Raw genomic sequence first — 95,115 nt, 5'->3', positions numbered from 1 at the left:
AACCGCCTAACCACAACCCCAAACTTCATACCGAGCCGAAAGCACAAACCGCTACACCACTACACGGGACTTGACCCAAATCTCCAACCGCACATCCATCGTGGAGACCCAACGCGGACCTAAAGCACGTCCAAGCTCATGATTGCTGTTAGCGTTGCGGTCGATCACTAACGGCAAAACCCCATCAATGAACACGTCGGTTTGAAAATCAACCATATTGCCCGTTGCCATATCCACCGGCTCAAGACAAGCAAGTTGTCGGTCACCACGGCTACCGCGGTTACATATCTGCTGCGAAACTTCCTTCGAACCCCCCGAAGCTTTCTTGGCAGCACTTCGCGCTTCAGCTTTCACAGTAGACAAAGTTTTCGTGCCCGCACGTGAAGCCTTACTAAAGGCGCTGCCCACGGCAGTGCCTACCTTCGTACTCTTAGCTGCCTTAAATAATCCGCCCCAAGGCCCGGCGGTGGCTAGATCAAACGCAAATTCTCCCCAACTGACCACACCAGAGGCCGCGAGTAGACCTTTCAACGCCACTCCAAGGCCCAATACAATCGCACCGGCAATTGGGCAAACAAACAGTAAAATACCGCCAATAATTTGCAACGCATCAGAGATCAGACACAGCACATCACCGTTGTCTCGCACCCAATCGCTCAGTGCATTCCAGGCGGCTTTCCACGGCTTCGGGTTTTCTTCAAACGCTTTACGCTCTTGGGCCCTCATCACCGCAACCTGTGATGCAACATCACCCCCCCAACATATGGCGAATCCCCTGGGCGGTAGCGAGGTTTCCCTCCCACGTAGTAACAGCCGCCGCGTGCTGTGCCTGTGCCGCTACCAACGCCGCAGCCGCTGCTGACTTCGATGCCGGATCGGGTGCCGCAGCAACTGCTAGCTCGGCAGCATTGACCTGCTCTACGGCAACATTGACCGCAGTATGGTTTAATCGCGCAGTTGCCTCAAGCGAGGCCATTTCAGTTTTACGCTCACCCAATAGCGTTGCGTAGCGCGAAATCGCATCGGCAATACCAACATGCGCATCACCCGTGATCTGCAAATGCCGCGGGAAATCGGCAGTGACCAGTTCCCTGAACTTGTCCCCCTCAGAGCCAAGGAATCCCCCATCATTGATCGCCCTCATCAGAGAAGCAGCTTCAAGCGCGGCATCGCCAAAGGTACGCCACCGAAGCGCCGCAGCCATCAGAGTTGAAACACTACCGCCAATGTGGAAGTAATCCGGACGAAATGTAGCAAACGGCGGCAAAAACGGCACAGACATACCAAAACCCTTATTCTTCAAAATCTATGAGTATTTAGCCTGTGCAACACCAGTCGCTCAGCACCAAACCCTGTACACAACCCACCCCATGGATGTGGCAAATCCAAACCTTAGCGGATGCTAAGAAACTGGTAAGCTTTTAAACACTATCGCCCGCCACAATCACGCGAAAAGGGCAACACTCGCATTAGGCAAACGGGTCCTTTACCCACACAATAGTGCACGCTGATTGCCTGCCGTCACTATTACGCGTGAACTAAGACCGTCGCCATGGCGTAATCGCCGTCGTGACTCAAAGACACACTCGCAACTGGGATGCCCAATGCAGCTACGTCTCCGTGCAGCTCGATGGCGGGGCGCCCAAAAGCATCCTGCACCACTTCTATCTCTGCGAAGTTCAGTTCCGCCGGGTCGATGGCTGGTGGTGCGCCGAAAAATTTTTGTGACCACGCTTTGATATAGGCCTCTTTCGCAGCCCATCGCGCCGCAAGCGATGCTGCGCGGTCTGCTTTTGCTGCGCATGCGCGCCATTCACGATCCGTGAATACACGAGCAAATGTGGACCCTTCCTGATCAAGCTGTGAAGCAAAGGACGGGATGTGGACTATGTCTGCCCCTAGGAACATTCCTGTGTACATGCTTCCAAACCTAAACCTTCACTGCCTTCTCCCTGTGAATCTGGATGAATCTAGGGAGCGGGCTCTGGACTTTCAGCCACACATGCTTACGATGCCTATATGTCTGATAGTTTTGCAGGTAAAACTACTTTGCCTTTTTCTTCCCCACCCCTAACTACGTCGCAAAAGAATGAAGACTTATTACAGCGTCGCGCCGAAGCTGCGGAACCAGTAGGTGCCGGACCGCTCAACAAAGTACGTGCCGCAGGTCGACTTACTGCACGTGAGCGCTTGGACTACCTCTTAGATGAGGGGTCTTTTGTTGAAACTGACCAATTCGCACGCCACCGCACTCATGATTTTGGGATGCAGTCGAAGCGTCCTGTCACAGATGGCATCGTCACCGGCTCGGGCACGATAGACGGCCGCGAAGTATGCATCTTCTCCCAGGACGGCACGGTGTTCGGCGGCGCACTAGGTGAGGTGTACGGCGAGAAAATGACCAAGATTCAGCAACTCGCCGTCACAACTGGCCGTCCGCTCGTCGGTTTGTATGAGGGTGCAGGCGCGCGCATCCAAGATGGTGTTGTCTCTTTGGATTGGATCGCGCAGACGTTCCGCCACAACATTGAGGCATCCGGTGTGGTGCCACAGATCTCCGTCATCATGGGCGCATGTGCTGGCGGTAACGCCTACTCCCCTGCTTTGACCGATTTCGTGGTCATGGTGGATGAATCCTCGAGGATGTTTGTCACCGGTCCGGATGTGATCAAGACCGTTACAGGTGAGGAGATCACTCAGGAAGAACTCGGTGGCGCCTGGATCCATATGCAGCAGGCAGGCAACTGCCACTACGTTGCGGACAATGACAAGGACGCCCTGGACTGGGTAGCCGAGCTCTTGGAATACCTCCCGTCCAACAACCGCCAGCGGGCAGCTGCCCCGAAGCCGTTCGGCCTGACGCCTGGCAACCAGCCAGATGCAGATGAGGAGGCATGCGCCGAGCTCGATTCGCTCATCCCTAATTCCGCCAACTCACCGTATGACGTGCGTGAGGTCATCGCGTGCGTCGCGGATGACGGCGAGTACTTGGAAGTCATGGAACAGCGCGCCGAAAACGTGGTCACTGCTTTTGGCCGTGTTGAAGGCCAAGCGGTGGGCTTTGTAGCCAACCAGCCCATGGTGTTAGCAGGCTGCTTGGATATTGATTCCGCCGAGAAGGCCGCGCGTTTCATCCGAACCTGCGATAGCTTCAATATCCCCATTGTCATACTGGTGGATGTTCCGGGGTTCTTGCCCGGTTCTGCCCAAGAGCATGACGGCATTCTGCGCCGCGGCGCGAAACTCTTGTACGCATACGGCGAGGCGAGCGTACCCAAGATCACTGTGACCATGCGCAAGGCATACGGGGGCGCGTATTGCGTGATGGGTTCGAAGGGTTTGGGCGCAGATGTGAACCTGGCATGGCCGACCGCACAGATCGCAGTGATGGGCGCTGCGGGTGCTGTGGGTTTTATCAACCGCAAGGACATCGCCGCAGCCAAAGAATCTGGGATGAGCGAGGAAGATCTGGCACAGCTTGTCGCAGGTTTCGAGCGCGAGTACGAGGACACGGTACTCAACCCATATAAAGCTGCGGAACGTGGCCTGGTGGATTCCGTGATTTTGCCCCGCGAAACTCGCACCGCCATTGCAGCGAACCTGCGCCTGTTCAAGGACAAGGTTGTCGCCCGACCGATGCGTAAGCACGGCAATATCCCGCTCTAATACCCAATTTTTGTTTCCAGATATTGTTTCCAGCCACTATTTCTAGACCTTTGAAGGAAAACACCATGATTATTGCCCCGATTCAGGTTCTCACCACTCCTGCACTGATCTTCCCCGGTCAAGGCAGCGCATGGCAGCAGGCTTTATTTGATGTGGGGGTTACCTCTCCTGCTGCTCGTGAGCGGATGGAAAAACTGCTTGACAGTGCCGCATCAATCACGGGCCCTGTTGCCCGCCCCTTGGCATCCGTGGTGCCAGGAGTCGCGCAACGAATCCGGGATGCGCTGAACAATGAGCCGCACGTGGCGCCGATTGATGCCTTCCCGGCTGTGAGCGTGCCGGCTATTCTGCTCGCGCAGATCGCTGCGACTGAGCAACTAGCGGAGCTCGGCTTGGATCTGAACAACGTTCACTTCAGCGGGCACTCCCAAGGTGTGCTGGGCGCAGTGGCAATGGACCCTGCAGGCGATGATGAGGCTGCGGTGAAGGCTCTTGCTTTTGCTTTCATTTTGGGTGCCGCTGCCACGAATGATTACGGTGCGACGGATGCGCGCAGCCGTATGCTGTCGGTGCGTGGTCTCACGGTTGATCAGATCAATGAGTTTGTGCCGGAGGATTCAGGCGCAGTATTGAGCGTGATCAATGAGCGCCGTCACGTGGTGCTCTCCAGCACGCCAGAGGCATTGGCGCAGGCACAGAGTGCAATTGAGTCTCAGGCGAGTGATCACAATGCCCGCCTCGAGGTTGAGTTCGGCGGCTCCGAGATTCAGCCGACGTTCGATTACCTCGATGTGGCCTATCCGTTCCATGTTACAAGCAATATGGCGGCGGTTGAGCAGGCTGCGCAGTGGGCGGAAGCGTGTGGCATCACGTTCGCGGGCACGACTCCACGTGAACTCGCGCAGACCATCCTCGTAGATACCTTTGATTTCACCACCACTGTCCGGGACCTGCTACGCGAGGGCGCAAGCCACGTGCTCTCGCTTGATAAGGGCACCACAACACTCGTTTCCGCACTCGTCAGTGGCGCCGGCGTACCTGTCATTGATGCGTCCACCCCCACAAAGCGTGATGCCTTGGCGCGTCCGGGTGAAAAGCTGCCAGCTGCGGCGGATTACTCCCGCTACGCCCCACGGGTGATCACGCTGCCTGATGGCAAGACCTACACGCAGACACGATTCTCTGCACTGACCGGACTCTCGCCCATCATTCTGGGCGGTATGACGCCAACCTCGGCAGATGGTGAGATTGTGGCGGCTGCCGCCAACGCTGGTTACTGGGCGGAGCTTGCCGGCGGCGGCATGTACTCCGAGGAGGAGTTTGGCAAGCACAAAGACAACCTTGTCAGCTTCCTCCAGCCGGGGCGCACAGCGCAGTTCAACACCATGTTCTTCGACCGCTTCTTGTGGAACTTGCAGTTTGGACAAACCCGCATGGTGCCCAAGGCGCGCGCTGCGGGTGCCCCATTCAACGGTGTCTGCATTTCCGCAGGCATCCCCGAGGTGGAGGAGGCAACGGAGCTGCTTGCACAGCTGCACCGGGATGGTTTCCCCTATATCGCGTTTAAGCCGGGTACGACGCAGCAGGTGCGCGACGCCCTCAAGATCGCAGAAGCCAATCCAGATGATTCGGTGATCCTCATGGTCGAAGATGGCCATGCGGGTGGACACCACTCGTGGGTTGATCTGGAGGACATGCTGCTTGACACCTATGCGGAGATCCGTGCACATGATAACGCGGTGCTCACCGTCGGTGGCGGCGTCTACTCCCCTGCCCGCGCCGCAGAGTTGATCACCGGTACCTGGTCGGAGAGGTTCGGTCTTGCACCGATGCCGGTGGATGGTGTCTTTGTTGGCACGGTGGCGATGGCCACGAAGGAAGCCAAAGCTACTGATTCCGTCAAGCAGTTGCTGGTGGATACTCCAGGTTTGCCGCCGGAGCACAACGGGGGTTGGGTTGGCCGCGGTCAGGGTGTTAGCGGTGTGGCGTCCTCCCAGTCACACCTGCTGGCTGATCTGCATGACCTGGACAACTCGTTTGCCAAGGCGTCACGCCTGATCACCTCGCTGGATATTGAGGAGTATGAGGCACACCGCGATGAGATCATCGAGGCTCTGTCAAAGACGTCGAAGCCCTACTTCGGTGACGTTGAAGATATGACGTATGCGCAGTGGGTGGAGCGCTTCGTTGAGCTGGCTGCCCCGTTTGTGGATAGCAGCTGGGATAAGCGTTTCATCTCGCTGCTCCAACGCATTGAAGCACGCCTCAATGAGGCTGACCACGGGGACATCCCCACATTGTTCCCGGAAGGGGCGGTGGCGGATCCGCAGGGGGACGCGGATAAGCTGCTCGCACATTACCCGCAGGCCCGCACGGTGAAAGTGTCCCCGCGCGATGCGGCGTGGTGGATTGGGTTGCACTACGCCTACCCGAAGCCGATGCCGTGGGTGCCAGCCTTGGATGGGGATTTGAAGATGTGGTTTGGCAAGGACACCTTGTGGCAAGCGCAGGATGAGCGCTACACCGCGGACCAGGTGCGCATTATTCCGGGCCCGGTGGCTGTGGCGGGCATCACCAAGAAGAATGAGCCGGTCGCGGAGCTTCTGGGCAGGTTTGAGGATGCCACAACGCAGATGCTTATCGACGGCGGCGTCACCCCTCTCCCCCGCTTCTCCCGCCTCCATGACGCTGAAGATGAGGCAGCGTACCTGCGCTCCTGCCCAACTTTGGTGTGGCATGGCCATCTGATGGCCAACCCGGCGTATGCGCTGGATGAGGATGCTTTCACGCTCACATCCGAGGTGAACGCTGAGGGTGAGCGCGAGTGGACGATTCGGATTCACGCTGACTCTGCGTGGGACCACCTGCCGGAAGATCAGCGCCCGTTCTACGTGCGTGAGGTGACCATCCCGGTGGATATTCCGGCGGGTGCGGGAACCGGTGCTTCCCCCGTCGTATCGCGCGAACGTCTTCCGAAGAGCGTATTTGATCTGCTTGAGGGCCTCGCCGGCGTGGGCTCCGTATCAGAGGCGGGCGACGCAATCATTGCCATGCCGGAGCTTGAGGCACCAACCGAGGACGCCCCCTTTGGCGTTGCTCGTTCCTCCTTCACCTTGCCGCCATCGCTGCTTGCAGCGCACTCTGCGGTCACCGGCGCTGCGTTGCCGGCAAGCGGCAGCGCAGGAGAAGGTGGAAACACCGGACAAGTCCTTGGCACCCCCGATGTCCTCGTTGGCCCCTGCTGGCCTGCGATTTACACCGCGCTAGGTTCTGGCCAACTCGCGGATGGTTACCCGGTGATCGAGGGGCTGCTCAACGCAGTCCACTTGGATCATGTCATTGACCTGCGCGTACCGTTGGATGAACTCGCTGATGGGCGCACCATCGAGGTGGAGTCCAAATGCACGTCCATTGCAGAGTCCGCTTCCGGTCGCATTGTCACCGTTGAGCTTGAGCTCACGTCTAACGGTGAAACGGTGGCCACCCAGATGCAACGCTTTGCTATTCGTGGCAGGGCTACGGGCACGGCTACACCGGTCGCAGCACCCGAATATGGTGGCGGAAAGTCCTCGCAGTTGGTGGAAGCAACACCGCGTTCCTTCGTGGACCGTGCAGTGGTGCACGCCCCAGCAGACATGACACCGTTTGCGCTGGTGTCTGGTGACTATAACCCGATCCACACCTCCTACAACGCCTCCGCGTTGGTGAACCTGCAGGCGCCACTCGTGCACGGCATGTGGCTGTCCGCCACCGCCCAACACCTCGCCGGCCGCCACGGCAAGGTGGTCGGCTGGTCCTACTCCATGTTTGGAATGGTGCAGCTGAACGATGAGGTAGAAATCACCGCTGAGCGCGTGGGCCGCAAGGGCATCCATCAAGCACTCGAGGTGACATGCCGTATTCATGGTGATGTTGTTTCACGTGGCCAGGCACTGTTGGCGCAGCCGAAGACGGCATACGTCTACCCCGGCCAAGGTATTCAAACTGAAGGAATGGGTAAGGGCGACCGAGATGCCTCCCCCGCTGCCCGTGATGTGTGGCGCCGGGCAGACCGCCACACGCGCACCAAGCACGGTTTTTCTATCCAACGCATTGTGGATGAGAACCCGGCGCGCCTTGACGTGCGCGGGCACGAATTCAAGCACCCCGAAGGTGTGCTGCATTTGACGCAGTTCACTCAGGTTGCACTCGCTGTTGTGGCGTACGCGCAGACGGAGCGTTTGCGTGAAGGCAACGCTCTTGCCTCAGATGCCTACTATGCGGGCCACTCGCTTGGCGAATACACCGCGCTCGCATCCTTGGGCAACATCTTTGAGCTCGAAGCCGTGATTGACATTGTGTACTCGCGCGGTTCTGCCATGGGTTCCTTGGTGCCGCGCGATGCGGAGGGCAACTCGGATTACGGCATGGGCGCGTTGCGCCCGAACATGATTGGTGTTGGCCCGGAAGAAGTTGAAGCCTACGTCGCACAGGTGGCCGAGGGCACTGGTGAGTTCCTGGAGATTGTGAACTACAACATCAAGGGCCAGCAGTACTCCATCGCCGGTACGAAGCGTGGTCTTGCTGCGCTGGATGAGAAGGCAAATGCCATCAATCCACGCGCGTACGTGACGGTGCCGGGTGTGGATGTCCCATTCCACTCCCGCGTGTTGCGCGGCGGTGTCGCCGACTTCGCAGAGAAGTTGGATGAGCTGTTGCCTGAGCTTATCGACGTTGACACGTTGGTCCACCGCTACATCCCCAACCTGGTTGCCCGCCCCTTCGAACTGACTCAAGAGTTCATTGACTCCGTGTTGGCTGAGGTTCCGTCCGAGCGTCTGCGTGGCATGACTCCGGAGACCACTGACCGCAACACCTTGGCACGCACGCTGTTGATTGTGCTTCTGGCGTGGCAGTTCGCTTCCCCGGTGCGCTGGATTGAAACCCAGGACTTCCTCCTGCCACGGGTGGAGCAAATCATTGAGGTCGGTCTTGCGTCCTCCCCGACCCTGACCAACCTGGCTAAGCGTGAAATGGACGTTGTGGGCATCCATGTCCCCGTATTCAACGTGGAATCCAACCAAGACGTGGTCATGCTGGAAAATGTGGTGGCCGCACCCGAACCGGAAGAAGTTGCACCCGCTGAAGACGCAGCACCGGAAATCAACACCGAACCTGCCGCGGCACCCGCACCAGCTCCTTCTGCACCAGAAACCGCACCAGCGGCACCAGTGGCAACGGCGGCCCCTGCGGGACCTGCCGAGGAGCTGGCGTTCCACGCTGCAGACGCCATCGAGGTACTCTTCGCCCTGCAGAACAAGATCCGCCCGGAGCAGATCAATGATTCTGACACGATCGAAGAGTTGACCGGTGGTGTGTCGTCGCGCCGTAACCAGCTGCTGATGGATATGTCCGCGGAGCTTGGTGTACCGGCTATTGATGGTGCGGCCGAAGCTGATGTGGCAACCCTGTACCAGCGTGTGAATACCGCAGCACCGGGATATAGCCCCTTTGGCACGGTGCTGTCTGAAGCCGTGGGCACACGCCTGCGCCAGTTGCTTGGCGGTGCGGGACTGAAACCCGCTTTTGTTGGGGATCACCTGGGCTCCGCGTGGGGGCTCCCGGCCTCGTGGACACCGCACGTGGAGGCTGAGATCTTGTTAGGCAGCCGTGCGGAGGATTCTGTCCGCGGCGGTTCCCTTGCCACCCTGCCAACGGCAACAACCAAGGCAGAGGTCAGCGCGATGATTGACCAAGCCGTGCAGAATGTTGCTGCGCGCCACGGTGTTGCAGTGTCCCAAGCATCCCAGGCAAACGCTTCGGGCGGTGGCGTGGTGGATTCCGCTGCGCTGGATGCTTACAAGGAGGAGGTCACCGACACTCTCGTGGCTACAGCCCGCACACTGTTGAACAAGCTGGGTGTGGAAGAAGAGACGGCTGAAGTCCTCGCTCCTGACACCACCATCGTGGAAACCATCGAGGCAGAGCTTGGTTCCGGCTGGGTCAAGCAGGTCACCCCGGTCTTCGACGAGCGCAAGGCCGTGTTGTTTGATGACCGTTGGGCACAAGCTCGTGAAGATCTCGTGCGCGTCGCCCTGGGCCAGTCTGACCTTGAACCGGCACGTTTTGCAGGCACCGGTGACACGATTGCGCAGCAAGCGCAGTGGTATGCAGAAAACACTGGCGCACAACGCGCAGATCTGCTGCGTGACATCGCAGCCGTTGCCCAATCGCAGGCAGACGAACCGTACGCGCGCGATATTGCGCTGGTGACGGGCGCGGCACCGGGATCTATCGCTACGGCACTCGTTGAGAAGCTGCTCGCTGGTGGTGCAACGGTGATCATGACTGCATCCAACGTCAGCCAGTCCCGCAAGGAGTTTGCGCGCACGCTTTATGCTGAGCATGCCTCCGTGGGTGCCAGCCTGTGGCTGGTGCCAGCAAATCTGTCCTCCTACCGCGATATTGATGCGTTGATTGCCTGGATTGGTGCGGAGCAAAAGGAGACGGTGGGCAAGGATGTGAAGATCATCAAACCCGCCATGACGCCGACGCTGGCGTTCCCGTTTGCCGCACCGGCAGTATCCGGCTCCTTGGCCGATGTCGGCGGTAACGCCGAAACGCAAGCACGTTTGTTGCTGTGGTCGGTGGAGCGCACCATCGCTGGTCTATCGGACTTGGCGCAGCGCGGTGACCACTACCCCGCAACGCGCACGCATGTTGTGCTGCCAGGCTCACCAAACCGTGGCACTTTCGGCGGGGACGGTGCTTACGGTGAGGTCAAGGCTGCATTCGATGCGATTGTGAATAAGTGGTCCGCTGAGGCCGGTTGGCCAGACGGCGTGACCTTGGCGCAAGCACGCATCGGCTGGGTCGCGGGCACACACCTGATGGGTGGTAACGACTCACTCATTCCAGCCGCGGAAGCAGCCGGTATTCACGTGTGGAGCCCGGAGGAAATCTCCTCGCAGCTCATGAGTCTGGCCACCCTCGAATCCCGTGAGCAGGCAAAACAGACCCCGCTTGATCTTGATCTCACCGGCGGACTCGCTGATGCTGGTGTGTCCATCGCGGAACTGGCAAGGTCGGGGCGTGATGGGGAGGCACATGGGGCGTCGATAAGCGAAGAGAGTGCGACCGTACGAGCTTTGCCGAATGTGACAAACCCGCAGCAACCCGCGCCAGCGCAGGTAGCGGATGTGCAGTGCTCCCTCGATGACATGGTGGTCGTTGTGGGTGTGGGCGAGGTGTCCAGCTGGGGTTCCGGGCGTACCCGCAAGGAGGCTGAATACGGTATTGAGCGCTCCGGCGATGTGGAACTGACTGCTGCTGGCGTGCTGGAACTGGCCTGGATGATGGGCTTAATCACGTGGTCTGAAGACCCGAACCCGGGCTGGTACGACGCGGACGGTGCGGAAGTGGCAGAGGAAGACATCTTCGATCGCTTCCGGGCTGAGGTCGTGGCACGCTGCGGTGTGCGCACGCTGACGGATAAGTACTTCCTCACGGACCAAGGCTCCGTGGATGTGGAGCAGGTCTACCTGGACCGCGACATCACGTTCACCGTGACCTCGGAGGAGGAAGCACGCGCCCACGAGACTGCAGACCCGGACAAGACCGTGGTCCGTCAGGCCGATGGAGAGTGGACCGTGACACGTCTGGCTGGTGCGCGTGCGTTTGTGCCGAAGAAGGCAACGCTCACGCGCACGGTGGCCGGCCAGATCCCGGATGATTTTGATCCGACCAAGTGGGGCATTCCAGCCCAAATGGTGGACGGCATGGACCGCATCGCCGCATGGAATCTGGTCACCGCTATCGATGCCTTTATCACTGCGGGGTTCACCCCAGGCGAGCTGATGCAGGCGGTGCACCCATCCTTGGTGGCCACCACCCAAGGCACCGGTATTGGTGGCATGGAGTCACTGCACAAGGTCTTCGTCTCCCGCTTCATCGGGGAGGAGCGCCAAAGCGACATCCTGCAAGAAGCGCTGCCGAACGTGGTGGCTGCGCACACCATGCAGTCGCTGGTTGGCGGCTACGGTTCCATGATTCATCCGGTTGGCGCATGTGCGACGGCCGCGGTGAGCGTGGAAGAGGCCGTGGACAAGATTGCGCTGGGCAAGGCAGACTTTGTCATAGCCGGTGGCATTGATGATGTGCAGGTGGAATCGCTCCAGGGCTTCGGCGACATGAACGCCACGGCAGAAACAGCCAAGATGACAGCCCAAGGCATTGATGATCGCTTCATCTCCCGCGCTAACGACCGGCGCCGCGGTGGCTTCCTGGAGGCGGAAGGCGGTGGCACCTTGCTGCTGGCACGCGGTTCACTCGCGGCAGAGCTGGGCTTGCCGGTGCACGCCGTGGTGGCGTACGCCTCCAGCTTCGGTGATGGCGCGCACACCTCCATCCCCGCGCCAGGCATTGGTGTGCTGGCAGCGGCGTGTGGCGGTACGTCCTCACGCTTGGCCCGCAATCTGGCGCAGCTTGGGCTTTCGCCTAATGACGTCTCGGTGCTGTCCAAGCACGACACCTCCACGAATGCGAACGACCCGAATGAGTCGGAGCTGCACTCGCTGCTGTGGCCGGCGATCGGCCGCGATGAGAACGCGCCGATGTACGTCATCTCCCAAAAGACGTTGACCGGACACGCAAAGGCAGGTGCTGCCCTGTTCCAGATTGGTGGCCTGATTGATGTGTTGGCCTCGGGCCAGCTGCCGCCCAATGCGTCGCTGGACTGTGTTGATCCGCTCATCGCACCAAAGGCGAAGAACTTGGTGTGGCTGCGTTCCCCGCTTGATCTGGGTGCGGGCAATGTGAAGGCGGTAGCACTCACCTCGCTTGGCTTTGGTCACGTGGGCGCACTGGTGGTACTGGGCCACCCAGGAGTGTTCGAAGCTGCGCTGGTGCGCGCGGGCATGGATGCGGATGCGTGGCGCGCCCAAGCCACGGAGCGCCTTGTTGATGGTGCTGGCCGACTTGAAGCCGGGATGCTCGGACGCACCACACTGTTCGAGCCGGTGGAAAACCGCCGCTTCGCAGGGGCCAACGAACACGCTGATGAAATCGCCCTGCTTCTCAACCCCGAGGCTCGTCTCACCGCAGACGGCAACTACCCCACGGTTTAAGGAGAGTCACCATGACACCGTTGTTTCATACCAATGACGCTTCACTTTCCCACGATGAGCTCGCGGCACTGAGCGCCGTGATCGCTGAGGCGCAAACGTGGCATCTAAATGCAGGCGCAGGCGTGGTTGAGGATGGCTTTGTACAGCCGTTTGATTCCTCCCCCACCTTCGGCAACGTCACGTACTACTAAGCAAGGAGCACATTCATGCATGACTTTCCCTTTCACAAAGTGCTGATTGCTAACCGCGGTGAGATCGCAGTCCGCATCATCCGCGCAGCACGTGACGTTGGGCTTTCCAGCGTGGCCATTTATGCGGACCCAGATAAAGGTGAACCTTTTACGTCCATGGCCGATGAGGCCGTGGCTATCGGCGGAACCACGTCTGCGCAGAGCTACCTGGATATAGATAAGGTGCTCCAAGCCTGCAAGGATTCAGGCGCGGACGCGGTCCACCCTGGCTACGGCTTCTTAAGTGAGAATGCTGAGTTTGCCCGGCGCGTGATCGAGGAGGGCCTCACTTGGATTGGGCCACCACCGGAGGCAATTGAGGCACTCGGCGATAAGGTCACGGCCCGCGCACTGGCAGAAGCCGTGAACGCGCCATTGGCTCCGGGGACAAAGGAACCGGTTGCTGGCGCCGATGATGTGGTTGCCTTTGCGGATGAGCACGGTTTACCTGTGGCCATTAAGGCCGCCTTTGGCGGTGGTGGGCGCGGCATGAAGGTAGCTCGAACTCGTGGGGAGGTCCGTGAGCTCTACGAATCTGCAACACGTGAAGCTCAGGCGGCGTTCGGCCGCAGCGAGTGTTTCGTGGAGCGCTACCTTGACCGCGCCCGCCATGTCGAAGCGCAGGTGATTGCGGATGCGCACGGAAACGTGATCGTTGGCGGTACGCGCGATTGTTCTTTGCAGCGCCGATTCCAAAAGCTCATTGAGGAAGCACCCGCACCGTTTTTGACCCAAGAGCAGCGTGACCGCATCCATGAATCTGCCAAGGCAATTGCGAAAAAGGCCGGGTATGTCGGGGTGGGCACAGTGGAGTACCTTGTCGGCGCGGATGGCCTGATTTCGTTTTTGGAGGTCAATACTCGCCTCCAGGTTGAGCACCCAGTGACGGAGGAAACAACGGGCATTGATCTGGTCATTGAGCAATTCCATATCGCTGCCGGCCGCCCATTACGCTTTGAGCATGATCTGGAGCCCACCGGTCACGCGCTGGAGTTTCGCATCAACGCCGAGGACGCCGGTAGCAATTTCATGCCGGCTCCCGGCACTGTGACCCGCTACGAGGAGCCCGGCGGGCCCGGCGTGCGCGTGGATTCCGGTATCCGCGAAGGCTCGGTCTTGGGTGGTCAGTTCGATTCCATGTTGGCCAAGCTCATCGTGCGCGGTGAAACCCGCGAGCAGGCCATCGCACGCGCAAAACGCGCGTTAGCAGAATTCAAGATCGAAGGTGTGCCCACGGTCATCCCGTTTCATCGCCGCATGCTTAACGACGCCGCCTTTACCGCCCCCAACAACCACTTCACCGTGTACACCCGCTGGATTGAAGAGGAATGGGACCCGGACGTTGCACCGTATGAAGGCGACGAGACGGATGAGCAGACTGAGGACCGTAAGCGCCGTACCGTATCCGTTGGTGTCAACGGACGCTCCATTGAAATCACGCTTCCGGAGCCACTGCTCCTCGGGGCTGTGGCGCAGCGGCGACGCAAACGTCGTTCGCGCTCTGGCTCCAGTTCCGCTAAGGGCTCAAAGGGTACAGCCAGTGCAGACACCCTCACATCACCCATGCAAGGCACGGTGGTCAAGGTGAGTGTCACCGAAGGCGCACGCGTTGAGGTAGGTGATGCACTGGTGGTCTTGGAAGCCATGAAGATGGAAAACCCAGTCAAGGCCCATAAGAGCGGCACCGTGAAAAACCTAGCGGTCAAACCTGGCGAAAACGTGAACAAGGGGGCAGCACTCCTGGATATCGTGTCCGAGGACTAGCATCTTCACCCCTACTAGGCCCATGCCTCGGCCTCTGACCTGGCGCGGCACTTGTAACGGTTGACGCGCCGGGCCTTTTAGCTATATGGTTACCCACATGAGTGGTAAACCCATATACCAAGAGATCGCGGATGAACTCCGCGACATGATCTCCTCGGGCGCACTCGCCCCCGGAGACCGCGTCCCGTCAACAAACGAGCTCTCTGCCTACCACTCCGTCAACCCGACCACCTCCGCGAAAGCTCTCACAGAGATTTTCAATGAGGGTCTGGTGGAGAAACGCCGGGGGCTCGGCATGTTCGTTCTTAAATCCGCACGCCAACAGCTACTCAGCTCCCGGCGCGCAGCTTTCCAAGAGCGATTTGTCCAACCTTTCGTCCACGAGGCTGACCAGCTTGGCCTTTCCACAGCGGAACTGACCGCCATGATTGAAAAGGAGCGCACCAAATGAAGCATCCACACCCACAGCCCCCTCCGCAGCCCGGCTTTTACGCGCTCATCGGCCCGAACGCCGCGGGCAAGACCCACCTGCTTCGTTCATTGATGGGGCCGGGTGCCGCATTCGTGCCCGCCGGTGCGGACGCTAAGTTCGCTGGCGATACCGTCGCTCGGCAGCTACGCGCAGCCAACGCGGCAAAGCCACTCGCTCCCGTCGATATGCCTGATGCGCGCATCAAGGATCTTTCCGTCGGTCAGCGCCGCCTCCTCACCATCCGGATCGCGCTAGCAGCACAAGAGCCACTTTTGCTTCTCGACGAACCTTTTGACGGCATCGACGCCACCACACGCAAGCAGGTGCGCCAGCAACTCATTGATTACATTGCGGAGGACCCCGAGCGCACCATCATCATGGCTTCGCACCGCGCCGAGGACTTCGCCGGATTAGCCACGCATGTAATCCAGGTGTTTGACCGGGAGGTCCACTCCTCCGGGCTTCCACTGGAAAGTGTCCGCACGCACTTCCCCACCATCACCGGACCAACCGCCGAGATTGAGGGCCTGACAACCCAGTACCCCGTTGCCGAAACGGCGACGCTTGGCCCCACTGCCCGGGCCACATTCACCGACCCGGCCGCCGCAGCAACAACCCACTTGCCCGTGAACTACCCCACCGACGCGGAACTGTTCGACCTCCTAGCCACAACACCTATCCACGTCGAGCCCGAAGAAACAGACCAAACAACCCAGGGAGATGTGAAGCGATGAAACCTTTCTTGAGTCCAACCACACCAGCCGCGTACCTCACTGCGTTCTTTGTTTTATTGATCGCAATGCCCTTCGGCCGGTACTACACCGGCGACGGCGAACTCTGGACCATCTGCGGCGGCATCGCCCTTATGGCACTCTTCGCCTACATCGCATCCAAATGGTCGGCCCTCAACCAATTGGGAATGAGTTTTAGCCGGTGGTTCACATCAGCTTTGAAAGTTGCACTCAGCGCCACAGGCATTCTTGCAGCTGCCACGTCTGCTTCATCGAGTGCAAACCAGTACGCCAATCCCTACTACAAGTTCTACGACGTATTCCTTGTCACCAACAGCCAACCCGTGAACCGGGCTAACGATGATGCTGTGACGGCTGCTGGCCAGGACACGTGGACAATCCTCGCCACATTCGGAGTGACGTTCACCTTCCTGTTCCTCGCCGCCCTCATCGGAATCGCCATCGGTGTATCCGAAGGCGCTGCTAACAGGTGGGGTCTGCTTGTCATCGGAATCGCCATCGCTGGGCTATTCCTTGGCTTTGCAAACGCGCAGATGTACTGGGACTACGCGTTTGCCGTGGGTGCCCCAATCCCGCGATCGAGCATTGTGTGGATCACGGTTGGCATCGGCGCGCTTGTGGTCGCCATAACCGCCGCTGTGACAATTGCCCGCACCCCACGATTCATCAAATAGCCCATGACAAACAACCGGAACGGTAGGCGGTTAGCGCTCCAACCACTCGGAGCGCAGCACCCCGTGGCGCGAGCACGCCGCCTCCCATGCCATCGGGCTGATCTTCACCACCATGCGGCGCCCGCACACCGGGCAGATGCGCGGGGCATCATAGGGGCGCGCTGGATTTAGTGGCCACACGATCTCCCCAGACAAGACTGCCGCGGCCAGTTCTCCCATCTCCAGGTTCTTCATTATGGCGACATCCACTTACAAGGACTTCAAGGTGTCATAGAGCGGACCGTGCCCGGAGTTTTGCTTCTGCCCCACCGGAGTAATGGATAGGTTCAGGTGTGAATCCATGACCCGATCCACCGCATCGCGGTCCTTCTCCATGGGGCGCCCAAGGGTAGTCAAGTAGTTACCTCCGATAATGGCGTTGGCCCCGCCGAGAAGGCCTTGTTCAGTTCCATCATCCCCCAGCGCGAGCTCGGTCCCGCCCGCGAAACGGATTTGCGTTGATGGCATGGCCAAACGGAACGCTGCCACCGCACGCAACGCCTCGCCCTGCGGAACAAGCGGACGGTCTGCGAAAGGGGTCCCTGGCCGCGGGTCCAAGAAGTTCATCGGAACCTCATGCGGCTGAACCTCAGCCAGCTGCGCAGCGAACTCCGCACGCTCCTCCAAGGTCTCCCCCAAGCCGATGATTCCGCCACAACATGTCTCCATCCCTTCTGCAAGCACATGTTCAAGAGTGTTCTTACGTTCCTGCCATGTGTGAGTAGTAACCACATTGGGGAAGAAGGATTTGGCAGTTTCAAAATTGTGGTTGTAGCGCATGACCCCCATCTGGGCGAGCCGGTGTGCCTGTTCACGGGTGAGAATGCCGAGGGAAGCCGAAATGGAAATATCCACTTCCTCCCTGATGGCCGTTATTGCTTCAGCCACTTGATTGAGCAACGCATCCGTCGGCCCCTTCACCGCGGCAACGATGCAGAACTCACTCGCCCCCATCTTCTCTGACTGTTTGGCAGCTTCCACCAACTCCGCAATATTCAGCGTGACGGAACGCACGGGGGATTCAAAAAGACCGGACTGTGAACAAAAACTGCAATCCTCAGGACAACCGCCCGTCTTCAAAGAAACGATCCCTTCCAGGGAAACATCCACACCGCAATGCTTGATGCGCACCTGGTGGGCGAGATCGAGCAACTCCTGGAGGCGGTCATCCTCAATCTTCAAGATCTCTAGAATTTCTTCTTGATTCAGGCCCTCACCACGCTTGAGACATTTCTCGTGCGCGACGGTGAGGATATCGCTGTTCCTCGTCTGGGATGAGTTTGTTTTGGCCATGCAAAGCAGTCTAGCCGGGCGATTGAACAGTGTTCAAGAAGTGGCCCAGTGACACCAGCTCCCCCCGTTCGGTCCCCATTTTCTAACCAAATAGGCGTACTGACCTGACTTAATCTATTTTCAGGTTTATCCTATATCCACTTAAGGCAAATACCGTTCCCTCATCCTGGGGTCGGATAGATACGGAAAGGTCCACCACCTCATGCAGCTGCCCGATTTGGACACACAAAAGTTCTTCGGATTCTTTTCCATCCTGATCAGTCTCATCCTCGCCTTGGCAGGCGGACTGACCAAAGGCGATGTAGAGCAGCCCCCCACATCATTTACAAGCACGCCGAACAACATCGAGGAGACCAAGGAGAAGCTCTTCGACCAGATCAACGATCACCGCGCGAAAAACGGGCTGGCCCCTTGGACCCGCGACGAAACACTGACCCAAAGTGCCCAAGAATGGAGCGAACACCTCGCCAAGTCGGGCAAATTTGAGCATGATGACATCAAGCGTGGCATTGAAAACATTCACTACTCTTCCAGCACCCCGAATAATGCTGTGAACAACTGGAAGAAATCAGCAGGCCACAACACCAACATGCTGAGCAACACCACACGCGCAGGCCTTGGGATCGCCTACGGCAAAGACTCCAAGGGTGGCTCCGGCTACAAGGTTGTCCTGCGTGCCGAATAGCAGCGAGTAACTAGCGGTACTCAACCAGCAGCGGCGAGTGGTCGGACCAACGCTCCCCCACCGTCGCTGCTTTTCCACCCCGCTCGCAGGTTGCTACGCTTGTAGCATGTCTGCCGCGCCAGTACCGTCCTCCCCTCACGAACCGCGCCATATTCCCCAGCGTGAGCTCCGCAATGAAAGCAGTAAGATTTTGCGCGAAGTGGAAAAAGGCGCGGAATTCATCATCACCAACCGCGGCCGCCCCGTCGCTCGGTTGACCGGCCTTAAAAATGTCCACTCTCCACGGTTGGCCTACACGCCTGCCTCACGGCCACTAAGACTCGGCGCCGAGAATCGAATCCAACTCCCCATCAGTACAAAGGAGATTCTGGATACTGTCCGCGAGGAAAGGTTGTGACAGCGTGAAGCTGTGGTACCTCGATACTTCTGCGGTGATGAAGCTTATCGCGCAGGAGAAAGAATCCGATGCCCTCGATGAAGCGATCTTGGCGGAGTCACCGGCGCTTTTCTCAAGCACTCTCCTCGAAACTGAGCTGCGTCGCGCTTGTCGTTTTCTTCCAGAGATACAGCCGCACATCATCGAGGATGTTATTGAGTCAATGTCCATCTTCGAGATCGACAGGAGCATTTTCCGAGTCGCTGGAATGCTGCCAGGCACACACCTTCGCTCCCTTGACGCTATCCACATCGCCGCTGCCCTTCTTGGTGGGTGCACAACGATGGTGACATACGACCACCGGATGGCGGATGCCGCGGAAGAAGCAGGCCTCCCGGTACTTTCACCAGGTCGCGCTAGAGAATCCTAGCGGTACTCAACCAGCAGCGGCGAGTGGTCGGACCAACGCTCCTCCACCGTCGCTGCTTTTTCCACCCAGGTGCGCTGGGCGCGCTCGAGCATGTTGGCGGTGGCGGCCTGGTAGTCGATGCGCCAGCCGGCGTTGTTGTTGAAGGCCTGGCCACGGTAGGTCCACCAGGTGTACGGCGCATCCTCGGGGTGAAGGCGGCGGGCAACGTCAAACCACTGCGGGTCAGTGTTGGCGGCGCGACGGTTGTCACTTTCGTACTCGACGGCACCGAAGAAACCAGCCTCGTCCTTCGCGTCGGTGTCCTGCGCCTCATCATCCGGGAAGGCACCGAAAACAGCGTCCATGAATGCGCGCTCACCAGGCAGGAAGCCGGAGGACTTCGTGTTGGTCTTCCAGTTTTTCAGATCCTCGCGGCGGTGGCAGATATTCCAGTCGCCGCCAATCACCATGTCCTTGTTCGTTTCCGCCCACTGCGCCAGCAGCGGCTCAAACACATCGAGGAAACGCCACTTCTCATCCTGCTTCTCAGTGCCAGTGCTTCCCGACGGCAAATACAGCGACGCCACCGTCGTCCCACAGTCCAAACGGCCAGAAATGAAGCGGCCGGAATCTTCGAAGTGGGGGATGCCCACGGCGACGTCGATAAGCGGTGTGCGCGAGAGAATGCCCACCCCGGCGCGACCCTTTGCGGCGGCTGGCGCGACATAGAGGTGCCATCCGGCTTCGAGTGCCGGTGCGAGCGCGGCCTGAGTCTGCTCCTCCGTGGCGCGAACTTCCTGCATAAGCACAACATCCGCCGGAGTGTGCTTCAACCACTCCAACATGCCCAAGTTGTTCTCATTGCGCACCTTCGTGGCCGCGCGGATCCCGTTAACGTTGACTGATGCGATGGTGAGGCTCATGCCCGATCACCCTACCTGTGCCACATTGGCGCGGGCGATTGCCCAGCCCCGAGGGCACGGTGGGCACGCTGACAGGCAAAGAGGTACGCTTGTGGGTCGAAAACAAAAAGAAGATAACCCAGAATTTTGTAGAGGTGACCCATGGCCAAGATCATTTGGACAAAGACGGACGAGGCACCACTGCTGGCAACGTACTCACTGAAGCCCATCGTGGAGGCTTTCGCGTCAAACGCAGGCGTAGACGTAGACACGTACGACATTTCCCTAGCCGGCCGCATCCTCGCGCAGTTCCCGGACTACCTGGAGGAAGACCAGCGTGTCCCGGACTACTTGGCACTGTTGGGTGATCTGTCTAAGACGCCGGAAGCCAACATCGTGAAGCTGCCGAACATCTCCGCTTCCCTGGTGCAGCTGAAAAACGCCATCAAGGAACTGCAGGACGCTGGTTTTGCCATCCCGGATTACCCGGTGAACCCACAGACCGACGAAGAGCGCGACATCCTCAGCCGCTACGACGCGGTGAAGGGCTCCGCCGTGAACCCGGTCCTGCGCCAGGGCAACTCTGACCGCCGCGCGCCGCGCTCCGTAAAGAACTTCGCGCGCAAGAACCCGCACTCCATGGGTGCGTGGTCTAAGGACTCCAAGACGAACGTGGCCACGATGGATGCTAATGACTTCCGCCACAACGAGAAGTCCGTCATCCTCGACCGCGATGACACGCTGACGCTGAAGCTCACCGGCACTGATGGTCAGGAGAAGGTCTTCCGCGACGACATGTCGGTGGACAAGGGCGACGTTGTGGACGCAACCTTCATGTCTGCGCGTGCACTCGATGCCTTCCTGCTGGACACCGTCAAGCGCGCTAAGGACGAGGGCATCCTCTACTCCATCCACCTCAAGGCCACCATGATGAAGGTCTCCGACCCGATCATGTTCGGCCACGTTGTCCGCGCCTTCTTCAAGGACGTCTACGACCAGTACGGTGCACAGCTCATGGCTGCTGGCCTCGACGGCGAGTCCGGCCTGGGCGCGATCTACTCCGGCCTGTCCGAGTTGGACAACGGCGAAGAGATCCGCGCTGCCTTTGACAAGGCCATGGCTGATGGCCCGGACCTGGCGCAGGTGAACTCCCACAAGGGCATCACCAACCTCCACGTGCCGTCTGACGTCATCGTGGATGCTTCCATGCCCGCCATGATCCGTAACTCCGGCCAGATGTGGAACGCCGATGACAAGCCGCAGGACACCCTGGCTGTCATCCCAGATTCCTCCTACGCCGGCGTGTACCAGGTGGTCATCGACGACTGCCGCGAGAACGGCGCCTACGACCCCACCACCATGGGCACCTCCCCCAACGTTGGCCTCATGGCCCGCAAAGCTGAGGAGTACGGCTCCCACAACAAGACCTTCAAGATGCCTTTCGACGGCACGATGCAGGTCATCTCCTCCACCGGCGACGTCCTGCTGTCCCACGAGGTTGAAGCCGGCGACATCTGGCGCTCCTGCCACACCCGCGGCGACGCCATCGAGGACTGGGTCAAGCTCGCTGTTGACCGTGCACACAAGTCGGGTATGAAGGCTGTGTTCTGGCTCGATCCACAGCGTGAGCACGACGCCAACATCCAGAAGTTGGCCGAAGCACAGCTGGCCAACCTGGACACTGACAGCACCGACATTTCGTTTGCGTCGCCGGAAGAGGCCACCAAGATCACCGTCGACCGCATTCGCCGTGGCGAGGACACCATCTCCGTCACCGGTAACGTGCTGCGTGACTACAACACCGACCTCTTCCCCATCCTTGAGCTGGGCACCTCCGCGAAGATGCTGTCCGTCGTCCCGCTCATGGCTGGTGGTGGTCTGTTTGAGACGGGTGCTGGCGGTTCCGCACCGAAGCACGTCCAGCAGGTCCAGGAAGAAAACCACCTGCGCTGGGATTCCCTGGGCGAGTACCTCGCGCTGACCGAGTCCTTCTTCCACGAGGAAGACAAGCACGAGAATGCACGCGCTGGTGTGCTGGGCCGTACCCTGGACCGCGCCATCGAGCGCTACCTGGATGAGGGTCGCTCCCCGTCCCGCAAGGTCGGCGAGATCGATGACCGTGGCTCCCACTACTACATCGCCGCCTACTGGGCTGATGAGCTGGCCAAGCAGGACGAGGATGCAGAGCTCGCAGCAGGCTTTACCGCGATTGCTAAGGACCTCGCCGACAACGAGGTCAAGATCAACGAAGAACTCCTCGCCGTCCAAGGCTCCCCTGCTGATCTCGGCGGCTACTACTGGCCGGACGACGAGAAGACCACCAAGGTCATGCGTCCGTCGGAGACCTTCAACCGGATCATCGACCGGACTGAGGACAACTAGCTCCGTTTACGTGAGTTAAACGATTAGGGTGTGCCCGCTCGGCAGTTTGGCCGGGCGGGCACACCCTTTTGCTGCTTCCCCCGGACTAGGAAAAATAACCCTTCATGTACTCCTGCGATCCGATCCCCACCGAATCAAAGAACTTAGCCATGTCGACTTCTTCCTGGAAGTACTCCAACTCATCCTCAGCCCCAGCGGCCTCCGCTTCCCTCATGTCTCGCATTGCGTCCTGAAGGGCATACGGTTGCCACACAGTGAGACCTAACTTCTCAAAGACATAGCTCGACGGAGCCTCCTCTTCATTGATCCGTGCACCATCATTGGATGCCATGAGCACCTCCGCGCATTCGATAGCGTTCATGCGCGACAAGGTATGCCCTTCCCACTCAACGTCAACGCCGTCCTTCTTCGGGTTGGTGGCACATTCCATGAACTCCACCCCGCCCCGGCCAAGGTGCACCTGAATGCGCGCGGCGTTGAAGTAAAGCGTGGTGTCAGTCGAACCGCCCTCTGGCTGCCCGAGTACCGAACGCACCTGCTCGGCACTATCGCCAAAACGGACAGTGCCATCGCCGAAAGGCGCTTGGAAGTGGGCCCCTTCGTGTGAGATCAATTGAATCGAGGCGGACATCGGCCCTCCTTCGTGGTGAACAGATTTTCTCCGATAATAGCCTCCATTAATGCCGTATGCTGACCGGTTTCTACCCTCACCGCGCAATTTAAATTCACCCATTCGACACTGGCCCAGCGACCAAATAGACAGCTTGGTCCGCTTATTTCACATTTGAACGGACCGAGCACCCCATTACCGCTTGCGCGCCCCCACGGGCGACTCCTACTTTTAGGGACATGTCTCAGTACAACAACACTGCCGCTAATGATTGGTCCTTTGACACCCGCGCCATCCACGCGGGCCAGAACGTCGACTCCGATACCGGCGCCCGCAATCAGCCGATCTACATGACCACGTCCTACGTCTTCGAGGACACCCAGAACGCTCATGACCGTTTCGCCCTGACTAATCCGGGCCCGATTTACACCCGTATTACGAACCCGACGCAGGAGGCGCTGGAGAACCGTCTCGCGTCGCTGGAGGGCGGCGTGGCAGCCGTCGCTTTCGCCTCCGGCATGGCGGCTGAGGTCGCGGCTATTACGAACCTGGCGAGCGCCGGCGACCACATTGTCACCTCCCCGCGCCTCTACGGCGGCACGGAGACGCTCTTTGAGGTCACGCTCCCCCGCCTGGGCATTGAGGTTGGCTTCGTGGACAACCCGGATGATCCGGAGAGCTGGCAGGCAGCCGTGAAGCCGAACACGAAGGCGTTCTACGGCGAAACCTTCGGCAACCCGATCGCGGACATCCTGGACATCCCGGCTGTCGCGGAGGTCGCCCACCGCAACAAGGTGCCGCTCATCGTGGATAACACCATGGCCACCGCCGCGCTGGTCAGGCCGTTGGAGCTCGGCGCGGACATCGTCATCGTGTCCACCACGAAGTTCTACAGCGGCAATGGCGCAGCTCTCGGCGGCGCGCTTATCGACGGCGGCTCCTTCGACTGGACCGCCACCCGCGACGGCGAACCCGTCTTCCCCTACTTCGTTAACCCGGATCCGGCCTACCACGGTCTCGTCTACGCCGACCTTGGCCCCGCAGCCTTCGCCGTGAAGGCCCGCGCCGGTATCCTGCGTGACACCGGTGCCGCGATCTCCCCGTTCAACGCGTGGGTGACGCTGCAGGGGATTGATACGTTGGGGTTGCGCGTCGATAAGCACAATGAGAATGCGCTGAAGGTGGCCGAGTACCTCGCAGCCAAGGACGAGGTCGCGCACGTCAACTTCGCTGGTCTGCCGTCCTCCCCGCACTACGGCACGAAGGAGAAGCTCGGCCTGAAGTACACCGGCTCGGTCCTTTCCTTCGACCTCGCCGCCTCCGATCCCACGGTTGCACGTGAACAGGCATGGGCATTTATCGACGCCCTCAATCTCCACTCCAACCTCGCCAACATCGGCGACGTCCGCTCCCTCGTCGTCCACCCGGCGTCCACAACGCACTCCCAGTCGAACGAGGAAGGTCTGAAGCGCGCCGGCATCACTCAGGGCACGATCCGCCTGTCCGTGGGTATCGAGGATGTCGCCGACATCATCGCTGACCTCGAGCGTGGCTTTGCTGCTATCTCATGATCACCCTCCCACCCGAAGGTGAACTAGCCACCCAACGCATCGGCGACCTCACCACGGAAGCCGGCGCGCTCATCCACGATGTGGAGATCGCCTACCAGCGTTGGGGTGAGTTCAGTGGCGACTCCCACGGCCGCAACAACCTCATCGTCGTCGAGCACGCTTTGACGGGTGACTCGAACGTGGCCGACTGGTGGGGCGATCTCATCGGGCCTGGTGCGCCGCTGGACACCGACCGCTTCTGCGTCCTGTGCACCAACGTCCTCGGCGGCTGCTCTGGCTCCACGGGCCCTTCGAGCCCGCACCCCGATGGCGGCGCGTGGGGCTCTCGCTTCCCCGCCATTTCCATCCGCGACCAGGTACGCGCCGAAGCAATCTTCTTGGAAGCGTTGGGCATCAACAGCATGCACGCCGTCATCGGTGGCTCCATGGGCGGTGCGCGCGCCCTCGAGTGGACGCTCATGTATCCGGACTGGGCAAACTACTCGTGTGTCATCGCAATGTCCGCCCGCGCATCTGCCTGGCAGATCGGTATTCAAACCGCCCAGATTTCTTCCATCGTGCGCGACCCGGACTGGCAGGGTGGTGACTACTACGGCACTGGTTCCTCCCCCGATGCGGGCCTGGCTGCTGCGCGCCGCATCGCCCACCTCACCTACCGTGGCGAGCAGGAAATCGACGAGCGCTTCGGCACCATGCCCCAACCCGGCGAAAACCCCCTGGGCACTCACCGTGACGAACAACAGCGCTTCGCGGTGCAAAGCTACCTCGACCATCAAGGCGAGCAGCTCGTCAAGCGTTTCGACGCCGGCTCCTACGTCACCATCACCGAATCCCTCTCCCGCCACGACATCGGCCGTGGTCGCGGCGGACTCAACCGCGCACTGGCCCAGATCAACGTGCCCACCATGGTTGTTGGCGTGGACACGGACATCTTGTATCCGTTCCACCAGCAGGAACACTTGTCACGCAATATTGGCAACCTGCTGGCCATGAACAAGATCGTCTCCCCTGTCGGCCACGATGCCTTCCTTGTGGAGACCCGCCAGATGGGCCACATCCTGCGCAACTTCATCGCGCTGGCCGACCAGACCCCCTCGGCCACTGACCTAGCCAAGCAGCGCGGCAACTACGAGATCTAGCCCACCACCAGTACGAATGCGTGGGTCTAGGCGTTCGGCTCTGTCCTGTAGTCGCCGTGCAGCGGGTATTTGAACCACACTGAATCGGGGTGGTTCAACCGCACCCACATCATGTCGCGGTAGTCCAGGGTTTCTTCATCGAGAATCTCCTGCCATTTCGCGCGCCCGAGTAGGTACTGGTCCACATGGTCGCGCCAACTCTCCGAATACTCCCGGGTGAGGGCAAGCGCAGCAGAGGAAATGTGCAGGTACTGGTCCAGATCGATCATTCCGATGATGCACCCGATTCGGGCTAAGCGGGCAGCGCGCCCAATATCCCACCCCACAAGGGTGCTCGGAAGCTTCTGCGGGATCAGCTTCTCGTTGTGCTCCTGAGTGTAGAGGTCGAGGCAGACTTCAAGCCGCTCCCGCAAGAAGTCTTCTGGGATCTCGGTGTCCCGGAGGTCAGCCACCGCTGCCTCAATGATCTGCGGGACCGAATCGTCTCGCTGCTCGAAAGGAAGATCGGCGAGCTGTTGCATATAAGGACGTAGAACCTCATACTCCGCATCGCCTGGGTCGCCCAACAAAGATGAGACCACGTCGAGCAGGTCATCCGGGGTATTGATCCCCCACCCCTGGGCGAGAAGCATCTTGAAATGCTCGTATGCCGCCTGCTGATCGGGGCCCGCCTGCGGCGTGATCACTTGCGGAGGCGCATCCATCGGTGCCTTTTCGGACTCGCCAAACGGCATCATGAGCGAGACTGCCAGGCCACCTTCAATCGGAAGCGCCCCTGTCTCCACATGGTTGAGTTCCATTTCCCCGGGCTCAATCGCCCGGTCCATGTGCTCGTCGTAATTTTTCGACAATTCGAGCGCCATGGCTCCCCGCATGGAAAAGTGGCCCTTTTTCTTCTTTTTCTTTTTCTTATTCCAGCCGAACATGACTCAAGACTACCGCACTGAGCAGGGGCAGCTAGCTACCCAGGGCGTCCACCGACACCGCCAGCCACACGAGGGCGGTGCCCGTAACTCCGGTGAAAATCGCGTCGAAACGCCTCGAGCGCACCGCGAGCAAACCCATCACCTGTGAATCGCACGTGAGGCGGCAGGCGGTCAGCCACAGCATGGCCATGCCAAGGGTGAAGGTGGCGCGGCGCCAGTGTTCCGTCACGGAAAACAGGGTGGCCACTACAAACCCGAGCGCGAACAGCCCCACCATCACCTGCTGCAGGCGCAGAGGCAGCTTTGATGGTGGGTTGTAGATGTCGTGTGGGTTGTCCAGGCTCGGCGGCAGCGCAGAACCCGGCCTGGACGGTTGGTTACTGTGCGTCGGCAAGGTGCTCGGCACGCTCCACGATGTTGCGCACCAAGAAGGTGCGGGTCATGGGGCCAACGCCACCCGGGTTCGGGGAGACCCAACCGGCCTTCTCCCAGACGTCGGGGTGGACGTCGCCGGTGGTTTTGCCGTCGACACGCGAAACGCCAACATCGAGCACCGCGGCGCCTTCTTTGACCATGTCGGCGGTGATCATGTGGGGCTTGCCGGCGGCGGCGATGATCACGTCGGCGCGCCGAGTCTCAGCGGTGAGGTCCTTGGTACCGGTGTGGCAGAGCACGGCGGTGGCGTTAACGTCACGCTTGGTCAGCATGAGGCCAATCGGGCGGCCGACGGTCACGCCGCGGCCGATGACGCACACGATCGCACCGTCCAAGTTCACGCCGAAACGCTCCAGCAGAGCCAGCGAACCATTCGGGGTGCACGGCAGTGGCGCTGGCTCGTTGAGCACGAGGCGACCCAGGTTGACCGGGTGCAGGCCATCGGCGTCCTTGTCCGGGTCGATGAGGCCCAGCACGCGGTTCTCATCCAGGTGCTTCGGCAGGGGCAGCTGCACGATGTAGCCGGTCACAGCCGGATCATTGTTCAGATCCTCGATCACGGCGTCGAGCTCTTCCTGCGTGCAGTCGCCAGGAAGTTCCTTCATGATCGACGCGATGCCCAGCTGCTCACAGTCCTTGTGCTTCATGCGCACGTAGTTCTGGCTCGCCGGGTCCTCACCCACCAGCACCGTGGCCAGTCCCGGCGTGATTCCCCGCTCCTTCAAGCGAGCCACGCGGGCCTCAAGATCCGCGAAAATCTCCTCGCGGTAGAGCTTTCCATCCAATTTGATCGCAGTCACGGCCACCATCTTAGACTTTGATGTGTGCTTCACGTGATCTTCGACAACCCCGTCATCCCGCCGAACACCGGCAACGCCATCCGCATGTGCGCGGGCACGGGTGCCACGCTGCACCTCGTGCGACCTCTTGGGTTCTCGCTCGATGACAAGCATTTGCGCCGATCAGGGCTCGATTATCACGATCTTGCGCACGTTGAGGTCCACGATGACCTCGACGCATGCTTTTCGCTTCTCGACGGCAACATCTACGCCTTCACCACCTCCGCTACGCGCAGCTTCGCGGAGGTTGCGTACCAGCCGGGAGATGCGCTGCTGTTTGGCACTGAACCTACTGGCCTGCCACATGAGCATTCCCACCACGAACGCGTGACTGATCAGCTGCGCATCCCCATGCTGCCGGGGCGCCGGTCGATGAATCTGTCCAACTCTGCGGCGGTGGCTACATATGAGGCGTGGCGTCAGTTGGGGTTCCCTGGCGGGGTGTAACCGGCGGTAACTCACGGGCGCTCAGGGCTTCGACGAGCTCCCAGGCCTCGTCGAGCTCTAGGTCACGCGCCGTCATCCTGACTGGGCCTGGCACGAGGTCAAAGCGGACGCTCGCCACCTTAAGAGCGCGTTGAACTGGGCCAATGCGCAGCGTAACCTCTTGGATGTGGGGTACTTCCACGAATTCCACCCGCCGGCTCAACAGGCCGTGGCTGGTGGTGGCATAGGTGGTGTCCCCGAAATCCCCGATCGGGGTGAGGGCAAGGGCTTGGCGCGACGCATCAATCGGTGAGGCCACACGTGCCCGGCGCGGGGACTTCAGGTCCCAGTCCGGGCTGACAATCAGTTCGCGTGGCAGCGGACTGATGGCCTCAATGAGCTCAAGGGCTTGCTCATAGGACCCCACCGGCAGCAAGCGCGATGTACCCGAGGCTTTGTTGGACTCACGGCCATAACCAGCAATATTCACGGTGACTGTCCACCATCCGAACAGACGCCACAGCACCGGCTGCGACAACCCAATCGCGTGAATCCGGTCCAGCGGCACCGCTTGGGTGCGGCGGTTGGCCAACCCATACGACAGGTGCAACACGTCCCCGTCCAAAGTGGCATTGTAGCGCCAGGACTGGTCAATCTGCCGCCAGATCTGCGGGATGAAACCCACGAGCACCGGCACAATCACGGTCACTGAAAAGTCGGTGACGGTGGGGAGGAGGGACCAGGAGAGGGCGAAGAGCGTCGATAAGCGAAGGGCTGCACCCACGAGCGAACGCGCAACAGGAATGGGTGGGACGAGGTATCCGCCCTGCGGCTTTTCGGGCGGGGCGATCTTGTGCAGGATCTCCGCGCGGATGGCTTCGGCCTCACTGCGGGTGAGGTAGCCGATCTCGATCGCGGAATTCGAGCCGCCGGCCGCCTCAACGCGCACCTCGGCGAGACCAAAGAGGCGTGGCGCGAACGGCTCGACAACATCAACCGCCTGGATACGGTCATAGCGCGCGGACCGCACCTGCGTGGAAATGACGCCGCGGCGCAGCTCCAGCTCATCCTCCCCCAGGCGGAAACCCGTGCGCGCCCACCAGATCTGCGACACCGCGAAAACCAGCGCGAGCACCCCCAGCACCCCACCTGCGATCTGCGCGATCAGCAGAGCTGTGACCTGCTGGTCCCGCAGCGCGTTGGCCACGAAGGTGGCAAAGTTGAACACCACGATCGTGGCCAACGCCACCACCGTCGCCCACACGCGCAACAGCGGGGTGAGACGGTGAACCCGGCGGAAGTCCTCGGTCACAGGCCACTCATCCGTTCGCGCGCGTTGATGGCCAGGCGCTCACGCAGCGCGTCTGCCTCCGCGGCAGGCAGACCCGGGATGCGCGCGTCCGACGTAGCCGACGCGGTATGAAGGCTCACATCCTTCAGCCCCAGGAGCCTCGTGAATGGGCCGCTGGTGACATCCACGAACTGGATGCGGCCATACGGCACCAGCGTGAATGTCTGGCGGAGCTTACCTTTGGTGATCAGCAGCTCATCCTCGGTTTCCCACCACGCCGTGTTGCGCACGCGCAGTGGAATCATGATGAGCTGGAACACGTACCACGCCCCGACGGTGGCAGCGCCGGTCCACCACCAGCCGCCGTAGAGAAGCTGGGGCACGATGAAGCACGCCGCCAGCACCAGCGCCCATAGGGTTTGGGAGGCATACCGCGCAAGGATGAGCTTCCGCGACACCGGATTCATCTCTGCCGCCGTCGTGGGCAGGCGTAGCGCCGGCGCATCGGTCCGTGCATGACGCCCGGCGCGGGCAGAATCGGCGCTGTTCATGGGTACGTACCCTACCGCGTGGACACCTCGCCCGTCAGCCGCGCCACCGGCGCCAAGAACTGCGGGCGCGCCACCACAACCGCGGCCGCGACGACAACCAGTGACACGAGGAACATGATCAGGCCCGTCCAGTCGCTCGCATATTCATTCGGGTCCACAGAACCGCGCGCCGCGTACATCGTGTTCAAGTTGCGCAGCACACCCGTGGTGAGCACCAAGCCCACATGCACCACCACGAACACCAGGAAATACACCAGCACCGGGAAGTGCACCGCGCGCGCAACCGGCGCCGGGAACAGCTTGTTCGCCGTCTTCCACTCGTTGCGCCACCACATGCTCATGCGCGCACCCGACGCGATCGCCAGCGGCGCCGCAACAAACACCGTGACAAAGTACGCCAGCTGCTGCAGCGCGTTGTAGTACACCCAGCCGTTCTCCGTCGGCCAATCCAAACTCAGGTACTGCAGGCCCGCCGACACCGCATTCGGGAACACATCCCAGCTCGTGGGCACGATGCGCATCCATTGGTCCGTCGCGAACAGCAGGATTGTGAAAATGACGCCGTTCAGCACCCACAGCACGTCCAGCACCAGGTGGAACCAGAGCACCAGGCTGATCTTTCTCCCACCCTTCTTGGGCCGCCAATACGCCTCGGGTTTCCGCTGGCCACGCACCTGCAGACCCGTCCGAATAATCAGCACCATCAGGAACATGTTGAAAAAGTGCGCCCAATTCAACCACACCGGAATCCCCACCGGCGCGCTCTCCGGCATCGGCGCGGGGCCCGGGTAAGCCTCAAGGAAAGACTGTCCAGTGTCAGAGCCCAAAAAGCTTCTCGACGCCCACACCCCCACCCCCAACACCACAACCCCAACCAAAACCCAAAGGAGCAAGCGCTTCAGCGCTGCGCTCCGAGCTGGTTCTTGGGCTGGCTTCTCTGCTGTCTGCTTCGTGGCTTCCTGCACGGGCTGCGGAGCCGGAGCTGGCGCCGGGGTTGCTGGCGTCGGGGTCGCTGGCACCGGGGTCGCCACACCACCCGGCGGTTTCGGTGCCGCAGGCACTGCAGAAGCTACAGGAGGCACGGGCACGGCGGCCACTGGTGGCGCCGGAGGGGTCGGCGGCGCGGGCGGTGCAACAGCCGTCGGCGGAGCAGGAGGGGTCGGCGCAGCTGGTGGCGCCGGAGGCGCCGGCGAAGCTGGCGCAGCAGAAGGCGCTGGAGGCGCTGGTGGCGCCGGCGGTTGTGGCACGGACGACGGGCTGGGCACCGCCGGAATGTCCTGGGACGATGCTGCCTTCGGGATATTGTTGCTAGTCATTGCTGCTTAGACTATCCAAGCACGATGACGAGGCGGAATCCGGCTGCTTCCAGCATGCCGATTATCTTCGTGTGATCTTCCGTCCCTAGGCCAGCATCCAGATCGACAAAACATCGACAAACAAGGAACTTCGAAGCCAAGCAAGAAGCCTGTTCGCCCCCTTTCTGAAATAGAGGGCAAGCAGTACCATATTCAGTACTAAGGGGGTTTGAGGAGAATGCACATGAATGCTGACAAATACACCTACCAGGTTGGCTGGTCACAAGCAGACGGACAGTTCGTCGCCACTGTCCGGGAGTTCCCGTCGTTGTCATGGCTGGAAGACTCCCGAGACGAGGCCGAAAAGGGCATCCTCTCTCTTGTCGAAGAAGTCTTGGCCGACCTCCTGAAAAGTGGCGAGCCTATCCCGCAGCCACTCGGCATGCGCGAATTCTCGGGGCGTTTCAATGTTCGGATTTCCCCGTCGCTTCACCGCCGGCTCGTGCAGGAAGCTGAAAATGAAGGGATTTCCCTAAACGCGCTGGTGTCCCAAAAGTTAGCTTCCGCGTAATCGCAACACCCAGCAGCGACTGGAGGGTGAAGGACTTCAACACCTCGCACGGTCTACCAGAAGCCCAAAACGCACCTACCAGCACTTATGCATTCTCGGGTTGGGTTGCGCGTGCAAATCCTTCACCGATCCGACCGGCCTATCGGAAATCGCGGGATCCGCGGGAGAGCCAGTCGCCCATGTTGAGGGGTTCGAGTTTGTCCGCAAGAACACTGGCGGCACCGGAGGCGTTTTCGACGATGCCACGCACAATAAGGGCTTTCGCGGTGCGGGCAAGGACTTTTTGTCGCTTCCACAAACCAGTGGGAATGACCACGTTCATAAGCCCGGTCTCGTCCTCCATACCCAGGAAGGTGACACCGGCGGCGGTGGAAGGGCGCTGGCGGTGGGTGATCACACCGGCGATGCGGATGCGGGTGCCGTCGGGGACCCGTTTAAGGCCACTGGCGGGAACAACACTCAAAGCATCCAAGTGCGCGCGGACCATCTCAACGGGCATGAGGCCGGGCGTGACACCGGTGGCCACAATGTCGGCAGCCATGAGTTCGAAGGCGTTCATGCCGGGGAGGGCAGGCGCCTCAATAGCCGAAAGTCCAGGCAGCATGCCCTCGCGTTCGGTAGCGGCGATGCCGGATTGCCAGAGGGCTTGGCGGCGGTCCACCCCAAAACATCCCAATGCACCCGCCCGCGCGAGAGCTTCGACGTGCTCCACGGTGAGGTCCGCGCGGCGGGATAGATCCGGAATATCGGCGAAGGGCCGAACCGTTTGCGCAACCTCGATGCGCGAGGCCGCCTTCCCGCCAAGACCTTTGATCAGGTTCAACCCCACGCGGATGGTGCCGGAGTCGATGCAGCGGGCCTCCACACCAGACTCGTTGACGTCCACGGGCAGGACCACAATCCCATGGCGGCGCGCGTCTTGGATGAGGGACTGTGGCGAGTAGAAACCCATCGGCTGCGCCCGCAACAGCCCCACGCAGAATTCCGCCGGGTAGTAGTGCTTGAACCAGGCCGAAAAGTACACCAAGGAGGCAAAAGACTGGGAGTGGGATTCCGGGAAACCGTAAGCAGCGAAGGCGACGATCTTCTGCCAGAGGCTCTCCGCCACGTCCTGCTCAATCGAGTTGGTTTCCCAACAGCCCGAGAAAAATCGCGCCTTGAGAGAAGCCATCTTCGCCGGCGAACGCTTCGACCCCATGGCGCGACGCAACGAGTCTGCCTCTGCCCCGCTGAAACCGGCGGCGTCGACAGCAATTTGCATGAGCTGCTCCTGGAACAGCGGGATCCCCAGGGTTTTACCCAGGGAACGCTCCAGCACCGGATGGTCGTACGTGACCGGTTCCCGGCCGTCGCGGCGCCGCAGATACGGGTGGACGGATCCGCCCTGGATCGGGCCCGGTCTGATCAGGGCCACTTCCACCACCAAGTCAAAGAAGCAGCGCGGTTTCAGCCGCGGCAGGGTGTTCATCTGAGCGCGGGATTCCACTTGGAAAACGCCGACGGCGTCGGCGCGGGAGAGCATTGAGTACACGGCGGCGTCGTCAAGCGAAAGCTCCCATAGGCGCACCTCGCGGCCGGTGGTTTCGCGCACGAGGTCAATCATGTGGTGCAGCGCTTCGAGCATGCCCAGGCCCAGCAGATCGAACTTGACTAGGCCGGCGGCGGCGCAATCGTCCTTGTCCCACTGCACGACCGAGCGGCCTTCCATGCGTGCCCACTCCACGGGGACAACGTCGGCGATGGGGCGGTCGCAGATCACCATGCCACCAGAATGAATGCCCAGGTGGCGTGGTTGCCCTTTGAGTTGCGCAGCCAAGGACTCAACACGCGGTGGGGGCGAGGCCAGGCCCTTCGACCACGCATCCGCCGCGCCCTGCGGGTAGCCGAGCGCACGGGCGGCGTCACGCACCGCGCCCTTCGTGCGGTACGTGATCACGTTGGCCACCTGCGCAGCATTGTCCCGGCCGTAGGTGCGGTAGACGTACTGGATAACTTCTTCGCGGCGGCCGGACTCAATATCAATGTCAATATCCGGCGGGCCGTCGCGGTCTGGTGAGAGGAAACGCTCAAACAGCAGCTGCGCGCCGATCGGTTCCACGTTGGTGATGCCAAGCGCAAAGCACACCGCCGAATTCGCCGCCGAGCCGCGCCCCTGACACAAGATGTTGGACTCGTGGCAGAAATCCACCAGGTCATTGACAATGAGGAAGTAACCAGGAAAACCAAGTTGCTCGATGACGCGCAGTTCGCGCTCAATCTGCGCGAGAGCTTGTTCTTGCAGGTCAGCAGACCGCGTGGCGTAGCGTTCACGGCCGCGTTCGGCCACGAGGTGGGTCAGCCAGCTCATCTCATCGTGTCCCTCGGGCGTGGGGCATTGCGGCAGTTCAGGCGCCACCAGGTCGAGGGTGAAGGCGCATTCTTCTGCGAGTTTCACGGTCTCCGCGATCATGGCAGCGCCGTCAGGCACCATCGCCGCGAGTTGCTCGCCCGAGCGCAACCACGGCGCACCCATCGGATGCAGGTCCGCGTATGCTGCGCCGATTGCTTCTCGACGCCCCAACGCCCTCTTCGCCCCCGCCACCCTCGCCCCATCCCGCGTGGCTGCCCCCGGGGCGGCGGTGAGAATTTCCCGCAGACCGGGCGGGCCGGCAGCGCGCAGGATGGCGTGGTGGTCCGCGTCTTCGGGCAGCATCGTCGCCTCGTACTCCTTGACCACGTTGGTGGTACCGAAGCATTCCACGAGCTCATCGAGTCGGTCTGCCCACCGCCAGCCCGCCAACACGATGCAGGTCCCGGCGAGTTCTTTGGCAATCGTCGGGAGCGATGGATAGTGCACCACGCCCTTCTCCCCCGAGGCCATGTGCGCCCCCGCCATGAGGTGCGATAGGCGCCGGTATCCCTCCGCGCCGCGAGCAAGCATCGGCAGTGGCGCGTGAGTCAGGCCGAGCTCTGCCCCAAATACCGTAGGCAGCCCTACCTCCGCGGCGGCTTCGGCGAATTTCACGGCGCCATAGAAACCATCACGGTCCAGCAGACCAAGGGCACTCAAGCCGAGTTCGTGGGCGCGGGCTACCAACTCCTCAGGTTCGCTAGCACCTCCGGTATCGCTGAGGAAACTGTAGGTGGACACGGCGTGGAGTTCTGCGAAGGGAATCGCCGCGGTGCCACGCGGGCCGGCCAGAGGACGCTTGACCGACCGTTCCAGCCGGTCAACCGGCACAACGGCGGCCCCGGGGCGGCCGGAGAGGATGCGTTCCAGCTGCGCCCAGGACAATGCTCTGCCACCATTGAATCGCACGCAACTATCGTACGCATATTCGATGCCGTGAACCGAACGGACGTTTGATTATATTCGCTAAGAAACTCCAAACGGGATCGGAACTAGACTAAGCGGTACACACGGTGATAGATTTTCCCAGACACTTCAACCCCTACTAAGAAAGTGCAGGACGCGACATGCGCCTCAACCGTGTTATCGCAACCGCCGCGGCTTCCATTCTGGCAGCTACTGGCCTCGTTGCATGCTCCTCTGACTCCACTGACAACGCTGCTCCGAAGGACGGCGAGAACCAGGTCGTGCGCATCGGTACGACCGACTCTGACCAGAAGGCTTGGTCTGTATTCCTTGACAAGGCCAAGGAAGCTGGCATCGACCTGGAGCTGGTTCCTTTCACCGAGTACACCCCGGTGAACCCAGCACTGGCTGAGGGTCAGCTTGACCTGAACAAGTTCCAACACATCCTGTACCTGGCTCAGTACAAGGCTTCTTCTGGCAAGGACCTGCGCATCATCGGTTCCGCTGAGATCAACACCCTGGGCCTGTTCTGGAAGGACCACGATTCCCTCGACGGCATCGAGGGCGAGAAGGTTGCTATCCCGAACGACCCGTCCAACCAGGGCCGCGCGATCAACGTGCTCGTCCAGGCTGGCCTGGTCACGGTGAAGGAGGGCACTGACCCGCTGAACCCGACCCCGGCTGACATTGACAAGGATGCTTCCAAGGTTGAGGTCACCCCGGTTGATGCTTCCCAGACGCCGACTGCCTACAACCAGGGCGACCCGGCGATCATCAACAACAACTGGCTCTCCCGCGCTGGTATCGACGCATCCACTGCTGTCGCTTCCGACGACCCGAACTCTGAGCTGGCTGAGCCGTACATCAACATCTTCGCTGTTCGCGCAGAGGACATTGATAACCCGACCTACGACAAGCTCGTTGAGCTCTGGCAGACCCCTGAGGTTACCGAGGCTCTGAATGAGGACTCCAATGGCACCGCCGTCCAGGTGAACAAGTCCAAGGAGGACCTGAACAAGATCCTCGACCGTCTCGTCGAAGACGCAAAGAACGAGAAGTAAACCTCTATGTCTCGTACTGGCACCCGGATCGAATTCCGGGACGTAAACAAGGTCTTCCGCTCGAAGAAGGGCACGGATGTTGTCGCGCTTGACAGCGTCAGCCTGACGGTTGAGCCGGGGGAGATCCTGGGCGTGATCGGTTACTCGGGTGCCGGCAAGTCCACCCTGGTCCGCATGATCAACGGGCTGGACACCCCGACATCGGGGCAGATTTTGCTGGATGGAACGGACATCGTGGGTATGCCCGCGAAGCAGATGCGTACCGCGCGCCGTTCCATCGGCATGATTTTCCAACAGTTCAACCTGTTCAGCTCGCTCAATGCGGCGGGCAATATTGAGTACCCGCTCAAGATGACCGAGATGAGCAAGGCTGAACGCAAAGCCCGCGTGGCGGAACTGCTCGACTTCGTTGGCCTGTCCGACCGCGGCTCGAACTATCCGGAGCAGCTTTCCGGCGGCCAGAAGCAAAGGGTGGGCATCGCTCGTGCGCTCGCCACAAGCCCTTCGCTTTTGCTTGCCGACGAAGCCACCTCCGCCCTCGACCCCGAAACCACCCAAGAAGTCCTTGACCTGCTGAAGAAGGTCAACGAACAGACCGGCATCACCATCGTGGTGATCACCCACGAGATGGATGTCATCCGGGCCATCGCCGACAAGGTCGCTGTGATGGAAAATGGCAAGGTTGTGGAGCATGGCTCCGTCTACGAGGTCTTCTCCAACCCACAGACGGATGTGTCCAAGAGGTTTGTGGCGACGTCGCTGAGGAATACTCCGTCGAAAAGCGAAGAGCGCGAGCTGCTCCACGCGGGAGAGGGCCGCCTGTTCACCGTGGACCTCACCGCGAACTCCGGCTTCTTCTCCGCGGCCGCGAAACTGCAGGAAGAAGGAGTGGGACTCGACGTTGTGCATGGTTCCGTGACCACGCTGCAAGATCATTCTTTCGGCAAGATGACCGTCCGCCTCACCGGCGAGGATTCTGCTATCGACGAGTTCTACCGCACGATGCAATCCACCACGCACATCCATGAAATCACCGGCACGCAAGGAGATGTGGCCTAAATGATCGAAACACTTCTTGCAGCCGGCGTTGACTGGGACCGCCTCGGCCCCACCTACTGGCAGGCGCTGCTAGACACGCTGTTCATGGTGACCATCACCATGCTTGTCGGCGGGTTCTTCGGCATGCTCCTGGGCCTGTTCCTCTACACCACCCGCGCGGGCGGTGTGCTGCAGAGCCGGCCGATCTACTGGGTGCTGAACATCCTGGTGAACTTCTTCCGGCCCATCCCGTTCATCATCATGATCGCGATGCTCTACTCCGTCACCCTCGCGGTGGTGGACACGACGATTGGCCGTGAAGCCGCGACATTTGTCATGTGCGTGACCGCGACGTTTACCGTGGCGCGCATCGTGGAACAGAACCTCGTGGCCATTGACCCAGGCGTCATCGAAGCGGCCCGCGCGATGGGTGCCGGCCCGTGGCGCATCATCCGCACCGTGATCATCCCGGAGGCCCTCGGCCCGCTGATTCTGGGCTACACCTTCATCTTCATCGCGGTGATCGACATGTCCGCCATGGCCGGCTACATCGGCGGCGGCGGCCTGGGTGACTTCGCCATCGTCTACGGCTACCGCGCGTACCAGCCTGCGGTGACGTGGGTGGCTGTGATCACCATCGTGATCATCGTGCAGCTGGCCCAGCTTCTGGGCAACTGGCTCTCGGCGAAGGTGATGCGCCGCTAGCCGGGGTGCTAGGTAGGTTGGGCCCCATGAAGGTTGCAGTTTTTGACTTCGACGGGACCCTCCACCACCCCGACGGCGGCATCTCCGCCGCCGACATTTCCGCACTACGTGCCTGGCGTGAAGCCGGGCACGTTGCCATTTGTGCCACCGGTAGATCCCGCAGCAAACTCCGTCGCGGGCTCGCTGGTGCTGAGGGGCTCTTTGACTTCCACGTCCTATCCAACGGCAGCGCTGCCACCACCGCGGATGATCAGCTGCTGTACTCCCACCCGGTGCCCAACCATGTGCTCGGCGAGGCGGTCGCACGCTTTGGCACCACCCCGGGTCTGGCGGTGTGCGGCACGACGTGGGGCGACCATGATGCGATCTTCGCGGACACCACCGCCAGCAACACCAGCGGTAACCTAGGAACTGGGTACGAGCTCATCTCAGGATTCACCACTATGAGCGCCGCCGGCATCCCTGCGCATGACTTCGCCCTGCTGGTCTTCTGGCTCCCCAGCGGCGCGGCGACAACTCCAGGGAACACGGCGGAGATCGTCGCGTGGGCGGCGGCCCACCCCGAAGTCAACTACGCCCGCAACGCCAACTTCATCGACGTCATGGCGCCGGGACGAAACAAAGCAGCCGGGATCAACGACGTTCTAGCGCACCTCGGCCGGGACCGCTCCGAGGTGGAGCTATACACCTTCGGGGATTCCTGGAACGACCTGCCCATGCACGCCATCGCCGACGTCTCGCACAGCTTCCCCTACTCCCCCGCCGACGTGCAGGCCGCCACCAACCACGTTGTGGACTCCGTGGGCGAAACACTGCTTAGTTACTTATCCGCGCACTCCAGCGAATCCACCCGCCAATAGCGCCCCTGCTTCGGCTCATCACCGCACGAGGAGATCACGCCGGAGGCGGCGTGGGTGGAGAGGGTGACGTTGAAGGTACGGGTGGCGTCGACAAGCACAATGCGTGCATGATCCTCGCTGACCTCTTCTGACGCGACGGAGAACTGCCCGTAGGAGACATCCTTGCCTTCGCGCTGAAGGTGCGCAGCAACCGCGACTTCCGCCGCCTGCGCGGGCGGCGACATCAAGCCGCTCCCACGGTTGCCCGGCACGAAATACTGCGCGCGCATCGCCGCAGCCAACATCGCCTCCGTCGCCTCCAGGTTCATGCGGCCGAAACTGTAGCCCCACGGCAACAGCAGCAGCGCCGGAGCGAAACGATGCCCCTTCACGTGCGAGGTCTCCCACACCACATCGCCTGTGCTCTTGAACGGGTAGCGGCGCTCCAGCTCCGCCACCAGCGGGCGACCCTTCACCGCGCAGCACCTGTCACGCTTCGCATGCGTGCACACGAGAAGCAACGGGTTGATGCGCGCCTGGCCACCGTTAAGCCCCGGGCCCGACAAATCAAGATCCAGGATCGCCTCCGGGCCATCAACATGCAGCACTTCCGTCAGCCCGATGTCGGAGAACACCAAGTACAGGTGATGCGACTCAATCACGCGCCCCTCACGCGTTGGGTGGCGGATGAGCTGGAGCGACGCATTGTACTTCTTCAGATGCGCCTTAAGCTTCGCGGTGAGTTCCGCGCCGAAGGTATCGCCGTCCAGGACGTCGTGGCTCCATGGGCCCGGCTCTTCGAAAAGGACATAGACTGTGGCCTGTTTTGCCGTCCCCGGAAGCGGCTCGACCTCAACGTCGGAGCACAAAGTGAAGGAATCGGCAGGCATGGCACTAAGGGTAACCTATCTTCGCCGGGAGCTGTAGTGTGTACAACAGTTTGGTCTCAATCTGCGGATTGAGGCGATTTTATTTTTGTGTCTTCACGGTTGTTATTAGGGTAATTCGCATGACTGCACCCAAGCTCGCATGCGCCGTTGCGTTAAGCACGGCCGCTTTTGTGCTCGCTGGGTGCACGCTTGAAACCACGCCTAGTGCCCAACGCGGCGACCTCGTCGCCGGCACCGGTGGCGCGGTGAGCACCATGTCGCCGGAAGAACGCGAACCGTTGGGGTCTGTAGATTCCTCCCCGAAGACCACCCGCCCAACGGCCCCGGCTCGCCTCGCAGTGACTGATATTGAGGCGAAGGCTCACGGCGATTTCGACCGCGTGGTTATCACGTTGCATGGGGACGGTGAACCCGGCTGGTTCACGGATTACGTTTCTTCCCCTGCCGTGGGGTCCACCGGGCAGCCACTGAAAGTGAAGGGGTCGACGTTCCTCAACGTCTTCATTGACGGCACTGTGTTCCCGTCCGATGTCGGTGCCGATGCCACCGCCCCTGAACGCGTCGGCAGTACCGGCGAATCCGGTGCGGTAGCTGAGGTGGTCAACGCCGGCACGTCCGCGGGACGTACGCAGATTGTGGTGGGCATGAACTCCCGAAGCCCCTACAGCGTGGTGACGGTGCAGAATCCCACGCGCATCATCATCGACATCAGCCGCTAGGCGCACCTAGGTGTACATCGCCTCGATCCGCCATTGCTGCTGTGACCAGACAAGGAGCCATCCCACCGGTTTTTCATCGTGTGGGGAGCACCCCACGACTTGAAGGCGAGCAACTTTGTGGGGTGTGTCTTCCCACCATCCGCCATCCACGGGCCATGGTCCGGCCCAGCCGGTGATGAGGTACTTGTTGTCACCCCAGCTCAAGGCATAAGGCTGGGAAGTGAGCAGCGCTTCCGCGGTCACGCCGATGGGGGTGGCCTGCGCGTCAATCATTTTGACCCGTGAGGCTGGGTGGTTGAGCCCACCACCGATCCGCGCTGGGAGTGGCTGCGGGATCGCACCAGGCCACGTGGCGTTACTGCCCTCAGGGCCACGCTCCCCAAAAGGAACGAGGGCAACGCGTTCCACCACCCCACGCCCACCGATTAGTCGCGGCTGCACCACCGCATCAATCCCGAGCTGTGACTGGACGCGCTCCGCAACACGACGCACCTGATCACCTCCCGCAGCAGGTCCCGCGGCAGACTCGCTCCCCCATAACTGCCCTGCCAAGTCCGGCTGCGCCACCTCCAGTGGTTCAAGGATCAGGGAGGTGATTGCCCCGGCACCGCCGTGCGTCAACCACCCATCGAGCTGCCAGCGCACTCGGTCCGCTGTGGCTTCTTCCGTCAAGGCTTCGCGGGTACGCCAGGTACGCTCCACGACTTCCCCGCCGTCTACGTCCGCTTTCACTTTGAGGCGAAGGCAGTTCAGACCAGCAGCTGCAAGACGTTCGTGCAGGCTCGCTGCCAATGCGCGGGCGGCGAAGGCTGCAGCATCAACGCGGTCGATCGGGTCTTCTGGTGTCACCGATACGCTCAGATCCGCCGTAGGGATCTCCGGCGCCACCCGCCGATCCGGCGCCGCACGCGCAATGCGATGACAATGCAGCCCTGCCCGCCCAAAGCGGGTGGATACGGCAGTGGAGGGCAGCGCGGCGAGCTCCCCAAGCGTGCCCACCCCCAGCTGCCCCAGGGCGGCGACGGTGTCTGCGTCTGCCCCCAAACTCGTCTCCGCGACCAGCATGCGCAGGGGGACCCTGGCCAGAAAAGTCGCTGACCCACCCGGTGGCACCACCGCGGAGGCACGGGCTGCGATGACGGCGGTGGCGATCTCGTCGGCCACACCGGTGAGGGGGTCGATGCCGGGGCTGGATGCGGCGTCGATAAGCATTTCGGTAGCTTTTTCCTCGCTCCCGTGGAAGGTGCCTGCGGCGGCGATATCCACAACGACGAGCCCTGGACGCAGGACCTCCACCGACGCGGCAACATCATCGAAACTCGCGGCGAGCGCAGCAAACATGCGGCCATCCCGGTCCGGATTATCCTCCACGACCGTCAGATCCGGACACACGGACTGCGCATGACGCACCTTCATCCCGCGACGAATACCCAGCTTGCGCGCCTCTTGCGAGACCACTTTGATGCGATGATGCGCACCGATCGCGAGCGGCTCCGCCAGCTCATCCCCCGCCTCGAGCCGCGCTGCCTGGATCGGCCAATCCGGAAACCACACGGCCGCCACGCGCATCTACCGCACCACCCGCAAGGCAGGGGCCTGGGCTTCACCCACCGTGACCACGGTCGAAGCCGGACGGGCGTTCTTCTGCGTGACCCGTACCCGCAGATCCATCCCCATGATGCGGCCGGTGCCGCGGCCGATGCCGTGGAAGCCCATCACCTCCCCCGTCAACGCAAGGGCCGGCGACGGCGCCGTCGCGCCGACCAACATGAGCGCGGCATGGCCCTTGCGCAGCTTCCCCAGCAGCGGCCGGGCCCGCACCGGCGACAGCTCCAACACGACCGGGGACCGAAACACCACCAGGTCAAGCCCTTCCACCAGCACCCCGGCCACCCCGAGCGGATCCACCCCGGGGTCCGGCACCGCGATGATGCGCTCCAGGCTCGGCGCAGGCAGTGCGGCGTAGGATAGCTCCGACCACCCCACCACACCCGCGTGTCCACCAGCAGCGGTGACGTGGCGCAGCATTTCCACCACCAGCCCAGGCGTGTCGCTCACGTGTGTGACTGCGCGCCGCGGGAGACCACCAGGCAGGACGGCATCCAAAGCACTACCGACGGACAGAAGGTCAACGTCCTGGACTACCCTTTCTTCCTGCGCGCCCCCTCCCATCTGCGAAATCTGGGCGCGAAGCTGCGCGATTTGTTCCGCGCGCGAGGAAGCAAGCGGCATGGCAGCCAGGCCAACCTTACGAACACTTGTTCCACTCACGCGGATTATTATGCTCCGCGCAAGCAACACGGTCAATCCCCGTGGCCGAACAGGCTTTCTAGTCCAGTGAGCGCTGCGACGCCCACCGCGTCAGCTGGTACCGGTTCGAGGTTTGCGTCTTGCGCAACACATTCGACGCGTGCGTTTCCACCGTCTTCACAGAGATGAAGAGCTCCGCCGCAATCTCCTTGTACGTGTACCCGCGCGCCAACAACCGCAGCACTTCGAGCTCTCTGCGCGTGAGCTTATCGACGAGCTCCCCCTCCCCCACCTTCTCCGGCTCCCCAACCGGATCCTCCACGACCCCAGCCGATGCAAAGGCGTCGAGGACGAACCCGGCGAGGCGGGGCGAGAAGTAGGCGTCCCCGCCATGCACCTGCACCACGGCTTCGGCGAGTTCAGGGCCGTCGATGTTCTTGGTCACGTAACCCCGGGCACCAGCACGGATAAGCGCAATCACATCTTCCGCTGCGTCGGACACAGATAGCGCCAGATACTGCGGGCCGGGCACTTGCGTGATTACCGCGAGGCCGCCGCCATCCGGCATGTGCACGTCCAGAAGGACAACGTCAGGCTTCGTCTCCGCGATACCAGCAACGGCCTCGGCCACAGTGCCGGCATCGCCGACGACCTCAATCGCCGCGGCGGAATCAGCACCGGCCAGTTCGGCGCGGACGCCGGAGCGGAAGACGGAGTGATCGTCGACAAGAAAAACGCGGACAGGCTGCATGATCTCGACCTTACAGTGGCAACGTGAGTGCCACTTCTGTTCCTTCGCCCGGCGCGGTTTTCACCACGGCGGTGCCCCCGGCGCCCTCCATACGGCTGGTGATGGAATCGCGGATGCCGTGCCGGTCCGCCGGGATGGCCTCCACATCAAACCCAGTTCCGCGATCCCGGACGAACACACTGAGCTCACCAGCAATGTGCTCCACGTACACGTCGATGGTGGCTGCGCCCGAATGCTTCGCCGCGTTGACCATCGCCTCCCGCGTGGCCAAGACAATGGGTTCCACATCGGCGCTCATGTCCAGGTCCTCACCGACGGTGACGGGCTGGATGCGCACGTTAAACATGTCCTCGACATCACCCGCCGCGGCGTTAAGAGCAGTGAAGAAGCTGGCGGGAGTCGCAGGGGCGCCATAAAGCCACGCACGCAGCTCACGCTCCTGGCCGCGAGCAAGACGTGCAACCTCCTCCGCATCATCCGCGCGCTTCTGAATGAGCGCGAGTGTCTGCAACACCGAATCATGCAGGTGAGCCGCAATAACAGCATGCTGGTCCGCCACCGCTTTCTCCTCGCGCTCCTGCACGAGCGAGCGGAACAGTCGCACGATCAGCGGCACCACCAGAATGCCCACACCCACGACGGTGGCGAGCACCGCCAAGATCACGCCGGTGATCCCGCTGCCATCCCCCATCAGGGCGATAACCACGACACCGCCCATGACCAACACCGCACCACACACCAGCAGCACGACGGAGCCAGTGGTGCGCATGTCACGGTCATAGGCCTGCCACGCGAGCATGGCACCGAGAGCCACCAGAGCGATGACCAGGAAGAACCAGCCGCTCCCCACCCCTGAGAGCGCCCACAGCGCAAACGACCCCACGATCATGAGGGCATTCACAGTGCCCCCGACGCGGTAGTGGTCAATCACCGGATCCTTTGGTGTGCCAACCGGGCTGAACACCCACAGCGCCGCATACAGCAGAACCCCCATCCCGCCGAGAATGGAGCTGAGGGTGAGGGCGAGGCGGGCCCAGGTGACGTCGATACGCAAATGCGCCGACAACCCTGCGGCGACACCTGCGACAACTCGGCCTTGTTCCACGCGCACAAAACGCGGGTAGGCACCGTTGGAATAGGACATGCGCTTATCTTTGCATGCTTGTTCGCGGTGCGAATCAGGGTAAACCCTGAAATCCAAAAACCAGGGTCATTCCCGATACCGCTCCGCGCCCCTGCATTTCATACTGGAACCATGAACGAGACACTGAAGGAAATGTGGGACACCCGCCCACCCCGCATCCCGAAGAAACAGGGCGGAAACGCAATCATCGCCGGCATCTGCGAAGGCATCGCGGTGCGCTACCGCGTGGATGCTTTGCTTGTCCGCGTGGCGTTTGTGGCCTTGTCCTTCGTATTTGGCGTGGGCCTGTTCGCCTACACGCTGTGTGGTTTCCTCATGCCGCGCTTTGGCATGGCCGCCTGCCCCGCGCAGGTGATCTCGCGGCCGAATGAAGAACTGACGGAGGCGGAGCGCGAAGACCGCACCACCGGCTGGGTCCTGCTGGTGCTGCTCATTCTCTTCTTCCCCACCTTGTCCGTGGCTACAAACGGCGATCGCGTGTTCTCCTCCATCGGTGGCCTTGCGCTCGCCGCGGTGGCCTGGTGGGCGCTGCATCAGCGCACGCCGGTCCCGCCGGAAGGACTCGTTGTGCCACCTACTCAGCAAACGCCTCGCCCGCCCACAGCGCCGTCTGAGCCGCCAGTGACTGCACAGTTCACCGCACCGGAGGGCTACGAACACCCGGCCGGCACAGAACCAGCGGCCCCCACTCCCCCAGCATGGGACCCGTTGGGCACGGCACCGGGCCTGTGGCACCTGCCCGATCCTGAACCTGCCCCAGAGCCCGCCCCGGAACCGGAGGCCAAAAAGAAGGGCTCGCTCCTGTGGCTGTGGATTCCGCTTGCACTGATCATTGCAACACCTCTCGTGTTCGCCTCTAGCGTCGCCGACCGCGTCGGTGAAGTGGTCGCCGACCGCGTCGGTGAAGTGAATCTCTCCTACGAGGATGCGCAAACCATCCCTGACGTGAACTACCTCGTTGGCGAGATGAACGTTGACCTCTCGAACCTGGCACCACTCAAGGAGCCGAAAACCGTCAACTTCAACAACGGCATCGGCGAGATCAACATCCTGCTGCCGAACAACGTGCCGGTTGAGGTGCACTGCCAGGCCACCATCGGCGAAGCCACCTGCCCCACAGGAAAGCAAAACGCGGACAAGGATGGCGCGCTGCTCACGATTAATGTGGAGCACCGCATCGGATCCGTGTCCGCGCAGTTTGCTGAGTAAGTGGAGTCCGCTACTCCCACTCGATGGTTCCCGGTGGCTTGGACGTGATGTCCACGACCACGCGGTTGACGTCCTCCACCTCGTTTGTGATGCGGGTGGAGATCGTCTCCAGCACCTCGTACGGCACGCGCACCCAGTCGGCGGTCATCGCGTCCTCGGAAGCAACCGGTCGCAGCACAATCGGGTGGCCGTAGGTGCGGCCGTCACCCTGAACACCGACGGAGCGAACGTCTGCGAGCAAGACCACCGGGCACTGCCAGATCTGATCGTCCAGGCCAGCGCGGGTGAGTTCCTCGCGGGCGATGGCATCGGCCTTGCGCAGGGTCTCTAGGCGTTCCGACGTCACCTCACCGACAATGCGGATACCCAGGCCCGGGCCCGGGAACGGCTGACGGTTCACAATAACCTCCGGCAGACCCAGCTCCCGGCCAACAGCGCGGACCTCGTCCTTAAACAGCAGGCGGAGCGGCTCGACAAGCTCGAACTCCACATCGTCCGGCAGGCCACCCACGTTGTGGTGGCTCTTGATGTTCGCGGTGCCCGTGCCGCCGCCGGATTCCACAACATCCGGGTACAGGGTGCCCTGGACGAGGAAGCCCACGTCCTCCCCCTCCAGCACGGAGGCCACGGCGCGCTCGAAGGAACGGATGAACTCCGCACCAATCGCCTTACGTTTCGCCTCCGGCTCCGTCACGCCGGCGAGCTTGCTCAGGAAGGCGTCACGCTCATCCACCGTCACCAGCTTCGCGCCGGTTGCGGCCACGAAGTCCTTCTCCACCTGCTCGCGCTCGCCCTGGCGCAGCAGACCGTGGTCAACGAACACGCAGGTCAAACGGTCGCCGATCGCACGCTGCACCAGCGCCGCTGCGACAGCGGAGTCCACGCCGCCAGACAGACCACAGATGGCGTGGCCGTCGGGGCCGATTTGGGCCGAGACAGCGTCGATAAGCTGCTCTGCAATATTCGACGCCGTCCAGGTCTGCTCGAGCCCCGCGATCTCCGTGAGGAAGCGGGTGAGCACCTGCTGACCGTGCGGCGAGTGCATGACCTCCGGGTGGTACTGCACGCCCGCCATACGCTGATCCGCGTTCTCAAAGGCGGCGACCGGTGCACCCTCAGAAGACGCGGTGACCTCGAAACCTTCCGGCGCCTGCGTCACGGAATCGCCGTGGCTCATCCACACGGAATGCTGCTCCGACAGGCCAGCGTGGAGGACGCCACCGCACACATCCATCTTCGTGCGGCCGTACTCGCGCGAACCCGTCTTGGCCACGGTGCCACCCAACGCCTGAGTCATCACCTGGAAGCCGTAGCAAATGCCGAACGTGGGCAAGCCCAGCTCGAAGATGGCCGGATCGAGCTTCGGCGCACCGTCCTCATACACAGACGACGGGCCGCCGGACAGCACGAGTGCAACCGGGCCCTTAGCTTTCAATTCTTCAGCCGTGATCGTGTGCGGCACGACCTCAGAGTAGATGCGCGCTTCACGCACGCGACGGGCAATGAGCTGTGCATACTGCGCGCCGAAGTCCACAACAAGGACTGGGCGCGGATGCGCGTTAGCAGTTGGAGAGGTAGTCACGGATTCAAAGTTTAACGCATGGTCTGAATAGACTGAACCGCCATGACCGCTCCTTCTCCAACCTCACCGCTTGGCGTTGCGTGCATCATCGGCTCGTGCATTTCGCTGCAGCTTGGGGCGGCCCTGGCGGTTGAGTTGTTCCCGCACGCCGGCAGTTGGGCAACGGCATCGTTGCGCCTGCTTCTCGCGGCGGTGATCCTTCTCGCGGCAAGCCGTCCGCACTTTTGGGCTTGGACTTCGGATCAGTGGCGCGCCGTGATCACGTTCGGGTTGACCATGGGGTTCATGAACGGCTGTTTCTACACAGCGATCGAGCGGATCCCCCTCGGCACCGCAGTGACCATCGAGTTCCTCGGCCCACTGACTCTCGCCGCGCTGTTGTCGCGCTCCGTGCGCGACGCGATCTGCGTGGCCCTTGCGCTCACCGGCATGCTGCTGCTGGGCATCAATTCCTACAACGGCTATCCGCTCGACCCGGTTGGCGTTGCTTTCACGCTGGCTGCGGGTGTGTTCTGGGCGTTGTATATCCTTGCCTCGAAGCGCGCGGGCAGTTCGGTTCCCGGCCAGGGTGGTCTCGCGGTGGCGCTGTTCATCGGCGGCCTCGCCCTCATGCCGCTGGGTTGGCAGGGCTCGCTCACGATCATGTCGGATTCCCGCCTCTTCGGCATCGCGTTGGGCACCGCGGTTCTTGCGTCGCTCGTGCCGTACTCGCTGGAGCTTATTGCTTTACGACGTCTCACCCCCAACACCTTCGCCATCTTCCTCGCCCTCGAGCCCGCCATCGCCGCATTCTTCGGCTGGCTGCTGCTGTCGGAGCACATCTCGGGAATGAAGTTCACGGCGATCCTTCTGGTGATCGCAGCCGCGGTCATTCAGGCAATGCAAGGGCGCGGTAAGAAAAGAGCTCAACCCGTATAGAGTGATTCCTATGTCCGTAAACGACCTGTCTACCTCGACCCAGAACTACCTGAAGGTGATCTGGAGTCTCACGGAATGGTCGGCTGAACCCGTCACCGCAACGTTGATCTCCCGGCAGACGGGTTTGCGCATGTCCTCGGTGTCTGACGCGATGCGCAAGCTAGGTTCGCAGGGGTTGATTTCCCACGCACCGTACGGCTCCGTGGAGCTGACGGACGAGGGCCGCACCTACGCCGTAGCCATGATCAGGCGACATCGACTCATCGAGACGTTCTTGGTGGACACCCTCGGCTACACCTGGGACCAGGTCCACGACGAGGCCGAGAACATGGAGCACGCGGTCTCCGATTTCTTCGTCGCTCGGCTCGACGAGTTCCTGGGCCACCCGGAGCGCGACCCGCACGGAGATCCCATCCCTGCCGCGGACGGTACCGTGCCAGCGCTGGATGCCCGCAGCCTCACCGACCTGGCCGCGGCCATGGAAAAGGGCACAGAAAAACTCCGGGTCACCGTCGAAAGGATTTCGGACTCGGACCCGGAGCTGCTCAAGCACTTCGAGGAAAACGGCATCGTCGTCGGCGCTGTCCTGACGGTCACGGAAGGTGCGCCGTTCTCGGAGGCGCTGGAGGTGACCGTCGATAAGGCTTCTCAGGCCGTGCCGCTGGGCAACATCGCTACGGATGCGTTGTTCGTCTCCACAGCCTCCCCTACTTCGGCGTAGACAGGCTTCTTCCTCATCAGCTTCGTGATGATGCCCTGGCTCGGACTAAACAGATACACCAGTAGGAACACCACGCCCTGCGCCACGACGATGAGCCCGCCCGGCGACGCATCCAGGTAATAGCTGGCGTACAAGCCAACCACAGAGCATCCCGCCGCCATAACCGGCGCGATGATCAGCATGTGGCTGAACGTGTTGGTCAGCAGGTAGGCGGTCGCGCCGGGGATGATCAGCATGGCCACCACGAGGATGACACCGACGGCCTGCAGCCCAACCACGCATGTCAACGCCAGCAGCGCGAGCAGCACCGCACCGATCATTTTCGGGCGCAGCCCGATCGCGTGAGCGTGGATCGGGTCGAAGGCAAACAGAGTGAAGTCGCGTCGCTTGAGCAGGAGGATCGCTAGCGTGATGGCACCCAGCACGAGGATTTGCGCGAGGTCAGCTTTGGACACACCGAGCAGGTTGCCGAAGATGATGTGATTCAGGTCCGTGTGCGATGGCGTCACGGAGATGAGCACAAGGCCGAACGCGAACAGCGTGGTGAAGACGATGCCGATCGCGGCGTCTTCTTTCAGGCGGCTCGTGTCGCGCACCACGCCGATCAAGCCGACCGCGAGGAAGCCGAAGATCACGGCCCCCACAGCAAAAGGCGCGCCGAGCAGGTATGCCACCACCACGCCGGGGAAGACTGCGTGGGACACCGCGTCGCCCATGAGTGACCAGCCGATGAGCACCAGCCAGCATGACAGCACCGCACACACCACAGACGCGACAAGGCTGGTTGCCAGTGCGCGCGTCATGAAGTCGTAGGCAAAGGGGTCAAGGAGGAAAGACATCATTGGTTCATCACATCCAAGCCAAAGGCGGCAGCGAGGTTCTCTGGTTTCAGGACTTCCGCGGGCTGCCCATGCACGAGCACGCGGCGGTACAGCAGGAGCGCCTCATCCGCCAGGTCAGGCAGCGCAGGCAGATCATGGGTAGACACGAAGATCGTGGATCCGCTCGCCGCCATCTCACGAAAGAGCCGGGTCATCGTTGCTTCGCTTCGCTTATCGACGCCCGCAAACGGCTCATCCAACAACATAATCTCCGCCCCCTGCGCAATACACCGGGCGACGAATGCCCGTTTGCGCTGGCCACCGGACAGTTGCCCGATCTGGCGGTCGGCGAATTCGGTGAGCTCCACGCGTTCCAGCGCGTGCTCCACCGCTTCCATGTCTTTGCGGTGTGGTCGGCGGGTAAAACCCATCTGGCCGTAGCGGCCCATCATGACCACGTCGCGGACACTGACCGGGAAGTCCCAGTCCACTGCTTCGCGTTGGGGGACGTAGCCGAGGACGCCGGAACGTCGTGAAGCAGCGGGGTCCTGGCCGTTGATGGCCACGGTGCCCACGTCAGGCCGGATATGGCCCATGATCGTTTTGAACAGCGTCGATTTACCGGAGCCATTCATCCCGACGAGTCCGCACACGCGCCCCGGCGCGATGTCCAGGGTGACGCCGTCGAGAGCAAGCACGCTGCCGTAATGCACGGTGACATCACGCACCGAGATGGCATTTGGTTGGTTCACCGCTCTATTCCTTTCCGGTCAGAGCTTTAGTGATGACGTCTGCGTCGTGCTTGATCAGGTCGAGGTAGGTCGGCACCGGGCCACCCTCTTCCGAGAGCGAGTCCACGTAGAGCGTGCCACCGTAGGTTGCGTTGGTGGCCTCGACCACGCGCTGCATCGGTGCATCCGAAACAGTGGACTCACAGAAGACCGCCGGGACGTCGTTTTCCTTCACGAACTCGATAGCGCGGGAAATCTGCTGCGGAGTCGCCTCGTTCTCGGAGTTCACTGCCCAAATGAAGCGCTCCTCCAACCCAGCATCACGTGCCATGTAGGAAAACGCCCCTTCGCAGGTCACCAGCGCACGGCGCTTCTCCGGCAGCTGGGACAGCTCCTCCACCATTCCGTCGTGGACCTCCTGGAGCTGATTCTTGTAATCCTCACCATTGCGCTCAAAGTCGGTGGCGTGCTCCGGATCAAGCTCAGAGAAGGCTGCGACCATGTTGTCAACGTAGGTCCTCACCTCAAGCGGGCTCATCCACGCGTGCGGGTTAGGCAGGCCGGCACCTTCGTCCTCGGTGATGTCAATCGGGGTGATGCCGTCCGTCACGGTGACGTGCGGTGCGTCACTGTCCTCCACGAACTGAGAGAACCAGTTCTCCAGGTTCAGGCCGTTATCCAGGATGAGGTCCGCGTTGGTCGCGCGACGAATATCCGCCGGCGTTGGCTCATAGCCGTGGATTTCAGCGCCCGGCTTGGTCAGGGACTCAACCGTGAGGTGCTCCCCCGCCACATTCTGCGCGATGTCCTGGATCACCGTGAAGGTGGTCAACACCGTCGGCTTCTCCGCGGCCTCCTCTTCCGTCGCCGGTGCACAACCCACCAGCAGCATTGCCGCTGCCGCAAACGCTGCGAATCTCCGTGCTATGGCCATTTTCATCTCCCATCAGAACGATATTCCGTCATTGCAGTTTCTAAAGTACGTCTTGCCGTACTTTTCTTTTCGCAAGACTACACCGCTTGACGAAGGTAAGCCAAACCAAAGAAAACCGCCCGGCGGAAAACCCACCAGGCGGCCGTAGAAGGAGCGCGGAAAACTACTGCGAGACGGTGATACTCACCTTCTGGAAGCTCTTGATGTCCGTGTAGCCACACTTCGCCATCGCACGGCGCAAACCACCGACGAGGTTGTAGCCACCCCACGTGCTCGTGGACGGACCATGCAACACGGTCTCCAGGCTCGGACGATCAGCACCGCTCGCGGCAATGATGTCCTCGTGGGATGCGCCACCATCACTCGCCAGACCTGCCTCAACCCAGCCGTAGCCGTACTCGGTCTGAGTGATCAGGCCGCGCGGGAAGCGCGGGTGTGCGCTCTGAGACTGCCAGTAGAAGCCGTGTCCAGCAGCCTCGGCCGCAGCAGCGAGCGGCTGCCCCAGCATGACCGCATCCGCACCACAGGCAACGGCGCGGGCGATTTCACCGCTAGTGTCAATGTCACCATCGGCGATCACGTGGACGTAGCGGCCCTCAGTCTCGTCGAGGTACTCACGGCGCGCCGCCGCAACATCGGCGATCTGGGTAGCCAGGTTGGAATCAATACCCAGCGCCAGCGGCGAGGTGGTGGAGCCCTGTCCCACGATGATGCCAGCCGCACCAGCGCGCATCAGGTGCAGTGCAGTGGTGTAATCCGACACACCACCGGCAATGACAGGCACCTCGAGGGAACCAATGAACTCCTTCAGGTTCAGCGGCTCCCCACCCTCCTGGACGTGCTCGGCGGAGATGTTCTCACCATGGATGAACAGCATCTCCGCACCAGCCTTCACCACAATCGGCGCCAGCTCGCGAGCGTTCTGCGGGCTCACACGAACAGCCACGGTCACGCCGGAGTCACGCACCTGAGCAATGCGCTCAGACAACAGATCCGTATCCAGAGGAGCAGCGTGCAGTTCCTGCAGCTCCGCCACGCCCGGCTGACGGAAGCCATGCACGTCCTGATCAGCGAACAGAATCGGCTCGATGACCTTCTTGATCGCCGCATCCAGGTCCGCGTGACGGCCCCACAGGCCCTCAGCGTTGATCACGCCGAGGCCGCCCTGCTTGCCCATCTCGATGACAAACTCAGGGCTAGCCAGAGCGTCCGTCGGGTGGGAGACGAGGGGGATGTCGAACGTGTAGGCGTCGATATGCCAGCGCAGATCAACGTCCTTCGAAGAACGCGTGCGACGCGACGGAACAATGTTGATCTCGTTCAAGCCGTACGCGCGACGCGCTTCACGGCCAATGCCAATTTCAACGTAATCACGCATGCTTAACCCCTGTAGTTCGGTGCTTCGACGGTCTGCGTGATGTCGTGCGGGTGGGACTCACGCAGGCCAGCGGTGGTGATCTGGACAAAGCGCTTGGTCTGCAGCTCCTCGATGGAGGCAGAACCGGTGTAGCCCATCGCCGCGCGCAACCCACCAACGATCTGGTGGGTGATCGAGTCAATCTCACCGCGGTACGGCACGCGCCCTTCAATGCCTTCCGGCACGAGCTTGTCCTCGCTGGTCACGTCAGCCTGGAAGTAGCGGTCCTTGGAGAAGGAACGCTTCTCACCCGTCAGGCCACGGCCCTGCATCGCACCCATGGAGCCCATGCCACGGTAGCGCTTGTACTGCTTGCCACCCACGACCACGATGTCGCCCGGCGCTTCCTTCGTGCCAGCAAGCATGGAGCCGAGCATGACCGTCGACGCACCAGCAGCGAGCGCCTTAGCCACGTCACCGGAGTGCTGCATGCCGCCGTCAGCGATGACCGGAACGCCAGCAGCATGCGCCGGCACGGACGCCTCCAGGATCGAGGTGATCTGCGGGGCACCCACACCGGCAACCACGCGGGTGGTGCAGATGGAGCCCGGACCGATGCCCACCTTGATGGCATCCGCACCCGCCTCAATCATCGCGGCAGCGGCCTCGCGGGTGGCCAGGTTGCCGCCTACGACATCGACGCGGTCACCGAAATCCTTCTGCACCCGCGCAACCATCTCCAGGACGCGGTTGTTGTGTGCGTGGGCGGAGTCGACGACGAGGGCGTCCACGCCAGCGTCGACAAGCAGGCCCGCACGATTGTAGGAATCCTCGCCCGTGCCGATGCCCGCCGCGACGAGCAGACGCCCCTCACTGTCCTTCGAGGCGTTGGGGAACTGCTCGGTCTTCACAAAATCCTTCACGGTGATGAGGCCAGTGAGCTTGCCTTGCTTATCGACGATCGGCAGCTTCTCCACCTTATTCTCCGACAAAAGCTGGAGCGCCTCTTCCTTGCTCACGCCATCCTGCGCCACCACCAGCGGCATCGGCGTCATGACCTCGGACACCGGGCGCGAGAAATCAGCTTCAAAACGCATATCGCGGTTGGTGATAATGCCCACCAGCACACCCTGCTCATCCACCACCGGCAGACCCGAAATACGGAAACGAGCGCACAGCGCGTCCACATCGCTGATGCTCATGCCCGGCGTAGCGGTCACCGGATCCGTGACCATGCCGGACTCCGAACGCTTCACCACATCAACGTGCTCCGCCTGGTCCTCCGCCGACAGGTTGCGGTGCAGCACACCAATGCCGCCCTGACGCGCCATGGCAATGGCCATGCGGGACTCCGTCACCGTATCCATTGCTGCCGACGCAATCGGCATACCCAAACGAATATTGCGGGTGAACTGCGCCGAGGTATCCACCTCCCCCGGAACGATGTGGGACTCCGCAGGTAGGAGCAGCACGTCGTCAAAGGTCAGACCACGCAGAAGCACCTTCGACGGGTCATCCCCGCCGGTATGTACCCTCTCACCGGAATTATTAGAACCGAAGATGTTACCCATGTCGCTCCCTTGCTGTATCTCGCTTCCGCTTCTAGCCAGCAAGCATAGTGGGTAATCCGCCTACTCCCCCAATGAGAGCAGATGCCCCCGAAATGGCCCCTTGTTAGAGCCTTGCCTAGGCTGGGAGCATGTTCTTCGACTCGATGATGCCTCGTGACCCGTTCGCCGACGACCCCAACGACCCGGCGTCCTTCATCGAGGACGACGAAGCCCCCGCACCCCTCACACCGGAGGAGCGCGAAGCCGTCCTCCGCGATCTGGCCCAGACCCGCGAATTCAAGCTTGTGCTTGAGCCCCGCGGCATCCTCGGCATCACCTTCATCTGCGAAGACTGCGATGAGATGCACTTCTACGACTGGGACATCATGATCAACAACATGATCGCCATCCTCAACAGCCAACTGCCCCCAGTGCATGAGCCCAGCGCTCAGCCGAATTTCCAGGCCTACGTGCCCTGGGATTACGCGCTGGGGTACCTCGACGGCCTCGACGCGCGCTAGGTACGCGCGAAAGTAACGCTTTTACTGCGAAGACTGCGTGGCCGCCGGATCAGACTGCAGGATAATCGTCGTGGTCGGCGCTGCCGGCGAACTCTGACGGGTACTCGATGGCGCCGTAGATGTGCCGGTGGCCGTGGCCTCGCTCGGCTGCTCCGTCACCACCACGGTGACGGTAGTGGGCTCAAGAGTCACGGTGACCGTCTCCGGGGACTTCTCCTCTGAGGGCTGCTCCGGTTCAGGCGTGACCACAACGGTCTCCTTCGGGGCTGAAGCCCCCGGTGCCGAGGTGCCGCGCTCAAGGTTCATGGACTCACGCAGCTGATCAATCAGCAGCTTTGCGCCCGCCAAGTTGCCGCTTTCAGTCATGTTTTCAATCTCGTCGAGCTTGGTGGCCAGCTCCACAACATTCTTACGCTCACCAAAAACAGCCTGAGACGGGCCCCACAGAACAGACCCCGGGGTGGCGCTATACAGCGCAGCACCGGTCCCGGCAACGGCGACGGTGGCCGCAGCAGCGCCGACAAGACCGGCCATCCACGGGCTCGTCCGGAAACGGCGCGACGCCTCCCGCGCAGCACGGCGTTCGGTGAGGGAGGTGACGGGGGCCACGGCTTCGTCGATAAGCGGGGCGGCCGGCATGGGCGCTTCAACCTCATCCCGCAGACCCAGCAGCAGCGACGCGAGCTCATCTGCACCATCCGACGGATCAACACCGTGCGAAAGCGAGGTCAGGAAGGCGTCATCTGCCTCAACGTCGTGCTCATCACGACGGCGATGACGGCCAAACTGCGACATTGGCTCCATATCTACCCTCCCTGAACTTCCTCTTCGAGTGCCCGCCGGAGAGTGGCAAGCGCTCGGTGCTGCGCGACTCTGACCGCTCCTGCAGTGCTGCCGACGATCTCCGCTGTTTCTTCAGCAGACAATCCGACAAACACACGCAAGATGACAATCTCTCTCGCCTTGTCACTTAACAGATCGAGCAAAGCGCGCACTCTGTTACTTCCTGCCGCCACCATCGCTGCATCTTCGGGGGTAGCGCCGGAAAATTCCTGGTCAGGGACCTCGTCTGTCGGGTTTGTTTTGTCGCGCGCTAGCGCCCGGTGCGCATCCGCAACCTTGTTGAACGCAATGCCATACACGAAAGCCATGAACGGCTTGCCAGTGTCCTGATACTTCCCCACGCTCGTGGCCACGGCCAGGCAGATCTCCTGGGCAACATCCTCCGCGGTGGGAGTGCGCCCCGCGCTAATCCTCGCGCGGGCGTAACGCAGCACCATCGGGTGCACAATCTTGATGATGTCCTGGAGCGCCGCAGTATCCCCTGCCTGGGCTAACGGTACGAGTTCGGCGAGACGTTGGTCCGCGTCAGCTGAGGCCATTACGTCTCTCCTTTTCTCGTAAATGGGCAGGGCTCGCAGGTATAACAGACCTGCACCGGCAACATCCTACGCGCCGGTCGCGTGATCTCCCTAAATCCCATGGCTCACCGCACAGCATTGTGAGCGTGACGTAACCAACAATTCACTAACGTTTCACCTTCAAACATTTGCGCACGTCAGGCAGATCAAAATGAAACGTGCTAGATCACATCTAACTGTGTGAAACCTGGCAGAAACCAATTGTTCACCATTGCCTTGCACACTGCGCGAGATAACGTTCGTCATAGGTTTCACACACGGAGATGTATATGCCTGCTCTTTCCATGCCCCAGCAGCTGCCCGGCCCGAATGCGGACTTCTGGGATTGGCAACTCCACGGCGCATGCCGCGGCGAGGCATCTGAGGTCTTCTACCACCCCGACGGGGAGCGTGGCCGCGCCCGTGCGAACCGCGAGAACCGCGCGAAGGCGATCTGCTTTTCCTGCCCTGTCCTCGAGCAATGCCGTGCTCACGCGCTTGCGGTTGCGGAGCCGTACGGCATCTGGGGTGGCATGAGCGAGTCCGAGCGCCAGGCTGCGCTACGTCGCGTCAAGGTCGCCGCAAACTAGCTTCTCGCTTATCGACGTCTAAAAGCCCCCAACCTTACTTAGACTGCCTTAACCCCCTGTTTGGTTCCATAAAATTTTACATTGTGGGAAATCTCAAAAACCCTTTACCCAGGGGTTTTGGCGCGGTTACCGTCGGGGCATGAAAACTTTTGATGATTTGTTGGATGCCCATAGCTCTTTAGGCATCGATACGTTAGAGCACTTTGATAAATCGCGGGCGCTTGATGCCGGTGTTGAACAATCCGCGGTGAATAACTGGAAATTAGTTCATGAGGCGTATTACGGGGAGAACTTATCCTCCGCCAAACAGCAAAAAGCGCGCGATAAAGCGCGGGCGTTGGGGTTAAGCCTGGGATTGCTCGCGCAGATCGAGCGCGCTGTAAAACACATTTCTCACGCTACTCGGCGCCATAGCTACCGCATGAAGATGCTAAGTGCCGCCGCGCACGTCTCGCGTACCTGCACAGCTCTCCTTGCCTTGGCGAAGCGGATCGTCCCAGCCAAGGAGAAAACCCCGCCACGCGAGCAGGCCACCTTCGGCGTTCCGAATATGGGCAAGACCACCGTCACGCTGACCATGGATGAGCGTACCGCCGCCGACCTCAAATTCGCGGCTTACCAGGACCTAGACCCTTCAAAGCCGATCGGCCCGCAACTATTAAAAGCAATCGTTGCTCTCCTACGGGACGGAGGCGGTGTCGCGAAAGCAGTCCCCAGACCCTTGTTGCTCATCGGTCTCGACCAACACGTGCAGATCCTCAACGGCGAAGGCGATGAGGTCATCTTGGGGCTTACGGACGGCACCACGATGACGGGCGCGGAATACCTCAACCGCTTCATCGCTACCGCAGACAACCATCTCGAAGCAGCTATCTTCCACCCCGCTGAGGGAGCCATCAACCTCTACCGCAGCCAGCGCTTTGCAAACCAGAAACAGCGGGACTTGGCCAAAGCCACCTCCCCCGTCTGCGCGTTCATCGGCTGCCACCAGGCTGCGGATCTCTGCGAAACGCACCACATCAAGGCGTGGAAGAACGGCGGGGAAACCAACTTGAACAATCTCGCACCACTGTGCCGCTACCACAACCGCGTCAATGACGACGATCCACATCTTGCCCACCGCGGCCACGTAGAGATGCTCACCGGCACTCCCACCTGGATTTCCCCCAAGGGCTACCCAGTGGTCAACGACATCCACCCCTACGGAGCCATGCAGACGGTGTTCCCCCGAGCAGCCCAAGCAGCTTAGGCAACGAAAAAGCGCCCCCGGGGGTGGGAGCGCTTCGCGCATAAGCAATCGCCTAGTGCTGGTGACCAGCTTCTTCCTCTTCAGGCTTGTTCACCACGGAAGCCTCGGTGGTGAGCACCATGCGGGCCACGGATGCGGCGTTGACCACAGCGGAGTGGGTCACCTTCACCGGGTCGATGATGCCCTGCTCGATGAGGTTGCCGTACTCGAGCGTGGCGGCGTTGAAGCCCTCACCGTTCGGCAGCGTAGCGACCTTGGACACAACGACGGAACCGTCCAGGCCTGCGTTTTCCGCGATCCAGTAGGCCGGCTTCACCAGCGCACGAGCTACGGTGAGCACACCGGTCTTCTGCTCGCCCGGGTAGTTCTCAGCGAGCTCCTCGAGCTTCGCCGCGATCTGGACGAGAGCGGAGCCACCGCCGGCGATGATGCCTTCCTGCGCAGCTGCACGGGCAGCATTGATGGCGTCCTCGACGCGCAGCTTGCGCTCGTTGACCTCGGTCTCCGTCGGAGCACCGACGCGGATGACAGCGACACCACCGGACAGCTTGGCCAGGCGCTCTTCCGCCTTCTCCTTGTCCCAGGTGGAATCGGTGTTCTCGATCTCGCGGCGGATCTGCTCGCGGCGGTTCTCCACTGCCTCGGCAGAGCCAGCGCCGTCGACGATGACGGTGTCGTCCTTGGTCACGGTGACGCGGCGGGCACTGCCCAGCACGTCAAGCTCCGCGTCCTTGAGGTTGACGCCGACCTCCGGGTCGATGACAGTGGCCTCGGTGACCACAGCGAGGTCATCCATGAAGGCCTTGCGGCGCTCGCCGAAGTACGGCGACTTCACCGCAACAACCTTCAGCGCACCACGGATGGAGTTAACCACGAGGGTCTGCAGCGGCTCGCCCTCAATATCCTCCCCGATAATGAGCAGCGGACGGGACGTGCCCACGGCCTTCTCCAGCAGCGGGAGGAACTCCGGCAGGGAGGTGATCTTGTTGCGAACCAGCAGAACCTGCGGGTTCTCTAAGACGGCCTGGCCGGCCTCTGGGTCCGTCATGAAGTAGGGGGAGAGGAAGCCCTTCTCAAAGGAGATGCCTTCGGTGACGTCCACGTAGGACTCGATGGACTGGGACTCCTCAACGGTAAGAACACCGTCCTTGCCCACCTTGTCCATGGCGCCAGCAACCATCTCGCCGACGACGGAGTCACGGGAGGAGACGGTGGCAACGTTGGCGATCTCCTCGTTGGAGGACACCTCGGTTGCACGAGCCTTGAGCTCCTCAACAACAGCCTCAGCTGCTGCGGCGATGCCCTTGTTCAGCTCGATCGGGTTCGCACCAGCGGCAACGTTGCGCAGGCCCTCGTTGATGATGGCCTGGGCGAGCAACGTCGCGGTGGTGGTGCCGTCACCGGCAATGTCGTTGGTCTTCACAGCGACGGACTTGACCAGCTGCGCACCGAGGTTCTCAAACGGCTCTTCGAGGTCGATGTCGCGGGCGATGGTCACGCCGTCATTGGTCACGAGTGGACCGCCAAACGCCTTGTCCAGCACAACGTTGCGACCACGCGGGCCAAGCGTCACGCGGACCGAGTCGGCGAGGATGTCCACACCGCGCTGGATGCCCTCGCGGGCCTCCTGGTCAAATGCAATGAGTTTTGCCATAGAGGATTAATCCCGCCTTTTACTTCTCGACGACGGCCAGCAGGTCACGCGCAGACAACAGCAAGTACTCCTCGCCGTTGTACTTCAGTTCGGTGCCGCCGTACTTGGAGAAGATCACGGTGTCGCCTTCCTTGACGTCCACCGGGATGCGGTGCTCGCCCTCGTCGTCCCAGCGACCCGGGCCAACAGCGATGACGGTTGCTTCCTGCGGCTTCTCCTGTGCGGAGTCCGGGATGACCAAGCCGGAGGCAGTGGTGGTCTCAGCTTCGACGATCTGGACGAGGATCTTGTCTTCCAGAGGCTTGATGTTGACGTTTGCCACGATTGAACCTTTCGTGAAAGTTGGATTCATTACACGGTTTCTCGGTGCGCAGCCGTCGTCGCGGGTGAACAAACTGTGCCCAAAACCTGTTTAGCACTCTACCCATGCGAGTGCTAAACGACAACCAAGGGGCTCCCCGCCCCTCACGCGCAGAGCTAGTCCTGGCTAGTCCTGCACCGTCCCCATGTTGAGCACCGCGTTGTGCCAGAGTTCGTATTCCTCTGGGTTGTCGTCCCGGTAGTGGCGGACGGCGCGGATGGCTTGTTTGATTTGGTCCACGATCTCGTCGTCAATGCTGTGCCCGTCGCGGCCAACAAAGATCACCGGGCCGGAGATTGCAGACGTGGGGTCCTGCAGGAAGTTAGCGTTGTCCGTCGCCGCAAGGTTCGCTGCCATGGACGCGACAGGGTTCGGCGCGGCACGGTTCTCACGGGCCTGTGGCGAGTAGATCGCCTCGTACTGCGTGTCGTTTTGAGAAAACGCGACGCGTACTCCCTCGAGGACAACTGGGCCGAGGAACTGGCTCGCGTGGTCCATGTCAAAGATGATCCGGCGGTAGGTCAGGTCCGGGTTCACCAGAAAACCAAAGCGTTCATGATCGCGAGACTTCATGGCGGGAGGGCGTCCTTTCGGGAAGTGAATTTTTACGCGGTTGTCACGTTAACCCGAAACTGCGGACTTCGCTCGGTGAGATTTAAGAATGCACGAGCGGGGTCTCCACCTCAAGCGCCGTGTCGGTTGCCGTGTCCCACCCGGAAGGTTGCGCACCTTCGTGGATGAGCTGGGCCGCAAGCGCCGCGATCATCACTCCGTTGTCGGTGCACAGGGCGAAACGGGGGACGCGCAGTTCGATCCCGTGAGCGCTGCAACGCTCCTGTGCGAGCTCCCGCAACCGCGAATTCGCCGCGACTCCCCCACCAAGCAACAACGTGCGCGCACCAGTGTCTTCGCAGGCCATGATCGCTTTCGCGGTGAGCACGTCCACGACGGCTTCCTGGAAGGACGCGCACACATCCTCGACGCTGATCACATCGCCTGCCCGCTCAGCGGCCTCAACAAACCGCGCGACCGCGGTTTTCAGGCCGGAGAAAGAAAAGTTGTAGCGGTGCTCGCCACGCAGATCTTCAGCTCGCCAGAGTGCGCGCGGGAAGGAAATGTTCGGACGGCCACGTCGCGCAAGCTTATCGACGACCGGCCCACCCGGATACCCCAACCCCAACAGCCGGGCGACTTTGTCGTAGGCTTCGCCGGCGGCGTCGTCAAGCGTGCTTCCGAGCTCCTTCATCGGCTTGCCCACCGCGTCGACCTCAAGGATCTGGCTGTGTCCGCCGGAGACGAGCAATGCGATGGAATGCGGCAGCTCATCCGCATCGTCGAGATTGGCCACGGCGACGTGCCCACCCAAGTGGTTGACCCCGTAGAACGGTACACCCCACGCAGCGGCATAGGCCTTCGCCGCGGACGCGCCAACAAGCAACGCCCCCGCCAGACCCGGCCCCACCGTTGCAGCAACAGCGTCCGGTTTCGTGATACCGGCGTCCGCCAACGCCTTCTCCATCACCCGCGGCATCGCCTCAAGGTGAGCACGCGACGCGATCTCCGGCACCACGCCACCGAAGCGGGCGTGCTCCTCCATGGAGGACGCCACGACATCGGCGAGAATCTCCATCGAGCCGTCCGGCCGCAGATCAATAACACCCACGCCTGTTTCATCGCAGGAAGACTCGATCCCCAGAATGATCATTGCTCTGACTCCTCTGACATCTCTGAGATGGAGTGGCGCATCATCGTGTACGCGTCTGCCCCAGTCGAGGGATAGTATCCCTTGCGCACTCCCACCTCGGCAAACCCATAACTCTTGTACAGCGCAATGGCTGGCTCGTTGTCGGTGCGGACTTCGAGGAACATTTGGGCGTCGTACATATCCGCAGCATGCACCAGTTGGTCCATGAGCACGCGCCCAATGCCGCGCCCCTGGAACTGACGCGCAACCGCGATCGTATGCACCTCAAACTCCGGGTCCTCGCGTGGTCCCAGGCGGGCCACTCCGGCGTACCCGGCGAGAACTTCCTCATCGTCCTCACCCACGAATGCCCCAACATAAAAGGTGTAGGGGTGCGCGAGCTCCGCGAGGAAGACGTCGCGGGACCACGGGCTTTCATTGACGAAGAGGTCCGCTTCAATGGCCGCTGCTGCAACGGCATCGGCGGGTCGGAGTTCACGGATGCGCACGGGGGGTGGTCACTCCTCGTCGATAGATACGCGCGGAATCGCCGAAGACAGTGGTTTCGGCGCCGGTTCTTTCGCATCCGGGCGGCGCAAGTACAGCGGGACGAGCGGTTCGCCCGGCGCGCTCAGATCCTCCACGGCCCTACGCGCGACGGCAACAAGCGCGGCAGCGCGCGGCGCTTCGTACGTCACGGTGCCCGCTGCCTCAATCAGGGCTTCCGGCAGCTTCTCACGCAGATGCTCCGGGACGGACAACACGTCCACCGGCGCAATCTCAAGCTGGTCAGGCGCGATCACATGAGGCCCGTCAACACGTTCACTACCGGAGTAGCGCGCCCAGTACACCTCGCGGCGGCGGGCGTCGGTAAGGGCGAGGGAGGAGGAGCCGCGCAAAAGCCGAGCAACCGCATCATGCGTGCACACACCATGCACGGGCACACCCAGGGCCTGCCCAAATGCGGACGCAGTGGCCATACCTACGCGCAGGCCCGTAAACGGGCCGGGGCCACAGCCCACAACAACCGCCTCCAGGTCGGTGAATGCGAGGCCAGCTGAATCGAGCAGTTCCATCACGGTAGGAACAAGCAACTCATTGTGGGAACGCGTCGGGGTGACCACCTCCGCGAGGGCCTCCCCCGAGTGCGCATCAACGATGCCGGCCACCAGATCCGTGGTGGCCGTATCAAGCGCAAGAACAATCATGCGACTACGGGGCTACTGAATACGCGGGCCGAAGCGCCACATGCCGCCGTCATAATGAACCGGGAAGCCCTGCTCTGTGCTGAAGATCTCCTGGAAGTAGTTGTCTCCACACAAGTCCATCACGTTGGCCGGGATCGCATCAACCGCGACAGCGGTTTCGCTCGAGTCATTGAACAGCAGGATGTAGTTGTTGCTGCCGTCAAGCTTGATCTGATCCGCAAGATCGCCGGCTGCCTGCAGTTTCATGTCCACCAGCTGCTCCGGCTCGTTGTTGCACACTGGAACAAAGCCCTGCATCTCCTGGCCGTACACGTAGCGCAGGTCGATGATCTCGGCTGCGATGGCGTCGTGAGCTGGGGGTTCCATCTCCGCGAGCGTCGTTGCCAGCGAACCTGATGCTTCTGCCTCTCCGAGCGATTTCTGCCCGGAAGCAGCGCTCGAACTCGGCATGACAAAGATCAGGGCTGCGAGCGCAATGACCCACAGCGCGATGACAATGGCGGTCCAACCTTTTTGGCTAGCAGTCAGCTTTTGCATGGGACTAACCCTACTCTGATGGCGTCCACGAGATGATGCGGGCCTGCGATTCCGGGTCCTCAAGTGCACGCGTCTCACGGTCGAGGGTGACTAGCAGGTAGCGCGTGGCCAGCTGTTCCACGAGGCCGCCGCCCCACTCCGCCACCACGACGGCGCTGTCAAGTTCAGAGTCCAGGTCAAGCGCATCCAACTCCCCCAGCGGGTCAATCGCGCCAGTGCCGCCGACGCTGTCGAGGAGCCGGTAAGCATCCACGTGCACGAGTGCGGGACCGCCGGTCGGGTTTTTGTGTTCACGCGCGATGATGAAGGTAGGGCTGGTCACACGCCCTTTCACGCCCATGCCTTGAGCGATTCCTTGCGTGAGGGTGGTTTTGCCAGCACCAAGGGGGCCGTCGAGGATGACCACGTCACCTGCCTCCAGCGCCTCCCCCAACGTGCGGCCGAATGCGCGCGTGTCTTCAGCGCTTGCGCATTCGACGGTTCCCGCAGAATCAAACGGTTGCTTCATGGCTCTCCTGCTTATCGACGTACTCCCTCACCACACGCCCACCCGGCGCACACACCACCTCGTAGTGGATCGTGCCTACCCGGCGCGCCAGCTCGGCGGCACTCATACCGCCGGGGCCGAAGATGATTGCTTGGTCACCAACGTTAATGCCGGCGCGGTCGGAGCCTAGCCACACGATGAATTGGTCCATGCACACGCGGCCGACCTGCGGGTAGCGCTGGCCACCGATGGTCACCTCGATGTGGTCCTGCCAAGCGCGCGGGATTCCGTCGGCGTATCCGACTGGGACGATGGCGGTCCAGCCATCTTCCGGTGCTGTCCAGGTCAGGCTGTAGCTGGCGCCTTCACCTTTCTTAATCCGCTTCACGGCGGTAAGTCTCGCGGACAGCGTCATTGCCGGGTGAAGGTCCGCTCCAGAGCTCTCCAGCGGGTCTAGGCCATAGAGCGCGATGCCTGGGCGCACCATCCCGAAGGCATTCTCCGCGCCGGTCAACGTGCCGGGCGAGTTAGCCAGGTGGTTCACCGGCACCTCCAGCCCGTGGGTGCGGGCAAGGGCGATGGCCCGCTGAAAAGCGTCACGCTGCACCTGATTGTGAGGATGGGTGGGCTCATCGGCGCACGCAAAGTGCGACATCAGGCCACGGACCTGAAGGCCTGAAGCAGCAGCGAGATCGAAGGCTTCTGGCCAGTCCTCCTCATCAATCCCGGAGCGGTTCAGGCCGGTGTCCACGATGAGGTGCACGGGGCGCCGCACACCGTTGTCCACCAGCCAGCGCAGGTGCTCCAGGCCGGGAACCCCCACCTCAATCCCCGCAGGGATCTCTTCCCCCGGCTGCCAGATCCAGGCCAACACCGGTTTGTCGGTGAGGGGGCGGATCTGGGCGGCCTCCGCCAAGGTGGCCACTCCGAACGCATCTGCGCCCGCGGCATCCATGACAGGAATGACTCGCTGCGCCCCATGGTTATACGCGTCCGCTTTGACCACGCACATGAGCTTGGCGTCACCCGCCACTCGCTTCATCACGGCGGTGTTGTGCGCAATCGCACCGAGGTTAATGGTCAAGGTGGCGGGACTCATGGCTGCTATTGTGCCAGCCGCCACCCATCACACCAGATGCAGCACGCCCAGACCGGCCAGCAGCACCGCCACGGCCCACGTCGCACCAGCGGATACGGCGGCGGAGTTCTGCCGCGCCGCCTCAAACATGCGGCCGGCAGGGCTCTCTGGGTAGCGGCGAACCCAGGCGACGAGGAAGGCGCAGAACGTAGGCAAGCTCAAGGCGACAGTCGCGTACAAGACGAGAAAGGCGTAGCGCGTCCCCACCGGCACACCCGCTGTGGACAGCACTGCCAGGCCACCGTAGAACGGCACCGACGTCGCCGACTGGATGATGCCCAGCACGAAACCCACCAGCACGGTCGTCCCGGAAGGGGTGCGCAACGGCCGCATGATGCGCTGCACAAGCCCGGAATTATCACCGCCCCGCATAGCAAGCACCGCAGTGAGAACACCAGTGGCAACAAGCAAGATGCCAAACACCGGCCCATCGACAAAGCGATGCACCACATCGCCGAGCCCGTCGAACACCACGAGCATCAAAAAAGCCAGGGATGCGACCCCGAGCCAGTCGCCAGCGATGAGCAAAGCGGCGGTCGTCGAAAAGCGAGGTGCAACAATACCCACCGCGACGATGACCCCGATCAACAACAGGTTGATCGAGTCAATGAACGCGAAGCCGAGAGCCGCGAGCACTACTCGACCGTGACCGACTTAGCCAGGTTGCGCGGCTTATCGATGTCATCGTTGCCACACTCACGCGCGATGAACGCCGCGAGGAACTGCAACGGCACCGTGGCCAGCAGCGGCTGCATGATCGTCGGCGACTGCGGAATCCGAATGAGCCAGTTCGCGTACGGCTCCACCGCGGTATCGCCTTCCTCCGCGATGACGATCGTCTTCGCGCCACGCGCCCGAATCTCCTGAATGTTGGACACGATCTTCGAGTGCAGCTGTGGCAACCCGCGCGGGCTCGGCACGATGACCACCACCGGCAGATCGTCCTCGATCAGCGCGATCGGGCCATGCTTCAGTTCGCCCGCCGCGAAACCTTCCGCGTGGATGTAGGCGAGCTCCTTCAGCTTCAGCGCGCCCTCAAGCGCGATCGGGAAGCCAACGCCACGCCCCAAGAAGAGCATGGTCTTCACCGCACCAAGCGTCGACGCGATCTGCTTCGCCTGGTCGTGGCTAGCCAGCGCCTCCTCGATCTTGGCGGGGATCGCCTCAAGCTCATCCCAGATCGTACGGATCTCATCTGGGTACTTCGTGCCCTTCGCCTGCGCGAGAGCAAGACCCACGATGTAGTTCGCGGCCACCTGAGCAAGGAACGCCTTGGTCGACGCCACACCAATCTCCGGACCAGCGTGGGTGTACAACACCGCGTCGGACTCGCGCGGAATCTGCGAACCGTTCGTGTTGCACACCGCCAGAACCTTCGCGCCCTGCGTCTTCGCGTGGCGGACAGCCTCCAGAGTGTCAGCGGTCTCACCGGACTGGGAGATCGCCAGCACGAGCGTGCGCTCATCCAGCACCGGGTCGCGGTAGCGGAACTCAGAGGCCACCTCGATCTGGACTGGGATGCGCACCCAGTGTTCAATCGCGTACTTCGCAGCCAGACCTGAGTGGTAAGCCGAACCACACGCGACAACGAAGACCTGGTCGAAGGACTTCAAGTCACGCTCCGAGATCGTGTTCTCATCCAGCACCACGCGCTTGCCATCCCAGTGGCCCGCGAGAGTATCGCGGACAGCGGCGGGCTGCTCGTAGATCTCCTTCATCATGAAGGAATCAAAGCCACCCTTCTCCGCGGCTTCCAGATCCCAGTCGATGGTGAACGGTTTGCCTTCGCTCGGGCTGCCGTCAAAATTGAGCACCTCGTAGGAATCCTTCGTGATCACAACGACGGAATCAGAGGCCAGTTCCACCGCGTCCTTCGTGTACTCAATGAAGGCCGCTACGTCCGAGCCCAGGAACATCTCGCCGTCGCCCACACCCACGATCAGCGGGGTTGAACGGCGCGCCGCGATGATGGTGTCCGGGTGATCAGCATGCGTAAACAGCACGGTAAACGCGCCCTCAAGACGGTTAAGCACGCTTAACGACGCCGCCCTAAAGTCCCCCGCCGTCTCCCCCTCGTTGTACGCCTTCGCCAACAGATGCGCAGCAACCTCGGAGTCCGTGTCCGACACCATCTGGATGCCTTCGCGCTCCAGCTCGGCCCTCAGGGGCGCGAAGTTCTCAATGATGCCATTGTGAACAATCGCCGCCTTACCGTCGAAGGACACATGCGGGTGCGCATTCTCATCGGTCGGGCGGCCATGCGTTGCCCACCGCGTATGACCAATGGCAGTGGTGCCTGCCAAGGCATCCGCACCCATCTCCGCGATCTTGTCTTCGAGGTTCTGCAGCTTGCCGGCACGCTTCGCCACATTGATGTGGCCACGATCGACCACGGCGATGCCGGCGGAGTCGTAGCCGCGGTACTCCATTCGTCGCAAAGCTTCGAGCGCAATGCCGAGAGCCTGCTGCTTACCTACGTATCCCACGATTCCACACATGCGGACAACATTAATCTATGAAGCAACATCGCCCTAGTAGGTCCGCCCGTGGCGCGGGACCAGCCCATGTGCGAATGCAGTAGGGTTGGTGGCGTGTCTGCGAACCTGAAAAAGCTCAGTGAACTGTCCAAGCGAGGCCCGCACCGCGTACTCGAAGGTGACCTCGGCTTCACCGGCCTGCCCGGCAAGGTGTACGTCCCCGCTGAAGGCAAAGCTATTCCCGGTATCGCTTTTGGCCACGACTGGATGAAAAACGTCGGTGACTACCACAAGACGCTGCGCCACCTGGCCAGCTGGGGCATCGCCGTCGCTGCACCGGACACCGAACGTGGTCTGCGTCCCGATCACGCTGGCTTTGCCGCTGACCTGGAAACCGCCCTGCAGATCCTCGCGGGTGTGAAGCTGGGTAACGGCAACGTCACTGTCTCCCCCAACCGGCTTGGCATCGCCGGCCACGGCATGGGCGGTGGCTGCGCCGTCCTGGCTAGTGCGGATAACCCCAAGGTCAAGGCCGTTGCTGCTGTGTACCCCGCCGACGTGGCACCGTCCGCGATCACCGCTGCGCGTGGCCTATTCAAACCGGGCCTAGTCATTGGGCCTGATGAGGATTCTGATGGCATCCTTGGCTCCGGTAACCCCGCCCAACTTGCCTACAACTGGTCCGGCCCCGTTGCGTACCGCACGGTGAAGAACGGCAACCAGCAATCCTTCAGCGAGGACTCCCTGGCCAAGCTGCTGGTGGGCACCGGCCGTTCCAAGACCAGCGTGCAGGAAACCGTCCGTGCTCTGCTCACCGGCTACTTCCTCCACCAGCTGCGTGGGGAGAAGGTCTGCAGCGCCTACTCCGAGCCCGACGCCTCCGGCAAGGGCGTGGAATCCCTCGTGGGCAAAGATCTTGCCGACGCCACCAAGCTGTTCTAGGCCCGCTAGTCCCCGCTAGTACCAGTTAGTCGCGGTTTTCGGTCGGGCCCTCTTTGCGCAGCACACCCTGAACCTTGCCTGGCCGGAAACCCCGGTACACACCCTGCGGTGTTACCCGTGGTGGCTTCTGGATGTTCATCTCCTTGGCCAACTCCTGCTGCCTCACCAGCTCCTCCATTTGGCGCTGGCTTTGCTTCAGCACCTTCTCAAACTCGGCCATCCGGTAGGCCGTGCGACGGCGGAACTGCTCCGCGTAATCACTAAATTCCATTACCAGGTCCTCGTCTTTCGGGTGCGGGGTTGATCTTCGTGGGCGTCAGCGTTGGCATCAGGCTCCGGCTGCGTGGGTGTTTCCGGCTGCTCCGCCGGCTGCTCCACTGGCTGCTCCGCCACCGGCCCAGCAGCCGCGGGCGCACTCTCCCCCTTTGGCGGCGGAGGTGGTTCCTTCATCTGCGCTAGCTTCTCCGGTGGCATCTCCGGTTCCGGCTCCACGGGGAGGCAGTCTTCCTCCTTCGTCTCAGGCGCCGGCGCTGGCGTCGGCTCCGTATCTGGTTCCGGCGTCGCTGGCGGGCATTCAATCTGCGTCAGGCAATCCTCGACTGTCTTCTTGAAGCCCTCCAAACCCATGTTGAACTGCTCCAGCAGATTGATACCTGCCGGGCCCGTCGGAGGCACCGTTGGCAGCGTCGGGCACGGTGGCAGCGAGCTGCTGAGATCAACGTTGATATTCGCGTTGACGTTCAGGTTCAACCCCGCGCTGCCCACCCCGAAGGCTGAAGCGGGTGCTGTGGGGGCGGTGGGAGCAGGCACCGGGCTGGGCGCCGGCGCGGGAGCCGGTGCAGGTGCCGGTGGCGCAGGGGCCGGGCCCGGCGCGGGTATCGGCGCGGGCGGTGGTGATGCTTCGGGCGGGCAGTATTCCTTCGGTGGCGGTGGCGGAGTGTCAGTATTCGTGCACAGCTCGTCGAGGCGCTCGTAGCAGCAACTGATGGACTCATTGCGGTCATCCACGGTCTTCTCAATAGCTAAAAGCCCCTCGATGATCGGGCCAAGAAGCACCGCCCCGATGCGCACCAAGGGATGAAGCTGCAACATCGAAATGAACGTGAGCACCACCTGGATGATCTCGTTCATACCTATGGCAGCGTCATCGTTGATTTCCTTGACGGAGTCCACGCAGCGCTGAGTTTCGCGGCACAGCTCGTCCAAGGCATCGGAGTGTTCGGACTGCTCCGCGTCCACGTTCTTCTCGTGGTCAGTGATGCCAATGTCCTCGAGCCAACTGGATTCACCGCTGCTGCCTTGCCCAAAAAGGAAAGGTGCAAACGTACTCAGCACCCCAAGCAAGCCGCCACCCAGGCCACCAGCTAGACCACCGCCCTTGCCACCTTTGCCACCCTTGCTGCCGAGCGACGGCGCGGAGTTCACGCGCCCCACTTGAGCCGGCAGCGCAGAATTATCAAGCCCATTGGTCCAATCCAGTTTGGAGGAGATGGAGTGGATGTGGGATTGGATCAAGGAGACGTCGGCAAGCGACATACCTGGCACCGCGGCTACCTCGCGCGCGATGGCATCCAGGCCTTCTTTGACCTGCGCATTACTCATGAGTAGTCAACCCCCCTGCATTCGTGCCATCCGTCGACGACACATCCCCCGTGAGCGCGAGCATAGACGTGTACTGCGCCACGCGCGACCGCAACCGGGCAAGCGTGCGCTCGTGGACGGCCTCCACGGACGCAGCGATAGTCTCCCCGTGAACCACAAACCCGTCCCCGAATGAGGCCGGATTGATCTCTGGTTTGTTGGCCTCCAAGGCTGCAATCGCCTCGTTGTACTTATTGATCGCAGCGTTGATGCGTTCCCGGAACCCCTCCGGGTCGAGCTCTAAAGGCGTGCTCAATGTCATCCCCCCGTATGGTCAAGCCGCCTATGGCAGGCAGCAGTCTTTACCTTCCATAGTCTTAGACTGCCTTAACCCCCGGTTTGGTTCCCTCAAATCCCAAACTTTTTTCAAAACGGGGGTGCCTACACCGCCGCGACCACAGCCGCGAGGCGGCCAGCAACCCGGCGGGCCTGCTCTTTTTCGGCGGCTTCGACCATGACGCGGAAAAGTTCTTCAGTACCGGATGGGCGCAGGAGTACGCGGCCACTGGAGCCGAGCTCCTTCTCCGCTTCAGCGATCGCCGCGGTCACTGCGGGATCATCGAGGATGAGGGATTTATCGGAAACGGGGACGTTGATGAGCACCTGTGGCAGGACAGTCATCACGCTGGCGAGCTCTTTGAGGCTCTTGCCGGTTTCCGCCATGCGCTGCATGAGCATGAGGCCGCACAGGGTGCCATCCCCGGTCGTCGCATGCTCCGGAATCACCACATGGCCCGACTGCTCACCGCCAAGCGAGAATCCGCCGCGCCCCAGTTCCTCTAGCACGTAGCGGTCGCCCACCTTGGTTTCGCGCACCTCAATGCCCTCGCGCTCCATCGCGAGTTTCAGGCCGAGGTTGCTCATCACAGTAGCCACCAGCGTGTTTTTGCGTAACGCCGATTTCTCCTTCATATTCACAGCCAAAATCGCCATGATCTGATCCCCGTCAACCACATTGCCCTCCGCGTCGACAGCGAGACAGCGATCCGCATCACCATCGTGCGCCAAACCAAGGTCCGCGCCGTGGGCCAGAACAGCCTTCTGAGTTTGCTCAATGTGGGTGGAACCGGCGTTGTCGTTGATGTTGAATGCGTTCGGCTCGTTGAAGATCGGAATGACCTCCGCGTCCGCCGTCGCGTACGCCTTCGGCGCGATCCGCGAAGCCGCACCGTTCGCACAGTCCACCACAACCTTGATGCCGTTCAACGGTGTGGTCACGGATTCCTCCAGGTGCTGCAGGTAGCGCTTGAAAGCATCCGGGGATTCTTCCAGGATGCGCCCAATACCAGTGCCAGTTGGGCCGGCTTCGTCGATGGAGGTCATGGCGCGTTCGATGCGGTCCTCGACCTCGTCGTCAAGCTTCTTGCCCCCTGCTGAGAAGAACTTGATGCCGTTGTCCGGCATGGGGTTGTGCGACGCGGAGATCATCACACCGATGTCGGCGCCGTAATCATCCGTGAGGAAGGCCAGGCCCGGCGTAGGGATCACGCCCACACGCAGCACATCAACGCCTTTCGACGCCATCCCCGCCGCCATCGCCGCCGCCAACATCTCCCCCGACACACGCGGATCCCGGCCGATGATCGCCGTCGCGCGACGCTGCTCCGACCGCTTCGTCTCAGTGAGCACCATTGCTGCGGCCTGCCCGAGCTTCATCGCCAACGGGGCCGTCAACTTCTCATTAGCCAGCCCACGCACACCATCGGTTCCAAAAAGTCGAGTCATAGCCACCAATTATGCCTGCTCCACCCCAGACAAGGCGAAAGCGCCGCCATCCCACAGTGAGGACAGCGGCGCTTTGCTTGCGCTGACAGCAGCGATTAACGCTTGGAGTACTGCGGTGCGCGACGGGCCTTGTGCAGACCAGCCTTCTTACGCTCAACAGCACGAGCGTCACGGGTGAGGAAGCCAGCCTTCTTCAAGGTCGGGCGCTCAGCCGGGTTGTAAACGTTCAGCGCACGGGCAATAGCCAGACGCAGAGCGCCAGCCTGGCCGGTCGGGCCACCGCCACCGATGTTGGCCTTGATGTCGAACTGGCCTTCACGCTCGAGCAGAACCAGCGGAGACAGGATGTCCTGCTGGTGCAGCTTGTTCGGGAAGTAGTCCTCAAGGTCACGGCCGTTGACGGTGATCTTGCCCTTGCCCTCAACAACGGTCACGCGAGCAATTGCGCGCTTACGGCGACCGACGGTCTGGATCGGGCCCTCGTGGTAAGCCGGAGCCTCAGCCACGACCTCATCCTGAGTGTCAGCCTCGACGGCTACAGCATCAGCGATGGTGTAGTTGAACTCCTCGGTAGCCGCGGTTGCAGCGTCGATATCGGTCTCGCCGGCGAGATCGCTAGCGGTATCTGGGGTGATGTTCGGCTCGGTCATTACTGCGCCACCTGCTTAAACTCGAAGGTCTCCGGCTTCTGCGCCTCGTGCGGGTGCTCAGAGCCGACGTAGACGTGAAGCTTCTTAATGGACTGACGGGAGAGGCGGTTGTGCGGCATCATGCCCTTGATTGCCTCCTCGATGACACGGTCCGGGCGCTCATCCAGAGCACGGCCGAGCGTGATGGACTTCAGGCCACCCGGGTAACCGGAGTGACGGTAACGCGTTTCACGCTCACGCTTGTTGGAAGAAATGTGGACCTTGTCAGCGTTGATGACAATGACGTGGTCACCGGTGTCGACGTTCGGTGCGAACTGCGGCTTGTGCTTACCGCGCAGCAAATCAGCTGCGGTGGAAGCGAGCTTGCCCAGCACCACGTCGGTAGCGTCGATGACGTACCACTTACGGGTAATGTCACCGCTCTTCGGGTGGTAGGTAGACATTCATGACTCCTTGAAGTCTTAAATCTAGAAGGCTGCCGGCCAAGGCGTGCTTCCCTCGTCCCCTCCCCTGTCCGGCGGCCGGTGGAGACCCGGTGAGGTGGGCCGGGCACGAATGCGCCCGGAAAGAAAAACACACAGGGCATCAACTTTAAAGCACCTTCCCTTAAAAACCCAAAACGCCGGCGGGCGGAACATGTCCGCGCACCGGCGCCTGGTAACCATTAACCGCGCCTGCCCACAATGAACCAATTTAAACGAACCAATTTAAACGGAAATGACCAATGAAATGAGCTGGGTCAGGCTGCGAATTCACACCTGTCGTATAAGTCCCCCCTTTCCTTTGTCTTCCCTGGGCTTAAAAGTCATATGCCTTTAAGCCCAGTGCCTTTAAGCCCAGCTGTTTGCTGCAGCAGTGTTGACGGCCTTCATACGCTGATTGCCGTCCTCAACCGCACGGGCGATGGTGGATAGAATCTCAGTGAGCTCCAAGGCAGCGGCATCCCACTTATCCTGGTGCTGCTTGTAGCCGTCCGCCGCGTCACCTTCCCAGGCGGAAACCATCGGCTTGATCTGCGCCTTGAGGTCTTCCAGCTGGCCGGTGATGGTGCGCGAGGACGTCTCAATGTCTTCCGCAGCCGCGGACAGGGACGTGAAACTGTACTTGATTACGGTCATGGTGTGGATCTCCTTAGTCTTTTACGTCGTGTGTGCGTGTCGGTGACTTACAGCGCCAGCCCAGCAGGCGCGGCGTTTGTGAAGGAATCCGAGTTCGTCGCCTCCACGTTCTCAAAGTTGCCCGCGTTGTCGCGGATATTGTCAGCGATACCGCGCAGGGCTTCGCTCAGGCGACGCTCTGCATCGTCGAAACGCCTCATCAGGCTGTCAAAGCTCGCCTGTGCCTGGCCGGTCCAGTAGCTGCGGGTGGATTCCGCAATGTCCTGGAGGCGGTTGAGTTCCGTGATCACCGAGTCATTGGTCGCGTCCACGTTGTTCGCGGCCGTGCGCATGACGTCGGCTTCTGTCCTGAACTGATCGTTACTCATCTTTCCCCCGATTGGTGGTTGTGTGATTGATGGAAGTGGTCCGGCTCCCCGATTGGCGCCGTTCCTATTTACTTAGACTGCTTCAGGGCCCCGTTTGGTTCCCTCACAATCCAAAATTGTGCAAAATATTTTTTCGCACGCGGCCTACCTGCACTTTTACGACACTATGGCGGGTTAAACCGAGCGGTGTTATTCGCCATCGTGCAGGCGGCCAGTTGAATAGTTGTGGGCGCGGTGCGACTGTGGCAGCCAATGGAGATCTGGTGGCCGTGCTCAGCCCAGGCGGCCCAGAGGGCTTCCGAACCGTCCGGAAGCAGGTGCCGGTAACGGATTGTTCCGTCCGCTCGTTCCAGCAGGGTGAGCTCAGGGTCTGCGCTGATTTCCTGCTCAATTTGATCCAGGACTGCTTCCGCCGGCACCCCATATAAAGGGTCCACCGCGAACTGGATGCGCAGGTCCGGGTCCGGGCCAGTAGCGCGCCACATGTCCTCATCCGGTGCAAGAGCAAAACCAGCCGGAAGTTCGACGCTCAGACCGTCTTGGCTCAAAGTCACGGTCTCTGGCGGAAGTGCCGGTGTACTAGGGCGTGGAGAAGAAGGAGCAGAAGACGCAGCAGGCGAAGAAGATGCAGCAACCGAGACAGGCGTAGGAGCTGCCGTTGACGCTCCCGTCACCCGCCCCATGACAAACCAGATCGCCACAGCACACAGCAGAATCACGACCCCGACCACACCAATAAGAACCAGGTTGACCCGTTGTTTCTTGTCCTGAACATCCAGGGTGGGGCGGGAAACAGTGACGGTGTCCCATTCGGAGGTGGCGGGATCGGGGGCGTCGACAAGCGAAGATGCTTCCACGTTGTACTCAGTGAGCAAGGCGCGAAGCTCTTCCACGAGGGCGTCCTCCGCGGCGACCTCAATGCGCACAGACGTGGAATGATCAGCCAGCAGCCCGCGGACGGAAGCGGCGATGTCGGTGGCGGACGGCTCATCGAAGCGATGCAGATTCGCGGCGCCGCTGAAGATCGCGCAGCCATCGGAGACGTCGATACGCAGCACGTGGCGTGGTTGATGGAGCGTGTGGGTCATGGGGTTTCCTCCCTCGCGGCGATCTGGATGGGGCCGGCATTGTCCCCGGCGCGGACGAGAATGCCGCGGCCCGGGTCGAGCGGGATCGGGCGTACGCCGAACAGTTGGCCTTCTTCGCGGTTGCCGGAGAAGATGACTGCGTCCGGCTGTTGGTCGCGCAGGGTGGATATGAATTGGGACAGCAGTGCGCGTGCTGCACCACCGAATTTGCGCGCCACAACAATGTGCAGACCAATGTCATGGGCGTGCGGCAGCAGGGGCATCAGCGGTTGGAGGTGTTCGGGTGGGAGGAGCTCGAAGTCGTCGATAAGCAGGTAAATGTCCGGGCCGGTCCACCACGAACGCGTGGCGAGCTGCTCCGCGGTGACATCCGCGCCGGGCAGACGTGCGGTGAGCGTGGCCGCCGTATCCGCGATCGCGGTACGCATCGCATCGGTGGAGCTGCCATACGCGGCGACCATCGTGTGCGGCGCGTGAGCAAGATGCGCACGACGTGGATCAAGCAACACGATGCGCGCATCCTCCCGCGGAAGTGACGCGACCTGCACAAAGACTGTCTCGATGAGCGTCGATTTACCGCATCCCGCCTCACCAATAGCCACGAGGTGCTGCGCATCCAGGTGGATCGGGCCAAGATCGCGCCCACCGCGCCCGAGCAGAATGCTTTCCGACGTCTCCTCCAACCCCACAAACCTTGGCAACACCTTCAGCTGCGGCACGGGCACCTGGTCCGCCGCCTGCGCAGCGACATGCGCGATGTCTTCCTTCGCGGTGAACGCGACGAGCATGTTTTGACCCTGCGGCGTGATGCCACGGCCGGGCAGCGCTGGCAGCTTTTCCTGCGCCTTGCGGTCGATGACGGAATCCATCGGTTCGGTGAGTTTGAACTCAATGCGAGTGCCCACCAGGTCGCGCACATTGGGGCGAATAGCGTTCCAGCGCTGGGTGGTGATCACGAGGTGAACGCCAGCGGCGGGACCTTCGGAAGCAATGCGTGCGAGGGAGTCGCGGAGGTCTTCCAGCTTCGAGTCAGGTGCGGTGAGTGAGTGCCAGCCGTCGATGACGAGAACGGTGTGGGCAGGCGAGTTGTCGGCGCGCGCGTTATCAATGAAGCCTTCCACCTCATCGATGACCCTGCGGACCCTCTCCTCATCGGTACGCTCAGCCACGCCGGCGACGTGGGGCAACGTTTCGAGCGCCTCGTGCTCGCCACTACCAGCGTCAATGATGTAGAAACCGACCTGGCTCGTGGTGTGGGTAGCTGCCATCGCGGTGACCAAGGTGCGCACCGCCATCGACTTGCCCGTTTGCGGACCACCTGCGAGAGCTACGTGACCACCCGCTGTTCCCACGTCACAGATGAAGGGGTCCTGGCGTTGGCGGTAGGGATCATCAACAAGCCCAATGCTCGCTGCGAGATCCCCGACTGGTTCGCACACATCGGGCAGGTTCACTCGTACCGGCAACGGTGGCAGCCAGATCTTCCGCGCCTGCTCCCCGCGCAGATCCGCGGCAGCTTGAGCGGCGCTGACAACCGCGTCAAGCAGCGTTGTCGAATCATCCACGGACATCTCCGGCGCTACGTCTGCCTCCCACCCGGTGAACACCCGCACGCCCGTGGGTGCTGCGACGCTATTCACACGACGCATCAGCGGACCGGAGACATAAGCGGCTTGGAAGCGCGTGACCTCACTCGACGCCGTTTTCAAGTAGCCGGAACCAGGATCTGCCGGCAGCTCGTAGGCATCCGGCACGCCCAATACCTGGCGTGATTCCGCCGCGGAGAACGTGCGCAGGCCAATCCGGTAGGACAAATGCGAATCGAGGCCACGCAGCTTCCCCTCCTCCAGACGCTGCGAAGCCAAAAGAAGATGCACGCCCAACGATCGGCCCAACCGGCCCACCGCGACAAACAACTCCGCGAAATCCGGGTGCTGCCCCAACAGTTCAGAGAACTCATCCACCACGATGAGCAGCGCCGGTAATGGCTCCAAGTCTGGGCGCGCCCCCATGCGGGCGGCGTTGTAGTCAGTGGCGTTGGCAAAATTGCCAGCCGCGCGCAGGAGCTCTTGGCGTCGATTCATCTCACCGGAGATCGCATCAAACATGCGCTCCACCAGCACCGCTTCATCTTCCAAGTTGGTGATCACGGCGGAGGTGTGTGGCAGCGCCTCACACCCCAAGAACGTGGCACCGCCTTTGAAGTCCACGAGGACAAAGTTCAGTTCACCCGGCGAATGCGTTGCGGCTAAAGCTGCAACGAGAGTCCGCAAAAGTTCCGATTTTCCGGACCCCGTAGCACCGATACACAGGCCATGCGGCCCCATTCCGCCGTGGGCAGATTCCTTCAAATCCAGGTAGACCGGCGCACCACTTGCGCCGGAGCCTTCCGTCCCGATGGGCACCATGAGTTTCAGGCGTGTTCCTTCCCGGCCCGGCCACATCGTTGTTGGGGTGAGTGATTCAACATCACCTAAGCCGAGAAGCTCCATCAGGTCGCCGCTGCCACTGCCGGTCGCGGAATCAGGCCGGCGATAAAAGGAAAGGTTGCGGGCGATGAATTCGGCGGCGGGGGTGGGGAAAACGTCGATAAGCCCAAGCTTTTCTTTTCCAGCTGCCGTGAGCGCATGCAGCTCCCCATCACACACGAGGTGCAGCGCATCGTCCTGGATAAGCGAGGTCTCCCCATCATGAACTGCGATAACACAATCGTGCGACGCCGCGATTGCCTCCGGCGAACCCGCCTCCACCACAGCCACAGTGAACACCGCGGACTCTGGATCTTTGGTGTGCGGGAGCCACTTCGCCCACTCGCAGCCCTCCGCCGCGATGTGCAGCCCCACCAGCTCCGGGCCATGGAAGAACGCCAATTGTGTGATGATGGACCGCGCCACATTCCTCGCATCCGGCCCCGTCAATGTCACCGCTGGGAAGGCCTCTAGCTGCACCACAACCGGCACCTGCGGGACAACACTGACCGCCGCAATCGTGCGGCGTAAACTCACCGCGCACACTGGATCGAGGTCTTCGGGGGAACCGGGATCGGGGACGTCGATAGGCGTGCTCATCCGCGTCACCCCCGTGCCCACCCGCACTTCGAGCGCCCGCGGGTGTTCCCGGCTACGCTCCCACACACGTTCCGCCGGAACCCCATTGACCAGTGCTTTCGGGTGGGGGTGAAAGTACTCAACATGCTCACGCTGCTGCGCGCCGTTCTCCCGCGCACGCGCCGCCAACGCGTCGAGGTGACGCAGGTACACCCGGCGCGACTCATCAATATCCCCCGCCTTCTCCGGCGGATTGAGCATGGTCAGAAGGCCCATGACCATCATGAGGGGAAACACCATCATCATCGGGCTCACGCCACGGCCAGACAGCGCCATGATGGCCACCATCGCGCCGATCGCCGCCACCATGACGATGGGCATGATCACCTTCATCAACGGCTCCGGCGGCCGACGCACCGCGAGCGGCACCGCCTCCGCGTCGAGCTTTCCTGCGGGCATGGGTGGTGCCGCATCAAGCGCATATTCCGCTTGCTCCCCCGCTTGCACAATGCGGACTGGGTCGTTGTCGAGCCCAAGCATAAACTTCCCCCCTTGTGAAAAGATCCCCCCGGATCTTCTGGCAACTAGAAGACCACAACTCTGGCGAGAATGCCAGTGCTTCCACCAAAATTATTCTCACCGGTGCACGTGTCCCCGGCGTGATGTACATTGTGGGCCACTGAGTTTTTAGTTTCTTGAGTTCTTGTTTGCGCGCGGGGGTGCGCTGGCAGGAACGGCAACAGGGGGGATTTTGTATGACGGCGCCGTCATTGCAGCCAGCCACATCATCGTCGCAGGTTGTGCGCGTATCTATCCGTGCGAATGCGGGTGCGTTTGCTCGTTCAATCGACGTGTCCGTGCCCACGTCCTCCTCATTCAGCGAGATCCTGCCGGAAATCGCCCGGCTCATTGACCTGCCGCAGATCAATCGCCCGTGGGAGTTCAGTACGGCCGCGGGTGCCCCGCTTGATCCGCACACAGCGCTCATGCACATGCGGTTGCGTGACGGCGCGGTGCTTACTCTGCGTCCGCATGAGCCAGTTGCCCCGCCAGTGGTACGCGATGCGGCGGAATCGCTCGCTGCTGACTCCGCACGATCCACGCCGCGTGGTGGGATTGACCTGCTGTTTTCTTTGACGGGCGCGGCAGGGGCTGGATTGCTGGTGGGTGTGTTTATGAACCCGCTCGCCGGGGTCGGTCTCGCGGCATTGTTGCTGCTTACCGTGGCTATCGTGGCCCGCTCACGGGTGCTGTTTCCTATCGCCGCCACCACCGCTGGGCTGGGCTGTGGTGCGTGGGTCGCCGGCATTAGCGACGGGCCCACGACGCTGCATCCACTCTCACCTGCTGTGGCTCTCGGTGCGCTGTCGGCGGTGGCTGTCACGTGTGTTTTGCTCGCCGGTGGTTCTGCGTTGAGGCTTGTCAGCCCTCGCTCTGGCGCCGGCTTAGTCACTGCCAGCTGCCTGGTGGTTGCTGGTGCGCTGGGAGCGTGGTTGCCGTCTACATACGCTCCCGCCGCGCTCATGGTTCTTGCCGGGCTCGCCGCTGTGATGGGCACACCCGCCGCCGCAACGCGTGCCGCGGGTCTGCGCATACCACGGGTTCCCACTGCTGGCCAGGAGTTTTCCATCGCGGACGATTACCAGGAGGATGTGGACGAACGCACGCACGTGGCGCGCCTTGTCGCCGACGGCATCAGCATCGGCGTCGCGGCCTGCACGGTTCCCGCGCTCATCCTGCTCGCCTTCGCCGCCTCCGCATGGGTCTGCGCACTGGGCATCACGCTCGCCGGCGCACTGCTCGTGCATGCCTCCCGCCATCATTCCAGCGCCCCGCGCCTCAGCCTCGGCCTCACTGCCGCCGTTGCTGCAGGTAGTGCAGTTCTCACCGTGTCGCTTATCGACGCCCCCCATACCGCCCTCATCGCCCTCACCATCCTCCTCACCACCGCCTGCGCCTCCGCCGCCATCTGGGCCCGGCGCATCCCGGAATTGGAGCCCACCACCTTGGTGTGGATCGAGCGCGCTGAGGCCGCCGCCATCATCGGGGTGATTCCGGTGGCGGTGTACCTCACTGGGATCTTCGACCTGATCCGGGGGTTGTAAGCATGCGGCGCACTGCTCATCTCATTGGTGTGGCTGCTCTGTTCTTTGGTGGCCTCGCCCACCTGCCGGCCGTGGCTCAGGCGCAGGACATTGCCTGCGCGGTAGCCGCCCCTGCTGCGGATGGCTCTGAAGGAGCCTACGACGTTGAGGGACTGGCGGAGCTTCGTCGATTAGCAACGGGCGCTGGCGTCAAAGTCGCCGTCATCGACACCGGCGTGGCCAGAAACCCCCAGCTTGACCAGCTGGCTCCTGGCGCGGATTTTGTCACGCCGGATGACCCGCAACCGTTTTTGGATTGCGACGTCCACGGCACTGTCGTCGCCGGCATCATCGCAGGAACTCAAGTGGGCATCGCCCCCGACGCAGAGATCCTGGCCATCCGGCAGTCCTCCGCGCACTACCGCGCACCACGGGATCCAGGGGAAAATGCTGCAGAGTTTGCGGCCGCCGGCACCGTGGAAACCCTGTCCCATGCCATCCACAATGCCCTTGATGAGGGCGCGCGGGTGATCAACATGTCCGTCGTGTCCTGCTTGGAACCGGCCGTGGCGCCGCGCGTGGACACCCGTGGGCTCGTCGACGCCTTGAACCGCGCGGAACATGACGGCGCCGTCGTCATCGCCGCTGCTGGCAACACTAACCCCGACTGCCCACCGGGGTCCATGGTTTTTCCTGCGCACTTTCCTACGGTGCTCGCCGTTGGTGCCCGCGCTGACACCCATACGCTCACGGACTACTCACTCCCAGTTCCAGATGGACACCTGCTCTTGTCCGCGCCAGGACGCCCCGCTATCGCGTTATCCCCTGGTCCTGATGTGTGGGCGACCGGCATAGCCGGCGACCGCGGCGCCATCCGGCCTTTCGAGGGCACCAGCTTCGCCGCCCCCGTCGTCAGCGGAACGGCCGCTTTGCTCAAGCAGCGCTACCCAGACGCCTCGGCCGCACAGATCCGCGCCATCATCGCCGCAGCCGCTGAACCATCCGGTGGTGCGGTCGACCCTTTGCACACGCTGACTTTCCTGGGAAACACCAGCCCCTTACACACGGAAAGCACACCGCTCGTGCTCACCCCGGAAGTGAAAACCCATTCACCGGCGCCACTACGGGCCGGCATCGTCCTGGGGGTCCTGATGGTGGCAGGTCTCCTGGTCACTGCGGTGGCATCAGCATCCCAAGCGTTTAGTAGGTCGCGGTCAACGCGGCTTCACGGTTCAACTCCGGGCCCGCGGGCAACAAGCGGATAATCGCCCACGGCACGCTCTCCGTGTGTGCTGCCCCGATGACGGCTAAGAGTTCCTGGTTGCTCACCTCATGGCGCTGCCCTTGTGCGGAAATAACGTGATAGCCAGTACCCGTATCCACGGCCACTGCCCCGGCATCCAAGCCACGGAACCACGCTGCGGGCGCATCCCCGGAGAGCTCCACTGTTCCGGCAGCGTCGTGGGGTTCAGCCGTGGCCACACGGCCAGTCTCCGTGGCGCATACCTCCACACCGTCAAGCGGTATCCACTGCGGCGCTTGTTCAGGAATGTCCAGTGGCATCGGCGGATCCGCGTCTGGGTAGGCGGCAATGGCCGAGGCCTTTGTCCGACTCACGTTCGCTCCTGCCTCCCCCAGTACATCCTTTTGTGTCTGTGTTACCTGCTGGATGCCACCATGAGGAGTAAGAATCCACGCTTCCGTCTCCGTCTCAAGGACTTCCGGCAACGGATCCGGCAGACGGATAGGTGGCAGTTCCCGCATGGCATTGAGCACACCATCCGCTTCCCCGACCTCCCAGCGGGGTGTGGAGGCATCAATTCCGAGGGTACGGCGCAGAACCCGGGACTCCGGATCCGTGGCCGCGGGCAGTTTGGCGCGGCCGGCGGCGGTCAGGAGCCACTCTTCCCCCTCGTAAAGCGCCACGATCCCTTGCTCCGGTCCAAGCTCCCGGACGGAGGATCCTGCTGTAACAGTGATCCCCCTTGCGCCACCAGTGTCCACGCACGCAGACCACGCCGCATCCTCGCTCTCCGCCGGCGCGAACATCGCCGGTGCCGTGGGCAGTCCCACCGGCACGCCACGAGGCAAGGCCGCCAGACGCTCATCCCCGATTCGCTGTGGTTCTTCCGGCGCACCAGCGATGAGCCGGGCAGAGGTCAAGTTGGTCACAGGGTGAACGGTCTCCCCAACGCGGACGTACAGTGCACCGTCCGTCGCCCGCAAAATCGCTGCGGTACCCGGATCCGGGTTCGGTCGCAGCCACGCAAACAGCCCACAACCAGCTGCGATGAGAGCCACTGCTATCACCCCGAAGATCGCCGACCTGCGCCGTGAGGCCAACGGGTCATGGATCATACGGATGTCACCGTAGATCAGTCCATGCTCCACGCGCCGTCGCATAAAACGGTGACCAGAGACCTGCGATCGCGTTGTGGGAAGCAGCCTTTGTGCCCCCGATTGTTTGTTCTTGTCCGTGCCCACCGGCACATCCTCCCCCTAGCAGTGTTAATCCCCCAGCGCGTCCCACCCCGTGCGGGCGCGCAACTGCCCTCAAAGTCTAGGTCTCTCCACGCGTGGTCACAACCGCTACTCGACGAAAGGTTTCCGCGCAGGCACCTCGGAGGCATCCCGCCGGTCGCGTGTCACCGCGGCGCGCGCTGCCAATTCATCGTCCGCCGGGTAGTCCACGCCGACCAGTGTGAGGCCGCGGGCGGGGGCGAGGCGGACGTGGGGAGAGCGGGCGTCGATAAGCAAAAGCCCTTGAACCCAGTCTGCGGGCTGTTGTCCAGCACCCACGTCGAGACAACTGGCCACGAGTGCCCGCACCATATGCCAGCAAAAAGCGTCCGCGGTGATCGTGGCTTCGTAAAGCTCCGGCTCCTCCTCCGTGGACACATCGGCCCAGGTGAACAAATGGACATCGCGGATCGTCGTCGCGTGCGGGCGCGGTTTACAAAACGCCGCGAAATCGTGCAGGCCCACCAGCGCCGTGGCTGCCTGTTGCACCGCATCAAGGTCGATCTTCTTCGGCCACACCGCAGTATCGCGCACGCGCAGTGGCGACGCGCCCGCCTCCGCCGTGGTCACTCGGTACCGATAGGTGCGGGTCAGCGCCGAAAATCGCGCGTCGAAGCCAACTGGTGCCTCCGTCACGCGAGTCACCCTCACATCCGGATCCAACAGCTTTGCTAATCGACGCACCAACCTCCCCGCATCCCCCTCAATCGAACGCTGCTCCAAGCTCGCGCGGGGAATGTCAGCGTGCGCGACCTGACCCGCGGCGTGCACCCCGGCATCCGTACGACCAGCGACAGTGAGCTCAACCGGGTAGCGCAAGACGAGGCTCAACGCATCCTCCAGAACACCCTGCACGGTGCGGACCTCCTGCCCATCGGCCGGCTTCTGGCGTGCCCAACCGTGGAAATCCGTGCCGTCATACGCGATATCAAACCGGAGCCGCATCATCTCGTCTGCCTTCTCCGAGGGCACACCAGGCTCCTGAATGCCTGCAGATGCACCTGTCCCTGTGTTCATGGCTTCCACCATAAAGCCCACGGTTAGTCGCGTTTGAAATCGCCTGATAAACCCGCAGGTCACGTGGTGGCTATGTGGCTTATGTGATTAGGAAACCATACGCGACTAACCAACCCAGAAACCCAGGAACTCCGGCACACAAAAGCACCCGCTCCCCCATGAAAGGGAACGGGTGCTGGGCGCTGACAGGTGCGGGAGCTTTACTCCTCGTCCTCAGCCTTGTCCTCAGCCGGGGTCTCCTCGACCTTCTCCTCGGACGCAGCCTCCTCAGCCTCTTCAGCCTCAGCCTCTTCAGCCTCAGCCTCTTCAGCCTCGGCTTCAGCCTCTGCGGCCTTCTCCTTGGATGCGGCAGCGCGGGTAGCGCGGGTTGCCTCGGCGGTCACGGTCTCCTCGAGAACGAGGGAGATGTTGGCCATCGGGGCGTTGTCACCCTTGCGGTTTTCCAGCTTGATGATGCGGGTGTAGCCGCCATCGCGGTTCTCAAACAGCGGTGCAAGCTCGTTGAACAGGTATGCAACGACATCCTTGTTCGGGATCTCAGCAGCCACTGCACGACGGTCGTTGACCGTGCCGGACTTCGCCTTGGTGATCAGCTTCTCTGCATACGGGCGCAGAACCTTCGCCTTAGCGTTGGTGGTGTTGATGGAGCCGTTTGCGAACAGTTGGCTAGCCAGGTTGGACAGAATGTGCTTCTGGTGCCCAGCCGAGCCGCCGAGACGCGGGCCCTTCTTCGGGGTAGGCATTGTTACTCCTCGTGTGGTTTATAAGTGTGTGCTCGAGTGTGTGCTCAGTGCTTTACTCGGCGTCATCCAGTCCGCCGTCGACAAAGTCGCCGGTCTCAGCGTCGTAGCCTTCAATCTGCGTGGGATCAAAGTCTTCCGGTGCGTCCTTGAGGGTGAGCCCCAGGGATGCCAGCTTGATCTTGACCTCATTGATGGACTTCTGACCGAAGTTACGGATGTCCAGCAGATCAGACTCGGAGCACTCAGCGAGTTCGCCGACGGTGTGGATTTCCTGGCGCTTCAGGCAGTTGTAGGAGCGCACAGAGAAGTTCAGGTCCTCAATCGGCATGTTGTAGGCCGCGATGAACTCCGTCTCCTGCGGGGACGGGCCGATCTCAATGCCCTCGGCGGCGGTGTTCAGCTCGCGTGCGAGGCCGAACAGTTCAACCAGGGTGGAGCCAGCGGACGCGAGAGCGTCGCGGGCGGTCATGGAGTTCTTGGTCTCCACATCGATGATCAGCTTGTCAAAGTCGGTGCGCTGCTCAACACGCGTTGCCTCAACCTTGTAGGAAACCTTCAGCACCGGCGAGTAGATCTGGTCGACTGGGATACGGCCGATCTCGCCACCGGAGTTGGGCATTGCCGGAACGTAGCCACGGCCACGCTCAACGACGAGTTCCATCTCCAGCCGCGCGTTCTCATTCAGAGACGCGATGTGCAGATCCGGGTTGTGCACGGTGACATCTGCCGGCAGATCAATGTCTGCGGCGGTGACGTCAGCCGGGCCTTCCTTGGACAGGTACATGACCACCGGCTCGTCAGATTCGGAGGACAGAACCAGGTCCTTGACGTTGAGGATGATCTCGGAAACGTTTTCCTTCACACCATTGATCGTGGTGAACTCGTGGAGCACACCGTCGATTTTGATGGATGTCACCGCTGCGCCCGGGATAGACGACAGCAGAGTACGACGAAGCGAGTTGCCCAGGGTGTAGCCGAAACCAGGCTCGAGAGGCTCGATGACGAACTTCGAACGGTTGGTATCGATGTACTCCTCGGACAGTTGAGGACGCTGTGAGATGAGCATTGAACTTCTCCTTTATCGGCGACCGCTATATGACGCCGGTAGGTTCTTACGGCAAACACCGCCAGAACGGGAAAGTGGATGGATGCGCCGGGTAGCGAATCCTGTTGTTTTACTTCGAGTAAAGCTCGACGATGAGCTGCTCCTGCAGCGGAACGTCGATCTGAGCGCGCTCGGGCAGCTGGTGCACGAGGATGCGCAGGGTCTCAGGAACGACCTGCAGCCACGCCGGAACGACAGCATCGACCAGGTTGTCCTGGGCCTCTTCGAACCACAGCATGTTGCGGGACTTCTCGCGGACATCGATGATGTCGTACTGGGTCACGCGGTAAGAAGGCACGTTGGTCTTCTTGCCGTTCACGGTGAAGTGACCGTGGGACACCAGCTGGCGTGCCTGGCGGCGGGTGCGTGCCAGACCAGCGCGGTACACAACGTTGTCCAGACGGGACTCCAGAAGAATCAGCAGGTTGTCACCGGTCTTACCCGGGAGGCGGTTAGCCTCCTCGTAGTAGCGGCGGAACTGCTTCTCCATCACGCCGTAGGTGAAGCGAGCTTTCTGCTTCTCCTGCAGCTGGAGCAGGTACTCAGATTCCTTGATGCGAGCGCGGCCAGCCTGCCCCGGAGGGTACGGGCGACGCTCGAAGGACATGTCGCCGCCGACGAGGTCGACGCGGAGGCGACGGGATTTACGGGTAGCAGGGCCTGTATAACGAGCCATGATGTGTTACCTCTATTCCTTTCTGCCTAGTTAAACGCGACGACGCTTCGGCGGACGGCAACCGTTGAACGGCTGCGGCGTCACGTCGGAGATCGAGGACACCTCCAGGCCGGCGGCCTGGATGGAACGGATTGCGGTCTCGCGGCCGGAGCCCGGACCCTTGACAAAGATGTCAACCTTCTTCATGCCGTGGTCCATTGCCTTGCGGGCAGCGTTCTCAGCAGCCATCTGCGCAGCGAACGGAGTGGACTTACGGGAACCCTTGAAGCCGACGTGGCCGGAGGATGCCCAGGAGATAACAGCACCGCTCGGGTCCGTGATGGTCACGATGGTGTTGTTGAAGGTGGACTTGATGTACGCGTGGCCGTTGGCCACGTTCTTCTTAACGACGCGGCGACCAGTGCGACGCGCGCCGGAACGAGTCTTAGGAGCCATGAATTACTTCTTCTTTCCTGCGATGGTCTTCTTCGGTCCCTTACGGGTGCGCGCATTGGTCTTGGTGCGCTGGCCGCGGACGGGAAGACCGCGACGGTGGCGCAGGCCCTGGTAAGAGCCAATTTCGATCTTGCGACGGATGTCAGCCTGAACTTCGCGGCGGAGGTCACCCTCTACCTTCCAGGAGCTCTCGATGACATCACGAAGAGCAGCAACCTGATCATCGGTCAGGTTGTCAGTGCGCAGGTCGGGAGAAATACCAGTCTTCTCCAACAATTCCTTGGAACGGGCTGGGCCGATTCCGTAAATGTAGGTAAGTGCGACCTCCATGCGCTTGTTGCGCGGCAGGTCAACACCAGCAAGACGTGCCATGTGGTACGTACCTTTCAGGTTGTTTCGGTGGTTTTCTCCCTACTCGTCCGCGCCACGCGACGCTTGTGTCCGGACCATACCGGACTATTGGGTCGTGATTCACGCGGCTCCAGCCACCGCAGCCGGAGGTGAGAAGACACACCCACCTTGGGGTATGCCGTGAATAAGGAGGCTTAAAGGTTTACTTGTAGCGGTAGACGATACGTCCGCGTTCCAGGTCGTATGGGGAAAGCTCCACGACAACCCGGTCTTCAGGGAGAATGCGGATGTAGTGCTGGCGCATCTTGCCACTGATGTGAGCGAGAACTTCGTGCCCGTTGTCCAGCTCGACACGGAACATTGCGTTCTTCAAGGGCTCGACAATGCGGCCCTCAACCTCGATTGCGCCTTCTTTAGCCATACACTCCGCTTTCCCGGCACCATGTTTGATGCGGTGAAACCGCTGGTACCTAACGTATTTGAGTCAACTGCTTGGAGCATGCAGCACAAAGCTACACACCGTTTGACAACTATAGCCATCTACCTGCGGTAAAGCAAAACCAAAGGCCCGTGGACGACCTGCATTGTTGGTCGCCCGACGGGCCCTCACACCTAGCGGAAACTAGAACACGTGAACCTGGTCACCGATGCGCAGAGTGTTGAAGTAGTGCTGAGCATCACCCCTGTACATGCGGATGCAGCCAGCAGACTTGATCGACGGATCACCTTGGTGGAACGCGATGCCGTTGTACGTGAAGTAGGTAGCAAACGGCATGGGGGCGTTGTCGAATTCGTAGGAAATCTCATCGCGCACCTTGCGGTTGACGTGGTGGAAGCCCTTCGGGGTGTCCTGCCCCGGCTTGCCGGAGGCCATGCGGACTGGCCCGTAGGTGATCTTGCCGTTGTCCTGGAGCCAGGTGCGCTGGTTGACAATATCCACGCAAGCTCGGGCGGACGGAGCGCAGCCAGCTGGCTGGTTCGGTGCGGGCGCTGGAGCCGGTGCGGGCGCTGGAGCCGGTGCAGGCGCCGGGCGTGGAGTGCGCTCAGCAATCAGACCGGGAGCTATGCCCTCAACGAGGCGGTCAATGTCGGCGTGGAACTGCTGCTCCTGCGCCTTGTTGCCGCCTGCCAGTGCGGTAGCCTGCGCGCGCAGCGCGTTACGCACATCCCACACGGCGTTGCGTGCGTTGTTGTTCATGGTCATCGAGGCAGCCTGGAGGCTACGCTCCGCCTGCTGGAGGAACGGGCTGGAGCTGCTCACGTTCGAGGAAAGGGACTGTGCCTCGGCTGTCACGGGTGTGGCAAGGAGGCCGATGGCCAGGCCGGCCACAGCGACGAGGGAGCCGAATCGGCGCGCTTTCTTCAGGAGCAGGTTATTTTCGTGCATGCGGAAAGTATAACTGTCAAAGCGCCAAATACAGGAACGGCGCGTTATGCGCTGCGCGGGGTGAGAATGCGCGGACCGTCGTCTGTTGCGGCGACGGTGTGTTCCCAGTGGGCTGCGGGCGAGCCGTCTGCTGTGACCACAGTCCAGTCGTCTTCCAGCACGTAAGAATCAGTTTCCCCGCCCAGAATGAGCATCGGCTCAATGGCGAGCACAGAACCAGCTTGAATGTGTGGTCCGCGGCCTGGGCGGCCCTCGTTTTCCAAGTAAGGATCTTGGTGCATGGTCCGACCAATGCCGTGGCCACCGTAGCCCGCCAGAATGCCCAGCTTCACACCAAAGGTCACTTCGGCTTCGCGGGTGGCGCGTTCGAGGGCATGGGAGACGTCGGTAAGCCTATTGCCCGGGATCATCGCCTGGAGCCCGCCAAGAAGCACAGCGCGTGTTGCGCGATTGAGCTTATCGACGTCCTCCGCCACCTCCCCCACCCCAAAACTCCACGCCGAATCCCCAACCCAACCGTCTAGGGTCGCACCACAGTCGATGGAGACAAGATCGCCTTCCTTGAGCACCGTATCGGCGGAGGGAATACCGTGAACAACAACCTCATTGACTGAGGCACAGACAGAACCGGGGAAACCCTGGTAGCCCTTGAACGTTGGAATCGCACCGTGGTCACGGATCACTTGTTCGGCAATCGCATCCAACTCCTGGGTGGTCACACCTGGGGCGGCAGCTTCGCGTACGGCCGTGAGGGCGTGACCGACGATCCGGCCGGCGGCTTCCATGGCATCGAGCTCGCCCGGTGTCTTCGCAGCGATAGTCTTCTTACGTCCGAACAGCATTGTGTGGTCCCTTCCTTCAAAAAGAGAAGCGCTGGCCTAATTGTGGCCAGCGCTCATCTCTTCGGCAAGTTACTTACCCAGTTTCTCCATCGTGCGGGCGTTAACCTGCTCAACGTCACCGTCAGCATCAATGTTGATCAGGGCGTCGCCGTAGTGGTCAATCAGCGGAGCAGTCTCATCACGGTAGACCTGCAGGCGGGTGCGAATGGTGTCCTCATTGTCATCCGCGCGACCACGGGCCAGCATGCGGCCCACCACCGTGTCCTCGTCGACCTGGAAGTTGATCACACCATCGAGCTTCTGCTCTTGGGAGTTCAGCAGCTTCTTTAGGATCTCAGCCTGCTCAACGGTGCGCGGGAAGCCGTCCAGAAGCCAACCATTCTGGGCATCGGCTTCAGCCAGGCGCTCCTCCACCATGCGAGCAGTCACCGAGGTGGGAACGAGTTTGCCGGCGTCGATGTACTCCTTCGCCTCTACACCCAGCGGGGTTCCCTCACCAATATTGGCGCGGAACAGGTCACCGGTGGAGATGTGCGGGATACCGAGCTTCTCCGAAATGATCGCTGCCTGGGTGCCCTTACCGGCACCGGGAGGGCCGAGGAGTACAAGTCGCATTATTTCAACAGTCCTTCGTAGTTGGATTGCAGGAGTTGGGATTCAATTTGCTTCACCGTGGTCAGGGCCACGGACACCATAATCAGAATAGCCGTACCACCGAACGCGGACATGCCGCCACCGCCGGCACCACCAAGGCCCATATCAAGGGCGATGTTCGGCAGGATGGCAATCAGGCCGAGGTAGATTGCACCGACGAACAGCAAACGGTTCATCACAAACGCGAGGTACTGCGCAGTCGGACGGCCCGGACGAATACCGGGGATGAAGCCGCCGTACTTCTTCATGTTGTCTGCTTGCTCGTACGGGTCGTACTGAATGGACACGTAGAAGTAAGAGAAGAAGATGATCAGCGCGAAGTAGGTCAAAATGTACTGCCAGGAAGCCGGGTTCTGCAGCCACGCCATGACGGTGGACATCCACCAGTTATCCGGAGGGGTCGGCTTATTGGAGTTCACAATCTGAGTGATCAGAACCGGAACGTACATGAGGGAGGACGCGAAGATCACCGGGATCACGCCTGCCTGGTTCACCTTCAGCGGCAGGTAGGTAGAGGTACCACCGTACTGGCGGCGACCAACCATACGCTTGGCGTATTGGACTGGGATGCGGCGCTGCCCCTGCTCGATGAACACGATGCCCACGACAAGGAAGATCACGGCAGCGACCACCACTGCGAAGATCAATGGACCGGACTGGCGGAGAATGTTCGCACCATCGGTAGGTAGGCGGGTAGCAATACCGGCGAAGATAAGCAGGGACATACCATTGCCCACGCCCTTCTCCGTGATGATCTCACCGAGCCACATGATCAGAACGGCACCGGAGGTCATCACAATGACCATCATGGCCAGTGTCCACACCGTACGGTCCTCAACCAGGACGGGCACACCTTGGCCGAGCAGCTGCTCACGGTCCGCCAGAGCCACGATGCCCGCGGACTGCAGCAGAGCAAGCGCCACCGTGAGGTAGCGCGTATACTGCATCATCTTGGCCTGGCCAGCCTGGCCTTCCTTCTTCAGCTCCTCAAACCGCGGAATCACCACGGTGAGCAGCTGCGTGATAATGGATGCGGTGATGTACGGCATGATGCCGATAGCAAACACCGACAACTGCAGTAGCGCACCGCCGGAGAACAGGCTGATCACCGAGAAGATGTTGCCTTGATCACCGGCAGCGAGGGCGCGGAGACGCTCGGCGATAATGCCGTAATCAACTCCCGGCGTCGGGATTTGCGCGCCAATGCGGTAGAGGATGATCAGGGCTAGCGTGATCAAGATCTTCTTGCGAAGATCAACATCCTTGAACGCCTGGACAATGGTGGACACGTGGCCTCCTGGCTTATCCCGTGAGACTTAAGCCCCACGGCGATAGCGGACAGTAGATAACGTAATTGACTTGTCTACCCTAGCAGGTGTGCGTCAAAAACACTGATTCCGGTGGCAGGTAAGGGTGCATCCCGGTGGGCGTCGAAAAGCAAGCTTGCGTTTGAACGCAAAAATCCCCGCATGAGATGAGCAGATGCCCTCTCATGCGGGGAGAAAACTAGGAGTGAGAAACTACTTCTCCTCGCCAGCCTTCACAGTTGCCTCCGTGGTGGAACCACCAGCAGCGGTGATCTTCTCCACCGCAGACTTGGAGAACTTCTCGGCGGTGACATCCAGCTTGACGCTGATCTCGCCGTCGCCCAGGACCTTCACCGGCTGGTTCTTGCGCACAAGACCAGCAGCGACGAGGTCTGCAACGGCGACGGTGCCACCCTTCGGGAACGCCTTTGCCAGGTCGGAAACGTTGACCACCTGGTAGACGATCTTGTTCGGGTTCTTGAAGCCCTTGAGCTTCGGCAGACGCATGTGCAGCGGCATCTGGCCACCCTCGAAAGCAGCGGAAACCTGCTTACGAGCCTTGGTGCCCTTCGTACCGCGGCCAGCGGTCTTACCCTTGGAAGCCTCACCGCGGCCGACGCGGGTCTTGGCCTTGTTAGCGCCCTCAGCCGGGCGCAGATCATGGAGCTTGATTACTTCAGCCATGGTTTATCTACTCCCCTGCTACTTCTTCGACGGTGACCAAGTGGGCCACCTTGAGGATCTGGCCGCGCGTTGCGTCGTTGTCCTGCTTGATCACGGACTGGCCGATCTTGCGCAGGCCCAGAGCCTCCAGGTTCTTGCGGGTGACCGGCTTCTGGCCGACCTTCCCGTGGTGCAGCGTAATCTTCAGAGCCATTGTGCTTATGCCTCCTGTCCTGCGCGTGCGCGCAGCATACGGGCCGGTGCAACTTCCTCGACGGACTTGCCACGACGAGCGGCAACTTCCTCCGGGCGGACGAGCTCCTTCAAGCCAGCAACGGTGGCCTGAACCACGTTGAGGGCGTTGTCGGAACCGAGGGACTTGGCCAGGATGTCCTGGACACCAGCGCACTCAAGCACCGGACGGACTGCGCCACCGGCGATCACACCGGTACCAGGAGCAGCCGGGCGGAGCATAACAATGCCCGCTGCAGCTTCGCCCTGAACCGGGTGAGGGATGGTGCCACCGATCATTGGGACGCGGAAGAAGTTCTTACGAGCTTCCTCTGCACCCTTCTGAATTGCGGCCGGGACTTCCTTTGCCTTGCCGTAGCCGACGCCGACCATGCCCTGGCCGTCGCCAACCACAACGAGTGCGGTGAAGGACATGTTGCGACCGCCCTTGACGGTCTTGGCAACACGGTTGATGGTGACGACGCGCTCGATGTACTTATCGCGCTCGTCCTGTGCACCGCCACGGCGGTCGTCGCGGCGGCCGCGGCCACCACGCTCATTACGGTCGTTGCGGCCACCGCGGTCGTTGCGGCCACCGCGCTGCTCGGTGCTGTTGTTGTTCTGGTCTTCGGCGGATGCTCCGCCGTCACGCCGTTCACGCTCGGCCATTACGCGATCCTTCCGTTGATGTTTACGTACTTAGCTGCGATGGTCATTAGAACTTCAGACCACCTTCACGTGCGGCGTCAGCCAGAGCGGCGACGCGGCCGTGGTACTTGTATCCGCCGCGGTCGAAGACGATCTCTTCGATGCCGGCAGCCTTGGCGCGCTCAGCGATGAGCTCACCAACCTTGGCTGCCTTGGCCTTCTTGTCGCCCTCGAGGCTGCGCACGGCATCTTCCATGGAGGAAGCAGAGACCAGGGTGTGGCCTGCCAGGTCATCGATGACCTGCACGTGCACGTGGCGGGAGCTGCGGTGGACAACGAGACGCGGGGTCTCCGGGGTGCCACGCAGCGTCTTGCGGATGCGGTTGTGGCGGCGGACGCGTGCTTCGCGGCGGCGGGTGGCAATGTCCCGGCCGACCGGGGTGCGCTTCTGCTTTGCTTCAGTGCTCATTGTTTACTTACCCGTCTTTCCGACCTTGCGGCGAACCTGCTCGCCCGCGTAACGGATGCCCTTACCCTTGTACGGGTCATCCTTGCGGAGGCGGCGGATGTTCGCAGCGATCTGGCCAACCTGCTGCTTGTTGATGCCTTCGATGGACAGCTTCGTGTTGCCGTCAACGGCGAACGTGACGCCCTCCGGAGCCTCAATGAGGATCGGGTGGGAGTAGCCGAGGGAGAACTCGAGGTCCTTGCCCTTGAGCTGAACACGGTAACCAACACCGAAGATCTCCATGTTGATCTTGTAACCCTCGGTCACACCAACAACGCAGTTGTTGATGAGAGAGCGGGTCAGACCGTGCAGGGAGCGGTTGTCACGGTGGTCATCCGGACGGGAGACCACAATCTGGTTGTCCTCAACGACAGCGGAGATCGGTGCCGGAACGTCGACGGAGAGGGTGCCCTTCGGGCCCTTCACCTCAACGTGCTGGCCGTCGATCTTGGTCTCTACACCGTTGGGGATAGCGATGGGTGCGTTTCCTACGCGAGACATGTACTACTCCTCCCTTACCAGACGTAGGCGAGGACTTCCCCACCTACACCCTTCTCTTGGGCCTGGCGGTCCGTGAGCAGACCCTGGGACGTGGAAATGATTGCCACACCCAGGCCGCCGAGAACCTGCGGCAGGTCAGTCGACTTGGCGTACACACGCAGGCCCGGCTTGGACACGCGGCGCAGACCAGCGATGGAAGACTGACGGGACGGGCCGTACTTCAGGTCGAGGGAGAGGGTCTTGCCCACCTTTGCGTCCTCAACCTTGTAGTCAGCGATGTAGCCCTCCTGCTTGAGGATCTCCGCGATGTTGACCTTCAACTTCGAGGAGGGCATGGACACGGACTCGTGGTGCGCGTTGTTTGCGTTGCGCACGCGAGACAGCATGTCCGCAATGGGATCTGTCATGGTCATAGTTGACCGTTTACCTTTCTCGTTGCGGTTCCTCTCCACCCATATGTCCGCCGCACGTAGCGACTGACTGCGTTTTCCGTGTGATGTGTCGGGGGCTACTTTTGCTCGCACACAGCGTGTTCACGAGCAGTTGGGGCGCTCCCCAGCGCTTAGTAGCGCCAGGTGCTCGCCGCCACCCTCCATACGGTCCGCATTGAGGCGGGGGGCCTGCAACAAAGTTGGATTCTT

96 protein-coding genes are annotated in these 95,115 nt (G+C 61.6%); 30 read left to right on the top strand and 66 right to left on the bottom strand.

What is annotated here, in order from left to right; genetic code table 11:
* Nucleotides 1-51: 51 nt before the first annotated feature.
* From QP994_RS04380 to acpS, 3 genes are all read right to left on the bottom strand, one after another.
* Nucleotides 52-726: a DUF6531 domain-containing protein gene (locus QP994_RS04380; RefSeq protein ID WP_284865510.1), complete on the bottom strand. Its 675-nt coding sequence runs from the start codon at nucleotides 724-726 to the stop codon at nucleotides 52-54.
* Between the two features lie 22 nt (nucleotides 727-748).
* Nucleotides 749-1,303 carry a hypothetical protein gene (locus tag QP994_RS04375; protein ID WP_284865509.1) on the bottom strand — a complete coding sequence of 185 codons (555 nt, stop codon included), beginning with the start codon at nucleotides 1,301-1,303 and terminating at the stop codon, nucleotides 749-751.
* A 224-nt stretch (nucleotides 1,304-1,527) separates the two neighbouring features.
* Nucleotides 1,528-1,908, bottom strand: a complete 381-nt coding sequence (gene acpS, locus QP994_RS04370) for a holo-ACP synthase AcpS (protein ID WP_284865514.1) — start codon at nucleotides 1,906-1,908, stop codon at nucleotides 1,528-1,530.
* 111 nt (nucleotides 1,909-2,019) lie between these two features.
* On the opposite strand from acpS, the gene QP994_RS04365 reads away from it, so the two are divergent.
* The 7 genes from QP994_RS04365 to QP994_RS04335 all read left to right on the top strand — a co-directional run bounded on the left by QP994_RS04365 (nucleotide 2,020) and on the right by QP994_RS04335 (nucleotide 16,662).
* Nucleotides 2,020-3,666, top strand: coding sequence for an acyl-CoA carboxylase subunit beta (locus QP994_RS04365; RefSeq protein ID WP_284865508.1), 1,647 nt, complete (start codon nucleotides 2,020-2,022; stop codon nucleotides 3,664-3,666).
* Nucleotides 3,667-3,731: 65 nt separating this feature from the next.
* A complete protein-coding gene (locus QP994_RS04360) occupies nucleotides 3,732-12,770 on the top strand; it encodes a type I polyketide synthase (RefSeq protein WP_284865507.1) in 9,039 nt (3,012 codons plus the stop codon).
* Between the two features lie 11 nt (nucleotides 12,771-12,781).
* Nucleotides 12,782-12,961: a hypothetical protein gene (locus QP994_RS04355; RefSeq protein ID WP_034664938.1), complete on the top strand. Its 180-nt coding sequence runs from the start codon at nucleotides 12,782-12,784 to the stop codon at nucleotides 12,959-12,961.
* A gap of 15 nt (nucleotides 12,962-12,976) precedes the next feature.
* Nucleotides 12,977-14,764, top strand: coding sequence for an acetyl/propionyl/methylcrotonyl-CoA carboxylase subunit alpha (locus QP994_RS04350; RefSeq protein WP_284865506.1), 1,788 nt, complete (start codon nucleotides 12,977-12,979; stop codon nucleotides 14,762-14,764).
* A gap of 97 nt (nucleotides 14,765-14,861) precedes the next feature.
* A complete protein-coding gene (locus QP994_RS04345; protein ID WP_052092979.1) occupies nucleotides 14,862-15,215 on the top strand; it encodes a GntR family transcriptional regulator in 354 nt (117 codons plus the stop codon).
* Complete coding sequence (locus QP994_RS04340) at nucleotides 15,212-15,970, top strand: ATP-binding cassette domain-containing protein (protein WP_284865505.1); 759 nt, start codon at nucleotides 15,212-15,214, stop codon at nucleotides 15,968-15,970. The genes QP994_RS04345 and QP994_RS04340 overlap by 4 nt, the downstream gene beginning before the upstream one ends.
* Nucleotides 15,967-16,662 (top strand): hypothetical protein, encoded by a 696-nt coding sequence (locus tag QP994_RS04335; protein WP_284865504.1) that lies wholly within the window; start codon nucleotides 15,967-15,969, stop codon nucleotides 16,660-16,662. Before QP994_RS04340 ends, QP994_RS04335 begins: the two co-directional genes overlap by 4 nt.
* A gap of 30 nt (nucleotides 16,663-16,692) precedes the next feature.
* On the opposite strand, the gene bsaP is transcribed toward QP994_RS04335, so the two are convergent.
* A complete protein-coding gene (bsaP, locus tag QP994_RS04330) occupies nucleotides 16,693-16,896 on the bottom strand; it encodes a biotin synthase auxiliary protein BsaP (protein ID WP_150386666.1) in 204 nt (67 codons plus the stop codon).
* Between the two features lie 15 nt (nucleotides 16,897-16,911).
* Nucleotides 16,912-17,994, bottom strand: coding sequence for a biotin synthase BioB (gene bioB / locus QP994_RS04325; RefSeq protein ID WP_284865503.1), 1,083 nt, complete (start codon nucleotides 17,992-17,994; stop codon nucleotides 16,912-16,914).
* A gap of 202 nt (nucleotides 17,995-18,196) precedes the next feature.
* Between bioB and QP994_RS04320 the strand changes: the two genes are divergently transcribed.
* The 3 genes from QP994_RS04320 (at nucleotide 18,197) to QP994_RS04310 (ending at nucleotide 19,485) form a co-directional block, all read left to right on the top strand.
* Nucleotides 18,197-18,679 carry a CAP domain-containing protein gene (locus QP994_RS04320; RefSeq protein WP_102723940.1) on the top strand — a complete coding sequence of 161 codons (483 nt, stop codon included), beginning with the start codon at nucleotides 18,197-18,199 and terminating at the stop codon, nucleotides 18,677-18,679.
* Between the two features lie 106 nt (nucleotides 18,680-18,785).
* Nucleotides 18,786-19,076, top strand: a complete 291-nt coding sequence (locus QP994_RS04315) for a type II toxin-antitoxin system Phd/YefM family antitoxin (protein ID WP_084576667.1) — start codon at nucleotides 18,786-18,788, stop codon at nucleotides 19,074-19,076.
* 4 nt (nucleotides 19,077-19,080) lie between these two features.
* On the top strand, nucleotides 19,081-19,485 hold the full coding sequence (locus tag QP994_RS04310; protein WP_102723941.1) for a type II toxin-antitoxin system VapC family toxin: 405 nt from the start codon (nucleotides 19,081-19,083) through the stop codon (nucleotides 19,483-19,485).
* On the opposite strand, the gene QP994_RS04305 is transcribed toward QP994_RS04310, so the two are convergent.
* The gene (locus QP994_RS04305) at nucleotides 19,482-20,387 is read right to left on the bottom strand and encodes an exodeoxyribonuclease III (protein WP_284856226.1); all 906 of its coding nucleotides are present in this window, start codon (nucleotides 20,385-20,387) and stop codon (nucleotides 19,482-19,484) included. The two genes, QP994_RS04310 and QP994_RS04305, sit on opposite strands and share 4 nt — an antisense overlap.
* Nucleotides 20,388-20,528: 141 nt before the next feature.
* Here QP994_RS04305 and QP994_RS04300 point away from each other — a divergent pair, with 141 nt between their 5' ends.
* Nucleotides 20,529-22,748 (top strand): NADP-dependent isocitrate dehydrogenase, encoded by a 2,220-nt coding sequence (locus QP994_RS04300; RefSeq protein ID WP_284865502.1) that lies wholly within the window; start codon nucleotides 20,529-20,531, stop codon nucleotides 22,746-22,748.
* 85 nt (nucleotides 22,749-22,833) lie between these two features.
* On the opposite strand, the gene QP994_RS04295 is transcribed toward QP994_RS04300, so the two are convergent.
* Nucleotides 22,834-23,379: a hypothetical protein gene (locus QP994_RS04295; RefSeq protein WP_284865501.1), complete on the bottom strand. Its 546-nt coding sequence runs from the start codon at nucleotides 23,377-23,379 to the stop codon at nucleotides 22,834-22,836.
* 218 nt (nucleotides 23,380-23,597) lie between these two features.
* Here QP994_RS04295 and QP994_RS04290 point away from each other — a divergent pair, with 218 nt between their 5' ends.
* Complete coding sequence (locus QP994_RS04290; RefSeq protein WP_284865500.1) at nucleotides 23,598-24,929, top strand: O-acetylhomoserine/O-acetylserine sulfhydrylase; 1,332 nt, start codon at nucleotides 23,598-23,600, stop codon at nucleotides 24,927-24,929.
* The gene (gene metX, locus QP994_RS04285; RefSeq protein WP_284865499.1) at nucleotides 24,926-26,068 is read left to right on the top strand and encodes a homoserine O-acetyltransferase MetX; all 1,143 of its coding nucleotides are present in this window, start codon (nucleotides 24,926-24,928) and stop codon (nucleotides 26,066-26,068) included. Before QP994_RS04290 ends, metX begins: the two co-directional genes overlap by 4 nt.
* 26 nt (nucleotides 26,069-26,094) lie before the next feature.
* On the opposite strand, the gene QP994_RS04280 is transcribed toward metX, so the two are convergent.
* The 3 genes from QP994_RS04280 to QP994_RS04270 are packed head-to-tail and all read right to left on the bottom strand — an operon-like array spanning nucleotide 26,095 to nucleotide 28,229.
* Complete coding sequence (locus tag QP994_RS04280; RefSeq protein WP_284856232.1) at nucleotides 26,095-26,994, bottom strand: DUF1266 domain-containing protein; 900 nt, start codon at nucleotides 26,992-26,994, stop codon at nucleotides 26,095-26,097.
* Between the two features lie 31 nt (nucleotides 26,995-27,025).
* Entirely contained in the window at nucleotides 27,026-27,388 is a 363-nt protein-coding gene (locus tag QP994_RS04275) for a DUF3017 domain-containing protein (RefSeq protein WP_284856233.1), read from the bottom strand.
* Nucleotides 27,372-28,229, bottom strand: a complete 858-nt coding sequence (locus QP994_RS04270) for a bifunctional methylenetetrahydrofolate dehydrogenase/methenyltetrahydrofolate cyclohydrolase (RefSeq protein ID WP_284865498.1) — start codon at nucleotides 28,227-28,229, stop codon at nucleotides 27,372-27,374. Before QP994_RS04270 ends, QP994_RS04275 begins: the two co-directional genes overlap by 17 nt.
* A gap of 84 nt (nucleotides 28,230-28,313) precedes the next feature.
* On the opposite strand from QP994_RS04270, the gene QP994_RS04265 reads away from it, so the two are divergent.
* The gene (locus QP994_RS04265; protein WP_284856247.1) at nucleotides 28,314-28,715 is read left to right on the top strand and encodes a tRNA (cytidine(34)-2'-O)-methyltransferase; all 402 of its coding nucleotides are present in this window, start codon (nucleotides 28,314-28,316) and stop codon (nucleotides 28,713-28,715) included.
* On the opposite strand, the gene QP994_RS04260 is transcribed toward QP994_RS04265, so the two are convergent.
* The 3 genes from QP994_RS04260 to QP994_RS04250 all read right to left on the bottom strand — a co-directional run bounded on the left by QP994_RS04260 (nucleotide 28,669) and on the right by QP994_RS04250 (nucleotide 31,363).
* Entirely contained in the window at nucleotides 28,669-30,006 is a 1,338-nt protein-coding gene (locus QP994_RS04260) for a PH domain-containing protein (RefSeq protein WP_284856235.1), read from the bottom strand. The genes QP994_RS04265 and QP994_RS04260 overlap by 47 nt on opposite strands.
* On the bottom strand, nucleotides 30,003-30,452 hold the full coding sequence (locus QP994_RS04255; RefSeq protein ID WP_284865513.1) for a PH domain-containing protein: 450 nt from the start codon (nucleotides 30,450-30,452) through the stop codon (nucleotides 30,003-30,005). Before QP994_RS04255 ends, QP994_RS04260 begins: the two co-directional genes overlap by 4 nt.
* A gap of 95 nt (nucleotides 30,453-30,547) precedes the next feature.
* Nucleotides 30,548-31,363 carry a cytochrome b/b6 domain-containing protein gene (locus QP994_RS04250; RefSeq protein ID WP_284865497.1) on the bottom strand — a complete coding sequence of 272 codons (816 nt, stop codon included), beginning with the start codon at nucleotides 31,361-31,363 and terminating at the stop codon, nucleotides 30,548-30,550.
* Between QP994_RS04250 and QP994_RS04245 the strand changes: the two genes are divergently transcribed.
* Both QP994_RS04245 and QP994_RS04240 read left to right on the top strand, forming a co-directional pair.
* Nucleotides 31,350-31,862, top strand: coding sequence for a hypothetical protein (locus QP994_RS04245; protein WP_284865496.1), 513 nt, complete (start codon nucleotides 31,350-31,352; stop codon nucleotides 31,860-31,862). The two genes, QP994_RS04250 and QP994_RS04245, sit on opposite strands and share 14 nt — an antisense overlap.
* A gap of 213 nt (nucleotides 31,863-32,075) precedes the next feature.
* Nucleotides 32,076-32,402: a type II toxin-antitoxin system HicB family antitoxin gene (locus tag QP994_RS04240; RefSeq protein WP_284865495.1), complete on the top strand. Its 327-nt coding sequence runs from the start codon at nucleotides 32,076-32,078 to the stop codon at nucleotides 32,400-32,402.
* 139 nt (nucleotides 32,403-32,541) lie between these two features.
* On the opposite strand, the gene QP994_RS04235 is transcribed toward QP994_RS04240, so the two are convergent.
* Nucleotides 32,542-35,700 carry an error-prone DNA polymerase gene (locus QP994_RS04235; protein ID WP_284865494.1) on the bottom strand — a complete coding sequence of 1,053 codons (3,159 nt, stop codon included), beginning with the start codon at nucleotides 35,698-35,700 and terminating at the stop codon, nucleotides 32,542-32,544.
* Between the two features lie 158 nt (nucleotides 35,701-35,858).
* Here QP994_RS04235 and QP994_RS04230 point away from each other — a divergent pair, with 158 nt between their 5' ends.
* Genes QP994_RS04230 through QP994_RS04215 form a run of 4 tightly spaced genes read left to right on the top strand, consistent with a single transcriptional unit; the run spans nucleotide 35,859 to nucleotide 39,361 of the window.
* Nucleotides 35,859-36,758, top strand: a complete 900-nt coding sequence (locus QP994_RS04230) for a MetQ/NlpA family ABC transporter substrate-binding protein (RefSeq protein ID WP_284856240.1) — start codon at nucleotides 35,859-35,861, stop codon at nucleotides 36,756-36,758.
* A gap of 6 nt (nucleotides 36,759-36,764) precedes the next feature.
* Nucleotides 36,765-37,817, top strand: a complete 1,053-nt coding sequence (locus QP994_RS04225; RefSeq protein ID WP_284856241.1) for a methionine ABC transporter ATP-binding protein — start codon at nucleotides 36,765-36,767, stop codon at nucleotides 37,815-37,817.
* On the top strand, nucleotides 37,818-38,501 hold the full coding sequence (locus QP994_RS04220; RefSeq protein ID WP_284856242.1) for a methionine ABC transporter permease: 684 nt from the start codon (nucleotides 37,818-37,820) through the stop codon (nucleotides 38,499-38,501).
* A gap of 26 nt (nucleotides 38,502-38,527) precedes the next feature.
* Complete coding sequence (locus tag QP994_RS04215) at nucleotides 38,528-39,361, top strand: HAD family hydrolase (RefSeq protein WP_284865493.1); 834 nt, start codon at nucleotides 38,528-38,530, stop codon at nucleotides 39,359-39,361.
* Here QP994_RS04215 and QP994_RS04210 read toward each other — a convergent pair.
* Nucleotides 39,322-40,230 carry a sucrase ferredoxin gene (locus QP994_RS04210; RefSeq protein ID WP_284865492.1) on the bottom strand — a complete coding sequence of 303 codons (909 nt, stop codon included), beginning with the start codon at nucleotides 40,228-40,230 and terminating at the stop codon, nucleotides 39,322-39,324. The genes QP994_RS04215 and QP994_RS04210 overlap by 40 nt on opposite strands.
* A gap of 119 nt (nucleotides 40,231-40,349) precedes the next feature.
* Between QP994_RS04210 and QP994_RS04205 the strand changes: the two genes are divergently transcribed.
* Complete coding sequence (locus QP994_RS04205; RefSeq protein WP_284865491.1) at nucleotides 40,350-40,949, top strand: AMIN-like domain-containing (lipo)protein; 600 nt, start codon at nucleotides 40,350-40,352, stop codon at nucleotides 40,947-40,949.
* A 6-nt stretch (nucleotides 40,950-40,955) separates the two neighbouring features.
* On the opposite strand, the gene QP994_RS04200 is transcribed toward QP994_RS04205, so the two are convergent.
* The 4 genes from QP994_RS04200 to QP994_RS04185 are packed head-to-tail and all read right to left on the bottom strand — an operon-like array spanning nucleotide 40,956 to nucleotide 45,094.
* The gene (locus tag QP994_RS04200; RefSeq protein WP_284865490.1) at nucleotides 40,956-42,518 is read right to left on the bottom strand and encodes a Y-family DNA polymerase; all 1,563 of its coding nucleotides are present in this window, start codon (nucleotides 42,516-42,518) and stop codon (nucleotides 40,956-40,958) included.
* The gene (imuA', locus tag QP994_RS04195; RefSeq protein WP_284865489.1) at nucleotides 42,519-43,220 is read right to left on the bottom strand and encodes a DnaE2-dependent mutagenesis accessory factor ImuA'; all 702 of its coding nucleotides are present in this window, start codon (nucleotides 43,218-43,220) and stop codon (nucleotides 42,519-42,521) included.
* A 58-nt stretch (nucleotides 43,221-43,278) separates the two neighbouring features.
* Nucleotides 43,279-43,950, bottom strand: a complete 672-nt coding sequence (locus QP994_RS04190; protein WP_284865488.1) for a response regulator transcription factor — start codon at nucleotides 43,948-43,950, stop codon at nucleotides 43,279-43,281.
* 10 nt (nucleotides 43,951-43,960) lie between these two features.
* The gene (locus QP994_RS04185; RefSeq protein ID WP_284865487.1) at nucleotides 43,961-45,094 is read right to left on the bottom strand and encodes an ATP-binding protein; all 1,134 of its coding nucleotides are present in this window, start codon (nucleotides 45,092-45,094) and stop codon (nucleotides 43,961-43,963) included.
* Nucleotides 45,095-45,205: 111 nt separating this feature from the next.
* Between QP994_RS04185 and QP994_RS04180 the strand changes: the two genes are divergently transcribed.
* A complete protein-coding gene (locus tag QP994_RS04180; RefSeq protein WP_284865486.1) occupies nucleotides 45,206-46,303 on the top strand; it encodes a PspC domain-containing protein in 1,098 nt (365 codons plus the stop codon).
* A 10-nt stretch (nucleotides 46,304-46,313) separates the two neighbouring features.
* Here QP994_RS04180 and guaA read toward each other — a convergent pair whose 3' ends face one another.
* Nucleotides 46,314-47,885, bottom strand: coding sequence for a glutamine-hydrolyzing GMP synthase (gene guaA / locus QP994_RS04175; protein ID WP_284855779.1), 1,572 nt, complete (start codon nucleotides 47,883-47,885; stop codon nucleotides 46,314-46,316).
* Nucleotides 47,886-47,927: 42 nt separating this feature from the next.
* Between guaA and QP994_RS04170 the strand changes: the two genes are divergently transcribed.
* Together QP994_RS04170 and QP994_RS04165 are read left to right on the top strand one after the other, a co-directional pair.
* Nucleotides 47,928-48,803 carry an EamA family transporter gene (locus tag QP994_RS04170; protein ID WP_284865485.1) on the top strand — a complete coding sequence of 292 codons (876 nt, stop codon included), beginning with the start codon at nucleotides 47,928-47,930 and terminating at the stop codon, nucleotides 48,801-48,803.
* Between the two features lie 10 nt (nucleotides 48,804-48,813).
* Nucleotides 48,814-49,524, top strand: coding sequence for a metal-dependent transcriptional regulator (locus tag QP994_RS04165; RefSeq protein WP_284855781.1), 711 nt, complete (start codon nucleotides 48,814-48,816; stop codon nucleotides 49,522-49,524).
* On the opposite strand, the gene QP994_RS04160 is transcribed toward QP994_RS04165, so the two are convergent.
* The 5 genes from QP994_RS04160 to guaB all read right to left on the bottom strand — a co-directional run bounded on the left by QP994_RS04160 (nucleotide 49,452) and on the right by guaB (nucleotide 54,938).
* Nucleotides 49,452-50,366 (bottom strand): metal ABC transporter permease, encoded by a 915-nt coding sequence (locus tag QP994_RS04160; RefSeq protein ID WP_284865484.1) that lies wholly within the window; start codon nucleotides 50,364-50,366, stop codon nucleotides 49,452-49,454. The genes QP994_RS04165 and QP994_RS04160 overlap by 73 nt on opposite strands.
* Nucleotides 50,363-51,097 (bottom strand): metal ABC transporter ATP-binding protein, encoded by a 735-nt coding sequence (locus tag QP994_RS04155; RefSeq protein WP_284865483.1) that lies wholly within the window; start codon nucleotides 51,095-51,097, stop codon nucleotides 50,363-50,365. Before QP994_RS04155 ends, QP994_RS04160 begins: the two co-directional genes overlap by 4 nt.
* Before the next feature lie 4 nt (nucleotides 51,098-51,101).
* A complete protein-coding gene (locus QP994_RS04150; protein WP_284865482.1) occupies nucleotides 51,102-52,010 on the bottom strand; it encodes a metal ABC transporter solute-binding protein, Zn/Mn family in 909 nt (302 codons plus the stop codon).
* 163 nt (nucleotides 52,011-52,173) lie between these two features.
* On the bottom strand, nucleotides 52,174-53,388 hold the full coding sequence (locus QP994_RS04145; protein ID WP_284865481.1) for a GuaB3 family IMP dehydrogenase-related protein: 1,215 nt from the start codon (nucleotides 53,386-53,388) through the stop codon (nucleotides 52,174-52,176).
* Between the two features lie 2 nt (nucleotides 53,389-53,390).
* Complete coding sequence (gene guaB, locus QP994_RS04140; RefSeq protein ID WP_284865480.1) at nucleotides 53,391-54,938, bottom strand: IMP dehydrogenase; 1,548 nt, start codon at nucleotides 54,936-54,938, stop codon at nucleotides 53,391-53,393.
* A 128-nt stretch (nucleotides 54,939-55,066) separates the two neighbouring features.
* Here guaB and QP994_RS04135 point away from each other — a divergent pair, with 128 nt between their 5' ends.
* Nucleotides 55,067-55,438, top strand: a complete 372-nt coding sequence (locus QP994_RS04135) for a DUF5319 domain-containing protein (RefSeq protein WP_284855786.1) — start codon at nucleotides 55,067-55,069, stop codon at nucleotides 55,436-55,438.
* Between the two features lie 21 nt (nucleotides 55,439-55,459).
* On the opposite strand, the gene QP994_RS04130 is transcribed toward QP994_RS04135, so the two are convergent.
* Nucleotides 55,460-56,242 carry a hypothetical protein gene (locus QP994_RS04130; RefSeq protein ID WP_284865479.1) on the bottom strand — a complete coding sequence of 261 codons (783 nt, stop codon included), beginning with the start codon at nucleotides 56,240-56,242 and terminating at the stop codon, nucleotides 55,460-55,462.
* Nucleotides 56,243-56,244: 2 nt separating this feature from the next.
* Nucleotides 56,245-56,820 carry a sigma-70 family RNA polymerase sigma factor gene (locus tag QP994_RS04125; protein ID WP_284855788.1) on the bottom strand — a complete coding sequence of 192 codons (576 nt, stop codon included), beginning with the start codon at nucleotides 56,818-56,820 and terminating at the stop codon, nucleotides 56,245-56,247.
* Nucleotides 56,821-57,128: 308 nt separating this feature from the next.
* Between QP994_RS04125 and QP994_RS04120 the strand changes: the two genes are divergently transcribed.
* On the top strand, nucleotides 57,129-57,428 hold the full coding sequence (locus tag QP994_RS04120) for a WhiB family transcriptional regulator (protein ID WP_284855789.1): 300 nt from the start codon (nucleotides 57,129-57,131) through the stop codon (nucleotides 57,426-57,428).
* Between the two features lie 139 nt (nucleotides 57,429-57,567).
* Nucleotides 57,568-58,677 (top strand): HNH endonuclease signature motif containing protein, encoded by a 1,110-nt coding sequence (locus tag QP994_RS04115; RefSeq protein WP_284865478.1) that lies wholly within the window; start codon nucleotides 57,568-57,570, stop codon nucleotides 58,675-58,677.
* A gap of 52 nt (nucleotides 58,678-58,729) precedes the next feature.
* Here QP994_RS04115 and groL read toward each other — a convergent pair whose 3' ends face one another.
* The 11 genes from groL to glmS all read right to left on the bottom strand — a co-directional run bounded on the left by groL (nucleotide 58,730) and on the right by glmS (nucleotide 68,244).
* A complete protein-coding gene (gene groL / locus QP994_RS04110; RefSeq protein WP_284865477.1) occupies nucleotides 58,730-60,331 on the bottom strand; it encodes a chaperonin GroEL in 1,602 nt (533 codons plus the stop codon).
* A gap of 19 nt (nucleotides 60,332-60,350) precedes the next feature.
* Nucleotides 60,351-60,653: a co-chaperone GroES gene (groES, locus tag QP994_RS04105; RefSeq protein ID WP_034664178.1), complete on the bottom strand. Its 303-nt coding sequence runs from the start codon at nucleotides 60,651-60,653 to the stop codon at nucleotides 60,351-60,353.
* A gap of 165 nt (nucleotides 60,654-60,818) precedes the next feature.
* On the bottom strand, nucleotides 60,819-61,265 hold the full coding sequence (locus QP994_RS04100; RefSeq protein ID WP_284855792.1) for a hypothetical protein: 447 nt from the start codon (nucleotides 61,263-61,265) through the stop codon (nucleotides 60,819-60,821).
* Between the two features lie 82 nt (nucleotides 61,266-61,347).
* Nucleotides 61,348-62,397, bottom strand: coding sequence for a tRNA (adenosine(37)-N6)-threonylcarbamoyltransferase complex transferase subunit TsaD (gene tsaD, locus QP994_RS04095; protein ID WP_284865476.1), 1,050 nt, complete (start codon nucleotides 62,395-62,397; stop codon nucleotides 61,348-61,350).
* Entirely contained in the window at nucleotides 62,394-62,885 is a 492-nt protein-coding gene (gene rimI, locus QP994_RS04090; protein WP_284865475.1) for a ribosomal protein S18-alanine N-acetyltransferase, read from the bottom strand. Before rimI ends, tsaD begins: the two co-directional genes overlap by 4 nt.
* A 9-nt stretch (nucleotides 62,886-62,894) precedes the next feature.
* Nucleotides 62,895-63,584, bottom strand: a complete 690-nt coding sequence (gene tsaB, locus QP994_RS04085) for a tRNA (adenosine(37)-N6)-threonylcarbamoyltransferase complex dimerization subunit type 1 TsaB (protein ID WP_284855795.1) — start codon at nucleotides 63,582-63,584, stop codon at nucleotides 62,895-62,897.
* Between the two features lie 12 nt (nucleotides 63,585-63,596).
* Nucleotides 63,597-64,121 carry a hypothetical protein gene (locus QP994_RS04080; protein WP_284865474.1) on the bottom strand — a complete coding sequence of 175 codons (525 nt, stop codon included), beginning with the start codon at nucleotides 64,119-64,121 and terminating at the stop codon, nucleotides 63,597-63,599.
* A 10-nt stretch (nucleotides 64,122-64,131) separates the two neighbouring features.
* Nucleotides 64,132-64,629, bottom strand: a complete 498-nt coding sequence (gene tsaE / locus QP994_RS04075; RefSeq protein WP_284855797.1) for a tRNA (adenosine(37)-N6)-threonylcarbamoyltransferase complex ATPase subunit type 1 TsaE — start codon at nucleotides 64,627-64,629, stop codon at nucleotides 64,132-64,134.
* A complete protein-coding gene (gene alr / locus QP994_RS04070) occupies nucleotides 64,613-65,707 on the bottom strand; it encodes an alanine racemase (RefSeq protein WP_284865473.1) in 1,095 nt (364 codons plus the stop codon). Before alr ends, tsaE begins: the two co-directional genes overlap by 17 nt.
* Before the next feature lie 27 nt (nucleotides 65,708-65,734).
* Entirely contained in the window at nucleotides 65,735-66,382 is a 648-nt protein-coding gene (locus QP994_RS04065) for a sulfite exporter TauE/SafE family protein (protein WP_284855799.1), read from the bottom strand.
* Nucleotides 66,382-68,244, bottom strand: coding sequence for a glutamine--fructose-6-phosphate transaminase (isomerizing) (gene glmS, locus QP994_RS04060; protein WP_284865472.1), 1,863 nt, complete (start codon nucleotides 68,242-68,244; stop codon nucleotides 66,382-66,384). Before glmS ends, QP994_RS04065 begins: the two co-directional genes overlap by 1 nt.
* 93 nt (nucleotides 68,245-68,337) lie before the next feature.
* Here glmS and QP994_RS04055 point away from each other — a divergent pair, with 93 nt between their 5' ends.
* On the top strand, nucleotides 68,338-69,165 hold the full coding sequence (locus QP994_RS04055) for a dienelactone hydrolase family protein (protein ID WP_284865471.1): 828 nt from the start codon (nucleotides 68,338-68,340) through the stop codon (nucleotides 69,163-69,165).
* A gap of 25 nt (nucleotides 69,166-69,190) precedes the next feature.
* Here QP994_RS04055 and QP994_RS04050 read toward each other — a convergent pair whose 3' ends face one another.
* The 10 genes from QP994_RS04050 to eccCa all read right to left on the bottom strand — a co-directional run bounded on the left by QP994_RS04050 (nucleotide 69,191) and on the right by eccCa (nucleotide 79,342).
* The gene (locus tag QP994_RS04050; protein WP_284865470.1) at nucleotides 69,191-69,436 is read right to left on the bottom strand and encodes a hypothetical protein; all 246 of its coding nucleotides are present in this window, start codon (nucleotides 69,434-69,436) and stop codon (nucleotides 69,191-69,193) included.
* Nucleotides 69,436-70,767 (bottom strand): hypothetical protein, encoded by a 1,332-nt coding sequence (locus tag QP994_RS04045; protein ID WP_284865469.1) that lies wholly within the window; start codon nucleotides 70,765-70,767, stop codon nucleotides 69,436-69,438. The genes QP994_RS04050 and QP994_RS04045 overlap by 1 nt, the downstream gene beginning before the upstream one ends.
* Entirely contained in the window at nucleotides 70,760-71,062 is a 303-nt protein-coding gene (locus tag QP994_RS04040; RefSeq protein WP_284855804.1) for a hypothetical protein, read from the bottom strand. Before QP994_RS04040 ends, QP994_RS04045 begins: the two co-directional genes overlap by 8 nt.
* Before the next feature lie 125 nt (nucleotides 71,063-71,187).
* Nucleotides 71,188-72,531: a phosphoglucosamine mutase gene (gene glmM, locus QP994_RS04035; RefSeq protein WP_284865468.1), complete on the bottom strand. Its 1,344-nt coding sequence runs from the start codon at nucleotides 72,529-72,531 to the stop codon at nucleotides 71,188-71,190.
* 95 nt (nucleotides 72,532-72,626) lie between these two features.
* Nucleotides 72,627-73,181, bottom strand: coding sequence for a 30S ribosomal protein S9 (gene rpsI / locus QP994_RS04030; protein WP_284865467.1), 555 nt, complete (start codon nucleotides 73,179-73,181; stop codon nucleotides 72,627-72,629).
* Nucleotides 73,181-73,624: a 50S ribosomal protein L13 gene (gene rplM / locus QP994_RS04025; RefSeq protein ID WP_284855807.1), complete on the bottom strand. Its 444-nt coding sequence runs from the start codon at nucleotides 73,622-73,624 to the stop codon at nucleotides 73,181-73,183. The genes rpsI and rplM overlap by 1 nt, the downstream gene beginning before the upstream one ends.
* 387 nt (nucleotides 73,625-74,011) lie before the next feature.
* Nucleotides 74,012-74,299, bottom strand: coding sequence for a WXG100 family type VII secretion target (locus QP994_RS04020; protein ID WP_284865466.1), 288 nt, complete (start codon nucleotides 74,297-74,299; stop codon nucleotides 74,012-74,014).
* A gap of 47 nt (nucleotides 74,300-74,346) precedes the next feature.
* Nucleotides 74,347-74,667, bottom strand: a complete 321-nt coding sequence (locus tag QP994_RS04015; protein ID WP_284855809.1) for a WXG100 family type VII secretion target — start codon at nucleotides 74,665-74,667, stop codon at nucleotides 74,347-74,349.
* A 164-nt stretch (nucleotides 74,668-74,831) separates the two neighbouring features.
* Nucleotides 74,832-75,755, bottom strand: a complete 924-nt coding sequence (locus QP994_RS04010) for a type VII secretion-associated protein (protein ID WP_284865465.1) — start codon at nucleotides 75,753-75,755, stop codon at nucleotides 74,832-74,834.
* Nucleotides 75,752-79,342: a type VII secretion protein EccCa gene (gene eccCa, locus QP994_RS04005; RefSeq protein ID WP_284865464.1), complete on the bottom strand. Its 3,591-nt coding sequence runs from the start codon at nucleotides 79,340-79,342 to the stop codon at nucleotides 75,752-75,754. The genes QP994_RS04010 and eccCa overlap by 4 nt, the downstream gene beginning before the upstream one ends.
* Nucleotides 79,343-79,557: 215 nt before the next feature.
* Between eccCa and eccD the strand changes: the two genes are divergently transcribed.
* Together eccD and QP994_RS03995 are read left to right on the top strand one after the other, a co-directional pair.
* The gene (gene eccD / locus QP994_RS04000; protein WP_284865463.1) at nucleotides 79,558-80,907 is read left to right on the top strand and encodes a type VII secretion integral membrane protein EccD; all 1,350 of its coding nucleotides are present in this window, start codon (nucleotides 79,558-79,560) and stop codon (nucleotides 80,905-80,907) included.
* A gap of 2 nt (nucleotides 80,908-80,909) precedes the next feature.
* Nucleotides 80,910-82,151, top strand: coding sequence for a S8 family serine peptidase (locus tag QP994_RS03995; protein ID WP_284865462.1), 1,242 nt, complete (start codon nucleotides 80,910-80,912; stop codon nucleotides 82,149-82,151).
* Here the strand turns inward: QP994_RS03995 and eccB are convergent.
* From eccB to rpsH, 18 genes are all read right to left on the bottom strand, one after another.
* Entirely contained in the window at nucleotides 82,087-83,370 is a 1,284-nt protein-coding gene (eccB, locus tag QP994_RS03990) for a type VII secretion protein EccB (protein ID WP_284865461.1), read from the bottom strand. The two genes, QP994_RS03995 and eccB, sit on opposite strands and share 65 nt — an antisense overlap.
* A 105-nt stretch (nucleotides 83,371-83,475) precedes the next feature.
* Complete coding sequence (gene truA, locus QP994_RS03985; protein WP_284865460.1) at nucleotides 83,476-84,423, bottom strand: tRNA pseudouridine(38-40) synthase TruA; 948 nt, start codon at nucleotides 84,421-84,423, stop codon at nucleotides 83,476-83,478.
* Between the two features lie 200 nt (nucleotides 84,424-84,623).
* On the bottom strand, nucleotides 84,624-85,166 hold the full coding sequence (gene rplQ, locus QP994_RS03980) for a 50S ribosomal protein L17 (RefSeq protein ID WP_284865459.1): 543 nt from the start codon (nucleotides 85,164-85,166) through the stop codon (nucleotides 84,624-84,626).
* A gap of 52 nt (nucleotides 85,167-85,218) precedes the next feature.
* Entirely contained in the window at nucleotides 85,219-86,232 is a 1,014-nt protein-coding gene (locus QP994_RS03975; RefSeq protein ID WP_034664216.1) for a DNA-directed RNA polymerase subunit alpha, read from the bottom strand.
* A gap of 109 nt (nucleotides 86,233-86,341) precedes the next feature.
* Nucleotides 86,342-86,947, bottom strand: a complete 606-nt coding sequence (rpsD, locus tag QP994_RS03970) for a 30S ribosomal protein S4 (RefSeq protein ID WP_284855817.1) — start codon at nucleotides 86,945-86,947, stop codon at nucleotides 86,342-86,344.
* Nucleotides 86,948-86,977: 30 nt separating this feature from the next.
* The gene (rpsK, locus tag QP994_RS03965) at nucleotides 86,978-87,382 is read right to left on the bottom strand and encodes a 30S ribosomal protein S11 (RefSeq protein WP_034664220.1); all 405 of its coding nucleotides are present in this window, start codon (nucleotides 87,380-87,382) and stop codon (nucleotides 86,978-86,980) included.
* 3 nt (nucleotides 87,383-87,385) lie between these two features.
* Complete coding sequence (gene rpsM / locus QP994_RS03960; protein ID WP_034664222.1) at nucleotides 87,386-87,754, bottom strand: 30S ribosomal protein S13; 369 nt, start codon at nucleotides 87,752-87,754, stop codon at nucleotides 87,386-87,388.
* 181 nt (nucleotides 87,755-87,935) lie between these two features.
* Nucleotides 87,936-88,154, bottom strand: a complete 219-nt coding sequence (gene infA, locus QP994_RS03955) for a translation initiation factor IF-1 (protein ID WP_034664224.1) — start codon at nucleotides 88,152-88,154, stop codon at nucleotides 87,936-87,938.
* Nucleotides 88,155-88,355: 201 nt separating this feature from the next.
* Nucleotides 88,356-89,120: a L,D-transpeptidase gene (locus QP994_RS03950; RefSeq protein ID WP_284865458.1), complete on the bottom strand. Its 765-nt coding sequence runs from the start codon at nucleotides 89,118-89,120 to the stop codon at nucleotides 88,356-88,358.
* Nucleotides 89,121-89,164: 44 nt separating this feature from the next.
* Entirely contained in the window at nucleotides 89,165-89,962 is a 798-nt protein-coding gene (gene map, locus QP994_RS03945) for a type I methionyl aminopeptidase (RefSeq protein ID WP_284855819.1), read from the bottom strand.
* 69 nt (nucleotides 89,963-90,031) lie between these two features.
* Nucleotides 90,032-90,577, bottom strand: a complete 546-nt coding sequence (locus tag QP994_RS03940) for an adenylate kinase (protein WP_284865457.1) — start codon at nucleotides 90,575-90,577, stop codon at nucleotides 90,032-90,034.
* On the bottom strand, nucleotides 90,577-91,905 hold the full coding sequence (secY, locus tag QP994_RS03935) for a preprotein translocase subunit SecY (protein ID WP_284855821.1): 1,329 nt from the start codon (nucleotides 91,903-91,905) through the stop codon (nucleotides 90,577-90,579). Before secY ends, QP994_RS03940 begins: the two co-directional genes overlap by 1 nt.
* Before the next feature lie 231 nt (nucleotides 91,906-92,136).
* A complete protein-coding gene (rplO, locus tag QP994_RS03930) occupies nucleotides 92,137-92,607 on the bottom strand; it encodes a 50S ribosomal protein L15 (RefSeq protein ID WP_284855822.1) in 471 nt (156 codons plus the stop codon).
* Nucleotides 92,608-92,614: 7 nt separating this feature from the next.
* Nucleotides 92,615-92,800 (bottom strand): 50S ribosomal protein L30, encoded by a 186-nt coding sequence (rpmD, locus tag QP994_RS03925; RefSeq protein ID WP_284855823.1) that lies wholly within the window; start codon nucleotides 92,798-92,800, stop codon nucleotides 92,615-92,617.
* Between the two features lie 5 nt (nucleotides 92,801-92,805).
* Nucleotides 92,806-93,486, bottom strand: coding sequence for a 30S ribosomal protein S5 (rpsE, locus tag QP994_RS03920; protein WP_284865456.1), 681 nt, complete (start codon nucleotides 93,484-93,486; stop codon nucleotides 92,806-92,808).
* 46 nt (nucleotides 93,487-93,532) lie between these two features.
* Nucleotides 93,533-93,934 carry a 50S ribosomal protein L18 gene (gene rplR, locus QP994_RS03915; protein ID WP_284865455.1) on the bottom strand — a complete coding sequence of 134 codons (402 nt, stop codon included), beginning with the start codon at nucleotides 93,932-93,934 and terminating at the stop codon, nucleotides 93,533-93,535.
* Nucleotides 93,935-93,937: 3 nt separating this feature from the next.
* Nucleotides 93,938-94,474 carry a 50S ribosomal protein L6 gene (rplF, locus tag QP994_RS03910; protein WP_284865454.1) on the bottom strand — a complete coding sequence of 179 codons (537 nt, stop codon included), beginning with the start codon at nucleotides 94,472-94,474 and terminating at the stop codon, nucleotides 93,938-93,940.
* A gap of 14 nt (nucleotides 94,475-94,488) precedes the next feature.
* Nucleotides 94,489-94,887, bottom strand: coding sequence for a 30S ribosomal protein S8 (gene rpsH, locus QP994_RS03905; protein WP_284855826.1), 399 nt, complete (start codon nucleotides 94,885-94,887; stop codon nucleotides 94,489-94,491).
* Between the last annotated feature and the right edge of the window lie 228 nt (nucleotides 94,888-95,115).

The organism is Corynebacterium sp. MSK044 (assembly GCF_030232825.1).
Taxonomy (GTDB): Bacteria; Actinomycetota; Actinomycetes; order Mycobacteriales; family Mycobacteriaceae; genus Corynebacterium.
Note: the sequence above shows the minus strand (reverse complement) of the source record. Positions and strands in the feature narration are given on the sequence as shown.

What these genes read in the sequence shown, in the direction of transcription:
- QP994_RS04380 (WP_284865510.1), bottom strand. Translation starts at nt 726, where the DNA reads ATGAGGGCCCAAGAGCGTAAAGCGTTTGAAGAAAACCCGAAGCCGTGG.
- acpS (WP_284865514.1), bottom strand. Translation starts at nt 1,908, where the DNA reads ATGTTCCTAGGGGCAGACATAGTCCACATCCCGTCCTTTGCTTCACAG.
- QP994_RS04365 (WP_284865508.1), top strand. Translation starts at nt 2,020, where the DNA reads ATGTCTGATAGTTTTGCAGGTAAAACTACTTTGCCTTTTTCTTCCCCA.
- QP994_RS04360 (WP_284865507.1), top strand. Translation starts at nt 3,732, where the DNA reads ATGATTATTGCCCCGATTCAGGTTCTCACCACTCCTGCACTGATCTTC.
- QP994_RS04355 (WP_034664938.1), top strand. Translation starts at nt 12,782, where the DNA reads ATGACACCGTTGTTTCATACCAATGACGCTTCACTTTCCCACGATGAG.
- QP994_RS04350 (WP_284865506.1), top strand. Translation starts at nt 12,977, where the DNA reads ATGCATGACTTTCCCTTTCACAAAGTGCTGATTGCTAACCGCGGTGAG.
- QP994_RS04345 (WP_052092979.1), top strand. Translation starts at nt 14,862, where the DNA reads ATGAGTGGTAAACCCATATACCAAGAGATCGCGGATGAACTCCGCGAC.
- QP994_RS04340 (WP_284865505.1), top strand. Translation starts at nt 15,212, where the DNA reads ATGAAGCATCCACACCCACAGCCCCCTCCGCAGCCCGGCTTTTACGCG.
- QP994_RS04335 (WP_284865504.1), top strand. Translation starts at nt 15,967, where the DNA reads ATGAAACCTTTCTTGAGTCCAACCACACCAGCCGCGTACCTCACTGCG.
- bsaP (WP_150386666.1), bottom strand. Translation starts at nt 16,896, where the DNA reads ATGAAGAACCTGGAGATGGGAGAACTGGCCGCGGCAGTCTTGTCTGGG.
- bioB (WP_284865503.1), bottom strand. Translation starts at nt 17,994, where the DNA reads ATGGCCAAAACAAACTCATCCCAGACGAGGAACAGCGATATCCTCACC.
- QP994_RS04320 (WP_102723940.1), top strand. Translation starts at nt 18,197, where the DNA reads ATGCAGCTGCCCGATTTGGACACACAAAAGTTCTTCGGATTCTTTTCC.
- QP994_RS04315 (WP_084576667.1), top strand. Translation starts at nt 18,786, where the DNA reads ATGTCTGCCGCGCCAGTACCGTCCTCCCCTCACGAACCGCGCCATATT.
- QP994_RS04305 (WP_284856226.1), bottom strand. Translation starts at nt 20,387, where the DNA reads ATGAGCCTCACCATCGCATCAGTCAACGTTAACGGGATCCGCGCGGCC.
- QP994_RS04300 (WP_284865502.1), top strand. Translation starts at nt 20,529, where the DNA reads ATGGCCAAGATCATTTGGACAAAGACGGACGAGGCACCACTGCTGGCA.
- QP994_RS04295 (WP_284865501.1), bottom strand. Translation starts at nt 23,379, where the DNA reads ATGTCCGCCTCGATTCAATTGATCTCACACGAAGGGGCCCACTTCCAA.
- QP994_RS04290 (WP_284865500.1), top strand. Translation starts at nt 23,598, where the DNA reads ATGTCTCAGTACAACAACACTGCCGCTAATGATTGGTCCTTTGACACC.
- metX (WP_284865499.1), top strand. Translation starts at nt 24,926, where the DNA reads ATGATCACCCTCCCACCCGAAGGTGAACTAGCCACCCAACGCATCGGC.
- QP994_RS04280 (WP_284856232.1), bottom strand. Translation starts at nt 26,994, where the DNA reads ATGTTCGGCTGGAATAAGAAAAAGAAAAAGAAGAAAAAGGGCCACTTT.
- QP994_RS04265 (WP_284856247.1), top strand. Translation starts at nt 28,314, where the DNA reads ATGTGCGCGGGCACGGGTGCCACGCTGCACCTCGTGCGACCTCTTGGG.
- QP994_RS04255 (WP_284865513.1), bottom strand. Translation starts at nt 30,452, where the DNA reads ATGAATCCGGTGTCGCGGAAGCTCATCCTTGCGCGGTATGCCTCCCAA.
- QP994_RS04240 (WP_284865495.1), top strand. Translation starts at nt 32,076, where the DNA reads ATGAATGCTGACAAATACACCTACCAGGTTGGCTGGTCACAAGCAGAC.
- QP994_RS04230 (WP_284856240.1), top strand. Translation starts at nt 35,859, where the DNA reads ATGCGCCTCAACCGTGTTATCGCAACCGCCGCGGCTTCCATTCTGGCA.
- QP994_RS04225 (WP_284856241.1), top strand. Translation starts at nt 36,765, where the DNA reads ATGTCTCGTACTGGCACCCGGATCGAATTCCGGGACGTAAACAAGGTC.
- QP994_RS04220 (WP_284856242.1), top strand. Translation starts at nt 37,818, where the DNA reads ATGATCGAAACACTTCTTGCAGCCGGCGTTGACTGGGACCGCCTCGGC.
- QP994_RS04215 (WP_284865493.1), top strand. Translation starts at nt 38,528, where the DNA reads ATGAAGGTTGCAGTTTTTGACTTCGACGGGACCCTCCACCACCCCGAC.
- QP994_RS04210 (WP_284865492.1), bottom strand. Translation starts at nt 40,230, where the DNA reads ATGCCTGCCGATTCCTTCACTTTGTGCTCCGACGTTGAGGTCGAGCCG.
- QP994_RS04205 (WP_284865491.1), top strand. Translation starts at nt 40,350, where the DNA reads ATGACTGCACCCAAGCTCGCATGCGCCGTTGCGTTAAGCACGGCCGCT.
- QP994_RS04200 (WP_284865490.1), bottom strand. Translation starts at nt 42,518, where the DNA reads ATGCGCGTGGCGGCCGTGTGGTTTCCGGATTGGCCGATCCAGGCAGCG.
- QP994_RS04190 (WP_284865488.1), bottom strand. Translation starts at nt 43,950, where the DNA reads ATGCAGCCTGTCCGCGTTTTTCTTGTCGACGATCACTCCGTCTTCCGC.
- QP994_RS04185 (WP_284865487.1), bottom strand. Translation starts at nt 45,094, where the DNA reads ATGTCCTATTCCAACGGTGCCTACCCGCGTTTTGTGCGCGTGGAACAA.
- QP994_RS04180 (WP_284865486.1), top strand. Translation starts at nt 45,206, where the DNA reads ATGAACGAGACACTGAAGGAAATGTGGGACACCCGCCCACCCCGCATC.
- QP994_RS04170 (WP_284865485.1), top strand. Translation starts at nt 47,928, where the DNA reads ATGACCGCTCCTTCTCCAACCTCACCGCTTGGCGTTGCGTGCATCATC.
- QP994_RS04165 (WP_284855781.1), top strand. Translation starts at nt 48,814, where the DNA reads ATGTCCGTAAACGACCTGTCTACCTCGACCCAGAACTACCTGAAGGTG.
- QP994_RS04160 (WP_284865484.1), bottom strand. Translation starts at nt 50,366, where the DNA reads ATGATGTCTTTCCTCCTTGACCCCTTTGCCTACGACTTCATGACGCGC.
- QP994_RS04150 (WP_284865482.1), bottom strand. Translation starts at nt 52,010, where the DNA reads ATGGCCATAGCACGGAGATTCGCAGCGTTTGCGGCAGCGGCAATGCTG.
- QP994_RS04145 (WP_284865481.1), bottom strand. Translation starts at nt 53,388, where the DNA reads ATGCGTGATTACGTTGAAATTGGCATTGGCCGTGAAGCGCGTCGCGCG.
- guaB (WP_284865480.1), bottom strand. Translation starts at nt 54,938, where the DNA reads ATGGGTAACATCTTCGGTTCTAATAATTCCGGTGAGAGGGTACATACC.
- QP994_RS04135 (WP_284855786.1), top strand. Translation starts at nt 55,067, where the DNA reads ATGTTCTTCGACTCGATGATGCCTCGTGACCCGTTCGCCGACGACCCC.
- QP994_RS04130 (WP_284865479.1), bottom strand. Translation starts at nt 56,242, where the DNA reads ATGGAGCCAATGTCGCAGTTTGGCCGTCATCGCCGTCGTGATGAGCAC.
- QP994_RS04125 (WP_284855788.1), bottom strand. Translation starts at nt 56,820, where the DNA reads ATGGCCTCAGCTGACGCGGACCAACGTCTCGCCGAACTCGTACCGTTA.
- QP994_RS04120 (WP_284855789.1), top strand. Translation starts at nt 57,129, where the DNA reads ATGCCTGCTCTTTCCATGCCCCAGCAGCTGCCCGGCCCGAATGCGGAC.
- QP994_RS04115 (WP_284865478.1), top strand. Translation starts at nt 57,568, where the DNA reads ATGAAAACTTTTGATGATTTGTTGGATGCCCATAGCTCTTTAGGCATC.
- groL (WP_284865477.1), bottom strand. Translation starts at nt 60,331, where the DNA reads ATGGCAAAACTCATTGCATTTGACCAGGAGGCCCGCGAGGGCATCCAG.
- QP994_RS04100 (WP_284855792.1), bottom strand. Translation starts at nt 61,265, where the DNA reads ATGAAGTCTCGCGATCATGAACGCTTTGGTTTTCTGGTGAACCCGGAC.
- tsaD (WP_284865476.1), bottom strand. Translation starts at nt 62,397, where the DNA reads ATGATCATTCTGGGGATCGAGTCTTCCTGCGATGAAACAGGCGTGGGT.
- tsaB (WP_284855795.1), bottom strand. Translation starts at nt 63,584, where the DNA reads ATGATTGTTCTTGCGCTTGATACGGCCACCACGGATCTGGTGGCCGGC.
- QP994_RS04080 (WP_284865474.1), bottom strand. Translation starts at nt 64,121, where the DNA reads ATGCAAAAGCTGACTGCTAGCCAAAAAGGTTGGACCGCCATTGTCATC.
- tsaE (WP_284855797.1), bottom strand. Translation starts at nt 64,629, where the DNA reads ATGAAGCAACCGTTTGATTCTGCGGGAACCGTCGAATGCGCAAGCGCT.
- alr (WP_284865473.1), bottom strand. Translation starts at nt 65,707, where the DNA reads ATGAGTCCCGCCACCTTGACCATTAACCTCGGTGCGATTGCGCACAAC.
- glmS (WP_284865472.1), bottom strand. Translation starts at nt 68,244, where the DNA reads ATGTGTGGAATCGTGGGATACGTAGGTAAGCAGCAGGCTCTCGGCATT.
- QP994_RS04050 (WP_284865470.1), bottom strand. Translation starts at nt 69,436, where the DNA reads ATGGAATTTAGTGATTACGCGGAGCAGTTCCGCCGTCGCACGGCCTAC.
- QP994_RS04045 (WP_284865469.1), bottom strand. Translation starts at nt 70,767, where the DNA reads ATGAGTAATGCGCAGGTCAAAGAAGGCCTGGATGCCATCGCGCGCGAG.
- glmM (WP_284865468.1), bottom strand. Translation starts at nt 72,531, where the DNA reads ATGACTCGACTTTTTGGAACCGATGGTGTGCGTGGGCTGGCTAATGAG.
- rpsI (WP_284865467.1), bottom strand. Translation starts at nt 73,181, where the DNA reads ATGACCGAGCCGAACATCACCCCAGATACCGCTAGCGATCTCGCCGGC.
- rplM (WP_284855807.1), bottom strand. Translation starts at nt 73,624, where the DNA reads ATGTCTACCTACCACCCGAAGAGCGGTGACATTACCCGTAAGTGGTAC.
- QP994_RS04020 (WP_284865466.1), bottom strand. Translation starts at nt 74,299, where the DNA reads ATGACCGTAATCAAGTACAGTTTCACGTCCCTGTCCGCGGCTGCGGAA.
- QP994_RS04015 (WP_284855809.1), bottom strand. Translation starts at nt 74,667, where the DNA reads ATGAGTAACGATCAGTTCAGGACAGAAGCCGACGTCATGCGCACGGCC.
- QP994_RS04010 (WP_284865465.1), bottom strand. Translation starts at nt 75,755, where the DNA reads ATGACCCACACGCTCCATCAACCACGCCACGTGCTGCGTATCGACGTC.
- eccCa (WP_284865464.1), bottom strand. Translation starts at nt 79,342, where the DNA reads ATGCTTGGGCTCGACAACGACCCAGTCCGCATTGTGCAAGCGGGGGAG.
- eccD (WP_284865463.1), top strand. Translation starts at nt 79,558, where the DNA reads ATGACGGCGCCGTCATTGCAGCCAGCCACATCATCGTCGCAGGTTGTG.
- QP994_RS03995 (WP_284865462.1), top strand. Translation starts at nt 80,910, where the DNA reads ATGCGGCGCACTGCTCATCTCATTGGTGTGGCTGCTCTGTTCTTTGGT.
- truA (WP_284865460.1), bottom strand. Translation starts at nt 84,423, where the DNA reads ATGAACACAGGGACAGGTGCATCTGCAGGCATTCAGGAGCCTGGTGTG.
- rplQ (WP_284865459.1), bottom strand. Translation starts at nt 85,166, where the DNA reads ATGCCTACCCCGAAGAAGGGCCCGCGTCTCGGCGGCTCGGCTGGGCAC.
- QP994_RS03975 (WP_034664216.1), bottom strand. Translation starts at nt 86,232, where the DNA reads ATGCTCATCTCACAGCGTCCTCAACTGTCCGAGGAGTACATCGATACC.
- rpsD (WP_284855817.1), bottom strand. Translation starts at nt 86,947, where the DNA reads ATGGCTCGTTATACAGGCCCTGCTACCCGTAAATCCCGTCGCCTCCGC.
- rpsK (WP_034664220.1), bottom strand. Translation starts at nt 87,382, where the DNA reads ATGGCTCCTAAGACTCGTTCCGGCGCGCGTCGCACTGGTCGCCGCGTC.
- rpsM (WP_034664222.1), bottom strand. Translation starts at nt 87,754, where the DNA reads ATGGCACGTCTTGCTGGTGTTGACCTGCCGCGCAACAAGCGCATGGAG.
- infA (WP_034664224.1), bottom strand. Translation starts at nt 88,154, where the DNA reads ATGGCTAAAGAAGGCGCAATCGAGGTTGAGGGCCGCATTGTCGAGCCC.
- QP994_RS03950 (WP_284865458.1), bottom strand. Translation starts at nt 89,120, where the DNA reads ATGCACGAAAATAACCTGCTCCTGAAGAAAGCGCGCCGATTCGGCTCC.
- map (WP_284855819.1), bottom strand. Translation starts at nt 89,962, where the DNA reads ATGCTGTTCGGACGTAAGAAGACTATCGCTGCGAAGACACCGGGCGAG.
- QP994_RS03940 (WP_284865457.1), bottom strand. Translation starts at nt 90,577, where the DNA reads ATGCGACTTGTACTCCTCGGCCCTCCCGGTGCCGGTAAGGGCACCCAG.
- rplO (WP_284855822.1), bottom strand. Translation starts at nt 92,607, where the DNA reads ATGGCTGAAGTAATCAAGCTCCATGATCTGCGCCCGGCTGAGGGCGCT.
- rpmD (WP_284855823.1), bottom strand. Translation starts at nt 92,800, where the DNA reads ATGGCTCTGAAGATTACGCTGCACCACGGGAAGGTCGGCCAGAAGCCG.
- rpsE (WP_284865456.1), bottom strand. Translation starts at nt 93,486, where the DNA reads ATGGCCGAGCGTGAACGGCGTGACGGCGGAGCATCCGCCGAAGACCAG.
- rplR (WP_284865455.1), bottom strand. Translation starts at nt 93,934, where the DNA reads ATGAGCACTGAAGCAAAGCAGAAGCGCACCCCGGTCGGCCGGGACATT.
- rplF (WP_284865454.1), bottom strand. Translation starts at nt 94,474, where the DNA reads ATGTCTCGCGTAGGAAACGCACCCATCGCTATCCCCAACGGTGTAGAG.
- rpsH (WP_284855826.1), bottom strand. Translation starts at nt 94,887, where the DNA reads ATGACCATGACAGATCCCATTGCGGACATGCTGTCTCGCGTGCGCAAC.